We start from the raw sequence: 115,343 nt of genomic DNA, 5'->3' as shown, positions 1-115,343 counted from the left end.
TAACGCCACGGGAATTTGCTATTCTGAAATTGCTGGCCGTTAATCAGGGAATCGTACTGAGTATGGAGAAGATTTATCAAGAGGTGTGGAATGAACCATTCATGGAATCGAAAAATACAGTCATGGTTCATATCCGCAGAATTCGTGAGAAAATTGAGAAGGATACCCAGAATCCTAAATACATTAAGACCGTCTGGGGAATCGGTTATAAGATGGAACGACTCTAAATTCCCAGAGAAGGAGAATCATCATGAACTTGAATTGGGTCAATACGGTGCGGTGGAAATTCTTAGCGATCGTACTGGCCAGCTTAGGGTTAACGGCCATTCTGTTATATCTCGGTTACCAGCTTGGCATGTATCTGGTCACGGTCCCGCCGTTCACCAACTATCTGAACTTCATCGTCGTTAACTATGGCTCACATATGGTGATGAGTATAGTGGGTCCTATCCTATTCATTATTCTGTATTATTTATTAACGCGGACCACCATTCGCCGTCTGGAGAATGTCAACAATAGCCTGCAGCAAATGGCCGCGGGGAATTTCGATCAAGAGCTCCACACCTCATCGCACGATGAGATTGGACGAATTGCCCATACGATGAATGATCTGGCTCAGCAATTACGTACTAATCTGGACAAAATTTCTTCCGGGTTAGGGCAGGTAGCGAACGGCCAATTGGACCATCGCCTTCATCTGGAGGATGATCCGTCGAACGAATGGATGAAAGTGGCGGATAGCATTAATAGAATGGCGGAGCAGCTTGACCACTCGATTCAAGAAGAGCGAAATGCCGAGAAGACTAAAAACGATCTTATTACAGGTGTCTCCCATGATCTTCGCACGCCGCTGACTTTGATCCTCGGCTTCCTGGGGGTCATTGAGAATGATCGTTATCACGATGAGGTAGAACTACGCCATTATGTCAACATTGCCTATGAGAAATCACTCACCCTGAAGAAGCTGGTCGATGAGTTATTCGAATATACCCGTATTAACAACGGCATGCCTCTGCATGTGGAGGAGCTGGACATGGTCGCGTTCCTTCAACAGCTCGCGGAAGAATTCGTACCAAGTCTTAAAAAGGCCGATATGGCCTGCCGAATCTCAACAGAGCTAAGCTCCCTTATGATCGAAGGAGACGGGGACCTGCTTGCTCGCGGATTTGAGAACCTGATCTCTAATGCCATCCGATATGGCCGCAAAGGGAAATACGTCGATATCGATATTAGCCGCTCCGAGAGATACGCGCTAATCAAAGTGATCAACTACGGGGAACCGATACCGCAAAGCGACCTGCAATTTATTTTTGAACGCTTCTATCGGGGCGACCGTTCCAGATCGTCGGGAGGAACAGGCCTCGGCCTCGCTATTGTGAAGAGCATTATGGAAGTGCATGGAGGCACTATTTCAGCCAATAGCGATCGCTCACAGACAGAATTTGTGACCAGGCTTCCTTTGCGGTTATCCAAAACCACTAGCTAAATTTGCCTTAAGAAGTTGTTCAATAAGTAAGCTTTGGGTTACAAAGTGTATCGGAAAAAGAACTCGGCAGCGAATCTTGAATTCAGTCGGACCTTCCGGTGTTCAATTATAAAGGGTGTACGCTTCTCCCCACAGTCCCTAGCCTCATCCAACCTTCTTGGTGCTGAAAACCGAACTTTTTGAACGCGCACTTTCACCTGATCAGACCGATTTTTTATGCTCACCGAATCTGTGAGTATAGGATCGGTTTTTTTTACGCCGCTTTTTCCTGGATATTGTTAAGAAATTTTTAAGATTTTAGATAGGTAGTTATTAAGAATTCGTTTATGGGCCAATAAGAACTCTTCTATATGCTTGTTATACCGCAAGTCGGACTGGAATATAGAGAGGAGTACACAGACCACCCATGTTTACAAATATTACTCATAGGTTAAAGCGCTCGGCTAACCTGAAGACCTTAATATGTATTGTTATTATTGCAACAGCTTTATTTGTCCGTATCGATTTTGTGAACTCTGTTGAGCATCATATCCCTCATGACAGCCTGAATTATGACATTATGGTCAGACAGCTGCTAGAGAAGGGGGTCTATGCCTATAAGAGCGAAGAGCCAAATGCTCAAGTATCGCCTGGATACCCCTTATTTATGGCAGGGGCATACCTGTTGGCCGATTACAAGAATCATGATCCGTATCCATTAATCAGATATATTCAGATCGGATTCAGCATGGTGACCCTATGGCTCGTCTACTTGACAGGTCGGAGGTTAGGCGGGCAATGGACCGGCATCATTGCCGCAGCCATTATGGCTGTGTATCCTCCCTTCGTCTGGGCGAACGGGGCCATATTAACCGAGACGCTGGCCGCCATGCTATTCATGTTATACGTATACCTGCAGCTCAGAGTCTTTGAGAAAGAGACCACCTTATCCGCCATATTGGCCGGAGGAGTGCTTGGTTTACTAGTCCTTACCAGACCCGAATTTCTCATTCTTATTGTGCCGGTGTATGCCTTCTACTGGCTGTGGCGAAAAAGATCCGTTCACGTCGTCAAGCTGGCAGCGATCTCTTGTCTGGGCATCTTCATAGTATTGTCGCCCTGGATTGTACGAAACATGGTCACGATGCACCAATTCATTTTGGCCTCTACGCAGGTTAACCCCTTTGCAGCTGGCACCTATCCGAATAAGGACTATGCCGATAAAATGGTCGAGACGAAGGGCAAAACCCAGATGGAAGTCGCCAAGGAACGCTTGAAGGTAGGTTTCACCGAGCATACCTGGACCTTCGTTAAATGGTATACCATTGGCAAGACGCGCTATATATATGGACGAATGTTCTTTGGAGCCGGGCATGCGCCATTATATCCGGTCATTCCGCTAGGAACGTTGTTCCATAGAATGATTCTAGTGGGTGGGTTTATATCCACCATTACCCTGCTCCGAAGATGGCGGCAGCCCGCAGTTCTGCTCGTTGTTCTGGTGGTAGCAATCAGCATTACAAGATTGGCCTTCGTTCCAGAATTTCGTTATAACTTTACAGCGATGCCGCTGTTCATCATACTCACCAGCCTGCTCGCCACTATGGCCCTGGACTATTTGCTCGGTCGGCGATCCAATAAAGAACAATTACCTGTCGGAGAGGAGCTATAAAAATGAATCAAAAAGTACTTATTATTATTCCCGCCTATAACGAAGCAGAAGGCATCCGGCGGGTGATTGCCGATGTCCGTCACCATATTCCCTATGCTGATATTCTGGTCGTTAATGACGGGTCCAGTGATTCCACCGGAGATGAAGCCGCCAAGGAAGGCGTCCTCGTCGTCAACCTGAGCTGTAATCTGGGCATCGGAGGCGCCGTTCAAACCGGCTATAAATATGCGCAAAGGCATGGATACCAATATGCAGCCCAATTAGATGGAGATGGGCAGCATAACCCGCGAGACTTCAACCGATTGCTTGAAGAGCTGCAGCAAAGCCGCACGGATATGGTTGTTGGCTCCCGCTTTGTGGAGAAGCAGGGATTCCAATCTACCTTCGCTCGCAGAATCGGCATCGATCTGCTGTCAGGGCTGTTGACGCTGCTGCTGCACCGCAAAGTAACAGACCCGACATCCGGTTACCGCGTCTGCGGTCCACGGGCCATCGCATTATTCGCTAAGGAGTATCCGGCCGATTATCCGGAAGTTGAAGCGCTTGTCCAACTCGACAACTGCGGCTGTACCTTTAGTGAAGTTCCCGTCGTCATGCGCCAGCGCTTAACTGGAAGCTCAAGCATTCGAGCGCTGGGCTCGGTCTACTATATGGTTAAAGTCATTATTTCGGTTCTCATTACGAGAACAAAGAAGAAAGAAAAGAAGTGGGATCTAGGCTATGAAAATTGATGTTTTTATTCTCAGTTTTATCATTTGTATGATTTTTCTAGGCATCACCATATATTTGATCCGCAACGGGAAGCTGCGCGAACAGTATGCCATCCTCTGGGTTATTCTTACGGCTGTCATGATGGTGCTGTCGCTATTCCCTTCATTGATTGACGGCCTGGCCAAGCAAATCGGCGTATCTTATGCGCCTTCCCTGCTCTATCTGCTCGGTCTGATCAGCGTTTTATTCATCCTGCTGCATTTGACGATAGCCGTGTCATCGTTAACCGCACGGTTTATTGTCTTAACGCAAAAGATCGGGATGCTGGAGCAAGAAAATCTGACGCTTCGCCAAGGGAGTAAAGAGCTCACTGCCGATCCGGCAATCCGGAGGATCAAAGCTGAGAACCCAGCAAAATTACAAGAAGGATCCAGTCGGTTTTTATAAGTCGAACTTTGGTTCGAACCTAATATATCAGCAATGCAAGTTGAGAGGAGAAGTGAAAGACATCAAGAATATGGGGAAAATAACGGCAGGACTGACTGCGCTGTTAATCACGGGTCAATTGGCCACGGCCATTCCTGCTGTGAAAGCAGAGGCTACTTCTATAGAGCCTTTACAAGAGAGTACAGTACCGGAATCGTCAAATTGGAAGCAAACCACTATTTATACCGATAGCAGCAAGATCGAGCAGGACGGCAAGGCTTACCAGGCCCCCCGCCCTGCCATCGTCAAGGATGGAGCCACCTATGTAGCACTTCGCTTCATGGCAGAACGCCTCGGAGCAACGGTCACCATAGATTCCAAAACTAAGGAAACGATCGTTAAGCTAGGCAGCGTAGAATTGAGATATAAGAACAACAGCAAGAGCTACAGTCTGAATGGAAAAGCTTATTCCTTGAAGACAGCTCCTTATACGGACAACAATGTGACAATGATCCCTTTAGTCCCGTTCATTCAAGGCTTGAGTATTCCTTATACCGTGGATAACAAGACCATCACCCTGCAGCGTTCCACTAAGCCAGTAGCCTCGTTCAAGGTGCAACCGCAAGAGATTGTCGCAGGCGAGACGACGGTAACCTATGAGACGAATTCATATTCCCCGTTGGGACTCGATATTGTCGATGAACGCTGGGAAGGAAGAGAGGAGATTTTCGACAAGCCCGGTGCATATTCCGTTAGCTACTCCGTACAGGACTCCGAAGGGGTCTGGAGCGAGCCCTTCACACTAACGCTGGAAGCGGTTAAGCCTAACGAGCCGCCGGTTGCCAATTTCTCGACAGATAAAGAGGAATACCGGATGGGTGAACTGATCATTTATACGGATCTAAGCTCGGATGATGAAGATGCCATTGTCGACCGGATATGGTCCAATAAAGAGGAGGCCTTCTTCACACCAGGCAACGTTACCATAAACCTGGAGGTAAAGGACCGGCACGGAGCCATCGGTGAATTTAGCAAAACGATCAAAATTACCGATGAGACGCTATATACCCGTGATGAGTTCTACAAGCTTTTTACACCGGTAGGAAATAAACTTGCTATTGATGGCTACTCCGTTAAAGCGATGGAAGCCATTCCTTATCAGTACCAGACAGAGCCGGTAACCTTGTTCCGCAGCAGCGGACCGGAATCGATTAATTCGGAAGGGATTCTCTATCAAGATACTATCACCGGCGACGCCCGCTTCCTGTTACATCATAAGAACCAAATCGGAAAGCTGGCCAAGCTGTATGTAATTGCCGAGAATCCAGGCACTTCCCCAGCTACCGTCACGCTCAAGAATGAAGCCATGGCAGGTCCTACATCCTATGCGGAATGGGCTGGCCGAGTTTCACTGACTCGTTATTTTGAAGGCTTGCTGGATGCGAATAATCCTCAGAAGATCACCCTGCAGCCGGGAGAAAAACGAATCATATGGAATAGCATTAATAAGAATCCAATGAAACCTCAGGAGATTATCACCTTCACCGGGGATTTAAGCAGTGATGCGCCGATTCGTTATACGTCCTTGCTGGTCTCGGCAAATCGGGACCCGATCGCTGACCTGGACAAACTGCCCTATCTGGACCCGAATGAATCCATCGTTCGTGGGACTTTTGCCGATTCGACACGTGTCTTCTCCTATAACGATCCTATCGGCTCCCGATCGGTCAAGCTCTCCTTAACCGACAATAGAGAGGATCCTTTTCAGCAAGGTCTGGACGGGATCAAAGGTACGGAAGCGCTGAACTCCGGCAATTACGGCTTGATTTACAAGCTGAAATTAAATCATGTTGCTGCGAATACGCTTGTTTTATTTAATCCGCGCGGTGGATTGTTTGTCGGCTCTGCGGTCGTGAATGGTGAAGTAGTCACCTTCGGCCATAGCGGCAAAGAAGATATATCCAGCACGGCCAGTGTACTGTACCGGACCGGGAATCAAGAGGAGAGCGTAGAGATTTGGATCAGTCCTGCCGCAGGAAGCAATCTTCCATTTGTACTTTTATTTGAGCCTTTGCCGCAGAAAAAATAGATGGCCTGGATTCAGGAGTATGCGTACTTTAATTCCAATCAGGATGATGACAAATTATATAGCTAATCACAAAATTCGGCCCAAGGAATCAGCCTCCTTGTGTCGAATTTTTATGTTATGATACCAAAAAATCACTCAGCCATTAAATATATCGTCATTGTTACCTTGTTCATTAGCATTCTGCTTGGCCTCCGCTGGATTTGGTCCGAGGTGATCTTCCCTTCGGCGGAGCGTATTACCGCTATCAACGGCGTGCTGGATCTGCGCGGCAGAGAGCTTGATAATTCCTCCACCTTTGCACTGAATGGATCATGGGAGTTCTACCCTGGACAATTGTTAACTCATCAGGATCAGCGAACCGGCAAACCTTCCACCGATTATGTCCAGGTCCCGGGGAATTGGGGGCAAGCCGTTTCAGAGGGAACAAACCTGGCCTTTGGTTCAGGAACGTATCGGCTGCGGATTCTGTTGGATCCATTGGATCAGCCCGTCGCTTTCTGGCTGCGGGGCGTTCAGACTTCTTCCGCCGTACAGTTAAACGGTATGTCCGAGGTAATCATCGGCCAGCCCGCTACAGACGCATGGCGTTATACGCCCAATAGTTCCTCCTATACGGCTTCTTATTCAGGGACAGGAACGACCGAAATTGAACTCATGATTCAAGTAGCTAACTTTGATGATCCTTTTAATGGAGGTATTCTGCATTCAATTCGTTTTGGTTCCCAGGCCGCAATCGATTATACCCGCTGGTATTCGATCGGATTTCAGCTGGTCACATTTATTACCTTGATGCTCCATGGCCTGTATGCATTTATCTTTTATCTGTTCAATCCTAGAGAGAGAACCCTGGCCCTGGTCTGCTTGCTAACAACGGCAGTAGCTACGGCGACGATAGCCGGTTATGACAATATCCTTTTGATTTGGTTTCCGATTAATTATACATGGGGACTCAAGGTGAGACTGCTCGCCCAGCTGTGGCAGCCCCTCCTTATTCTGCTTGTGTTCAGAGGGCTTACTTCCATCAGGCTGAATCGGGTCTGGCTCGAAATCTGTACCCTATTGCTCGGTGTATATACGGCATTTATACTGGTCGCACCTGCTATATTTGTCAACGGGTCCGTCGAGGTAGGGGTATTCGGATTATTATACCTTTTGCCCTTCCTTTGGTTCATTTACATAGTAATCACCATGATTCTCAAAGGAGAAAATAACAACGGCCGCGTCTTCTTGCTGCTGTCGGCAGCAGGTATTATATCGAATATTCTATGGACCTTATGGAACTCCTATAAAGATACTTCGCTTGTCTATTATCCCTTGGACATGATTGCGGCGATTATCGGGTTCGCAGCGTACTGGTTTAGAGAGTTCTTCTTCAAGTCCGCCGAGAATGCCAAGCTCAACAAGAAGCTGAAGAAGGAAGATAAGCTCAAGGATCAATTCCTGGCCAACACTTCTCACGAACTGAGAACGCCGCTGCATGGAATGATGAATATCGCTCATACGATCTTAACCAAGGAACAGCAGAAGCTGGACCCGACAAGTCTTAAAAATATGAACCTGCTCCTCACGATCAGCCGCCGCATGTCGCATATGCTGGACGATCTGCTGGATGTCGCCCGTCTTCATGAACACCGCATCACTTTGCAGCAGGAGCCGCTGAAAATCCAAGCGATGGTTCCTGGAATGTTCGAAATGCTTCGGTATCTGGTAGATGACAAACCTGTTCAGTTCGATATGAACATCGCCGAATCGTTGCCAGCGGTTAGAGCAGACGAGAAAAGGCTCGTACAAATTCTGTATAATCTGTTGCATAACGCGATCAAATACACAGAGGAAGGCCGCATCTCTATATCTGCAGCGGTCAAGGATAGCCGTGTTCATATTCATGTATCCGATACTGGGGTTGGCATGGATCAAGAGACGCAAAGCCGGATATTTCTTCCTTACGAGCAAGGCGCACACGGCATAAGCGATGGGAGAGGCATTGGACTCGGATTAAGTATATGCCAACAACTCATTGAGCTGCACGGGGGAACACTTAGCGTTCATTCGGAGGTTGGCAAAGGTTCTGTATTCAGCTTTGACCTGCCATTGGCTGATTCGTCGGATATTCCGCTCTTGCATCATTCTCCGTATCACCAGGATACGATCAACCGGATTAAAGAAGATTACGCCGAACTGGCAGTTCCGGATACTTTGGAGGTCGAGTTGCCGGCAATCGGAATGAGCCCTGCTCTCCTGGATGGCGAAACCGTACACATCCTTGCTGTGGATGATGATCCGCTCAACCTGAATGTGCTTGCCGGTATCCTCTCGATGGAACCCTACTCCATTACGAAGGCCCTTTCTGCCCAAGAGGCTCTGGAACAGCTTGGCAGCCAATCATGGGATCTGGTCATCGCTGACGTTATGATGCCGCAAATGTCCGGATATGAACTGACACAGAGGATAAGAGTCAATTATTCCTTATCCGAGCTTCCCGTTCTATTGCTGACCGCGCGCAGCCAGCCGGCTGATATCTATACAGGCTTCCTTTCAGGCGCCAATGATTATATGACCAAGCCTGTGGATGCCATGGAACTGAGATACCGGGTCGAGGCCTTGACCACTTTGAAGAGATCGATCAAAGAACGCCTTCGGATGGAAGCCGCCTACCTGCAGGCCCAGATTCACCCGCATTTTCTGTTCAATACGCTGAATTCCATCATGGCGCTAAGTGAGGTGGATACTGAGAAGATGCTAAGACTGGGAGATGCGTTCGCTTCTTTTCTGCGAATCAGCTTCGACTTCCTTAATACCGGCGAGCTCGTCCCGTTATCCCATGAACTGCAGCTGGTTGAAGCCTACTTATATATTGAGAAGGAACGATTTGGGGACAGGCTGTCTATTGTGTGGGAGGTCGAGCCGGACATTCAACTGCGGCTTCCTCCACTGTCCATACAGCCGCTGGTTGAGAATGCTGTCAGACACGGCCTGCTAAGCCGTTTACAAGGCGGCACTGTACGAATCCGCATGGCGCAGCAAGAGATGGGGACGCTGATCGAGGTGAACGATAACGGCAAGGGGATGGATCAGGATAAAATTGACCAATTACTTCACCCAAACTTGCAGGGCAAGCGCGGTATTGGGGTAGCCAACACCCATCGGCGATTGATCCAATTGTACGGCCAGGGATTATCTATTAAGAGCCAACCCGGTGAAGGAACGACGGTATCCTTTATAATTCCCAATCATCGAAATCGCTAGATCCGTCAACAAAAGGCTTATATATAAATAGCACAGAGGCTAGCTGAAAGCCGGCATGCTCTGTGCTTTTTCGGTTCCCTTTCATGTAAAAATCGCTGCTCGGGAAATCGCAAATAAAACGGATGACAACTATAGTTATCCTTCCGCATTCTCCGCTTTCCTCAAACCTTGAATAAAGGCTTCAAAGTTATCGGCCAGCTTGATGATCTTGTTATTGCTCCCACGGTCCACATAGATAACCTCCGGCTCGCCGTCATTTCCGGACGGACGGTAATCCAGCATTACAGCGTCTCCAGCGGCCGGACAATCGCAGATCACGACGCCGATCTCAGGGTATCCCCCATTTTCAATCATATATCTGCTGCCAAGTTCGCCGCATAATGACTTCTTCTTATCCCGGCCAATCCCAAAGAACCCGGAAATCACGATATGATTTTGCCCATGCACCGTACTTCCTATAGGATAGCGCGTATTGCGGGGAATCCCCCCATTATGTAATTTCATCAGTTGGATATAGGAAGCGGGCAGCTTGAAGACCAGTTGCTCTTCCACAGAGCTAATCTGCTCATCCGTGACCGGCTTGGAGATATATTCATTCGCCTGGTCGCTATCCTCCCAAAAGTCGTTCATATCGGCATGCTGTGAAGCGGATGAACTTTCGGTCAGACTTGCCTCCGTATGGCTCTCCGATTCAGCCTCCAACTCTTCGCGGGTCTCCGATGCAGATGGTTCAGCCGTCTTATCCGCGATCCACTCCAGGAATTCCAAGGTATCTTCATCCCCCGGATCTAATCTGTCAGCCACCTCAAACTCCCTGCGGGCATTCTCATACTGTCCGAGATAATAATAGGCTAATCCTATGCGATAATGCCACAAAGGGTCATCCTGACCTTCTTCAGCGATGGTCAGAAACTGTTCGACAGCCTCCTCATACCGCTCCAGGTTATTCATGGCACGTCCTAAATGACTGGTCAGCTCATAATCTCGTTCTTCTGCAGGGATTTCCATAATGGTATTTACAATTTCTTCGAATTCATCTGCTTCATGCAGCTCGTCCAGCTTTGCTATAAGATCATCTCTCATCATTTTTACCTCCCAGGGCAATAACTCTAATTATACAAAGTATACCATTCCAGGCCGGACAAAACGAAATCCTTACTGACGTTAGGTAGCCAAATACCATGAAAAAGGAATAAATTTGTGACAAACGAGGAGGCGGCAAGTCTTTCGGAGCTCTAACGAAACTCCATATCGCTATTTCCACGAAATCAGCACCCACTCAAATCTAACGAAACACCATATCGTTATTTGCTGAAAAACCTGCCATTTAGCCCCTTTTTCGCTCCAATAACGATACCCAGTTTCGTTAAATTTTATAATTACCCATTTTGACGCAAATAACGATACCTAGTTTCGTTATCATTCAGGGCAGCAGGGGCTCAAGGCTCTCAGCAACCTAATTCCGCTCCTGACGCAAGCAGAGAACCCGCTGCAGCCCCTACACGCTGTATCCCGCCCTGACGACGCTTTAACTTACCCACTCCCCTGCTGTTCCGGCTGCCTGGCCAAGAGCCGCACAACACGGCGTCAGGCTGGCCGCCAGCCGTCCCCCACGCGTATTCAAGCTACAGCATCCGGTGCACTTTAAACCGGCTTTCGCTCTGCGAAAGTAGAGCTGATTACCGCACGATGCCCATCATAAAACCGTCATAGCCCTTACTGCCTACCGTTTGAATCGCTGTGGCCGTAATCCGCGGCTCTTCCGCCAACAGGTCGTAGAACTGTCTGACGCCCCGGACACGTTCGTCTTCACTCTGTTCATTGATAATCTCGCCATCGCGGATGACATTGTCTCCCATAATGACGGTTCCCGGATGGGAAAAATGAAGCGCCCACTGCAAATATTTGGGATTATTCGGTTTATCCGCATCAATAAATATGAAATCAAAGGTTTCTACACCCTCATCGGCCATCCGGGCCAACTGATGCAGGGCCTCCCCCACCCTCAATTCAACCATATGGCTTATCTGAGCAACAGACAGATTGGCTTCCGCCACTTGAGCATGGAAGGGATCGAGCTCCAGCGTCACGATCTTACCGTCAGATGGCAGTGCCCTGGCCATCCAGATCGTACTGTATGCCCCGAGTGTACCAATCTCCAAAATTCGCTTCGCGCCTATCATTTGTACGAATAGATTTAATAATTTGCCTTGAGCTGGAGTAACGTCATACAAAGGCAGCTGAGCCAGTCGATTCGCGGCCAGTGTTCTCTCCAGAATAGGGTCATGTGGAATTAAATGCTCCGCAATATATTGGTCAACTTCCTCCCATATTTTCGCTTGATGCATGTTCATCACTCTCCATTTCAAAGATTTAACTTCCCACCTCATTGTACGCAAACTATAATCATAAATATAATATATGTTTATCAATAACTTATATATTAAGTATATGAGTTAGAAAAGAGGTTCCGAATGAATCTTCATGCACTGCGTTTATTTCATACGGTCGCATCCACCGGAAGCGTAACCCGGGCTTCGAAATTGTTAAATATAAGTCAGCCCTCTATCACATCGCAAATCAAGAAGTTTGAAAAGGAACTGGGGATTGCCTTGCTGAAGCCCCAGGGAAGAGGAATCTCTCTAACCGATGGCGGTGAGGAGCTTGCGCAGCTTGCCGGAAGGCTCTTTGCTGTTGAGCAGCAAATAGAACAATTCGCGGAGCATTATCGTAACGGTACGAAGGGAAGCATCCGGATTGCCGCAACCTATTTGCCCGCTCACTTCCTGATCCCCGCCTGGCTCGCCAGGTTCAAGCAGCAGTATGAACAAGTAGAGATCATGATTACGACAACCAATTCCAGCGATGCCCTGAAGCAATTGCTGAATGTTGAGGCGGATATCGCGATTTATGGCGGAATAGACGAGGAATACCCGGAGACAATCCAGAAGGAGGAACTGTTCCAGGATGAGCTATGGTTTGTCGTCGCACCAAATCACCGCTATGCCAATCAGCAGGTAACGCTGTCCGACATCATCAAGGAACCCTTTGTCATGCGTGAGGAAGGAAGCTCCACCCGAGAGAGATTGCTGTCTCTGTGCCGAACATATAACGTTCCCGCGCCTACGATCTCTTTGCAGTTCAACGGATTGCATGAGGCCATCACAGCGGTTATCGCCGGATATGGCGCGAATTTCGTATCCTCCCTGGTTGTGAGGGATGATGTGGAACGGGGAGAATTGTCACGGGTGTATGTCGAGGGAATCCAACTGAAGAATATAATTGCAATATGTACACGCAAGCATGAGCCCTTATCGGCTGCGGCGTTGCATTTTATAGAGGTCATTCGGCAAGCTCCCTGATAAAAGTTTTTAACATGCAATCTTAAATAATAAACCGCTGCAAAAATGGCGATCATGATCGTATCAAGCTTCACCATTCTGCAGCGGCTATGTCAGTTTGAATTAAGTGCCGCAGTAAGTGCGGTAGGGCTGGGTAGTCTCAGGCAAAACGCTGTATTCCACCTGCTCTTCCGCATAGGCATAAGGGTTGGACAGAACAGCCAGCAGCCGCTCCATAACGCTCAAATCCCCTTGCTCCGCAGCCTCCAGGGCCGCTTCAACCCGGTAATTACGAGGAATTATCGCAGGGTTGCTGCCCTTCATGAGCTGGGTTGAGGTTTTTTCCGCATCCCGCTGCCGCCCCAGTCTCTCCTTCCAGAGACGGTGCCATTCCGTAAATCCAGGTGATCTGAACATTTCCGCACACTCAAGTTCATTCAAAGTTAACGCCCGAAAGGTATTCGTATAATCCTCCCCGTATTCCTTCATGAGTTCAAGCAGCCGGTTAACCAATAGTTCGTCATCCTCTTCCTTGTCCGCTAACCCCAGCTTCGATCTCATTCCCTGCAGCCAATCTTCATGATAAAAGTCCATGTAGAGCGACATTCTATCCTGTGCCAATTCAATCGCCAGCTCCTGATCATCATGAAGAAGCGGCAGCAGCGTCTCGGCAAATCTCGCCAGATTCCATCCGCCGATATATGGCTGATTGCCATATGCATAGCGGCCCATCGAATCTATGGAACTAAATACGGTTTCAGGGTCATAGGTGTCCATAAATGCACACGGGCCATAATCGATCGTCTCTCCGCTGATCGTCATATTATCGGTATTCATCACGCCGTGGATGAAGCCAACGAGCTGCCATTTGGCAATCAGCGCAGCTTGCCGTTTCATGACCTCCTCAAGCAGCATAAGATAGCGTGCCTGCCCCTCCGGCGCATTCGCCGTGATGTTGGGATAATGGCGTTCCATTGTATAGTCGGCGAGCGCTCTCAAATCCTGAACTGTACCGTAATGGGCCGCATATTGAAATGTTCCGACGCGAATATGACTAGCGGCGACACGTGTGAGAATAGCACCAGGATACTCCTTCTCGCGAGTGACTGGCTGCCCCGTTGCTACTACGGCCAGACTACGGGTAGTCGGGATACCTAGCGCATGCATAGCTTCGCTAATGATATATTCCCGCAGCATCGGACCAAGCGCAGCCCGGCCGTCTCCGCCGCGGGAATAGGGCGTTCTGCCCGAGCCCTTGAGCTGAATATCCAACCTCTCCCCTTGCGGTGAGATCTGTTCACCCAACAGTATGGCCCGGCCATCGCCCAGCATTGCGAAGTATCCGAATTGGTGCCCTGCATAGGCTTGAGCAATAGGCAGGGCTCCCTCAGGAATCCGGTTCCCGGCCAGTGCCGCTACCCCTTCATCGCTCTGTATCGCCGCGGCGTCTAGCCCGAGAGATGACGCTAACGGATAATTGAGGACAATTAACTTTGGCGATCGTACTTGAGACGGATCAATCCGGGTATAGAATGATGCCGGCAAGCCGACATAGCTGTTATCGAAGTTCCATCCTGTTTGCTTATGTTTCGTCATGGTCTCTCCTTTACCTACTAAATGTTATATTTACAGCTCATCTGCGAGTTCAGTCATCTCTAACTATAAACTTAATGTTCGCTCCATGGGATATATTATACCGTTTTCAGAGGAGGAGAGATAACTGTCCGCAGGATACACCCTAGCTCTTCATGCTAATGCACATAGCCCCTACTGCTTTCGACTAAGCGGTAGGGGCTATGTGCTAAGGTAACTCCCATCTCTATTAAAAGAGATCTCTATAAGAAATAAAGTATTATGTTTGGTTATTAGTCCATTTCTAAATTCGTCTGTTTACCGCTGTTTACATAACGATCTCTACCGGCACCAAGGCCAAAAATAAAGAGCAGAACGGAAGCGCCAACCAGTATCCATAAAGGAAGCGTCCAGCCTCCTGTCATATCATGCAAATAACCAAACATTGTCGGACCAATGGCAGCAAGCAAATATCCGACAGATTGAGCCATCCCGGACAGTTCTGCTGCTTGATGGGCATTTTCCGTTCGCAAGCCGAAGAACATCATGGCTAGTCCAAAAGCAAAGCCGCCCCCGATTCCAATGATAATCATCCATACAATAATCAAGGCGGAACTGCCATACAGCAGGCCAAGTGTTCCGAACAATAGCAGTCCGAACGTAAACGTAACTAACAATCGCTGATTGCGCATGCGTCCGGCCATGACCGGAACTATGAATGTAAATGGAAGCAGCGCAAGCTGCATCACGGAAAGCAGCAGGCCAGATCGATCTGCGGATATCCCCTGCTCCTGTAATATCTCAGGCAGCCAGGCGATAATGACATAGAATACCATCGATTGCAATCCCATGAACATTGTTACTTGCCATGCCAGCGGAGATCGCCATAAATTCACTTGTCGACCCGATACCTGACCTTGTACAACGGCCACGCCTCCGGTGTGGCGTTTCAGGTGAGGCAGCCAGCATAAAATAGAGACGAAGCTTAAAACACCCCAAACCCCTAGCGCCCCCTGCCAGCCTAATCCCATGCCGATGGCCAGCGGAACGCTAATCCCGGAGGCAGCAGCACCGAACAAGTTCATAGAAATGGAATACATCCCCGTCATCAGCCCTATGCGTTCAGGGAACTCCCGCTTAATCAGGCTGGGCAGCAATACGTTGCAGACGGCAATAGACAAGCCCAGAATAGCGGTGCCAAGGTAAAGAGTCGTTATTCCCGACAAGGAACGAAGCACAATGCCGATCGTCAGAAAAAGGACAGAAGCCAGTATGATCCGTTCAATTCCTAGCTTACGCCCTAAACGCGGTACGAAGGGCGAGAAAATCGCAAAAGCGAGCAAAGGCAATGTCGTGATCATTCCGGCCAAGGTGCTTGAAATATGCATATGCTCTCGAATAAGCCCTATTAAGGGGCCAACCGAAGTTAACGGCGCCCTCATATTGGCAGCTATAAAAAGAATTCCTATCAGAACTGCCCATGCTGCCGCCTTGGGTTTCGGTTGACTATGCCGCATACGGCTATTTTGATTTGACTTACTACACATGATGCTTTCTCTCCAATCTATATTGCGAAGATAAACTATAATATATAAAATATATTTATTTGCACATTATAATATACGAAATTGAAATTTGTCCAGCTAAAAAGTAAAGTATATTTTACTGCGATTTATAAAAACCAAACTATAATATATACTTAGAGTAATATTATTGCGATGCAAAGAGAGGTCTAAATGCCATGGAAGCCGATGATCCAAAACAAGTGGTGTTACAGGTGGGAACTGTATTAAAGCAGCTTCGAAAAGAGCGGAATATGAGTCTTGGTGATCTAGCAGAGCTGTCAGGCGTTAGCAAGCTGACGCTCGGAAATATTGAGCGGGGAGAGACAAATCCAACGCTAGGGATGTTATGGAAAATTTCCAAAAGCTTGTCCATTCCTCTCATGGCGTTGTTCTCAACCGGAAGCAGGGTAAGCCTGTCGCGGGCTGGGGAGGGACTGAGGATTGCCGGGGATGATAAGGCTTGGGTCGTGGAACCGATTTTCCAAAATGCAAGCGATGAGATAGAAATGTGCCGGGCCTATGTGCAGCCCAATAGCTCCTACTATCCGGAACAACATCATTTGAATACAACCGAAATTGTCACCGTGATGTCGGGAGAAATAACAATCACGGTTAGCGATGAGCCCTATCACTTGAACCAATACGATTCCATAAGCTTTCGCGCCGACAAAACGCATGTCTACACCAATCATTCCGATGATGTTGTGGTGCTTCATATTATTCTTAAATACGGGGTGTAATTCGCGGCGCCTCATTCATGGCCTGTACGTCAAATCGTCTGCTGGAACAAAGTATGCTACTAGGGGATCAAACATAGAGTAATTCATGCCGCGTCCGATGAATCCAGGCCGAAACCTGGGGATGATCTCCATATTTTGGAGTATGCAAAAAGGGCGCCTCCAAGTCTGAAAATCGACTTTCGAGACAGCCCCTTCTAACCTTGGTGCAGAGCTACTCCAACCCTAATCAGCTCTCACAAGCACTTTTACGTCTGATCAGGTTAATTTCTCTAATGACAGCCATATCGATCTTTGGCTTGCGGTCCTCGGTCAACAGTCCGTTCACTTCCTGCTGAACGTCTGACACTTGCGTATAGCAGTAGCCGCATACATAATCGAGATCCTTGATAGCTTCTGTAATTGAACGGAAGCGCTGAATAAATGCATCATCGGAGTCCACTTGATTACCGTAGCCCCATCCTTCCTCGCTCTGAAAAGCAATCCCGCCGAATTCGCTGATCAGAATCGGTTGGCCTCGGTACTTATAACCCTGCGCCATTGCATACTTCCAATTGGAGAAAGCGATTTTATTGTTAACGACGGCCTCCTTATCCGCATAGCGGCGGCTTAGAGCATCGCCCGATTCTTCATAATCATGCAGGGTAATAATATCGGAAATCGTATGCTCCCATCCGTCATTTACTACAACCGGCCGGTGCGGATCCATCGACTTCGTTAAATAGTAGATCGCTTCAGTAAACTTCTGCTGCTTGCTATCCGTAAATACGTTGGCAATTCCCCACGATTCATTAAACGGAACCCAGGTTACGATACAAGGGTGATTATAGTGCTGCTGCACAATATCAAGCCATTCGCGCGTGAAGCGATCCACCGCTTCATCATTAAATTCATAAGTGGCAGCAGCCTCCGACCAGACTAGCAGGCCTTTCACATCGCACCAATACAGGAACCGGTCATCCTCGATCTTCTGGTGCTTGCGCACGCCGTTATAACCCATCGCCATAATTTTATCAATGTCATCCAGCAGTGCCGCCTCCGATGGCGGTGTCAGATGACTGTCCTGCCAATAGCCCTGATCCAGAATCAGGCGTTGATAGATCGGATGATTATTGAGCAGCACCTTGCCGTCCTCGATCGATACTTTACGCAGTCCAAAATAAGAATGTACACGATCCAAGATCTCTCCGTCTTCCTGAAGCACAAATTCTACCTCATACAGCTTCGGGTTTTCCGGACTCCAGCGTTCAATCTGCCACTCCAGCTTATCGCTCTGAAGATTTACCGTAGCGGCCAGACTCTCGCGATCCACAGCCAGCGTCCCTTGCTTAATTACCTCATCGTCCATCGTAACAATCGTCGTCAGCTGCAGCTGACGTGCGGACAGCTCATGCCCAAAGGCAGCGCCGTCGAGTTTATATTCGAAACTCACGGAATGATCATCATAGTTAGGTGTTATTTTGACATGATTCACATAAGTAGGGCTTAAATATTCCAGCCATACCGACTGCCAAATGCCTGTCGTCTGTACATACCAGCAGCCAAAGTTATCCTTCCTCCAACGCTGCTTCCCGCGCGGCTGTGTACAGCTATCGCTATCCTCCGCCTTGACCACGAGCAGATTGTCATCACCTGCATGTAAATACGGAGTAATATCGAAGGAAAATGCAGAATACCCCCCTTCATGTCTGCCTGCAAACTGACCGTTAACCCACACTTTGGCGACATAATCAACCGCTTGAAAGCGCAGCTCTACCCGCCGGGACAATTGCTTCTCGTCCGCTTCAATCTTCCTTTGATACCATACGTAGGGGTGAAAAGACTCCTCTGCGATTCCACTGGCTTTCGTCTCGTACACAAAGGGTACCTGAATCGTGTGCGTAGGCGTGAACCGCTGTTGCCAGCCTTGCACCTCTCCCTCATTTGCATCGTCAAATGCGAAATCCCATGCTCCGTTCAGATCCTGCCAATCCTTACGTACGAATTGAGGACGCGGATATTCCTTGCGATAGTGATCTTTCAATGCCATTATGTTCACCTATCCTTATGTTTTTTAGATGGAATTCAAAAAGTCAGCCTTTACGAAGAAAACCTCTAACGAAGTCATTCAAGGATGAGCGGCCGCAACTCATGCTCTAGCCTCATCCAGCCTTCTCGGTGCTGAAAAACGGCCTTTTTAAATTCTTAATCTTATTGAATGTTTATAGCTGTTGATCTCTTCTTCGCAATAATCCAGATTGCAAATCCGGATACCAGCAGCAGTGCAATCGTCATGAACAGATTTGCAAATAAACCTAGCATGATCGCATCATGGGTGCTGCTTAGTGCAAAAATCAGGATATTGCTCATAATTAAAAACCATAGTACATTACGCCCCATCGCTGCGAAGGGCAAAAACCATACTTCATATCGTTCCATCCACCTGGCCGCCAAGTAATAACCATATAACAGCAGCGCCGGTCCGATGATCCACCACAACGAGGGAGGGAACCGCTCCGGCAGAGCATCTGCAGACAGCCATTTCCATACGAATAGGGCTGTAGCTATGCCGGCAGCGATCAACACCTTCCAATTCCAGACGACGCGATACTTGGCAAACAGCATTCCGACCAAATAATACGGGAAATATTGCAATATTGGAAAGGAGGCAAAATCCCTCGTTCCCAGCAGCGGTGCTAACTGCGGCATATGAATGGTCCCATAGGGCAGCCACGTTGTAGCCAGCAGCAGAGCAGCGACAGCCAGCCCCGTCCATCTTCGCTCGGCCAACCAACGGAGAGGGACAAACAACAGCATTCCCGCAAGGGTTAAATAGCTGAAGGATATGAGAAATTCCGACCAGCCCGGAATATCCTGCAGCAGCAATATCGGTTTGACCGTGCCCAAGCTTATCTCTCGCCCGTCAACAAACAAGCGGTAGGCCAACCCGGAAATATAAAAAGCGATTAAGGTCTTCAGCGCAGCCAATGCCATATGCGGTGCGGCCAGCTTATACGGTTTACTGTAATAGGCGAGCTGGGATACATAACCGAAGCTGAATACAAGGCCTGAGAACGTCCACAAATTAATGGCCTCGATCCAGTATTGGCCGTTCGGATATACCAGCGGATCACTGAAAAACTGCAGACTATGGCAGTAAACCATGCCAAGCACCAGGAATCCTTTGAAAATATCGATGGCATTCTCGCGCTGTCCACTCATCCTTTAATCCCCGACAAACTGATACCCTTAATAATCTGCCTTTCAAAGATCAGGAATACGACGACGATCGGCAGCGAAGCGACTGTATTGATGACCATCGGCTTAACATAGTCCTCCGTGAACTGATCCATCAGAGTTGGTATTCCCATCGGCAGGGTGAACAGGCTGTCATCCGTTACCGATAAGAATGGCCAGAGGAAGTTATTCCATGAACCGATGAAGGTTAGAATCGCCATGGAAGCCAGCGCCGGCCGGGTCAGCGGCAGCATAATGCGACGGAAAATCGTCAATGTGCCGCCTCCGTCCATTTGCACGCTCTCCAACAAATCATTGGGCACCCCATCGAAAAAGCTTTTTAATACAATAATCGCAATCGGGGAGGCCAACGCCGGAAGAATAAGTCCAAAATAGGAGTTCAGGATGCCCATTTCCTTCGCCAATTGATAGAGCGGAATTAGGATCGCTTCACCGGGAATAAGCAGCCCGGATAATACAAACAAGAAGATAAACGTCTTATAGCGAAAAGGAATCTTCGATAATACAAAGCCGGCCATGGCGGCAATGATAACCGTAAATAGGGTGACCAGTGCCGCCACGAACAGACTATTCCAGGACCAGAGCAGCAGCTTCGTTTCCGTAATGACCTCGTTGTATACCGCAAAGGAATAAGGCGGGGTGAACCAATCGACTACCGAGGTGATCTTCATGCCTTCCTTTTTGATCGAGACCACGAGCATCCATACCAGCGGAATCAGGAAAAAAGCGGCGAAGGCAAGCGAGATGATGCGATATAGCCATTTCATAGATTAGTTCGCCTCCTTCCGATTGTTCATCCAGTACTGTAACGCCGACATTGCTAGCAGAATGAAGAACAATACATACGACATCGCCGCTGCGTAACCCAGGTCATTATGCCGGAACCCTGTCTGCCAAATGTATTGAATGACCGGCCGGGTCTTATCCAGCGGTCCGCCGCCCGTCATGATGTAAATCTGCATAAACACTTTAAAGGAAGCGATAATCTGCAGCATGATAATCGTGCGTGTAATCGGTCCAAGCAGCGGCAAGGTAATCCGCCAGAGCACCTGATTGTCATTCGCTCCGTCAAGCCGGGCAGCCTCGTAAATATCGTCTGAAACATCCTGCAGCGCAGACAGATACAAGATGAAGTTGAACCCAACCGTCCACCAAAGCGTCAGCACCGAGATCGCCACCCAGGACAAATTCAACTCGGTTAGCCAGAAGATCTCCTTCCCTTCAGGCAGGATGTGCAGCAAATGGAGGACGGAGTTCAGAAATCCGGTATAGGGCTGAAAAATAAATAGTCCCAGGTAAGAAGCAACAGCTACGGACAACACGCTTGGCAGGAAAAAGGCGCTTCGATACAGCCGCTGCAGCCTGGAGTTGCGATTGGCAATCAAAGCCAGAACAATTGCCAGTACAACCATCGCGGGAGTCGTAAATATCACGAATTGGAAGGCGTGCCATACGGAAGCCCAAAAGTCCTGATCATGCCATAGCTTCTCGTAGTTGCCGAAACCGAGATACTCCATCTTCCTGATCAGCGTCCATTTGTAGAAGCTCATTCCTACGCCCTTGATCATCGGCCAGATCGTAAACAGAAAGTAAACGATGAGGAAGGGGAGCAAGAATAGAAGTGCCTGTAGGTCCGCCTTCATTTTGCTCATTTTCATTGCGTTTACCCCTCTGCTCTATTTATCAAGTACTTTCTGAATCTCGGTCTGCATCTGAGCGATGGCATCCTCTGCCGACATTTTGTTAGCCCAAATTTCATTCAAATATTTGAACATGGCCATATCGCGAATCTGCCAGTTTTTCGTGGATGGCTTATTGAATTTGACGGTATCGGCTACAGCCGCATAATCGCTGCGGTAAGGCATTTCCTTATATTCGGGCTTGTCGAGAACCGAAGGCTTGGATGGAATATGCCCTGCCTTGGCCCAAATCTGGCCATTATCCGCGATCCAGTTGGCAAAGGTAATTGCCGCCTCTCGCTTCGCCGGATCCTCCTTCTTCGGAACCGGTAAAATGATCGTGTGGGAATCCCCCCAGGTTGCCGGTTGATCGAATAGCTGCGGAATTGGCATCGCTCCGAACTCCAGTCCTTCCGTCCCCTCCCAGGTGCCGGTAGCCCATACGCCAGTCATCATAATAGCTGCCGTTCCGCTCTGGAAGTTCTTGTAGAAGTCAGGGTCATTCTCTTTAATATATTTTTGAAGATAGAGATCCTGGATGTATTTAGCGGCCTGAACGGCCTTGGCCTCATCTACCTGGGCTTTGCTTAGATCGTCAGAGATGACATCGTTGCCGCCAAGCTGAGCATATAAAGCCCACCATAGCCGGAATGGATCATCATTGTTAGGAGAAAGCGCAAAAGGAGTAATATTGTTAGGTAGTTTCTCTTTTAATGTCTGAAGGAAGGCTGCAAAACCGTCGGCCCCGGGCTCTATCGTGGGCTTGCCATCCGAACCAAGCAGTCCGGCTTCCGTTAACAGTTTCTTGTTGTAGTACATGATGAAGGGGTGAGTATCGATGGGTACAGCATAATGAACGCCATCTACTTCGGTTGCGGAGAGAAGGTTCTGGTTGAAAGAGTTCCAATCTACACCGGCTGAAGCAGCGATATCATCAAGCCCGCTTACAACGCCTTGGTCGATCAGATCGGGGAGTCTGGAAGTATGGGAAATGCCGATATCAGGGCCGTTGCCATTGCCCACCGCTGTGATGAGCTTGGTGTAGTATTCGCCCCATTCCAGCTTCGTATTTTTGATCTGTATATCCGGGTGCTCTTTATTGAACAAATCGATCATCGCCTGCATATTGTCGCCGTCACCGCCAGAGAACAACGTCCAAAAAGACAATGTAACCTTCTTGCCACTTGAAGACGAGCCCCCATCCTGCTTGCTTTCGCCACAGGCGCTGAGAATCAGAGTGCTCATAAATACCAGTAATACCAACGTCACTAACGATTTCTTCATAGTCTTCCTCCCCTTTTAAATAGAAATTTGTCGATAAAAGATACAAAATATTTGTTTTGATACAAATATCATGTATTTTTATTTGATTATAGGGCCGGTTTATTTCATTGTCAACGCTTTCATTTAATTTTATTGTAATTAATCGATATAAAAAAGCATTAGCTACAATAATTTGGTAACTAATGCTTGTTTCTATAAATCCTCTTTATTTCAGTAGCATGTGTAATGCACTTTCATAATGATATCCTGCTCGTAATCGCCAAAATGCCGACCGAATAAATTGACTCCGCCCTTATGTACCGCATCCGCCTTTACGCCAATACGCAGCTTCACGCTAGGCTTCTGCTCCAGCCGCAAGTCCGACAGTATGACATCCGACACCTTCTTCATATCCAGCGTCGTACGCTCGGCGTCAACCCGCCATGTCTTCAGCAAACCGTATTGCGTCGTCGTCTGCTTGCTCCACCAAGCCGGACTAAGCCTGCCTCTTCGATCCCCAAAATCCCCGGGGCTGGTCCACATTCCGATCTCTACATCGTTGACCCATACCGAGATGTTTGATGGCCAGTCATTATCAAAGTTTGGCGCTTCCGAACATAGCTCCATAGAGAATTCAATCGCTTCAATTCGTGCATTTTGCGGAATTTCAAGCGGCATCAAATACTCCACATAACCTTTGCGGAACCAGATAATGCCGGCGCCCACATGATTCGGATGATAAAAGCTGGCCGGTTCGTCCTCCTTAATGATCATCGCCTCAGCATTCGCCATACCGCAGGTAGGGTACACCTCACAGTCGCTATACTGGCCAATCGGCATCTCAATCTCATACACCTGCTGCCCATCATCCGGCCCGCGGACGACTGTATTCAGCATAATATGAACATCATCATAAGTACGCGTACATACCTTCATGGCTCCGCGCACTGCGGGAAGCAATTCCGAATGAATCAACTCCGCCGCTTCGAGAATCCGGACATTATTGGCTACCGTAGAGACCGGTAAAGACAATTCCTCAGCAATCGCAATGACATTCATACTCTTGGAAGAGAGTAAACGCAATATATCAACCCTAGCTCTCGTAGATAATGCATGAGCAACCTGGACAAGCTTGTCCGGCTCATCAATTCCAACTTCAAACAACGCTGTCACCTACCATTCTAATTTATATATAGGCAATATCTATTATAGGCGATTTTTTTGGAATAAATCAATAATTATGTAATTAATGACTTAGAGCAGGGCCCTATTTGTCCCCAATTATACCATTCCCCATGCTAGCTTCGAGGGAGGGGTGCGTTAGTCCCAGCCTTGTACAGTCATGAGCGCTTATAACAAAGTTAATGAGCCTTCGACTGTTCACCGAGGAAAGGCTGGATGGAATGATTGAGCAATTAACCAATTTTTGAGCTTCATCGTTCAGAGGAGGAATTAACGATGCAGGCAATCAAAGTCACCATGCCGGACGAGGATCAAGCAGCAGAACAACTGGCAGCATTATTCGTAGACTTTACCAAGATAACCTAGAATCAGTAGGCGATTGCTTAATGGTTTATCCTTGTTCCAGCAAGAATAAAAGACCGGAATGGGTTGCCCCATTCCGGTCTTGATCATATTATGGCTCAATTCCCCAGATAAGTGTTCCAGACTGATAGATGGTTACTTTATTCCAGTCGGTATAGGACGTCTTTGTAGGGTCATACGAGTAATCATTGGATTGATTGAAGTTGGACCAGTCGGCTTTGGCAATTCGCGTCTGAATATCACCCGATGTTGCGCCTGGCGCTATCGAGCCCGCCCCGGAACCAAAGGAAATCTCCAAGTACGTATCCGCATTGGTCCCCGTTGTACTTTCAAAGGCCGCGCTGACATTGGAGTTGCCAACCGCTGCCCAGTCGATATACGAATTCAGCGCCTGATTGCCATCCTTCGTAAAGTAATACCGGATTTTCAAATTACTGAGATTGACGGCTGAAGTGCCGTTATTCTTGATCACGAAGTTCGGAGCCAGCGTATTGGAGGAAGCATTCGTATTCTGCGCCTTGTATTGGACCACAAGATTGCCCCCGCCACTGCCTCCACCACTGCTAGGTGCAGCACTCACTTGCAAGGAGTTGCCGCTCGTCCCGGCGGCATTCGTGGCCGTGACGACGTAGTAATACGTTGTTCCGTTCGTTAACCCCGTCTTCGTATAACTCGTCGCCGTAAGATTGGTTGCCACATCCGTATACGGGCCTCCGCTGGCCGTTGCCTGCTTCACCGTATAGCTCGTTGCCCCGCTTGAGGCCGCCCAGCTCAGGGCAACTTGGGCATTGCCCGCTGTTGCCGTCAAACCGGTTGGCGCAGCAGGTACAATCGGCGTGCTTCCGCCGCCCAAATATTGCTTCAGCCATTGCATGGCCGGACGCTCAGCGCCAGCCGAGGTCACCAAATGCGTATCGGACGCCCAGGTTTGCCCCTGAATGTAACCCCACAAGGTAATCCCCTTCACGTTCGGGTTCTCCCAAAGTACCGGGAACTTCGTCTGATAGCGGGACAGCTGCGTAGCGTCATCGCCAGTCATGTCCAATTCTGATACGTAGATTGGCAAGCCCGTAGCGGATAGTGAGTTGAGGACACTGTTCATCGTACTAACCGATACATTATCCATGTTGAAATAATGACATTGAATTCCGATACCGTCAACTAATCCCCTGTCCTTCAGAAGATTAATAATGGTCAGATATTGCGATGCGGCGTTCGGATCACTGATGATGCCATAATCGTTAATCAATAACTTCGAATTGGGGAATGCCTCTCTTGCTTGCTGGAACGACCAAATGACCCAATCCCAACCCGTGGTGCCATCGCCGCCAATGGCGTTGCGATAACTAGGCTTGGCATGAAGCGGCTCGTTAACAACATCAACATATTCCGCCGTCGGGTAGCGCTGTCCGGCGAGCTTGATCCATTCCGTTACTTCCGCCTTTTGATCGGCCGCGGATAGGCTGCCGATCCAGCCTGGCTCCTGGCTGCCCCAGACAAGCGTATGGAACTTGAAAGGAATTTTGTTGGTCTGCGCATAATTATAGATCAAGTCCGCATTAGACCAGTTCATAGTATTGCGTGTGGACTCGACGGAACCCCATTTCGTCGCATTCTCCGGCGTGACCTGATTCCAGTAAGTGGTGAAATTCGAGGGAGCGCTGCTTCCGATCACATTGCCCAAAAACTTGCTGCCTGAAGCAAGGCTCGCATCGGCTTTTTCAGCAAGGGCAGACAAGAGCAGCCCACTCAGTATCATGATCGCAACGAACAAAGAAATCCATTTCGATTTCTGCATAACCCATTACCTCCTCCATCATGATCTTTGATTCCATCCGGCCTAGCTAGCTTGAACCTTCGCCGCAGGGTCCCAACCACCTCCAAATTATTAAATCGCTTACATTTACAATTGTAAATTACAATTTCATCCACAAAAAGTTGAAATACATACGGTTTTTACTTTAAAAATTATCGATCTTAGGTGTGGCATATCCCTGTCTTTCTTTGGAATGGAAATAATGCGAGCCTGCGGATTGTTTCTTTAATGGCAGCAAAAACAGAGGATAGGGTACGGAGTGGGTATCTTGATTCCATCCTGCTAAGCACATGGAGGGTGAGTAGCAGGTTTTAGCGGGGGAATCTAATCCGCGGCAATAAATTCCCCAAAACCAATTTGGCGCAGCTCATAATCCGCACCGATACTTTGCAGATCAGTCTCTATTTTTCTGGCGTATGATTCAATACCTTTAAACACCTGTACAGGCAAGGCGCTCAAATAGGCTTTCGCTTGTGCATAATCACAGGAAAAGGTCTTTTTAATGAATAACAGTGTCTTTATCTTATCGTTGCCTTCACCTGTAATGAATACTTTATAATAGTCGTAATCTTCAGTCTGACCGGGCTCCCCATCCTCAGAACTGCGCGGCAGCAGGACGCTATGCAGGAACTGCTCCAGGTTGTCATAAGCAACGTCGAAGTCCCAAGAGCCTGTCCCGTGTTCCGCAGTAAATATAACAGTATCCCCTCTGGATAGGTCAAGGCAATAAGGGTCGCCTTCATCCGAAGCAATAACCAGATAGCTGGCTGGCCATTCCGGGATAACTTCATTTGTTACGGGATTATAGTTGTACCCCAACTGACCCTGCACGATATCTCTGGCACCGTAAATATCGAGATTGATATAATCATCCGTGCTCCAGCCCAGCGATTCAGGGACATAATGCTGCAAGAAATACAGGTATTCATCAGGCAACCGCCATTTTTCAGCAACGGTATGTACATCTTGCTCTTCCGCTTCTGTAATCAGACTCATCGGATACTTGGCGTAAAATTCCGCATCTTGTTCACGGATCACTTCCAGCACCTCTTGCATCTTCTCTATTACTGCATCGATCTTTTTATAGCTCTTCTCCACAGCGATCCACCTCTCCAATCACAGATTTATTTGCATTTTCCCGTAGATAAATACCAGGGTTCATTTCAAACCTAACAAAACGGCCTTCATCCCTAGAAATTCAGGAGAAGGCCGCCTAGCTATTTATCGAACAACCTGCGCTTCATTAGTCAAACCCAGCGTCCGCGCTGTAGAAGTATGGATCGATTGGATCAGTTCCGGCTTGCTTAAGAGCCGAACGCCGTAGGAAGGAATCATCTCTTTGATCTTTGGCTCCCACTCTTTGATATGCTGCGGGAAGCACTTATTGATCACTTCGAGCATGACGGGAACCGCGGTAGAAGCCCCTGGTGAAGCACCGAGCAGTGCCGCAATGGAGCCGTCAGCCGCGCTAATGACCTCCGTACCAAATTGCAGTGTGCCTTTGCCATTTTTCGTGTCCTTGATAATCTGTACGCGCTGGCCTGCGACCACCAGATCCCAATCCTCGGATTTGGCATTCGGTACAAATTCCCGCAACGTTTGCACGCGTTTTTCCTTCGATTGCATCAATTCCTTGATCAGATAAGTTACCAATGACAGGTTTTTCGTACCTGAAGCCAACATCGTGATGAGGTTATGCGGTTTAACCGAAGTGATCAGATCGAACATAGAACCAAACTTAAGGAACTTAGGCGAAAAGCCGGCGAACGGACCAAATAATAAGGATTCCTTGCCCCCGATTAATCTGGAGTCCAGATGCGGAACAGACATCGGTGGAGCCCCAACCTGAGCCTGGCCGTATACCTTGGCATAATGCTGCGCAACGACATCCGGATTCTTACACACCATGAACAATCCGCTTATCGGGAATCCGCCGATTCCTTTGCCTTCAGGAATGCCGGATTTCTGCAGCAAGTGAAGGCTTCCTCCCCCACCGCCGATAAAGACAAATTTCGCCGTATGGCGTGTAACCGTGCCGCTCTCGATATTCCGCACCTTCAATTCCCATCTGCCATCACTAGTCCGCTTCACATCATGGACGTGCTGGTTGAACTTCATATCAACGCCCTTACTCTTCAAATGCTCAAACAATATGCGTGTTAAAGCGCCAAAATTGACATCCGTGCCCGAGTCAATCCTTGTAGCCGCGATCGGGCCACTTATCTTCCGGTCCTTCATCATCAGTGGAATCCACTCCGCCAGCTTCGCCGGATCATCCGAATACTCCATCCCCTGGAATAGCGGATTGCTGGATAATGCTTCGAATCTCTTCTTTAAAAAGGCTGCATCCTTAGCTCCTTGTACAAAGCTCATATGAGGCACTGGCATAATAAAGTCTCGCGGATTGCGGATCAGCTTGCTGTTTACTAGATAAGACCAAAACTGCTTGGAAACCTGGTACTCTTCATTAACCTTGATCGCTTTACTAACATCAATGGATCCATCCGGTTTTTCTACGGTGTAGTTAAGCTCACACAGTGCGGAATGCCCGGTTCCTGCATTATTCCATTCGTTAGAGCTTTCCTCGCCAGCGCTACTGCGCCTCTCAAACACTGTAATTTCCCAGTCCGGTGCCAGTTCTTTCAGCAGTGACCCTAAAGTCGCACTCATGATTCCGGCGCCGATTAAGATAACGTCGGTTTTGCTTTGTCCGTTAGCCATTTTGCCGTCCGTCCTTACATTCTAATATTTGACGAAAAGATGTAAGCGCTATTATGCAGACTTACACAACAACCCGGGGGGAACTTCGCCGCACACCTCTTCTGGATCAATAAATAATTAATTATAGAGACAGCCTTTCTGATCAGAGGGGAACTTTTTAAACAAACCTCTATAATTAAAATTAAAAATTTATTTATTTGTATTATATGATATTTATTTTTCATTTAATAGACACTTGCCTACAAATTTAAGTGATAGGCAGGATTAAAATATTCTTTCAGTGTGATAAAAAAGCTTACCTCAATTGCAGCAATTGAAGTAAGCCCCTTGATTTCATCCATCCTATTTCCGCAGCTTCCGATTATTGATCCAGAGCGGTACGCGAAATACCATATTGATTAAAAGAACGACAAATACGAGCACTGCGGCTGCTTTGTCAGCAATCTGTCTGGCATCCTCTACAATTGCTTCGGACTGAACGTACCATAAATGAACGGCCAATGTCTCGCCGGGAGAGAAAAGGTTAAAGTCCCACATCTCGCCCGAAGTACTAAGCCCCGCCGTTAAAATAATAACAGCCGATTCCCCGAAAGCTCGGCCCGCGACAAGGCAAATCCCCGTGATAATCGCCTGCATGGCTGTAGGAATGACGACGGTACGGATCATGTGGAACTGGGTCGTCCCCAATCCATAAGCCGCGTGCCGCAGTTCATTTGGCACGGCCCGAACCGCCTCTTCCGTCACCCGAGCGAGCATCGGCAGGTTGAGAAACGCCAAGCTTACAGCTCCGCCAAGGATCGTAAGCCCAATTCCGAAATATTCGGCGAAAATCGCCAGTCCAAGCAAGCCGAATACGATCGAGGGAACGGAGGATAACGACTCAACGCAAATACGAAGAATTTCGGTAAATCGATTGTTCGGTGCATATTCCGCCATATAAATGCCTGCTCCCACCCCAATCGGAACTGAGATCAGCAGCGAGAGGAACAGAATATAGAAGGAGTTAAACAGCATCGGTCCGATGCCCCCGCCGGCATCGATCTCCTCCGGCAGCTTAATTAGGAAGCCCCAGGAAATTTGCGGCAGTCCTTTGCTCAAAATGGTGAACAGCAGCCAGAACACGAGCAGCAGAACCCCCGCTCCCAAGGCGTAAAAGCAGCCTGTAGCGATTCGATCCCATAGCAAGGCGCGAGAGGTTTTCCGAGACAGCTTCAATCCGCTCATCGCTTAAGCCCCTCCCTTTCGCCCGATAATACGGATGATTAGAATCAATACGAACGAGATGAGCAGCAACAGAAACGCCATTAAGTGCAAACTATAATTCCATGTGGAGTCAAAATCAACATTGGAGATCTGCATGACGATGTTGCTTGTCAGCACCGACGTTGGAGCGAACAGCGACTTTGCCAGCTGCGGCGTATTCCCGATAACCATGACCACAGCCATCGTCTCCCCGATCGCCCGGGTCATCCCTAGAATAATCGCGGCGACGATGCCGCGGCCCGCTGCAGGCAGAACCACCCTAAAGGTGGTTTGAAGCCTGGTGGCGCCAAGCGCATAAGAAGCATCACGATACTTTCCCGGTACGGCGGAGATCGCATCCTCGCTAATACGGCTGATTGTCGGGAGAATCATCACCGTGAGCACCAATGCGGCGGCCAGCAGGCCATCCCCCAATCCTTCGCCGCTCAGCTCCCGCAGCAGTGGAAGCAGCACGGTCAGTCCAAGATAACCATAGACGATGGACGGGATCCCGACTAACAAATCAAGCAGCGGGCTTACGAACTTCTTCAGCCATGCAGGTGCCATCTCCGCGATCAGAATAGCCATCCCTAAGGATAATGGAACGGCAATGATTAAGGTCAAAACCGTTAAAGACAATGTATTGACGATAAATAACGCGGCTCCGAAGCGATCCTCCTCCGGCGTCCAATCGAATGAGAAGAAGAACTCGGCTGGCGTTACTTCTTGAAAGGTCAGCAGCGCCGTCTTCCCGATAAAGAAGATGACCATCGCCAATACCAGGCAAAGCGCTAAAATGCTGAACAGGAAATAGTATTTAAATAGCCAGTTTACCACCCGGGCCCGAGTATTTCTCGACGCAGGTTTCCAGCGACGGCGCGGATGTAATTCTGCCCCGGCTTCCCGGGCAGCTTGATGAGCAGAAATGTTCAACCTGGTTCCTCCCATATATAAGGACCAGTCCCGTAAATCAGAGACTGGTCGAATTGCAGCTATCGCTGATTTATTTCATTGCCGAGATCGGAATGAATTTCAATTTTTTCAGGGAACCTTCCTGGAACTTTTTGCTTTGTACGTATTCGATGAAAGCTTTCGTCTCGCCGGTTGGCTGACCCTTGGTCATATAGTAGCCGTAAGACCAAATCTTGTATTTGCCGTTAATTACGTTCTCAACGGTAGCTTCCACCCCGTTATGCTTCACAGCCTTGATGTCATCACCGCTAATATAAGTCAAGTCGATATAACCAATCGAGTTTGGCGTAGTGGCCACAGCTGTCTTCATGTCGCCGCTGGAGCCCACTTCCTTGTAATTCTTCTCCTTCTTGACAATGTCTCCGCCCCCAAGCGCTTTAGCCTGATAATTAACGCGAGTACCGGAACCGAAGGAACGGGTAATTACTACGATATCCTTGTCGTCGCCGCCAACCTCTTTCCAGTTAGTGATTTTGCCCGAGTAAATGCCTTTTAATTGTTCCGTTGTAAGGCTGTCCACCTTAACGCTCTTGTTCACGATCGTTGCAAACGGGATTACCGCCACTTTATTGGCTACTTGACCTTCGAACTTCTTAAAGCCGGGTACGTCCTCGCTGGCATCCCAATCGCAGGCCCCAATATCGGCAATGCCCTTCTTAACCGCTTGCGGGCCGGTGACCGAACCTTTACCCGAAGCCGCAATTTTTACTTTGGGATGCAACTTCTGGAACTCCTTTGCAGCTTGCAGCGTCAAAGGCAGCAGTGCTGTCGAACCGTTTACCGTAATTTTACCCTTCAGTTCATCCTTTGCCCCTGCGGAGCCTGTAAGTGTAGCAGACAAGAGGAATGCCGAAGCGATCGCCGCCAAGGACAGTTTTTTCAACCAATTCATATTGAGTAACCCCTTCCGGATTATAAAATGATATTATTTCGTCAGTTCTGAAACTTTACCGTCTTGCACGACCACTACTTTGCCTTCTGCAATGAACGCAATCGTCCCATTCGAAGCCATGATCCAGTTGGAGACAGATTCGTTAGTGCTGAATAGCTCTGTTTTGGCGCCCGAGGCGGATACCTCGAACCATTTGCTAATGCCATCCGCCGTCTCGGCAAGAACGATCAATTTGCCGGAGATCGATTGACTGGAGATGACATTAACGTCAGCAACTAAATTGCGGATTTGGGAACCATCCGCAGGAATGAGCTTCAAGGTATCGTTCTCTACCTTGCCATCCGGATCAGCGCTGATGTAAGCCACGCTGCCGTCTGACCACAGGGACAGGTATATTTTATTGTCTAATTGCTGGGTCAACTGCACAGGTTTGGCCTCCGGATTGCCAAGCTCGAGTGAGAACACTTGCGAACCCGCCTGGGAGTAATCGATAGTCAGTGATTCTTCCGTTCCTTCTTTATCCGTCTCGGCTTTACCCGTCACGTTAACGAAGTAGACGAGCTTCTTCCCGTCCGCAGATACCTGCACTTCCGATTTATTCTCTACTTTATCAGCCAGTACTTGTGTGATCTTGCCGGTATCCAGACTTATGTATGCGATTTTTTCTTGTTTGTCACCTTGGATAAAGTAGACTTTCTGACCATCAGCAGACCAGGCCAGATCGGTCTTGACCGACGTGTCCGTGCCAAGGGGTTTGATTCTGCCGCTTGCCGTATTCAGGAGGAATAAAGCCCCTTCCTCATCGGTAAATGCAGCCAAGGAACCGTCAGGTGATACGGCGGCGCCAATAACGTTGCCATTATCGGAGAACATCTCCACTTGCCCGCTTCTTCCCAGCTTGATCAACTGCGCTGTCTCCGCATCTTCTTGACTAACGATGATGTTGCCAGCAGCATCAAACAACGGCGCAGCAAACTGGCCGCTTAAGCGGGCCACACTGCGCAGCTCGCCCGTCTCCAGCACTTCTCCTCCCAAAGCTTGGACCAGTGTGATAGGCTCAACAAACAATGAACTTCCCACGTGCTGCGGAGCGATCGTAAATTGCGCTGTTGCTCCATCGAGACTGTAGCTTTTGGAACCGGCTTTGAGGGTTACTTCATGCAATCCCTGACTATCCGTCAGAATGAGACTTTCACCGCTTTGTTTGATGGTAACCCCTAGTCCGCCAGCCAAGTCGCGAAGCGAATACAGCATCGTCTTACCTGCGACCGTCGTCTTGAGCGAAATTTTGTCGCCGTCGATCGTTACGGCGCCGCTAACTACTTTAAGTTGATTAGCCCCGGAATTAGCAACTGCCGGCTTTGGGCTCGCTTCAGCCGCAGCCGCAGTAACTACAGCCACTGACGAGGTCACGAGCGCAGAAGCAAGAATTGTTCCCAGAATCCTTCTCATCTTCATCCAATTCACCCTTTTATATTGGCATATGTAACTAAGTAGATTGTCATATATATTTGTTAAAGTGATTTCAGAAGATTGTAAAGTTATGTAAAATTGGAGGAAAAATTTCGGAGGATTGTAAACCTCTAATTTGCAGTTAACAAAAAAACGACGCAGGGACTCGGTCCCTCGTCGTCTTTCCATTTATTATTGTAAATAAATCGCTGCTCATTTCTGAAGCATTTGGAACACTTGCTCAACATCCTTATCCCCGCGACCAGATAAATTGACAATAAGAATCTGATCTTTACGCATCGTAGGCGCCAGCTTCTTCGCATGGGCAACCGCATGAGCGCTCTCCAGCGCAGGTATAATCCCCTCTATGCGGGATAACTCCTGAAATGCTTCGAGCACTTCCTCGTTAGATACGGTCACATATTCCCCCCGCTCAGATACCTTCAAATGGCTATGCTCCGGCCCAATACCCGGGTAATCGAGGCCCGCTGCAATCGAATAGGTCTTCTGCGGCTGGCCCTCCTCATCGAGGAGCACCAGACATTTGAAGCCATGAATCACGCTCGGAACGCCCTGCGTCAAGGTTGGAGCTTGGTCCGGCTCGACCCCGATCAGACGAACGCCTGGCTCATCGATATAATGAGCAAAGGCGCCGATCGCATTGCTGCCGCCCCCGACGCAAGCGATCACCGCATCAGGCAAGCGACCTTCCTTCTCCAGAATTTGCCGTTTGGATTCCTCACTGATTATAGATTGGAAGTGCTTGACCATCGTCGGAAAAGGATGAGGGCCCACCGCAGAACCCAGCAGATAAAATGTATTTTGATAGTTCATCACTAGATCATTCAGCGCTTCATCTACTGCATCCTTCAACCGGCCTTGTCCCTTATTCACCGGAACGACGGTAGCCCCCAGCAGCTCCATCCGGAATACGTTCAGCGCTTGCCGGCGGGTGTCTTCAGCCCCCATATAGATGACGCATTCCATATCGAACATGGCGCAGGCCGTCGCCGTTGCCACCCCGTGCTGTCCAGCACCCGTCTCAGCAATAATCCGCTTCGCGCCCATTCGCTTCGCTAACAGAATTTGGCCGATTGCGTTATTTATTTTATGTGCTCCTGTATGATTTAAATCCTCTCGCTTCAGGTAGATCTTAGCCCCACCCCAGGCATCGGATAATCGCTGCACATAAGTCAACGGGCTCTCCCGACCCACATATTCACGCAAATAATAGCGAAGCTCTTCGTTAAATTCGGGATCATCCTTGAACTTGTAGAACTGTTCGCTTAAATAGTCCATGACCTCTTGCAACTCCGGCGGTACAAAGCTGCCTCCGAACTCTCCAAAATAACCTGCTTGCTGCGGCTGCTGGCTCATCATTGAACACCTCCAAAATAGATACAATCGAAAATTTTCTTACTATCGTACCATAATTCGCTAATTATGGGCGGTTTATTTTCCGAGCCTCTATCCCTTCAATATGAACCGGAAGCGGTGCATCGATCATGCAAGCATCTTCCTCAACCCGTGCGTCGTAGGCCAGGATCTGCACGCCTTGAAGCGACGCCTGCCGCAAGGCATTTGCAAAAGCCGGGTCCATCTCCCGATGCGGGGCGAAAGCGTGGCAGCCCTTCATTTGCACGATAAATAGAATAGCGCAGGTATATCCCTCTTGAGCCGCCTTGATTAATTCCAGCACATGCTTGGTCCCCCTGGAGGTTGGCGCATCGGGAAACATGGCTGCCCCACCCTGCTCAAGGGTCACTCCTTTTACCTCGATAAATCCCTTTTCCGCTGCCTTTTCAAAATAAAGATCAAACCGGGAATCTCCATAAGTAACTTCCCTTTGTATATAGTTCACTGCGCCAAACTCCGCCAGCTTTCCTGCCTTGAGCGCCTCATACGCCATTCTGTTAGATGCCAGGGAATCAATATTGACCCAGCCGCCCTCTTTTGCCACCGAGATTAGTGAAAATCGCGTCTTTCGATTAGGTCGATCGTTTAATTCCAACAGAACTTCTACGCCGGGCTGAAGCAGGTTTGTTAAACGCCCCGTATTTTTGATATGCACCTGCTCCTTGATCCCGTTCACATACACTTCGGCAATAAACCGATTCAGCTTCTTCTCGAAACTGCCCTGGACCCTATTCCTATATTTCATATCTTGTCCTTTCTAAGGTCATCCTCCTATAACGAGACTAAACTACATTAAGGGCTTACTTAGGATTGCATCTCGTCCTCGATCCGCTTCATAAACTCCTCCGCGGCACTATAGCCCAGCTGCTTCAAATACCAATTATTCGCCGCTGCCTCGATCAAACCGGCTACATCGCGGCCCGGCTGCAGCTGAATTTCGAGATGCGGTATCTGGACACCCAGATAATCCGTGAACTGAGGCACGACCTCCAGCTCGTTGTTCAGAGAATCCCCCTTCCACGGGGTTAACTCAATATCAAGCACAATCCGCGTCTCATCTTGAAAAGCTCTTCGCCCATATTGGCGTACGACGTTAATCAGTCCAACGCTGCGCAGGGCAAGGAATTCACGGGTAGTCTCATTATGGGACCCAAGCAGCGTTGTTGGACCAAGCCTCTTGAGCACCACAATATCATCCGCTACAAATCGATGTCCCCTGCGGATAAGCGTATGGGCTGTCTCACTTTTGCCAATACCGGATTTGCCTCTAAGCAGAATACCTATGCCGGAGACATTTATACATACCCCATGAATCGATACTTCCGGTGCCAGCGCCTTCACCAGATAACCATCCAGCTTGGCGATAAAATCCGTTGTTGTCTCTGATGTTCTCAGCAAAGGGATGCCTTCCTGCTCGCAGAACAGGGTGAGGAAGGGGATCTCCTGCTGGCCCGACGTCACAATAAAGCAAGGCGGATGATATTTAACGATATTCCCAATATGCAGCTTGCGTTCCTCTACCGTACGCGTCAATAAATAGGTAATCTCCTTGCGACCCAGTATTTGAACCCTTTTCATTGGAAAAAAATCAAAATACCCTACAAACTCCAGCCCCGGTCTATGGGTACGAGGTCGGGTAATCTCGCGGTCGATGTAGCCGGCTCCAGTAAGCACCTCTAATTTGAATACCTCGGCCAGTCTCTGAACAGTGATCGTCTTCATATGCCTCTCCTCCTTCGAACTATCAATTCTAGTTGGATTGATTTTAACAGAATTTTGTTGCGAGTTCCTCTCTGTGTCCTAACAGTTATAAGACAGTTTGTCCTATAAAATTTGTTCTTAAAGTCCGCTTTTAATAAGAAAACCTGATCGGTGTTGGTTTCAGGACCAGCGACCGTAATGCTTCAATTCGTCCGGAATAAAAAAATCACTAACCCTGAAACAGGATTAGTGATTTTGGGGTTCCGTATTTTAATCGCAAACGGGAATCTCTATTTATTTTAACCATTAGGCGCTTTGCGCAATTAAGCCGTTCACTTCATCCAATACTTCCTCATACGTAGTGCCCAAAGCGATGGCAATCTCCTTGAACAATATATTGCGAGTTGAAGTTAACATGGTCTGGTCTTGATTGCTCAACTTTTTATTGTTTCTCTCGGCTTTTTGCTTTTGACGCATAAGTGTATTAATAATTTTGGCAATCTCCTCCCGGTTGCCAGAACTAATAACTTTTGAATACGTATGATTGCGTTCCGTATTTCTCTCGATCCATTCCGTACCCGGAGATCTAAAGGATTGGATGACCTCTTTGGCTTCCTCTCGTCCAATAAGGTTAAGCATGAGCAAGTTGTGGTTATCCACCGGAGTGCTGATCTTCAGATTATCGTCGCTCAACGGATGCAAATCATAATACAGCTTCAGCTTCCCGGTAAATTCCTTCTCACTTATGTTATCAATTCTGCATATGCCGTGTACCGAATATATAACCAAATGACCCACTTTAAACATGCTGTCGTCCTCCTCGCCATTTGTCAACTAGGTTGACATACTACTCTATTATACACCATCGTCAACCTAGTTGACAATGGATAGGCGACTTTTGTATATTGAATGAGCATAAGTTGAAAGGAATGATATTGATGAATTCAAAATTGTATAACCTGGATTTATTAGATCTGATCAGTGAGCTTTATATCCGTCTTCGCAGCTTGAACAACCAATTGTGGCATCAAAGCCATGATCTCCATATATCCAACTCAGAATGGTTCATTATGGCGAGAATTTACAAGAAACAGGTCACCATATCCTATGTCGCCAGGCAAATGGAAATTTCCCGCCAGGCTACACATAAGTTTATTAAAAATTTGGAGTCCAAAGGCCTGGTCGAAATCAACAAGGCGCAGCATAATAACAAAGATAAATGCATCCAGCTTACACAGCTCGGCGAAGAATGCTTCGAACAGAACAAAGCCATTAGGGAAACGCTTGAAGCAAAGATTATTGCCTCCATCGGGGCCGAGCAAGCGGATCAGCTTGTGCAAATTCTGAATATGGATTGGGGCTTGGATGACACCTCAGCATTACAAGTTTATGAAAGCAGATAAAAACCAGGGTCTTTTCCTGAATTACGTTTAAAATAATGTTCTAGCCGATGATCGTGTTACATCCTATGTTTAAGTCCGGGTCCGAGAAGAAAGTCCCGATGGATTACGATAAAAAAGATGACTCCTGTTCAATACAGGAATCATCCAATGAGGGACCACTGATCTATAGCCAGATTAATGGTCCTCTTTTTATTTTATAGCTTGAACTCTTTCACAAGGCTCTGCAAATCATCCGCCATTTTAGCCAGAGATACTGAGAACGAGTTTACTTCCTCCATCGACGCCAATTGCTCTTCCGCTGCGGCCGAAATATCCTTCGTGCCGTCCGCCGAATTTTTCGCCACTTCAGAGATTTGACTAACGATCTCAACGGCTTGCCCCGTACTGGATTGTATCTGCTGGGAATACGCAGTCACCTCTTGGATTTGCGCCGCTACCTCATTAATCGATTGCTGTATAATTTCGAACGATTTACCCGCATGGTCAACGACTTCAATGCCCAGACCCACTTCTTTCGTTCCTTTGTCCATCGCTTCAACGGCAAGCTGGGTTTCGTTTTGAATCGAGGAGATCATCAGCCCAATCTGTCCTGCCGAGTGTGCGGAATGCTCCGCCAATTTGCGGATTTCATCTGCCACTACGGCAAAACCTCGGCCATGCTCCCCTGCTCGAGCGGCCTCAATGGCAGCGTTGAGCGACAGGAGATTCGTTTGCGTCGCCATATCGGAGATAACTTTGGCCATCTCCTCGATTTCGGCTGATCTTGCTCCCAGATTCGATATAATTTCAGCAATTTGCGTTACCGTATCTTTGATCGAATGCATCTGGGTAATAACCGTCTGAATTTCCTCGTTCCCTTCCCCAGCGGTTCGGGAGGTCCGGATAGCCGAATCCGTCACTTGCTGCGCATTCGCGGCAACTTCCTGCACATCTTCAGCTACCCCTTTGATCGAATTAACACTCGACTCGGCATCTTGAAGCTGCTGATCTGTACCTTCAGCCATATGCTCGATAGTCAGAGCGATCTGTTGGGTCGCTTTGCTTGTTTGCTCGGCATTTGCGGACAGCTCCTCAGCCGAAGTTGCCACTTCCTCCGCCGTAAACTGGACTTTCGAAATAAAACCTCGCAGGGTCTCCACCATCGTATTCACGGAATGCGCCAATTCACTGACCTCATCATGGCCATGAGTCTTTAATGCAGACACCGTTAAATCCCCCGAGGATACACGTCCGGTAACAGAGGCAACCTCCATAATTGGTCTGGATATTTGTCGACTAACGAAATAAGCAATGACACTGACGACGACCACAACCAACAATATGACGATCGTCATTTTACTTTTAACGGCATCGACCTGCTCTGTTATGGCCTTCTGTGGAAGGTGAAGATACAAGCCATACCCCGATTGAGCCAGCGGAGCATAAACAACGATAAATGTTTTGCCTCCGTCTTTGTATGTAGTAGAACCTGAGCTTGTCTCTTGGGATTGCAGAATATTCCCTAACTCCTGTGGAACTCCCGATTCGCCAATCGTCTTGCCGATGAGTTCCTTATTCGGATGGAGCTGAATAATTCCTTTTGAGTCCACCACGATCGGATAGCCCGCTCCATTGTTAATGTATAAATCCTGCGTATATTTCTCCATGAAAGCTTCAAAGTCAACCAGTCCAGTAAGAACCCCTAATAATTTATCATTCTCGTCTTTTACTGGTGTCGCGACGATAATCGATCGCTTTCCAGTTGATTTGGCAACTACAACCTCACTGTAGGAGTCTTTACCCTCCAGCCCGCTCTTAATATACCCTCTTTCATTAAGGTCAACTCCAATATTGCTCTCGAACGTATCTGAAGCTACAACCCCATGATCATTGGTAAAGGTATTTCCGTCGAACACCTTGGTGCTTTCCGCAAAGTTCTTAAGAAATTTGGATTTTGCGGCAGCATCTGTGGACCTAATATCCGTTGTAGAAGCCAAAATCTTCACCTCAGCCATCCGTTGCCCGATATACTGGTCCAGGGTGTTGGCTGTGCTGGTGACGAGCTTCTCATAACTCTCCCGTTGCTTGCTAATAAGTGCGGAAGAAGACTCGTTAAAAATATAGGTCGTTGTCGTAACCAGCGGGATAAGTGCAACAACTAAAAACAAGAGTATGATTTTGTTGCTTAGCTTACCGATAAATAAATCCGCAATCTTGCTAAAAAAACCTTGCTTTGATTTTTGAATAGATTCAGAACTCTTCATCATTCACCCTCCATAATAAGTAGCAAATTACCTTGCTGAATAAAATGTGGACTGCCGAAAATAAATTCAACAGTCCATGAACAACTTCTTTCCTGGTCGTTGCAATCGCATTGGAGGGCCATGATTGATCCGTTCAATTTGAACTTCTTTTCAAGGAATATGACTCAAACTCTTGATTATCGCAGGGCGCTGGCGTTTCCCCCGAGAGAGCTCCTTCTTCAAGGTTCAATCACGCTCCATCAAAAAAATCCGGCTGGTACAGCCCCCCGGAAGTCCCCTTGCCATTAACTTGAGGAAATAATTACCTTCAGAATATGCATTTATACATTATTCATCGGACGCGTTTCAACATTTTTTTATATTATTCGACATCGTTTTTCAGAAAAATTTTCAATTAACGGAAATCCATGCCTAACCTACTAAAGAGGGCGAAGGCCCCCTATACCAAAGGGTTTGCCTTCGCCCAGTTTCTGAAACCTGCTGCTCTTATAAGCTGAATTTTGACTTTTCCTACGCTTCCTACGGGAAGCCTAGGCTTGCGATTCGATGCCGACGTCCGAGACAGAAAGTGGCTTGACGAGCGCCTTTTTCTCCCAGGCTCGACTTCTCCAGCGAAGCAGCATGATGAGCCCGCGCAACCATTCGTCCACCGCAAAAGCGATCCAGATCCCAAGCAGCCCAAACCCAAAATGAACGCCTAGCGCATAAGCGAGCGGAACCGAAACTCCCCACATCGAGAGCACACCCATCATAACGGGAAAACGTGCATCGCCAGCGGCGCGGAGTGAATTGATAATCACCGTATTGAAGGTTCGCCCTGGCTCAAGCACGATGGATAGTAAGAAAATAGTCGCTCCTACTGCAATGATATCAGGGTCCTTCGTAAACATGCCAATCATCTGATAGCGGAATAACGATGCTATACCCACAATAACCACAGTCAATATGAAGCTGATTTTTACGCTTTTGATAAGCCGTCGGTAAGCCGCGTCCTTCTCTCCTGCACCAACCATTTGTCCGACAATGATCTCTGTGCCGGATCCGATTGCCATCGCAAGCGCCATAAAGTAGTTCGACACGTTCATCACATAAACATGGGTATTCAGCGCCGCAACGCCAATCATATTGACAAAGCTGATGATCATTAAATACTGCGACTGCCAGGCGAGATGCTCTCCTGCAGCTGGCAAGCCAATGCTCATAATCTGCTTCACATATGAACCGTTCCAGGTCACATAATCCTTATTCCGAATCGGTGCCGGAATACGACGGTACAGAATCACGACAAGAACGAGGATACCAAGCATTCGACTAATCACTGTTGATACAGCCGCCCCCGTAACGCCCCATTGTGGAAATCCGAAGTTACCGAATATAAGCAAATAATTGCCTGTCATATGGATAATGTTGACGCCCAATGTAACATACATAACACTCTTCGTATGTCCTGTGGAGCGAATCACCGACGAAATCGCATAAGACAGCGCCTCAACCCAAATGAAGCCACCGATAATCTTTAGATAGTGGCTGGCAATGCCAATTTGTTCAGGATTCAAATTCAGCAGCTGCAATAAAGGTTCTCCGAAGCTTACCAGTGCAAGACTGACGAGGATCCCGAAGATCAGGTTAATCGTAATGGCTAACGCCGAGATTCGGCTAGCTTCCTGCTCTCGTCTGGCCCCGATATACTGGGACACGGCCACACTCGTGCCGATTCCGACAAAGCCGAACATCAGAATGCAGAAGAAGATAATTTCGTTTGCTAACCCGACCGCCCCTGTTGCTGTATCAGATACGCGGCTTAACATAAATACATCGACCGTACCCAGCAGCATCCGAAGTACGGAATCGATGAAAATGGGCCAGGTCACAGCGAAGAGACTCAGTTTTTTCCATGAAGGAATTTGATCAGTATTTGTCACGTTTCCACATGCTCCTATTAGGTCAATTCTCTATATCTACCCCAGTTTAATGCGTGTTAGCAAAAACGTCTATAACATAAAAAATTACTTCCCCTCTCAAATGTCTAACTCCGTTTAAATCGGTTGCCCACTGAATTTGCCGCTCAATGATTGACATATAAAAGAAGGGAATGGTAAGTTTTATAATATTTCATTTAACAAAAGGTGGACTATGAGAAAAAAATTACAAGTTTATATATCGTCTACTTTTCCCGATTTAATGGAGGAAAGGCACACAGCTGTGGAGTCCGTACTTAAGGCGGGCCATATCCCTGCCGGGATCGAGCAATTCTTTAAGTTGCGTCAGCTAGGAATGATGAAGAAATGGATCGATGAATCCGATATATTTATTCTAATTCTCGGCGGACTCTATGGGAATATGCTTCATGACGTTTCAAAAAGCCATGTCCATTGGGAATATGAATATGCCGGCGAAGTTGGCAAGCCTAGATTTGCCTTTGTCCTCACAGAGGAGGCCTTAAGAGAAAAGCCTTACGATTTTGTTGTACTGGAAGACTATCCGCAATACCTAGAGTTTAAGAAGTCCGTTCAAGAATCAATTCCTTTTTATCATGTGGACGACATACGCCACATTCAAATGGTTCTTCGCGATCAATTGCCTGAGTATGGGAAAAGAGACGATCTGCATGGCTGGTTTTCCGGCAAGGATCTCCCGGAAGTCCAGAGGTTATTGGAGGAGAATGCTAAATTAAAGGCGGAGTTAGAGGAAATGAAGCGAGCAAACCCGTAATACGAGATATTCCAATTCCCTTATGGCCCACAATCATACACAAAGCCCCCTTATCCAAGGGGGCTTCAGTTTTTATCTGGGGTTGAATCTGGGCCAAGCATGACCCTTAAAACCTGCAGCTTAATCTACGGGTATACTCTGGGCAAAACGAAATACATTATGAGGATCGTACTTCCGCTTCACCCGCTTCAATCTCGGAAAGTTCACCCCATAATACGCCTTTGGCCAGTTCTTGATCTGCAAGTCGGGAAAATTCACATAATCCCCGACGACGAAAGGACGCAAAGCTCGGCGGAACCTTTTCACCCATTGAATATTCCGCCGCTGCTCGCCGCTATTCCTCCAACGTGCTGAGAGTTCATAAATCGTCTCTGCCTTCCGATGAGGGTAGGCCGTCGCCGTCGTAGATACACGACTTACCGCACTCCCTCTGCCACCTAAGCTTTGACACCACACGGTAGAATGCTTATTCGGCGCATGAGACAGGAAATCGCGGATAATCTTTACCCCTTCACGAGGCAAGGGTCTATACCCGAAAGCGCCGGATATTTTGAACTTGGGCTCCAGATTCAGATCCCCCTCAGCGAAAAAACGGGTTGCTTCGATAAAAGGCACGGTTCGCACCATCACTTCGACCGGAGTTCCCGTCCGCAGCAAAGGTCTGATCCATCGCCGCAGCTCCGCTGCACTACCCAGCAATTGCCCGGTCGACACGATCGTTCCCACCTGCTTGGCAGCCACTTCAATGGTCGAGGTTAAGCGGTTTGTAACTGAAGGCGCCCAGCGCTGCCATGTCGGGAATACCTTCTCCAAGTCACGCCATTTCCAGGTGATACTGTAGATGGAGACCGTCCTTATCGGCCGGACCCGGAACGTATACGCCGTAGCAATGCCAAAGTTCCCTCCACCGCCGCCCCTTGATGCCCAGAGCAGGTCGCTGTGCTGCTTTTTGTTGGCAATGATCTTCTTTGCTCCATACCGTCCCGACGCTACAACCATCTTCACTTGTTTGAGGTTATCGCAGGTCAGTCCATACTTACGAGACAGCAGTCCAATCCCGCCTCCCAGAGTTAGCCCGCCAACTCCTACGTCAGGGGCCGTCCCGGCCGGGAGGGCGACACGCTTATCCCACAGCTTCTGGTATACGCGTGCAAGCGGGTTGCCTGTCTGGACATAGGCCAGCCTCCTCCTACGGTCCACCCTCACCTGCTTCATCTTGCTGACATCGATAATAATCCCGCCATTCACCGATGAGAATCCCTCATAGCTGTGGCGTCCGCTGCGTGCTCGCAGCCGTACACCACGCTCACGTGCCCATTTCACTGCGTTGATTACATCCTGCGTTCGTCTGCAAAACACAATAACCCGTGGAAACTTGGAAAAGCGCCTGTTGTACTCCATTCTGGCCCTGTTGTAAGAAGGGCTTCCCGGCAACACGATTTTACCAGTCAGTCGAGTACGCGCCTGCTTCCGGTTCTGTGCCATTCACTATCCACCATCCTCGTTCAAGGAGTAAGCTACTGTCATCTGCTTATTCCTATGTCGGGACAACTGACCTGGTAACGGCTCCCGCCTTGTAGAGGCGAGGTATTCAAAAAAGACCGCCAATAGCAAATTCACTATCGAGGGCCTCCAAGACAATTCCCTCCTGGAACGCAGTGGCAACAACCGGGCCAATAAGCCTTTCATACTTGTCCCTGCTGAGCGTTAGCGGTTCCTCGGTTAAGTAAATCCTTCATGATGGGCAGGCCCATTCCTAGCAGAGATAAGCCCAGAGCTCAATCACATGTTAATAAGATCAATTCCGCTATAATGAAAAACCGCTGTCGCCCTCTTTAGCCGCATATTTCAGCGTGTATGTTCCTTCTTCTCCATAGGGCTTAGTTGCAATTTTAATGCGGGTATGATCCAGCCTGCCTTCTCTTAAAGTTCTTTAGCGATGCCCCGTTCCTCTTCTGCAACGACACAAAATATATTAAGCACATATTGAGTCGGGTCGGAAATGCATCTCCCCATATCAAAGCCATCTACATAACCTAAATGAGCTTCATCCAGAGCTATCTCCAGGTACTCCCTTACTTTATCCCTTAACCAGCAATCACGCTGGTTTCCTTTTGGACTTTTCATTGGATACTGTACGACTAGCCAGAATGATTCGTTCAATTCCTTCCCCCGATTCACTACACACACGTCTAAATATTTTCAGCTACGTTTTGTGCCTGCTCATCTAGCTTTTGGGCGGAGGCAACGATGCTGTTGAAGTCCTTCATGGTCACACGTATCTGCTTCTGACTCTCTACGATCGAGGATTCCGCACGGTTGATACCTTCTGAAATCTCCGTAATCTCCCTTGTAATGCCAACAATGGTTCCCTGAATCTTGATAATGGATTCCGATACCTCGCCTGACAGCTTACGCACCTCCTTAGCGACCACATCAAATCCTCTGCCATACGGTCCCGCATGGGCTGCCTCAATAGCTGCATTTAAAGATAAAAGCTGGGTCTGAGAGGCAATATTGCGGATCGTCTCCACGATCCCTTGAATCAATTTAGCCTGCTCCTGCAGATCCTTAAGAGTCCGGGTATTATCCTCTGAAATTTCCGCAATCCGGTCCACACCCAACAGCAGCTCCCGACTCCGGTTAATTCCCACTTCCGCTCGCTGATTCAGCACTTGAGAGGTATTCTCCAGTTCCTTAACTACGGTGGTCAGGTTAAACTGGCGTTCAGTAATATTCGTTGCTATTTTTAGAATGCCAATAACTTCCGACTCCTGTTCGTCATATACCGGCATATAGGTGGCCTCCAGCCACACTATTTCCCCCCGGGCATTTTTACGTTCAATCTTGTCCTGGAAGCTTTGCCCGGAAAGCAGTTCACTCCAGAACCGCTCATAAGCTGGAGAGTTAGCAAAAGAGTCAAAACAGAAGTCGCGATGCTGCATCTTTAATATATCCTCGGTGGAATATCCGACCACACTGGCGAATACCTCGTTAACATAGGTCACGTTTCGATCAATGTCAAAACGGATCACGGCCAGATTTCGCTCCATCGCTCTGACGATCAATTCGTTCGTTATCAGCTGTTTATTTTTAACATCGTCATCTTGTTTGGTTACATCCACTTTTAGGTCTACCTCCACTGTTCAATAGAGATTCATATATAAATAATATCCTAATATATCAGTTTACCAACTGTTTCTTTACAATACCTCTACATCCTGCATCATCAGCGTATGCCTAAGACCTTTGAGAGGTTTCGCAATCCCCAACACGTCTTCAGCGATCAGGACAGGTTTTCAACATGCATGAACATTAGCCGCATCTATAGAAAAAGATCAAGGACACCCCATAAGGTGTCCTTGATCTTCTACAGCTCGCTGTGATCACCGTCCTGAAAGATCCGATATAAATCATCAACCCATTTGTCCGGATCTCTCAAGGGATAAAGTTTCGTCATGTTCACGAGCGGGTGCCGATTAATACTCTCCTTTAATTACAAAGAACGAGCCCCGGATGGTGCCGGCAAGCTTGGACTTCTGCCTGGCAAATTTAAACTTCCCTTCTAACTCCTTAGGAACCTCCATCCCTTCGGAAAGCTTAAAACCAACGGCCCGCTTCTTAGGGTCATCCACCGTATACATCACATTGAGCCCCAGGCCATCCTCATAAAAAACGTAGGTAAACAGAATGTTTTCCACTTGAAACCGCGATGTCTCCAAGGGTTTTGCTGCAAACTCAATATCGCGTTCTTCTTTCAAAATTCGATTTACATAATCTAGGATTTCCTGGCTTTCACTAGCGGGTACGACCGTAAATTCATGCTTATATTTATTCATAAAATAACGGGCTTCATTCGCACGTAATCCAGCAAGCGCCTCTGCTACAGGGGAAGATTCTAAACCCGCCGTAGACACCTTTTTAAAATCAACGATATACGCCATTTTTATCCCTCCTTCTTAAAGTTTTTACGAGCGATATAAATTAATTTCTTTATTTATTAACAACCGGAATCCACATTTCACCATATACCAGGCCATCTCGTTGCCCCATCTGAACCGTTGTATTGGGCCCACCAACATAGGCAAAATCCTTAGCCTCCGGCAGCACCTGACCAAAAGCAATCCCGGCAAGCTTATTACTCAGCTCATTTGCCGTGGTCCCTTCTCCTTTTACAACCAGATATTCCCCTTTTGGGAATTGAATAACCCTGGTTGCCTCAGGCAGCGACTCCTCTGTCAGGACCCCAGCATAATGCATCATCTTGTTGTTCACCGCTTCGTTCACGGCAAAAATGTAATCATTTGTGGCGATGGCTTTTAAAGTAGCTAGCCTTCCATCTTGCTCGATAGCCGACCAAAAGTCAGCCTTTTCCTTATTGATGCCCACAAAGTCTGTATAATCGCTCTTCAGCTCCGTACCAATCCCTAATACGATAAAGCTTTCTTTTTCTTCCAACGTATACTGTGCCATAATCAAAACCATCCTCCTTTTTAAATGAACCAAATGATTTGTCTTTTCACTTGATGGGTTTATAATAGCCTTAAATCATGTCAAAAAATGATACTGTTTAGGGGGCCCTATGAAAAAAGTTGAACGGATCAATATCATTATGCGGTATATTAACAATCGTGCCCACTTTACTATTTCTGAAATCATGCAAGAATTTAACATCTCTCGTTCGACAGCTATTCGAGATATTAGGGAAATTGAAGCCCTAGGGATGCCGCTTGTCACTGAAGCCGGGCGGGATGGGGGCTATTTTGTGATGAACAACTCCGTCCTTCCCACGGTGCGCTTTACCGATAATGAAATTAAAGCCCTTTTTATCGCCTTTATGGCCACTAGAAATCAGCAGCTCCCTTATCTGAAGAGTCGTCAATCCTTAACCGAAAAATTACTCGGCCTAATCTCAGAAAACCAGCAGGACGATCTGGTCCTTTTAAATCAATTATTACTGTTTGAAGGAACTAACCCCCATAATCCCGATCTGCTTGATCTTTCGGACCTGCCCCATCCTATGGTGGAGAACCTCTTTCAGGTCCTTCTCTTAGACAGCTATTTATTGGTTACCCTCCAGGAAGCGAAGGTCATTAATTCTTATCCGATTTATCTCCTGCACCTTTATCATGAAAAAAGCCAATGGCTCATTGAAGGCTTTGACTTAAAGAAAGAGCAGCGGCGGATTTTTCCTGTTGATAATCTCGTCCAGGTAGAACCATACTCTGTGAAAAAAAGAGAAAGCAGAAAAAAGATTTTAGAAAAATTAAGCAAGCAGGAAGAAGCCATCAACCTGATCCTTGAGCTTGGTCCCAGGGCGATCGCCCAGTTTAAGAAATACCACCCTTTGAAAGCTTCCATTTCTTATACGACCCCCTTTCAAACTACGGCCATTCTAAAAACATTTATCCACGTCGATCATTCCGAAGAATTGAACGAATTAACAAATTGGCTGCTTTTTTTAGGGGAGGATGTCAAGGTCAGGGAAGTGCCAGATGAAGTCTTACAAGCCCTGCAAGAGAGGCGCAAGATTTGGGGGTTGGCATGATCGCAGCAGGTTGCTGCTAGGTGTGCATCCAAAAAAGAGGGAAGCATGCACTCCCCCCTTCTCGTTCTTTACTAATGATCAATAGCGTTTTTGCCTGTATAGTATGTTTCGACAGGTCCTAAATAGCTGTCCGCAGGTGGCTTGCCTTCCGGATAGATCACCAGCTTCTCCAATACAAAGCCCGGACTTACGGCATAAATCCTTAGTTTATTCAGTCCTTTCCGGCAATGAATCCCCGTGCTGTGTCTACGAATATGATTAAGCACTCCCTGTGCCCAATGGCCATCATCTACCCGATACCCTTCAGGAAGGGTATTAATCACGTCAATAGCTCCCTCATTTACTTGAACCCCACATAATACCGAGCCATCTTGGGTCACTGGATTGGATGGCTGCATGTACAGCTCCACCTCATACAATCCTTCCTCTACTGCAAAAAGATATTCCAGATAAGGGGCATCCTTGCCTGCAGTAAAGTATTCTGTTGTTGGATAAGCCTTTACCGCGGATAATGTTTTGCCATACCCTTTAATCACTTCGAATCTGCCAACATCCCCATTGGGCCGAATCGTTTCCTGGTTAAGCGCATAATGTTCAGCCTCTATGGAAATATAGCCATTCGCCTCGATAAAGGTCATTTGAGGCAGTTCACTGAAGTCATCCTTGAACACATTTACGACTATAGTACAGCTGCCTAGTGGCATTTCTATTAAAATATGGCCTTCAGTCTCGTCGTGCATCGCACCACGGTTAACCCTTACATCAATGGTTTCCGCTGCTTGCTCTTTCCCGTCCAGACTGCCGCTCGTTCTGGAACAGGTTAGCCATGGCTGGTGACATTTGATTTTATAATCGGCGGGAAGATCGCTAATCCTCGAAATCGTAAATGAAGCCTCCTCAACATCCGGCTGTAGAAAATCATTCATATATAGCTTATAGGTATGCCATGAGCTTCCTTCACTACGCTGGGTCGTTCCATTTACGGTAACTGCCAATCTCGGTTTATTCGCCGGCATAACCTTCATGAGGATCGGATTTCGGGCTTCATCCTCATTCCATCTGGTGAAGCCGATATGCTCGGAAAGCCCCATACCGTACCACCTGCCATGATCTATGGCATGATACTGCTCCACAAGCTCCCTATCCTTTAGCATGCATTCCTGAATCTGCTCAGCAAGCTTGTTGGCTTCCATCTCCCCCAGCTTGGCTTTGTAATGATTCTTAGCGGTTAATAGCCACATTTTCTGTAAATTGAGGTTCCCTACCGCCGGATAATAGATTAATGCAAAGTAAGACGGCAGGTTCTCTTCATCTACAGTCTTATAGAGTTCATTAGCCATATCCAACAGGTCATCGATCTGACTTAATAATTGATCTGTTTCCTTGTAATTTACCGGGTGATATACCTCTGCATTCATATGTTCAGGTCTGCGGATATGCGCAATCCGGGTATAACCTGTCAGGAGCTTAAACAGCTTCTCCATATCGTCCTCATGGAACACGCCTGCGAACTGCTGCTTAATCCAAAGCTTCGTATATAGATCCGTCTTATTAAGAGCATGGGTTCCCCATTTTTCGAAATTATAGGCCAAATCAAGGAAATAGGACAACGGGAATTCCTGGGTGCTAATATCACCCACATTAACGATCCAGAGATCGCGGATTCCAAAGTCGTAAGCCATTGTCATCTGCTCCCAAATTTTCGGGAGGTACGAGCTGTTGATCCATTCAAAGGAGATGGGCCCGCCATGATAATCAAAATGATAATACATCCCATAACCGCCCGGATGGCAGCGCATTTCCTCTGTAGGCAAGGTTCGGAGATTACCATGGTTATCATCGCAGAGCATGAGAATGATATCCTTAAGCTCCTCGGAATCGATTAATCCGGGTGTCTGTTCGTCCCCATAGAAGAAAGGCTCCACCTCTTTATATAAAGCCAGCATCCTTGGCACTTCCGACAGGTCTGGATTGATATTTTCCCGGATCAACCGGTTTTGTGTGTGTATTACCTCTCGCAGCAATTGAATATTATCAGCGAGTGTAGCGCCTCTCCCCATAATGGCCGTATCCGCTTCACCACGCATACCGACAGTAATGACGCTCTCAAATTTCCCGCTCCGCTTCAGACCGTCTTCCCAGAATTTCGTGATTCCTTCTCGGTTCACTATGAAATTCCAGGCGTCACCATAAATTGAATTCTGCCCGCGGAGATATTTATATTCCTCTCCCGACCGTAAACAAGGCTCGTGATGGGATGCCCCCATGACGACTCCATATTCATCCGCCAGTTCGGCATTGGCCAAGCCAGGCCCGTCATCATAAAACCGAGCGGACCACATCGCAGGCCAGAGATAATTTCCCTTCAATCTTAGCAATAACTCAAAAACATGATCATACATTTCCGCGTTAAAGCCGCCGTAATTTTTCATGGTCCAATTGCCAAAGGCCGGCCACTCATCATTGATAAAAAAGCCGCGAAACCGAACGGACGGTTCTTTAGAGATATATTTCAAATCCGCACTCAACGAGAACGAGGCTTTCCACTCTGGCTTCACATTTGCCCAATCCACCATCGGAGAAACCCCAAGACGCTCGGATAGATGAAAAAGACCGTAGATCGTACCGCGCTTATCACTTCCTGCAATAATCAATGCCTTCTCAACGCCTTCAAAAGGGTGGTCGATAACTTGGAATAAGAATACTTCTCTTTTCCCTTCAATGTCTGACAAATCGATCAGTTTCTTCTCCTCAAGCTCAAGCAGCATGGGGCTGTGATCCACGGTTCCATACAGAACAACATACTTCCCAAGTTGGTTTTTGTCTGTTGTCGCTTGCGGCGCATAGCCAAAGACCAGCTCTACATCGTGCATCACCTTTGTAGCAATTTTATTCACACCGCTGAAAGCTTCTTCTTCCAGATAAAATAACGCTCCTGATGTCGACAAATCGCCATTTGTAGCGCTTACATTTTTAAGCATCTCTTGAGTAATGGTAAATTCCATAATAACTCCCTTCTGCTGTCGTTGTTTTCTCCTACAGCTGATGCTCTCTGCATTTTATTTACAGCCAGTATACATAGATTGGCGCTGAATAGATATGCGCACTACAAGCATAAATCTACCATAATCTTTCATAATCGCTCACTTGGGGTACGAATTGACTTCTATATATGTAATCCCCATTCCCGGTATCCTCGCTGCTCCTTCCCCAATAAAAAAAGAACCTGATCTGCTAAAGATCAGACTCCTCTTTTATAAATCACTCTCTTGTTGCCATTATGATTCTTCTTCTGCCGCAATGGCCTGGGCTGGCGTCATCAAACCTTGGACGGCGCCAAGAAACGGACGGACAGACCTGATCATACCGTATCCCAACTTAACGACCGGGACAAATCGCTGGATCATGCCAAATAGCCGCATGCCGCCGCCGAGCGCACCGCCAAGCACCCCCGCACCAGCACCGCCAAGCCCGCCGCCGAATCCTCCCAACAGCGAGCCTAATATCGGAAGAAAGGCCGATATCTGGGCATCCGGCTTGCGGGAGCGGGAACGGGCCGAAGGCCTGTGCGATCGAGAACGAGCAACTGGCTTGCGTGAGCCGCTACTACGGCTCCTAGAACGATTGCCTGAGGCATGGGATCCAGCTCTAGCCTGCTTAGGACGAGAGCCTTGCTTCCCGGATGAGATACTCGGCTGAGTTCCAGCACTGGCCAGCGCCAAGCCGCTGCTGTCGGCACCAGTAATGTAGCCGATATAGGTCTTGCCGTTGTGCAGGGTGATGCATACCGGGCGGCCCTGCAGCCGCTGGGCCTGTGCGAGCACCTCTTTGGATTGTGCCATGGAAGTTCACCTCGCTCACTGGTTATGGTTCATTGTACGCCGGGGGCGGACTACCTGCTTGTGCGAATGCAGCATGTACACACGCCCTCTTCGCTTGCCCGAGCCGGTCCCCGGGGCATCATGCATGAGAGGCTAAGCCGAAGAAAGGTTCACACCTAACTCCCTGAATGAAAATGGATGCATCATAAGTAATAATAAGCTTATAATTAAATCAGATTATCAAGTGAACCATTCACACAACCTATCGGGAGGTATACTTTCATGGATAAACGCAACGCGGAGTATTACATAACCAAGCTTGGGCTCGAACCCCATCCGGAGGGCGGATATTACAAAAGAACATTTGAATCCGGGGAAAAAACTTCAGATCAGGAACTGTCTGTCTCCTTTGAAGGAACAAGACTGCTTTACACAAGCATTTACTTTTTGTTAGACTCCAACAATATCTCTCATTTCCATCGTTTAAAATCGGATGAGCTGTGGTACTATCACGCAGGCAGTCCATTAACGGTACATGTCATCGATGAGAATGGGGAATATACCGAGTTCAAATTAGGAACCAACCTGGATGCGGGAGAAGTCCCGCAAGTGCTGGTCCCTAAAAATAGTATTTTTGCTTCATCTGTTACGGATCAAGACGCCTTCTCCTTAGTAGGGTGCATGGTGTCACCTGGCTTTGAGTTTCGAGATTTCGAGTTATTTACACAGGCCGAGCTTCTGGCTGAATATCCTCAACATAAGGATGCCATCATGAAGCTGGCTTATGAAGTGATTCCAGGGTAGCTGCTTCCCGCCGGACCGATCCATCTACTATTGAAGAAAGAGGCGAATGAAATGATTGAGATTAATACTGAAATGGTATGCCAATTAATCACTAGCCAATTTCCTGAGTGGAGGGATTTAGAGATTGTACCCGTAGAAAAAAGCGGACATGATAACCGCACCTATCGGCTGGGAAGCGAGATGACGATTCGTCTGCCCAGCCATGAGCGTTACGCCTCGGCGGTTGAAAAAGAATTGATCTGGCTTCCTATTTTCAAGCCCTTACTGTCCTTGCCCATTCCGGCTCCCATTGCCCAAGGGGAACCGACGAATGAATATCCCCTTCCTTGGTCCGTCAATCGATGGATCGAAGGCGATACGGTCACGCAAGCCAATATCCTCGATATAAACAGATTTGCCGAAGACCTCGCAGGCTTTCTGAAAGAGCTGGAAGCGATCGATGCGAGCCGCGGCATCCCGGCCGGCCCGCAAAACTTCCATCGCGGAGGCAACTTGGCGGTTTACGATCAAGATACAAGGTCCGTCATAGATAAGCTATCCGGCCAATATGATCCAAAGCTCTTAACAGACATATGGGAGCTTGCCCTTGCAACGAGCTTTCAATCGTCACCACTCTGGCTCCACGGCGACGTGGCAGTAGGCAATCTGCTTGTGCAAAATGGACGCCTGTGCGGTGTCATTGATTTTGGGACTATGGGCGTTGGTGATCCCTCCAGCGATCTGGTGATGGCGTGGAACTTTTTTGATGATGTAAGCCGCGACATATTTTTAAGCCGCTTGGGCTTTGATCAGGATACTGTTCATCGCGCACGCGGTTGGGCTTTGTGGAAGGCTCTCATCAGCTACGCTTGGAATGAACCAGGCTCAGATGCTTCAAATTGGGGGAAGCATGTCATCGATGTTATTATTCGAGACTATCAATCGTTATTACCTTGATCGCGATAACGTAATGCTTCAGGCCCCACGGCTACGATCGCTGCTGCATACATGCCTCAAAAAAGGGGACAAGGCGTACAAATCGACGCCTGTCCCCTTTTTCAATCCGATTACCAGCCCATCAGTCTATCATTTCAAGCGTTTTTAGCATCCTTATAAATACGGCTGCCGCCTGCGCACGCGTCGTCTCACCATCAGGGCTAAACGTATCTGCGCTTGTACCTGTCATGATTTGATGCGTCACCATCAGCCCGATATCCTCCAGGTAAGCCGAATCGACGTTCTCCAAATCCTTATAACCCTTCAGGCTAACCAACTTATTCGTGTTCGGCATCCCTTCAAGCTTTGTCGCTGCGGCCAGCATGCTCGCCATTTCCTCCCGGGTTAGGGACTGGTTGGGCAAGAAGCCGTCGCCCTTCACAAAATCCAGCAGTCCTAACTCCTTCGCTTTGGCTATCGCATCATAATACCAAGCACCTTGCTGGACATCACTAAAGGATTCCGCGCTGCCTGAAGATGTGCCTCGTCCCAATGCCCGGACTAACATGGCGGTAAATTCTGCTCGTGTCACTGTTTGATCAGGTTCATATTGTCCGCCGCCAACTCCGTCAATCAGTCCTTTCGCCGCAGCAAGCTCAACATAGGATTGGCTCCAATGCTTCTGTACATCCGCAAAACTTACCGCATTTTGTGCCACGACGTACACGCTGTTGGAATTGGAGTTAACCAACGCGTACCATCCCCCGTCGATCTGTATTTTGCGAGCAGGGACAAACTCAAACTTCTTCGTGGATTCGTTGTAGCGGAACGCACCCCATCGCTCCGTTATGCTGGTCGTATCCTTCGGCATCGGAATCAATCGGGCAAGCGCCTTGCTGAACTTGTCCGCCGTTCCGAGGGTTTGACCAGTCCTGGTGTTAACGATCTCTATGCTGAAATCCACAACGACTCCCATCACCTTGCCATTTGGCAAGCCGTTTGCAAACGCCGCCTGTATATCCTTGTTGCCGGACTTATCGGCTACAGTCATTTTGAAGCTGATATCCTTCGTCGTTAGGTTGTTTGTGGCTAACCAATCCTTCAATCCCGGAATGAGCGAAGCCAGATTGACCGGTATGTTATAGCTCCCATAAGGGGTCTTAATCTCAATGATAAAAGCCGGATTCTTACTTTCCAGCCTCGTCAAGAGGTCTGCCGGTATGCTGACACCAGCTACACTGTTTTTTGGCGCCACTTCGAGTGTGAAAGATGGCTTTGTGGTATCAATGCCATCCGGATTGAACGGCTGGGCATTGGAATCGCTAACTGGCTGGACAACGGTAGGTACGGACGTTCCTCCACCACTTGATGGCGAACTATCTACCTTTTCCGTCCACTTGGCGTAGATCGTTGTGTTGCCTGTAATCGGGGTGTTCACAAAATCATATTTGACGGCATAAGCAGCGTCGCTGTACCAGCCATCAAATGTATAACCCGCCTTCGTTGGGGCGGTCGGCTCCGTCGCTATGCCATTTAAGCTCACCATTTGACTATCCACTGCTGAACCACCGTTGCTGTTGAAACTCACGGTGAACGTGGTTGGATTAGGAGTAATACGATTCGATGCAGATGAAGCTGCCGAGTTCCCTGCAGCATTCCTTGCTGTTACCGTAAATGTATACTCCGTTCCGTTCGTCAGACCCGTGATCGTAATTGGGCTGTCCGTTCCCGTTGCTAGGATGCCTCCGGGAATTGACGTCACCGTATAATCTGTAATAGCAGAACCGCCGCCATCGGCAGGTGCTAAGAAGGTTACGGTTGCCTGCGCATCACCGGGTGTTGCTGTTACGTCTGTCGGTGCTTCCGGTACGGCTAGCGGATTCCGATTCACTGTTAAAGTGTATGTCTTCGTTGCCACCCCATCCTGTGCCGTCACCACGATTGTGATGGGGTTACTGCCTGCATTTAGATTGATCTCTGATCCTAAGCCGCTCGTCGTTGCCGTTCCGTTAACCGTCATCGTCGCCTTGAGTTCATTTGTTGTCGGTGTTACTGTGATCCTATTTACACTGTTAGCCACGTTCACCGTGTAGTCTGTCGTGCCCGACGCAAAAAGCGGACTCAACGTTCCACTCGACAACGTTAAGCTGCTCAAGTTAGCATCCTGGGATGGGAGTGAGGTGATCGTACATAAAGCCAAATTGTTAGAAGGGTCCGGGTCAAATGGATCGGCATAAAGAACTGAAGCAGCGAACGTGCTTATACTAGGTGAAGTGACCTTCGCCATAATCCTCAGCGTTAGCGTATTTGCAGATCCAAGGTCTCCTACTGTCCATAACCCCATAGAGTTGAATACCCCTTGTGGAAACGTAGCGCTAAGATAGGTCAATCCTGGAGGAAGGGCTGCAAAGACTGTTACGCCTGTTGCCGCATCAGGTCCGTTATTGATGATTGATACCGTATAAATAATCGTATCCCCCACACCTGGGGTAGAATCATTAACGGTTACGGATACACTCAGATCCGCTTCTTGCGAATCTGCATGTACGGTTTGATTTGAAAATGATGTAGAGAGAAGCAATCCAAACACCATAACAAATGAAATGATTATTGAACAAATATTCGTAAACTTGATTTTCACTTTTATCACTCCAAAATAGCAAGATAAATTTAAATTTTAGAAATTTATTTTTTTGTATATTCTACAATAATGTCTATTCTCCTTTTAAATAGCTCCCTTCTTTTGGCAGATCATTTAGCATATATGAACCTTAATTCCTTCTATAATAGTGAATATGTAAATGGCTGAGTAGTGACCGTTGTCATCATTTTGTCACATTACATTTTTTTGTTATCCATAAAAATAGACCATCCTTTGCAGGATGGCCATAACTGCTCTGAAACGATGCGCAGATGCATATAGGAACAAAAGTAGGAAATCCATATCTATCCGGGTCCACTCGGGCATTTTCTCCATATATTGATTTTATATAAGGAGGTTATCCCATTGCCAAACTTAATTTTAGTACCGCAGGATTATTCAACAATTCAAGCCGCTATCAACAACGCATTAGATTATGATACGATACGCGTTGCCCCGGGAACATACACTGAAAATATTACAGTCAATAAAACTATACAATTACTAGGCGCTCAAGCGGGTATTGATGCGCGAACAAGAGCTGGCACCCAAGAATCTATTATTACCGGCACAGGAAGTACGTTAGTTCGAGTATCTGCAGATAATGTAGTAGTTGACGGTTTCACGATCCAGGGAAATACGGCGGGAAATGGCGTTCATGCAGGAAATGTTAGTGGTTATTGGATTTTCAATAATATTATTCAAAATAATACCTTGGGTGTGTTTTTGGAGCCCAATAGCGGAACAACAACATCGCAACTTAGACAGAACCTTGTAAGAGACAATGTTAGCCCTACTGGAAATGGAATTTTTTTGCGTGCTCTTAACGTATTTATTGATAGTAATCGTATAACAGGACATCGTGAGAATGCCTCTATCAATATAACTGAAGGTGCAACCAATGTAATTATATCAAATAATGATATTATAGATGATACGTCCATTGCCCTGGAAGGCTCCACGAATATCAAGATTGCAAATAACAGGTTAATCGACACTCAAGGAACAGCTATCTTTATTGGTGGAGATACAAATATCACGGAGATTGAAGGAAATATAATAAGTGGCAGTACAGGGAATGGAATTAGTGTTAATAATATTTTCTCCGCTGTACAAAACCAAAATATTAGAGCTAAGGATAATTCAATCGAAGGCAATCAATTGGCCGGTTTGAATGTCGCGGCTGCCAGCTATAATAACACCGCGCCAAATAGACCGTTGGATGCAACCAATAACTGGTGGGGGAGCCCAAGCGGTCCTAACGTGAACGGTGGGGGGCCGGGTACGGGTCAAGCTATTACCGATCCAGATATGGTAACCTTGTTTTCGCCATTTCTTGCTGCTACCCCGTTTGTCCCCGTTCCACCTGTTACTCCTGTACAAAGACTCAGCAGCAGTGCGGCGAATGTATATGTAGCCACGGACCGCGAGATGGCCGTAGCAGCCGCTAATCTGGGAACGGGCACGCTTGCTGTAGAGGTCCCTCAGTTCCCGATTTGGGCCAGCTTAACGAAATTTGTTAATGACAATAACCCCGTATTCGGAGCCATTCCCGATCCAACCACAGTATGGAGTTCGTCGATGGCTCCGGGGCAAGTTTTTGGTTTTGCGGCGTCCAGCAGTTCCTTTACGATCACCTCAGAGGGGCAGGTATTGATTTATTTAACTGCTTTTGCCGATAACGCCATGGAAGCACAAATCGACCTGGTAGATGCTACAACGAATACCCTTATATCGTCACCGCCGCTGGGTACCCTGCTATTGAACGGAAGCATGGACCCTACGCCTGTTGTCCTCGAGCCCCCGTTTAATTGGCAGAATATTCGCTGTTATTCCATCTCCACTGCGCCCATCCCGGCTGGCCAATATAAAGTGATCGTTTCTTTTACCGTAGTAAACTATGATCAATACATGTCCTATCCCTACCCTGCGGGACTATCCTTTGTTGCCGATATCTATTCGGTCAGTGTATAGCCTTCACCTTAGAAAAGAGAGGAGTTGCACCTTGAGTTATATCCTTTTAAGGGTACGGTTCAGCCCTCCCTGATAGGATCATGACATTTTACAACTCGCCCTCAAGAAGCTTAATGAGGTACAGGGAAGGATTCTGAATCTCATGTGTTTATACCATCTGTTTGCAAAGTGGTTGCCATCTTACAATAAGCGGTTTATTAAACACGTCCAATTTTCACACGGAAGGTCACCGGCCCCTGTTCAAGATATTCCCATGTAAATTGATTAGACCGCTCAAATTGAAATTGGAAAAATAACGGTTTAGGATCATGATCATTGATCAACAACATATCTTCTCCTGGGTTTAACGCATCGAAGGTCTCGAAAATCACCTTATGTTTAATTTGCGGCGGATATTCGGTTGCATTTACTGTAGATTTAAAATTCTCCATTTGAGTTCCTCCTAAAAAATCTTATTTTTCACAATGCTCGTGATACAGGGTTGAGATCATACCGAAGAAAACATAATAAAACGGTTCTGGCGCAACTAATCGGAAATGGCCGACCTCATTACAAGAAAAGTGAAGCGCCTTTTCCAACAAGCGATACGTTGAATAGGCATAGAAGCAAAAGTATTTGTACTCGAATTTCGGCATTTTATCGTAGATGACGGCAATTTCGTCTTTATATTGATCGATATTTTTTACGGCTTCCTGAACGATCGTTTCTATATCCTCAAGGCCCGCTTCGAGCAGTAGTTCATTTTTTTCTATGCGGACATTTGCCACTTTGTTATCCCCCCTAACTTGTTTGCTCTTTTTTTATTCTAATGAACATTTCATGATCAATTGTGTTCCCCATCACATTTCATAGATAAGTCATATATTTTGCAGATCACCGTCAGCCTCTATTGAGGTAACCTACTCGTACGACGGTATGTATCTGTCTAAACACGGATGGAAGTACTTAGAACAAAAAAGTGGAAATACTCATAAAGAAAGCAGGTATGGGACGGCGACCTGCAGTGAGAGGTTAATCAATTAGTTAGGTTGAATCAACTGAAGAGATGAATAACAGTTATTTTGCCTGTACCCGTTCATAAGCCCATGTTGATCAGTAATCGCGTGCTGCATCAAACCAGCGCCCGGCCATCTCCTCCGTGATCGGCTGGCCAATCAGGTGATCGGACTGGCTGAGCTGCCATACGGCCTCGCCAAGGTCTTCTCTTTCGGCAGTTTCTATGCCCTTGAGGGTATTGAAGCGTACAGTGAAAGCAGTAATGGCTGCCTCGGCATCGTCAAGACTGCGGGCCTGGGCCAAGGATGCCAGGGCAGCGTCGTAAGCTTCGTTAGCCAGTTTGGCCATGCGTCTAGGCCAAGCCGAGAACGGACGACCATATTCGGCCATCCACCACTCCGGCTTTCGCAATTGGCTCACTGAAGTATAGCCGGCCCACGGGCGAGCTTTGGCACGGGTTTTCATTTGCTGCCTTAGACGCTTTCCTGCGGTCTCCTCCACGTTGTAGGCGATAAATCTGTCAAGCAATGGCCATGTATCCAAGGAGGGTAAATCACCCAAATCAGGCATAAAACGCAGCTCCAGATTCGTTAACTGAGCGTGACGAGCCAATAAGTCCATGTCACAGAAGTTTCCCCATAAGCTCAGTGAATCCAGGTTGGGGAACCGATGCAGACAGTCCAGCGAAATGGGCTGGCCCAGCGGCGTATTTTGCAGCGTCAGGTTAGTCACCTGGTGCAATTCACCCAGATCGGGCAGCTTAAAAGGGGGATCACTCTTGCGTCGGCTGGTGCACGGCACCAATGTCAGAGAAGATGGCATATCTCCAGTGGCCAAGAAGCGCGATAGATTTCCAGACACGCTCAGACGGAGGGGGCTCTGCGGAAGCATCAAGCTCAGCCGCCCTCCAGACTGGCTCAGCTCGATATGCAGGCTATATAAAATGGACTGTCTGGCGTCCACCACCGTATCGGCAGGCAGGAGCGGCGCCCAGGTCATCTCTTCAATGGGACGTGTCTGCGCCCAATCCAAAAATCCCGCGTCACTGCCTGAATAATACAAGAATCGCGGCCACGGCGAACCCGCCGGCGTAGCAAAGGCATCGAATACAGTCCAATCGATATTCGCATCTGGCGCGACATGAAGGTCCACCTTCTTCCCCAATTGCGACGGTCCGATCGATAAGCTGCCCACACCGGGCCGAATGATAAGAGTGTGGCTGCGGGGGCCCGTCAGGTCAATAGGGTAACAACCGTCTTCTCTAACAGAAGCTGGAGGGCGAGCTTGGTTATCATGGGGCATTTCCATCATCCTTTCTATTCCCCTTAATTTAGATGCTCCCTTTTTGAAAACCTAATTGGAGTAAGGAAGCTTGTATTTCTTGATCTAACTCGCTTTTGGCAGTTATGAATTCCAATTCAGATAATGCACTCGGAAGCTTTTGCCGCATAAAAGGATCAAAATCGATGGCAGTTTTGAGAATGCGCAGCTGGCGGAGCGACGGCAACCGCTCCATTCCCGACAAACAAGCCAAACCTTTACAATTGGAAATGGTGATCTCCTTCAATGCCTCCATCTCACGATCAAAGCTGATTTCCTGCAGCCTGGCTTGATCCTCAACCGTAAGGCTTGTTAAAGCTCGGAATTTTGTAATATTGCTAAGGTCATGGAAACCCCGGATTCTGCAAAGCTCCAGATCATCGATTTCATTCTCCTCGATTTCCTGAATATGCTCCCGCCCTCCAAGCAGAATGCGAAGATGCTTCAGCCTCTTTAATCGGTTTATAAAATGTAGCGGCAATTTACTAATCGAATGCAGCGCAAGATAATTCAAATCTTCCAGATCGCCTATCGCCTCCAGGTTCTTCACCTTGCCGCCAACATGCAAATGCTCCAGATGAGAGAACGCTTTAAAATATTGCAGGTTGAGCATTTTTTTATCCGAAATAATGACCAAATCTCTTAAAGAGCGCAGCGAGTCTATTCCCAAAATATCCGAGTTCTCCAGCTCATATATGCCCAGATTCAAGCTGTGCAGGTGTTCCAGCCTGGCCAATGTATCGGTATTGTGGGCCTGGGCGAGGCTATTGAGATGCAGCATCTTGGCATGGGGAATCCTCAGAAGCGTACGACCATCAAACGAAAGGGAATAATGCCCGTAGAACCGTACTCCGAAGTTCTCATCCAAACGCGCGCAAAGCTCATCCACTTCCTCCAAAATAGAGCCATAAAAATCCGGGTGAGAGAACTGAACAATCACTTGGTTCCCGTCGCGCAAGTCCTGCTTGATCTGTACCCGGTCCAATGCTGCGGGATTATTGATCAGAATCCTTCTCTTCCATTTCTTGCGCATTAGCAACCTCCTATTTGGCATATATCAGAAGTCTGTAATTGACCTATGTACCTTATTTCCATTATAGTGTTCGTCTTGTCTGAATCTACCTACTTATTACCTGAATTCTGAAAATATCACTACTCGCTCCCTCAATTCAAAAGAAGGTGCCCCTCGCCATTTCAGGACTTTGGGACACCCTCTTTGAACTATTTCGTATTTTCATCGTCAATGATTCATTTTCATGTCGGTCGACTAGTATTGCCCTAAAAGACCTTTCTTCATAGCGATCTTCTCGCAGCGCTGAAAAACAACGAGCCCTAGTATCAAATATACTACTGAATTTAATAATAACCCTCCGTAATCTGACAAAGGTAATTGTGTCAGCGTCAGATCCTCTATCATTACCGTCCTTACCATATTTACGCCTTGGACGAATGGGGCGAACGCCAGAAATGGCGCTGCAGTTAAAGGAACAAATACAAGTCCCATCAAAACAAACTGAAAAATCTGCAAAAAGGCTTGGATTTGCTTGACGATAATCGCCAGACCGGCAATCATAAAGCTGATGCCTATCATACTCACCATAGTAACCAGAATAATCGGGATCGTTGTCATCGGGTTAAGGCTTAGCCACTGTCCTGAGGTAAGCATTGCACCAAAAAGCAAGATAACCATAATTACAAACTGTAAGCCAAATTGGGCGATGATCCTCGTCAGCATGATTTTCCACACGCCCCTGGGGGACATATATATTTGTTCTAACGTGCCACGCGTCGCTTCGGTAACTACCGAATACCCGATAAAGTTCATCGTCATCATCGTCAAGCTCCAAAACATTACACTTACAATGGAATATTGAACATTCATGTCGAAGCTGGCGGGATCACCTACGAACATAATTCCAAAAAATGCAGCCAAAAATATAATATAAAAGGTAACTACCAACGCAATAGTATTAGGCAGATAACGTTTCATCTCAATATATTCCTTACGAAAATTAGCATTGAACAAATGGAGCCATTTCACCCGCCATCCCTCCTTTTACAATCTGAATGAATACTTGTTCAAAATCGATTGTGATACGATCAATACTTTCCACCATCGTCCCTTCCTCTTTCAGAAGATCAAACAATTCGTAGATGTCCTGACCATGCTCTAAATTCACTTCCACGATGGTTTCATGAGCGCTGGCTTGATAGGTACTTAACGGAAATCGGCTTAACAGTTTATGCTCCTGTTTTACGCTTAATTGCTCACCCAATTTAATCGAATACGCCCTTGTCTCGAATAACTTCAATAAGTTCTCTACCCTATCATCAATCACGACTTCCCCTTTATTAATGATAATGGCTCGGTCGCACAGCTCCTGTACCACGGGCATATCATGGGAACTTATAATAATCGTGCGTTTTTCTTCCTTAACAATCGTTTTTAGAATGTGGCGCAATTCATAACTAACCTCAACATCCAAACCGAGCGTGGGCTCATCCAGCAGGATGACCTCTGTATTAGCCAGGAGAGCTACCGCGATGGCCAGCTTTTGTTGCATCCCTCGCGATAATCCATTAACAAGCTCATTCTCCTTTTCTTTAAGGTTGAATTGCTCCAATAATCTATCCGCTTGATCGGCGATTTGCTTCCGAGAGTAGCCGCGGTTACCTGCGAAATACTCCAGGTTTTCTCGGACAGTGAGGCGCCAATATAAATTTCGATTCCCTTCTAATACAGCACTAATATGCTCTAGCGCTTTAAGTCTCTTCTTGCCAATATCCAAGCCATGAATATGTATTGAGCCCGCATCCGCGTCTAACAAACCACAGAGTATCTTTATCGTTGATGTTTTTCCAGCGCCATTAGGCCCCAATAAACCGAGAACCTCTCCCCGGTTCACATGAAAAGATACATCGCGAACGGCATGTACCTTCTCTTTCGTTTTCCTTTTTCCAAACACCTTGCTGATGCCCCGTACTTCAATAATCTTTTCCACTTCATAAACCCATCCTCTCCCGTAGGATTTGCAGCGATTCGATTGATTGATTTAATTCTATTGCAATATCTGGATATAATTAACTGGCTCCGGATGGATGCTCCCCTCCGTCTGAGGGATGAGATTTGTGTGTGGGCGCCTGCGTATGTCCAGCTAATACGAAAAGACACATCTCTTGGAGATGTGCCGTTTTTCATTTATATTACGGGCTTAGCGGCAATCATTAAGAAGGAGCTTGTCGATTCATATTACTTAAGCGCCTGTAGAAGGCTTTTCCCAAATTGAGGCATTGTTACTCCAAAGTTATCTGCAATCGTTGCCCCAATATCTGAAAATGTCTTACTTACAGGGAGTTTATTGGGCCCGGTGAAGCTCTTGCTGTAGACAAGTAAAGGAACGTATTCACGAGTATGATCTGTGCCTGTATGAACGGGATCATTGCCATGGTCTGCTGTAATAATGAGAAGATCATCTTCATTCAGCTCCGCAAGAACTTCATTTAACCGATCATCAAATTCTTCTAGCGCTTTTCCATACCCGATCGGATCTCTACGATGTCCATAAAGTGCATCAAAGTCAACAAGATTCAAGAAACCAAGCCCTGTAAATTCAGTATGAATTATTTCCATAAGTTTATCCATGCCGTCCATATTTGACCCTGTGCGCAAAGACCTGGTGACACCCTCGCCATCATATATATCTGAGATCTTGCCAATCGCCAGTACAGCGAATCCGGCATCCTTGAGCTCATTCATCACGGTTCTTCCATAAGGCTTCAAGGCATAATCATGGCGGTTTGACGTTCTCTTGAAGTCACCAGGCTGCCCGAGGAAGGGTCTGGCAATCACTCTACCTAACCTATATTCCTCAAGCAAGGTTACCTCTCTGGCAATTTCACAGATTTGATATAGCTCTTCCAAAGGAACGACCTCTTCATGAGCCGCAATCTGAATCACTGAATCTGCTGAGGTATAGACAATGAGTGCGCCAGTGTCCATATGCTCTTGTCCAAGCTCATCCAGAATAGCTGTACCGCTGGCTGGTTTATTCCCAATTATCCTTCGTCCCGTTCTTTGTTCTAACTCGTTAATTAATTCAGTTGGAAATCCCGCAGGGAACACTTTAAAAGGAACATCGATTCGCAGGCCCATCATCTCCCAGTGTCCAGTCATTGTATCCTTCCCATCCGAAGCCTCTTGCATTTTGGTAAAATAAGCTAAAGGCTGCTCTGCTTTGGGTACACCAGGAATTGGGTCAATATGGCTTAAGCCTAACTTAGATAACACGGGAACTTGCAGGCCATTCCTGCTTTCCGCAATGTGCCGTAAAGTATGTGATCCTGCATCACCGTACTTTTCCGCGTCTGGAGCTTCCCCAATACCTACAGAATCCATAACGACGACGAAAATCCGCTTAAACCGAGATGTTTGTTTCATGTTGGCTGCTCCTTGTATATTAATTGTACTCCACTAGAATACGATCCCGATAATAATCGCGGATAAAACGCTTACAAGCGTAGCCCCATAGAGCAATTTTAATCCAAAACGCGCAACCACATTCCCTTGTTTTTCATTCAAGCCTTTCACAGCTCCCACGATTGTACCGATGGACCCAAAGTTGGCAAATGAGATTAGAAACACAGAGACGATAGCGGTGGTACGTTCGCTTAAGCTGCCCTGGATATTTACAAAGTCAAGCATAGCCACAAATTCATTTGCCACCAGTTTAGTCGCCATAATACTGCCTGCACTCACAGCCTCAGCCCATGGCACACCCATAACGAAAGCGATCGGTGCAAATGCATAACCTAACGTTTGTTGGAATGAGATCCCGAATATTCCAGCGAAAACGCCGTTAATTAGAGCAATTAACCCAACGAAGCCAACCAGCATGACCCCCACTACGACAGCTACCTTAAAGCCATCCATAATATACTCGCCCAGCATTTCAAAAAACGTTTGTTTTTCCTGTTCCTGGACCTCAACAATATCCTCTTCCGGTTTAACATCATAGGGGTTAATGATGGATGCTATAATAAAGCCGCCAAACAGGTTTAATATTAACGCAGCTACCACATATCTTGGCTGCAGCATTGTCATATAGGAACCAACGATCGACATCGATACGGTTGACATTGCTGAGGCACATAAGGTATAGAGACGCTGTTTGGACAGTAATCCGAGTTGGTTTTTCACCGAAATAAACACTTCATTTTGCCCGACAATCGCAGCGGCAACCGCGTTATAAGATTCTAATTTCCCCATACCGTTGATTTTGCTTAGGACCAAACCGATGTATTTGATAATAAACGGCAATATTTTATAATGCTGCAAAATCCCGATAATTGCTGACATAAATACGATAGGCATCAATACATAGAGGAAGAATGTATGGGCCCCTTCATTGGCCATTCCACCGAAAATAAAGTCAATGCCTTCATTTGCATATCCCAGTAAGATCGCAAAACTATTGGCAAAGCCCTTGATTAAAAATTCCCCTATACTCGTCTTTAGTAGAAGCAATCCTAAAACAATCTGGATCACAATCATGACAATAATTGGCCGATACTTAAGCTTTTTCTTATCGTTACTCGCAAGCCAGGCCAGTAGTAGAACAATAAACAGACCAGCAATAGAAATGAGATAATGCATCTTTACCCCTCCAAATTATTTATTTATTGTTTGGGCTTGCTCCGCTGTTTCTCCCTCCACATGAACATCTGTTCCAGAACAATCGCCAACAGGCTTCCGCATATTAGCCCATTATTTAAAATAGCAATCACGATCGGAGATAAATGGATGGTGGCTGATGAAGGGATAAACATTAACCCCACACCCACTAACAGGGAGACGCCACTCACGAGAAAGGTTCGCTCTTCATGAATAACCTTCTTTAGTTCTCTCAAGGCAATTCCAACCATCTTGGCAAAAATAACAAATGTGACAGCATAGCCTATAGGAGCCGGAAGACCGGATATGACATTCATAATCGGCGGAAACAGGGATATGGCGATTACCAAGCTGCACCCTACTAAAAACGATCTGCGCTCTCTCATATCGGTCTGTTCAACGAATCCTGCTGCTCCCGAAATAGGTACAGAGCCAATCGCCCCCAAAGAGCCGCCAATAAAATGGGTCAACCCGGAAATCAGTCCGGCACGCCAATAACGGCGGTGATCCGTAGATTGCTCTTGTTTCAGCACAGTCTCCATCAGCCGGATGGACGCAATCGCATTGGTTATTAACAGCAGGGTTAATAACAATGCCGTAGTAATAGTCCCACTGTCAAATCGGGGCCATCCAAATGGCAACATTTCCGGTAGATTAAATAGGATATGTGCTTGCAAAAATACCGGGATATGACCGCAAACTATAAATAATAGCCAACCTAACAATATACTGATGATTACCGAGAATTGGCGAAGTAGAGCAAAGCGGCAGTTTCCTAACCAAAAGGTAATGCACACCACAATCACACTAAGCAAGAACACTTTAACATCTACTGTTGTATGGCTAGATGTAATTCCCAGCATCCCTCTCATAAAAGAACCGCTTAATTGAAAAATCAATAACAGCAAATATATAAAAGTGACGGTTGGTGTAAATAAACGGGATATTTTATCCATTAGCTTAAAAGCCGAAATCAGGATAAATATAACGCCGCTAATGATCATTCCTCCGCCTAAAGCTTGCAGGGCCTCCCGGCCAGAAGAATACAATACCCCCACTAAACTTGCGTAAATCGTAAAAATGCTCCACCACAACCCTGCCGGACCTTCATGAATAGGAAATTTATGTCCTATCAGGCCTTGCAGAAACCCCGCGATTCCCAAAGTAATCATTGTGCTCTGAATGAATCCGGCAGTCTCCATGGGAGTTAAGTTATATAAATCCGCGATAGCAATTGGTGCAGCAATGGCTCCGGCAATCATAAAAATCATCCACTGCAACCCGGACAGAATGGCTTTCATAAACTATGATCATCAATGACTGTATTAAGAGCTATTTCTACCATTTCATAAAAGGACTGTTCACTTTCTTGATGCGTTAAGTGTTCCTGCGTTAACAAATGACTGCCCACAGTTAAAATAGACAATGCTTTTACACCATATTTAGCGGCCAAAGTATAGAGGGATGTGCTTTCCATTTCTACCGCTAATACACCAAATTCCATAAACTTGTGAAGACGATCCAACGTTTCACGATAAAATTCATCAGAGTTATAAATATTGCCAACAAAGACTTTCGCTTGTTTGCTTTGCGCCTGTTGGTATGCTGTCATCAGCAATGAGAAATCCGCTGTTGGCGCATAGGTGCAGCCGTGGAAAATCTTCTCTGTCAGATTGCTGTCTGAAGACACCGCTTGGGCTAATACAATATCGCGAATATTTACTTTCTCTTGCATCGCGCCACATGTACCAATGCGAATCAATTTCTTCACTTCATAATCGACGATCAGCTCCGTCCCATAGATGCTCATCGATGGATTACCCATCCCTGTTCCCTGAACCGACACCGGCACCCCTTTGTATAACCCGGTATATCCATACATAGCTCTTACTTCGCTATAGCAATAGGCTTCATCCAGAAAATTCTCCGCTACAAACTTTGCACGCAAAGGATCTCCCGGAAGTAAAACACGATCTGCTATCTCTCCTTTTTTTGCGCCTAGATGCCTGCTCATACACTTTCCTCCAATAATAAATGATCTGAATATTAAACCCGATTTTCCGAAACCGCTTCCATTCGCCGGCGTGAAACATAGATGCTCTAGCATTTTCCCAACGACTTTCCTTAAGGAAGATTTAGCTTTATCGTTCAGAAGCTACTTTGAGCATAAAGTTTTTTATCCTCGTAAACTAGACCAAAAAGTTACGTAGGGTACGGAAAATAATTGATCAAATTATAGGAGTAATTCCTTACGAATATTGTCCAAATCCCTTTTAGATGGGATTGTCGAAATAGTAACAACCGGCACCGTTTTAAGTTCAACCGGGAAATTGCTAATCACAAAATCGATATGATGCTGCTGCACCATTTCATCGGTCAGCCCTTTCATAATCGAAGTATTCACGATCAACTGATCCCCGATTTCCTTTTTAATCAAATCCGCTATGTAATGGCGAATCGAAAATTCCTCACCGATTACTAAGAAAGCCTTTTTCCTTTTATAACGTAAGCTCGAACGAACAATTAAGGTTAGCTTTGTTAAATGAAAGTCATTATACAGGACAGAAGGATAAGCTTCATTCCACGTTTTCATGCAGGCTTGCAATTGTTGATAGACTTGCTGGCACTCCTTTTGGACATATATCAATAAATTGCTTTTTGAAATCATCATCCATTCAGGAATTGCATTATCCATTAATAGCTTGTCAAAAAACTCGTATACCTCTAATATGAATCGTTCTCCCATATCCATATTTGGATATACTTTTTGCAGTAATGCAACAAGCAAATTACCCATTTGATACTCCTCTTTATCCTTGTGTAGTTCAACTTCTTGCCTTGGCGTTATTTCCGATCCTTCGTAATAATGATATTGGCTGAGACTCACACGGGATTGCATAAAGAATATTTCACTTTTGGAAAATTTGACAGAGTACTGTTCTTCCAGACTTTTCACAAGCTTTTTCACCGGCAAATAAAACATCCCTTTTTCCCAGAGATATCTATGCTCATCAACCTCTACACTTTCCCCTCTCATAACTCTGTCGATACTAATCGCCAGCAAAAAAGATAACTTCCTTTTGGAATTAATAAAGTAAACAATATTCTTCTCAATCTCTATATTTGTGATTAACTGATTTATATAAGCAAAGTCGATATTCGCAAAGGGCCATCCTACAAACTTGTAGGCATCACCATATAACTTCCAATAAAAATAGCGTATATTCATTTCATTCCCTTTGATCTTCGGGGTGGAATAAGTAATGCGCAGCTTATATGGTTTCAGGTCATTATTGTTTAAATGCACAATCAGCTTCTTCAAGGACGAGATGCTCATAAACATTTCTCCGGCAAGCTCCTCCACTGAGAATCGTCCGTTAGTAGTAAACAATAAATTCATCAGCCGATAAAAAGTAGTTTGCCTGAACATAGAAGAAATCACTTCACCAATCGTCTTGCCTCGTCCGTCCCGTCGCAGGAATACTCCCTTTCCTCTGGACACCTCAATGGTAATATCAGGTGGCAGCTGCTTGCTTATCGCTTCCACCATCTTACGTATTGTTTTATCTGAGACCCCCAGACTTTTCTCGACTTCGGCTAAAGTAAACCATCTTTGTTCTGTATCCAGCAGTGTTAATAGTTGGCTGGCTAACTTAAATTCCTTATCCATTTTCTCACCCAATTTCAAATTAATTTTATTGTTATAGGATAACAGAGACAACTCCCCCAGCCCTGTTGCTGTTCCTTTCCCTGATTCCAACAGGCCTCTAATGAAAAATCGATTCCCCCATTAGGAAGAATCGGCTTTTTAATCTGTTTGAATACGACTTATAAATAGTTGCACCAAAATTATATAGGATGAATGGAAGAATAAGCATGTTAGCCCCAGGTCTTAGTCCGGGGCCTCCAGCCTAATCTATTTGTCCTGCTCCTTGATCACCTGCTCAATCCCGAGCAGTATCAATTTCAGGCCAAATTCAAACGCCGTGTCTGTCCCCATCAGCTCGAACAGACCGTTCTTGAACATCCCCCGGAACAGTCCCGCATCGGCCTCGCTCATGGAATCCAGAAGGCGAATCATCTCCCCACTCGGAAGCGCCACTGGTCCCTGTTCCTTAAGAAGAGCGGAGACATTACGCTCATGCTGATAATCATCAAGAACGAAGTAGAAAACATAGTTCATCAGCGTAGTAACCACTTGCATTTTCTGCTCCTGCTCAAGCGGTGTCGATTCCACGCAGAGCAGCATGCGGTTGGTGAAGCGGATAATGTCCGGTTCGTGAGGCAGCGTCATCATCATGAGCTGTGTAGAGCAAGGATACCGGCTGAGTACGCTCCGTACCGTTACCGCAAGTCCCGTTAGCTGCTCCTTCCAATCCCCCTCGGAGTGGAACTCCTCCAATATTACTTTTGACACGTGGTTGGCCAGTCGCTGATAGAGATTCTGTTTGCTCTTGAAGTACCAGTAGAGAGAGGGAGCCTGGATCCCCAGCCTGTCGGCCAATCGCCGCATGCTGAATTTCTCGATGTCCTCCTCTCCAAGTAGCTCCCACGAGGCTTCCAAAATCTTCTCCTCCGAAATCTGAGGCTGCTGCTTTTTCATCGTTATCCGCCCTTTTATCTAACAGTGTAAGTTTTTGCTTTACATGTTTATAGGTTCATGATATCATCTAACACTGTAAGGCTCAACCTAACACTGTTAGATTGGCTGAAATAAATTAAAGAAAGCAGTGACCCATATGGATGCAGAGAACCTTCATTACTTTGAAAAAGCACCGGTCGCAAAGGCTGTAGCGCACTTCGCTGTACCGATGATACTAGGCACGTCAATGAGTGTCATCTATTCCATCTTGAACGCCTACTTCCTCGGTACACTTCACAATACAGCCATGTTAACCGCGCTCGCGCTAACCTTGCCGTTATTCGCAATCATTATGGCGCTAGGCAATTTGATTGGCATGGGTAGCGGTACATTTATCTCCCGTTTGCTGGGTGAGAAGAAATATGAGAATGTAAAACATGTATCTTCATTTGCTGTTTACAGCAGTTTAGTTCTCGGTCTGATCTTGATGGCCGTCGGTCTCCCGTTAATCGATCCCATCGTGCATGGTCTGGGGGCAACACCTGACTCCTTCGGATTTACGAAGGACTATGTGACGATTATGCTGATGGGTTCACCTTTTGTCGTATTATTCTTCACTCTGGAAAATATCGTACGTTCGGAGGGTGCAGCCATCACCTCGATGATCGGCATGATGCTCAGTGTTGTCGTAAACATTATTCTCGACGCCGTAGTCATCTTCGTGTTCCATTGGGACGTAATTGGCGTGGCATCTGCTACGGTCATTTCTAATTTGATTGCTAGTGCATTTTACGCCCTCCATATGAGATATAAGAGCCAATTCTTAACTGTCTCCATAAAATGGTTTAAAGCTACTAAAGACATTCTGAGCAATGTATTCAAAATCGGAGTTCCCGTATTTATTATGAGTATTTTTTTGGGTGCGATGTCGCTCATATTCAACCATTTTCTTGTTGAATATGGAGATCGGGCCGTAGCGGCTTATGGAATTTCGTCACGTTTACTGCAATTTCCCGAGTTTATTCTAATGGGCTTATGCGAGGGAGTCGTGCCGTTGATTGCCTTCTCTTTTACCGCAAATAAGTTGCGAATGAAGCATACCATCGGGTTCACGATCAAAGCGATTGTGGCGTTAGCCATTGTGTTCGGCATTATCGTCTATCTGATCTCCGACCACTTGATTGGTTCATTTACGAATGATCCGCAATTAATCGAAATGGGCAGCTACATTCTGCATGTAACGTTCTTATCCTTGTTTATTACAGGAATGACCACATTATTTACGGGGATTTTCCAGGCAACAGCCCAAGGAACGGCTGCGTTTATTATGTCAATAATTCAAGGGATTACTCTAATTCCCGTATTGTTTATCGCCAATCGTATTTACGGCTTCCACGGGGTAGTCTGGTCTCTCGTTATTGCAGATGCCGTTGCGTTCCTCGTCGGTGCCATTATGCTGTATGTTCTGCGATCCAAACTACAACCGGATTTGGATAGCTTAGTGCAGTCAGAAACATGACACGCAAGAAGGCAGGATGGGGCATTCCCCCATCCTGCCTTTATAGATACATACATGAATACGGAACAAGCTATCGCCATTTCCGCAACCTTAGAGCGTCTACAGCCAGCGTTTTCATCTAACTATACCGTCCTCCGCGCGGTCTGAAACCGGCAACTCAAAGAAGCCGCGATTTACGCGGCACCTAAGAGATAAGGTTTTGTGAAATTCTAAAGTTAAAACGTATTATATACATTTTCACATTCTTCCACAGTCGGTTGGTAGAAACAATGCTTCTTCCATCGTCCTACGAACGGCTGGTTATACCAAGTTGGCGGACATGGCCCGGGATTTTCGAACGTCCCTGGGCGGAAATACCATAAAGAGAACTCGCCTGGCCAATTCCGCTCCCCATTTACAGCCCGTTGCGCCAGACGGCGTTCCCTATCTCTGGCGTTTTGATAGAACATGCCATGCTGTAATGCTTCGAACGCATGCGGCTGGTTGATCATCTGGGGAATTGTCCGGATATCTTTAAAATCGGAGCAATTCGCTCTTATTCGGTTAATGCCAACATTTCCAACAAGCAGCATGCCCATTTCGCCTTCGGTCTCGGCTTCAGCTCGAAGCAGCCTTGCCAACATATCGATATCCTGTTTTCTGGATTTTACGACTGCCATTTGCTCACCTCTTTACATTTCTAGACTCATCATATTGTAGGCGAAGCGGATATGTTACTGGGCAGCTTAATAAAATAAACAAGCGGCTATTTCACCTACTAGCCGCCTGTTCGCCTGGGTTAAGCTGCAAACACTCCGCCGTCGCTTTCCCTACAGACTTGTCAGGTAAAGGGCAGAACTCTCCGAACTAAATTAAAACGAATTGCGGCCATCCGTACTGCTTACCGCCATTGCTCCACCTGAATTTCAAGCGTTCCGTCCGCCGTGGCCTCGTACCGATGCTCGATGACGACTCCGTTCCGATCCGCACCAACGCGGCCATCGGCTCTTGTGACTTGAAAAATAAACGCTGTGTGCAGGGGCAGATATTGCTGATTGACATATGCCTTTTGGACCGGATCGTTTCTCAGAGGAAAATAGGCATAGATCGGGATGCCATCAGGCGTATCCGCCGGGACATGAACCATGATATCCAGCGTCACCCGTTCCGGGATTTCCGGAACCACCCGGATAGTCTTACTGGCACGAAGCCCTTCATATTGCACTGTTACCCGCGTCTCCCCTTCTCTTTTCGGAACGAGGGTTCCATCTTCCCTTACCTCCAAAACCGATTCGTCCTGCACCTCATAGCATGCACGCAGCAATGTCCTGCGCAAGCCATGGTCTGATTCCAGGATCGGATTCAGTCGGCATACCGGCCCCTTGAGCCCAACCTCGCCGCTGCCATCCAGGGTTAATAAACACTCCTTGCCTTTGTCTCCAAAAAAGTGGATTAACGGAGAGGCCAGTCGTGCTGCCCAGTCCCTTTCCACATGCCCCGCTCCAGGTTCATACAGGTATAACAGTTTCCGATCCGGTTCATATCCGGCCTCTGCCAGTTTCTCCGCAACTTCGCGCACATGCTTTTCCATCACCAAAATTCCTTCGCTGCTGCCCAAATCAATCCAAATGCGGGAGAGTGGCTTCAAACCAGTAAACGTATGATACTGTGGATATTCCTCCAGGGACACGGGGTCCACGTAATAAAAATAGGGAGAAATAATGCCCAGCTTGCTGAAAACATCCGGACGGCGCAGCCCCATATGATACGTAACTTGCCCACCGCGAGAGGACCCCATTAGCGCCGTATGCTCCGCCTCCGGCTTCGTGCGGAATACCGCATCGATATAGGTCTTGACCTCTTCAATTACAAACTTCTCATACGTCTCACCCAGCGGCCGAATATCGACTTTATCGTCCTGGTAACGAACGCCATCCAAATCATGTGTAAACTCGTTTGACCGCTCCGCTCCCATGTTGGAGATGCCAACGACGATAATTTCTTCGATAACTCCGCTTTGAATCAGGCGATCGGCGGTTTGATGCACATGCCATGAATAACCGTTAAACGCCGGATGAAAAATATTTTGCCCATCATGCATGTAGAGCACGGGATACCGCTTGCCAGAATCCTGATGATACCCAGGGGGCAGGTAGACGAATATATCCCGCTCATTATCCAGGTAGTCGGAATAGAATTTTTCGATAGTTAAAATGCTCGACCGGTTGCTCATAAACACACCTCGTTTTCAAGCGGACAATCGATCCAATGCTCCACTTCATAATTTAAAACAAGCCCGTCCGTTATCGTGAATTTACGATAAGGAACCTCATTTCCTTCCTTATCCGTTTCATGTTTGCCCAATCCCCTTGAAATCCGGAACTCGAACGACATATCTGCCGGGATCTGGAGTGTTCCACCGTAAAGCCGATCGTGAATCTTCGGCAGTTCAATGCCGGCATACAGCCTTTCGGTCGGAGGAGTAGATGCAGGTACTTTAACGTAAATGCTGACCGTCGCCAATTCAGGCATATGGGGGACGATTTCAAGATCCATCGACGACCTTAATCCCTGTTTCAAATAAGTGACAGCAGCTTGCCCTGTGGCCTTGGGATAGAGCTTCCCGTCAGCGGTGATATCCAGTAGTGCCGGGTGACTCACCTCATAATCCGCCCGCAAATCCGTCATCATAAAACCGCTGTCGTAATGGACAACCGCATTTAAGGTCCGCACGGGCCCTTGTAGTCCAACCACTGCGGATCCACGCAATTCGGCACGGACGGGTGTTCCGATATCTCCAAAAAAGTAAATGAGCGGCGCATGTACTCTTGCTGCCCAATCCTTCTGGGAATGGCCAGAATTAACAGCGTAATAATACATCAAATCCTCACCTGGGCGAAAACCGCTGGCGATCAAAACATCCACGACCTGCCGCACATGTTTCTCCATAACGGTAAACCCTTCCGCGTCCCCGACATCCATCCAGATTTTCAAATCCTTTTTCTCCTGATACACATGGCTTAGCCATCTTTCTTCCATCGTCTCCAAATCCATGCTTACAAAAAAAGGACAAAGCGCTCCAATCATACCAAACGTATCCGGACGGCGAAAACCGATATTGTACGATACCAGACCGCCCGCCGACGATCCCATCAATGCCGTATGTTCTTTATCCGGCAGGGTCCGGTAGGTCGTATCGATATAAGGTTTGACTTCTTTGACAAGGAATTCCTCATATAATTCACCCTGGTTGACCGTATGAAAAATATCGTATCCGCCTGGGATCGTATGCATGTATTCGGCAATCCTCGCATCTTCAATGTGGCTGACGGCGACAACGATGATTTCCCCGATTTTCCCCTCCGCAGTCAACCGATCCACCGTCCGGTGAACATCCCAGGATTCGCCTTGATGGTCGGCGAAAAAAACATGCTGGCCATCCTGCATATATAATACGGGATACCGCTTCTGTTCATTTTCGTGGTAACTTGGCGGTAAATAAACAAACATATCTCTTTTATTATTTAATATCTCCGAATGAAAATCCCGGAGTTCAATCAAACGCGACGTATCCACTTCACATTCTCCTCATCACTCGATTTCACGGCGTGACGTTGATGAAGAAAAACTTCTCCCCATTGACATACGCCGTGTTATGAATATAACTGTTCATCATATGAACAATTTCGGTGTAGTCATTTAAATCAAAAGATATTCTCGGCATTGCATCCGGCAGCACTTCCGGGCAATGGCATGTGCAGCAGACGACGATCCGTTTATGCCTTTTCCAGACCTCATTAGCAAGAAATTCATTCATCACGATCCCGGACTTTTCTTTAACCCCGGATAAGAAGGCATCCAGGCCTTCTCGGTCTTCATAAACGCAGATTTGGCTCTCGTCTAACCCGGAATAATGCTTCATCCGTTCCATCAAAGGGGCGTGATTATAGGAATCCATGACAAGAAATTCAGGCGATTCGCCAAGCATTGTCTTAGATAATGCGAAGCTTTGTTCAAAGTCCGGCATAATTTTATGAAACAAAGTATCCTCAATATAGCTATCAATAATAAACACCGGAATCCCGAATCCGAATTGCTTCGATATCGAATAAAAGCGTTCTTGGTCCACATTAATCAAAAATACGCCGTCCAAATTTCTTTCCATAATTACCTTGTAAGACAAGGCATCCGCGCCCATTTGCATAAAGATAACGTCATATCCGCATTTGCTGCACAGCTGCTCCAGCTTGAAGACCGTCTTGGCATATTTTAATACCGAACCGGGACTCGGTTTCAGATCATTAAACAATAAAATCCCCATCAACCCGGTTTTGTTGATTTTTAATGACTGCGCCGATTTATTGGCCACATATTTCAGCTGTTGCGCTGTTTTCAAAACTTTGACGCGTGTTTCATCGGAAATGGATTGGGTTTTGACGTCATTCAAAATATAAGATACCGTTGCGATCGACACGCCTGCCGCTTTTGCTATATCTTTAATGGTTGTTTTTTTCATCTTCTCCGACCTCTCACTGGATAACTTAAACGTTTAAGTTAATTTAAACATATCACTCTTTGAAAGTCAAATTCATCCAGTTGAGAGATGGAGTCTAGCCCTTTTCGGCACCAGCGGTCATCCCGTGAATTAAATACTTTTGAAAAAACATGTACAACACTGTTATCGGAAGCGCCACAAATACGGCACCCGCTGCAAATAAAGTAAAGCTCGAATTGGTTTCGTTCGCCACCATGCTGTAAAGCCCCTGCGCCAAGGTCATCTTTTCCGGCGATCTGAGGACAATTTGCGGCAAAATGAAATCCATAAACGGCGTAATAAAACTATTCAGAGCGACAAACGTAATGGACGGCAAGGACAAAGGTAAAATGATCCGGAAAAACGAATCCTTTGTGCTTGCGCCATCGATAAAAGCGGCCTCTTCCAGACTTTTCGGAATCGTGTCAAAATGTCCCTTCATTACCCATGTTCCCATGGAGATCGAACCGCCGGCGTAAATGAGGATCAATCCCAGATGGGTATCGAGCAATTTGGTTTGCAGCAGCAGTACGAATATCGCCATGATCGACAAGAAGCCGGGGAACATTTGCAGCACGAGCAAGGCCATCAAGGCCTGCTGCCGTCCTTTGAAGCGAAATCTTGAGAAGGCATATGCAGTTACAGCGACCAGCAGCGTCGATAAAATCGCATTGATCGCAGCAATTTTCAGCGTATTCACAAACCACAGCACAAAATCGGTATTGCGAATCAATTCCGCATAATGAACCAAAGACGGATGTTTCGGAAACATGCTGCTGACAAGCAATGCATTCCCTGGATTTAAAGAGGTGCCCACAACCCAAATGATCGGATACATTGTCGTGAAGAGCAGTAGAATAAACACAATATAAATTCCGGTGACCGCCAAGTTGCTTTTTAATCTAGACATTTAGCTCCAGTCCTCTTCTTGATTTGACTTCATCTGCTTGTAATTCCACAAAGAGAAAACGGCGATCATAACGAACATAATGATGGAAACGGCGGAGGCCATGTTGAATTGGCTCTGATTCAGCGTCATTTTGAAAATCCATGAGATCAGAATATCCGTGCTCCCGGCATAAAAATAGTCCGCGTTATTCGGGTTGCCGTCAGTCAGAAGATAAATCAGATTGAAATTGTTGAAGTTAAACGCAAACTGCATAATAAGTATCGGAGCGGTAGCCGACAGCACAAGCGGCAGTGTGATCTTCCGCAGTTTATGCCTGCTTGAGGCGCCGTCTACGTCCGCAGCTTCATACAAATCGCGCGGCATTGTAGTGAGTACACCCGACATCAAGGCCATTAAAAAGGGAGTCGAAAACCACAAGTTAACCAAAATAATCGTTATTTTTGCCATTGTCGGGTCCGAAAGCCAAGGTACAGGCGAAAATCCCATTTTTACAATCAGGTCGTTGACCGGACCAAACGTTCCATTCAGCAGAACCCGGAATACCAGAATTGAAATAAATTGCGGTACTGCCCATGGCAGGATAAATACCGTTCTCCAAAACTTTTTGAGTTTGACCCGCGGGTGGTTCAGCATCATCGCTAACGTCAAGCCAGCTATAAAAACGGTTAATGTAGAGGCCATCGCCCAGATCAGGTTCCAAATGGCAATCCCCATAAATGTGGTCCGCCATGCCTTTTGGGCAAATAATTCAAAAAAGCTGGCGAATCCGGTCCAATCGACTAATGAACGGTCCGGAATATGGTCCGGTCCGGGGCAGAATAGTTCGTAAATGCGATCAGCACGTTAAAAACGAGCGGAATCACGGTCACAAACAAGACCAAAACGGCAGCTGGCAGAAGCAGCAGATAAGGAAGATTCCGAAATTTCACATTTTTGATGGATACCTTAAACCCTGGAGCCTGCCCGCCTTCATCCCTGATGCTCCCGTTTTTATAAGCATCATAAATGTTCATGGCATACATGCCGAGAAACAACAAAATGATAATCAACGTGATGAGACCATGGATAAGCATAAAAATGGAATGGTCCCCTTGAATGACTTTGCCGTTGATGATCCGCGTCGGCACATCGCCTAATGTAAGGAGTCCCGTGATGCCTTTGTATGCGTAAGGATAGTAGCTCCAGAAAAATAACTGTGAGCTAGTCATCCAGATGAGTCCTTTAACATATTGCTTGTTGTACAGCTGCCCCAATCCGATACATACCGCAGAAAATATGGCAGCCAAGATCCCGTGGCGACGCTCTTGTCGGTTTAAATGCATTTCTGAAGACCGCCTTAATCAAATTTTTAGAATAAAATCAATGCTTCAAAGTCGCTGTCTTGATTTGTTCGACCGCTTTATTTAGAGCTGCTGCCGGATCAGTCTTATCATTCCAGATCGAAGCGAGCGCCGAGCTCACCGGCATCCATACATTTCCCATTTCCGGGATCGAAGGCATCGGCGTGGAGTGTTTGGCCTGCTCCAAAAAAGCAAGCGCATCCGGATTGGCTGTAATGATCGGGTCATCCGCCAAATCGCTGCGCGGAGGCAGTTGAGTCGTCATTTCATAGCGCAGCTTCAGGTTGTCTTTGCCGGTTGCGTAATCAGCAAACAGCTTCGCGGCAGCCGGGTATTTCGTATACGAATTGACATATAAAGCCCTGATCCCCGAGAAGCTTACCGGATGCTGCCCGTTTGGCAGCAGCGGAAGCGGCACAACGCCGTAATCGATGCTGTCCTTGGATAAGCTCGAAATGAGCCATGGCCCGTTAATGATGGCGGCCGTTTTCCCCTCTTGGAAGAAGCCGGTAATGATGTTATCATTTAAATCGTTGATATTGATGGGAAGGATGGTTTTCAGCGTCTGCAGAAACTCCGCCCCTTCGATGGCTCCGTCATTGTTTAAGCCAATATCGCTTGCGTCCTCTCCATTTTTACCAAATACGTATCCCCCGTATCCGGCCAGGAACGAATAAGATTGATACAACTGCGAAACATCCCACATCAAGGCGAACTTTTTGTTGGCCGGATCGTTGTAGTCCTTGGCAAACTTGATAATGTCCTCATAGGTTTCGGGCGCTTTTGCCATCAGCTTTTTGTTGTAGTACAGAGCGTACGTATCGATAGCCATCGGGAAGCCATACAACACGCCCTGATACTTGACCCCATCGATGGCGCTGGACATAAACTCGCTCATCCTCTTCTCATCGAAAACATCATTCCCAAGCACCAATCCCGCAGCAACTGCATTTCCCAAATGATCATGCGGTGCAGAGAATACATCGGCCCCGAGTCCCGCCGGACCATCCGTTGTCAGTTTTTTTACACTGTCTATAGCTGGTACTGCCTCCACCTTCACTTTGACACCATACTCTTGCTCGAAGTTCTTTGAGATCGCTTTCAGATATTCCAGTTCAGGACCCTTGGACTCCCAAACCACCAATTCGGCTCCCGGTTCAGGCTTCAACTCACCTTGGCTGACTTGCTGTTCTTCGCCGCTTTGCGGCTCTCTCACAGATGTTGTGCCTGAAGGACCGCATCCGGTTAATAGGCTAAAGCTGACCAGGCCTGCAATCATTGTGCTTAACATCGCTTTTTTTGCCATATCCTCGCCTCCTTATTATAACTTAATCGTTTAAGTACTGAAACGTTTAAGTTAATTTAGTATCATCATAACGTCACTGTTCTCTTGATGTCAACCCCTTGATGAACGCCACAGCTCCCAGCACCAGGATTCAAGTGTCGCATGATGCTATCGGCAACGATTTGCTTCTTCTAAAGTAACTTGCTGGAAATAGAAAAACCCCAGGTGCACCGGGGCGTGTTCAAGACTAAGAAGATAAATAGCAATTTGTTCATGGAGCGGATAAACCATAAGTCAGCATGATAAAGGGCAATTTGGCTTTCTTTTTAATGGGTTATAGGATTGGGCTAATGAACTAAACAAATAAGTCCTCGCCTTTATATACCGATATGGCCAATTGCTGTTACAAAGAGGAAAAGGAATACAGCCATGGAGGCGTTAATGACTTCGAACAGCGCAAGCGGCTTGGACATTTTAGTCGGTGATTTGGGAAAAATACCAGCTAAGTCGATCATGTACACGATAAAGTATAAAACAGCGATGATTTGCGTAATGAAAATGGCATTAGGATGTGATATTAGTAAGAGATAGCATACGATAAACGACGTAATTCCAAGTAAGATAAGAAACAGATTAAACCCCCAAAATACAACCCCTTTTAATTTTGAGAAATCTCTATTCTCTATCGGTCCTCCCGGAACCAATATCGCCAATAAAGTTACGTTTAAAAACGCTAGCAAACTTGCCATGATCATTATATCCTGCATTGTCATCTCTTCCTCTCATCGGTTGGTGACTCCAGATTATCAGGAAGAAAAGAACATGTATTGTAAAAAATCAGCATCTATAATCAGGCGTTCATAACTCCTGACCATGCCATACATAACGAAGGGTTAATTCATCTGGCAACTTCTCTAACTCTCTGACGGTTCTACCGGCGAATTTTCTCGATGTTTTGATGAGGTGAGACTGATCATAGTAACGATACTGCATATCCTCCCTCAATCCTTCATCCTCCACATGTTTTCTGAACTTCACAATATCTCCGTAGGCTTTTGGGGTTAGTCCGATATGTTTTTTGAAGAAACGCTCCAGCGTACTTACTGAAATGCCAAAAAACTTTGCCATACTCACAATGTTCAAGTGTTCATACTCTCGTTCTACATAAGTAAGCATTTTCTCTATGCGGTCAGTATCCTTTTTATTTAGCGCTATTCTATGCGATAAATATTGATTGATTGCTTTGAGAGGTTGCCCTACATCTTTAAATCCCCTCATCTTTTGGTACAGTTCGTCTAGCTCAGGATCTACATCGTGGGCCTGTACGATTCGCTCTGTCAGTTCGAGACTAGACAAATGAAACAATTGTATATACCCTAACGGAGTTAATGTAATCCCGATTTGATACAACTGTTGTCCATATCGGACATGTTTCGCCCTCTTTATTTGACCAATCACAGCCGTATTGGGGAGTACCACTTCTTGATCTTCTACCACCAGCCTATAATCAGAACCATAGTTGAAAATGATATTAAGATACCCCAGCGGTATAATAACATCTTCTCGATGGTCATCAGCGAGAAGATCGAAGTCAACGACCCAGATATAATCCACTAACTTACGTAAAGCAGCTATAGGCTTAAACGTTCGAATCATCGTCTGCTTCTCCTTACGGTGTTATTGTTATCATTCTCATTATACAAAAGACTCCGAAAACAGTTTATAGTTATTGAGAGTATCGCCTCAAGCCAACAACCTGCTAGCTCCATACGCCGGAACGGCTAGCGAGTTGTCATTCCCTATCACCGCCTATCAATACCAACAGCCAAGCCCCCTCTTCATCTTTTCCCAGCAGCAATCCGCCCTTTACTCCACCAAAAAACTGCTATTTGTGATACGGTTCAGCTTAACGGGCCTATCGACGAAAAAAGCGATTATTCCCTTTTAATAGTGAAAGTTATCTTTGGGCTTGAAAATTTTAAATCAACCTTCTATAATTTGCTTAAAGCAAACAAATTGTTTAAGGGAGTACAATCAATGAATGCAAATAAAGAAATGATGAAAGAACTGGCTTTAACCATGTTGACTGTCGCTCATGAAATTAAGGATCTGCAGTCCAGAGGGATCGATCAGGTAACGGCTCTCATCTTGGATTATTGTCATACGCACGAGGCAGTTCGCGCCTCTGACATCGCAGCCGTCCTTGAAGTAAACCCGTCCTCCATTACCCGTCGAATTCAAGCCATGGAGCAAGACGGGGTCATTCGTTTGACCAAAGACCCTGCTGATCAACGCTCCGTTCTTATTAGCGTTACGAGCGATGGCAAGCGGCTATTAGATACCTTGACTGAACAGGCTACTCATTTATTCTCCTCAATAATCGGTCATTGGGACGCAGACGATATCCAAGATATAACGAATTTAATGTCCAGATTTTCAAGTGAGCTAACAAGCTGGAAGGCGAAATACCCCGTAAGTGATAAAAAAGCCCATCGCAGAAAAATAAGTCAATCCTGGAAAACGAAAAAGCCATAATTGAGTAAATGAACAGGCTCTGCCTGTTTCTTTATACTTATATTTGCTTATCACAAACAAATTTAATGAGAAGGTGAATTAACGTGGCAAAAAGCAATACAAGCATGATTTTAACCGGATTGTTGATCAGTCTTTTTGTTGCCGCATTAGATCAGACTGTTGTGTCTACAGCCATGGGAACGATCGTTGCTGATCTTGGCGGAATCGATAAATATGTATGGGTATCATCCGCTTACTTCATCACGGAAATCGCAGGCATGCCGATTTACGGTAAACTCTCGGATATGTTCGGACGTAAACGTTTTTTTGTGTTCGGCGTATTCATCTTTCTTCTTGGATCGGTTCTTTGTGGACTCGCTCACAGTATGGTTGAGCTTAGTATCTATCGAGCTATTCAAGGTATCGGGGGTGGTGTTATAGAACCTATTGTCTTCACCATTGCCTATAGTATTATTCCAGATGAAAAAAGAGGGCGGATTGGAGGATTATTCGGGTCGGCATTCGGCTTGGCAAGCATTCTGGGGCCCCTATTGGGCTCCTATTTAACGGAGATGCTTGGTTGGCGCTGGATCTTTTATCTCAATTTGATCCCGGGACTGATCAGCCTGGGTTTGGTCGTTTTCTTTTATCGGGAAACCCATACCCGCTCCAATCAAAAGATTGATTGGCTGGGAACGTTCACGCTTATAGGTTCTCTTGTTTGCTTGTCTTTTGCCTTGGAGATGGGAGGGAGTGAATACGAATGGACTTCTCCCGTCATCATTACATTATTTTCCATGTTTGCACTACTGTTCTGTACCTTCTTATATGCCGAAAGGAAAGTTCCGGAGCCGATCATTTCATTCCGAATGTTCAAGAACAGACTCCTCTCCACATGCCTCCTATTGGCATTTATATATGGAGCAGCCTACATTGTTGTAATCGTGTATATGCCCTTATTCGTACAAGGTGTTATGGGACGACCAGCAATCAATTCTGGATTCATTTTGATACCTCTGCTTCTTAGCTCGATCCTAACCAGCATGACCGGTTCGACGCTCGTTAGGAAAATCGGTTATCGCGTTACTATGTTGATATCTGGATGCGTTTATGCGTGCGGCGTTTTTCTTCTGATTCGAATGACCGAGGACACAACTCCGTTGTTGTCCGCTCTCTACATGATCGTTATCGGAATTGGGGTCGGCTTTTCTTTTTCTGTGCTAAGCATTGGGACGAATCGAAGCGTCGACGGGGCTGAGCGGGGAGCCGCAAACTCCATTCTAACGTTTCTGCGCGCATTCGGCATGACCGTAGGCATTACCGTATTTGGCATCATTCAGAAGAATTTGCTAACCAGTCAGATAAGCAAGTTGCTATCCGATAATGAAGATGCAAAGGGGCATCTTCATAACCTGAGTCCGGAAGCTCTGCTGACGCAGGGAGGGCGTTCGCAAATCCCTGATGATTTATTGAGAAGGATGAGCGGAGCGTTTGCCTACTCGCTCACTCACATGTTTATGTGGTTATTTGTTCCCGCGGCGTTAATATTGGTCATTGCTCTTCGAATGAACAAGGAGAAACAAGTTGCCAACGGTCGGCCTTTTGGACAAACCGATTAAGACCAAGGGTGGTTTGCTTAAGCATCAGTAGTATCACTCCACATATTTCGCGGCTAAGGCCAAAAATTTTCGCCGTTACTTATGATGCGGTTCTCCGCGCTAACTGTAACGGCAAGTTTAAAGGCCATCCTTTACGGGATGGCCTGACCTATCAAATCTAAACAACTATACACAATAACCAACCGAATTCCTTAAAGTAAAAATATTTCCCTGAAAAGTAAAACCATCGGCTAAATGGTAACTATACCCTGGTTTTCGAGGGGTCTTCTTTTCAATAAAAGGGGTATTTTAAAGCAACTTAATCAGCTCTTCTAGCTCATCAACCAAAACTTTTGCAGATTCAAAATCAGTATTTTTTAAAGCCAATTCTATTTTCAGTTCAACTGCTTTTTTATTTTGTTCAGCTTCTAAATAATCTCTATCAAAATGACTCGCATAAATCATCTGTCTAAATTTTCGCATACTCATTTTTCTAATCGTCTTATCGTCAATGATTAGAACATAATCCATACCATTGACAACAGAATAGAAATCATGAGAGATCATGAGAATCGCACCTTTATAGTCTTGGGTGGCTTTCTCCAGTGCAATTTGTGTATAGGTGTCTAAATGGCTTGTCGGTTCATCAAGAAGCAATACGTTTGCTTTACTGGCAGCAACTTTAGCTAATTGAAGCACATTTTTTTCTCCACCAGATAAAGATTCTATCTTTTGATTCACAATTTCCCCTTCAAAGCCATAGTTTGCAATATACGATCTAACCTCATCATACGTTTCAAACCCCGCATCGATGAATTCTTCTAGGATGGTATTAGAATCCTTTAGCACTTCGCCTTGAACTTGAGATAAATAACCCACTTTAGCATCAGCATGTATTTCAATGGACTCATGATTGTTTTTAAAGATATCTCGGAGTAACGTCGTTTTCCCGGTACCGTTTGGACCAATAATGGCTATTTTATCCGTAGATTTTATCTCAAAGTTCACATTGTCTAAAAGCAACTCATCAAAGGCAACACGATAATTATTTACCTTTACAACAACGCTGTCTTCCATTTCATGATCCATATCAAAACAAATCTTCGGTTGCTTAATATCAACAAATGGGGCTTTAATTCTACGCGCTTCCAATCTTTCCTGAAACTTCACTCTAGCTTTTAATGCTCTCCCTCTAGATGCATCGGCATCAGCCGTTGCGATAGCTCTAAGATTATCGATAATGTTATCGTATCTCTCAATTTCTTCTTGTTCAGCGACTGCGATTTCTTGCAACTCAATTTTCGTCTGAAGTAATGAGAAATTATAATCAATATATCGCCCATCAAACTCTTGGATCTCTTTGTTTTCAAGGTGAATCATTTTGTTGAAACAATGATTCAAGAGATATCGGTTGTGGGTAACAACTAGCAGTACGCCTTTGTGAGAATTAATAAGATTTTTAAGCGCGTTTAGGTTTTCAAAGTCCAAAAATACATCGGGTTCGTCCATAATCAATACGTCTGGGCTACGAAGCATTTCCTTCATCACTTGAATAAGCTTGAATTCGCCGCCACTCAGATCGGATACCCTAAGATCTTTTAGCTTCATGAGGTTTGCTAGATTTAGTTTCTTATTAATTTCGCTCTCAAAATCATCCCCACCGATTGCATCCAATGCGTCTAAAGCGAGCTGATACTTTTCTAATAACGAATCAATATCCGACGATGTCTCCATTTCAGTACATATCGAAGTGATTTCATCTTGTAACTTAATTAATTGATCTCCTATATATTCAAAAACGGTTGTTTCTTTCGTTTTGTCCAGTTGAGGGAATTGACTTACATACCCAATTTTGCAGGTCGGGTCTATTTCTAGCTTGCCCTCGAACAAATATCGTTCTGGATCCATCAATATATCGATTAATGTGCTTTTCCCACTACCACTAGTTCCAATAAAAGCGCAATGTTGTGCCTCTTCAAGCGTAAATGAAATGTTATTATATAGTTCTTTTTGCGGGAATGAGAAGGATAAGTTATCAACTTCTATCATCGTATTACCTTTCTTTATAGCTATAATGGTGACTATGATTCGGTGTATTACAAAATATAGATTTTGAGTGTAACACTGTTTACAACCAACTTCAATTGATTTCAATCCCATTTCCTGTGGATTATAGTTCCATGCTACTTTCTGACGAATGGCCTAGCTGTCCCATACATGTTCCGTCCCTTTTTTATACATCAAAGAAATTTGATCCGCGATGTATTCAGAGCTAAATTGCGTGCCATCCTTAATCCACCACATAATAATCCCAAGGAGCGAAGATGCAAGAATATCAACTGAAACTGCCTCCCTTATATATTGAATCTCTCTCGCGGATCTTCGCTTTTCTATTGTATTTTTTAATAGGTTAAACATATGATTTTTGAATCCTTTGTTCTCAAATAATACAGCGAAGATTTTCCGATATTCATATACATAATTTAAAAATGTAACCAACGTTTCCTGCTCGTTACTACCTCCCCCTTGTAATAAGGGATCAATCTTCATTGATAGATCATCAAAAATGTCATGTACAATCTGACGTAACAAGTCGTTAATATCGTCATAATGCAAATAAAACGTTGCACGATTTAGTTCTGCACGGCTTGTAATTTTTTGAACGGTCAGTTGAGAAATATCGAGATTTTCAGTTAATAAGGAAAAAACGGCATTCTTCAGCATCTTTTTTGAACGAATAGCACGCGGATCTTCTTTTTTAGATATAGACATTTTACCCCTCTATTATCGATTATTTTTGAGTTCATTAACAGATCAGTCTATTTTGTTGTTTAGTCAACATTTTCAAAGATATTGTAAATAGGTATTTTTCTTAAATGCTGATATGATATGTTATATTTTATCGACACATTGTCGAAAAAGCTACGAAACGAGGGTTTTCTCTATATGCAAGAAGACAAAAGACCAATAAATAAAGGGATATTACTTAGCATTCTAATCGTTGGTTGTTTCTTATCAACATTAAATCAAACGTTATTAAATATCGCTTTAAGTAATTTGATGGATGTATTCCATGTATCGGCAACAACCGTACAATGGATTTCAACGGGGTTCATGCTGGTCAACGGAGTATTAATTCCGGTCACAGCCTATTTAATGAAACGTTTTACAACGCGTCAATTATTCATAAGTTCCATGCTATTCTTGTTAATCGGTTCAATTATTTGTGCAGTGGCACCAAACTTTAGTGTGTTATTAGCAGGACGTATGATTCAAGCTGCTGGCGCAGGGATTATTATGCCACTTATGATGAGTGTCGTTCTCGCCATTTTCCCAGTTGAAAAACGTGGGAGCGCAATGGGTGTACTAGGATTAGCGATCATCTTCGCACCTGCCATTGGCCCTACACTTGCGGGATTTGTCATCCAATATTACTCTTGGCGCTGGTTATTTATCGGCCTAATTCCGCTAATCGCCATCGTCATTTTGTTGGCATTCAAGTATTTGGTGAATGTATCTGAAACGTCTAAGGCGAAGCTCGATATACTAAGTGTTATTTTATCCACGATCGGATTTGGATTTATTTTATATGGGTTCAGTAGTGCAGGGAGTAAGGGTTGGAGCGATGTAATCGTAATCCTTTCATTAGTGATTGGTATCGTTATAACAGCCATCTTCTGTATCAGGCAAATCAAGTCCAATGACCCTATGTTAAATTTATCTGTCTTTAAAAATAAAGTCTTTACTCTAACGTCTCTTATTAACGTTCTAGTCACGATGATGATGTACGCGGATATGATTTTATTACCTATCTATCTACAAAAGGGTCGTGGATTTACCGCATTTGATGCAGGACTCCTATTATTACCGGGCGCACTCGTGAATGCATTTATGTCCCCGGTCACGGGTAAATTATACGATCGCTTTGGTGCGAAGCCGCTGTTTATCATTGGCTTACTGCTTATTATCCCATCCATGTGGGCGGTAACAGATTTATCTGAATCAACAACATATATGTATTTAATGGTTCGTACGATTGGCCTTAGACTTGGATTAAGTTTTATTACCATGCCACTCAATACAGCCGGATTAAATGCGCTACCCAGACAACTCGGTATGCATGGTACCGCAGTGAATAATACCGTGCGCCAAATTGCCGGGGCGATTGGAACGGCTGTCGTGATTACGATTTATACCGCGCAGGCTACAAGCCATGCAGCTACAGTAATACAGACAAATCCTTCAACTACTGCTGATCGCCTTAAATCCCTTGCTTCCATACTAGGTGCAAGTGATGCTTATTATTTCATGATGATTTTAGCTATTGCCGCGCTTGTTATCACATTATTTGTTCCTATGAAAAAGAAGATAAAAGCTGAAGAAAAACGCCTGGCCTCGTCTGAGTAATTTCAAAAAGCGCAACTAAAAGGGAAATTACTTTTAGCTGCGCTTATTTGAAATTCATATACTACATTAGCCTATATGCATTTTGTAATGATAACTTCACCTTATTATTGCATTCCGTGTTACTTGTTGTCTCATCTGTTGTTTTGAACAAGCATACTGTTAAAGAGCCAGCGGAAGTTCCATCTGAAATACTGGGGCAGATGCCAATCCTCATAACCTTTTAATACCCCTTGTTCCAACCAGTAAGACTCTGATTTCCCACTTGTTACAGCTTTAGAAACATAAGCGATCGTTTCCTCCAAGAAGCGTATGACATCCGTAATTCGATCCGAGTTAGACACATCACCGTGTCCCGGAACGATCGTATTGACCTTAAGATCTTTTTGGATGCGTTTGAGAATGCGTATCCAAGCGTATGGATTACCGTATGGCATGACTGGAATCGTCTTCGTCGATATTAAATCACCAGCGATCAAAGTTTGCTCTCCTGGAACGTACACTACAGCATCACTTAAAGAGTGACCGCCTCCATAAGATAAAACTTCGATAGTTCGCTTTGTTCCTTGAATAACGAGTTTATCTTCAAAGGTTATCGTAGGTGTCACTCTGCGGAGGGAAGGGATGGCATCGTACAGGGTGCGTTGTACGGAAAGGTCATAGTCGATTTCGGTTAATATGTGAGGATCTCTTTCCTGTGAGCGTACATGATTTAGGCTAGTTATTAGCTTTTGAGTGTTTTGTTGCATAAGATCAATATTCACTTCACCCATATCAGATAGCAAGTCTCTTGTCCAAACGGTAGATATAAATTCGCTTTTCATAAATTCCTGATTGCCGTTGACATGGTCCCCATGAAAATGTGTATTCACGACTTTACTGATCACCTTCAGAAATCCGTTCTTTTCGGCCGTATCTATCATCTGACGAATGGAATCTTCTGCAACATTGCTAAACATATACCACTGATCCTCGGATTCATCATGAATCAATACCTTTGGGTATCCTGATAGCAATTCATCTGGAAATGCAGTAACTAAACTATAAACATCATATTGTTTTACGCTATTTCCCTTTTCGTCCAAAAAGTCATACTGTCCATCTTTATAATACGAGCCCGGTATATCAATATTAACTATCCAGGAGTAGCTATCAGGAGCTTTTACCTTAGTTCCCTTGTTTGTTGAAATAATATGATAAATGGCTTCATTCCAATGATTTGATCGGGACAATCAGCCGTTTCTTTGCGATGATCCCATAAAGGGAGTGCCCTAACCCGAGTCCCAACTCCCACCCTACCCTACGGGGAAAATTTCTACGCCCAGCAAGCGGCTAATGCCAATAGTTTGGTCTTGAATATGATACGGTTCTCCGTATCATATTCAAGACCAAAATCTAAATTAGGTTGCTAAAAATATAACTTTCTATTTCATTGAATTCATTAATTTATAGAAATACTTCGAATCATGGGTTTTATAAAGACTATACCATGCATCTAATGCTTCAGAAGAAAACACATCCAAAGCTCTCAAAATATGTACAGAAAATTCTAATGGAGCTATACCAGAAGCGGTGATCAGATTTCCATCCGTTACTGCTGGCTCCGTTTTGTAATACTTCTCGCCTGTATACGTGGGACAAATCATTTTGAGATATTCCAGATCATTGCTTGTATGCAGGCGTGAATTTAGCAATCCTGTCTGTGCAAGTCGTATTGTAGCACCACAAATCGCTGCAACCAATATCCCTTCTTCTAAACACTTTTCAACAACGCTAATGATTGGTCGATGAATTGTTTCTGACCATGTATCTCCACCTGGTAAAATCAATGTATCAGTGTCTTCGAAACTGCACTCTTCCAGCTTGATGTCAGGAAGTATCCTTAATCCACCCATTGTAGTTACAGGAGTCATATCATTTCCCACAGTAACTATTTTTAATGGAGCCAGCTCTTTCTTAAAATATCTTCCTGAGTTCAGTTCAGCAGTTAAGTAACCAAATTCCCAGTCCGCCATCGTATCAAATACATAGAGATATACTGTATTTTTCATTTGCAAGTTCTCCTCATTTACAATTTACCACGTGATACCAACTATTAGTAATCCGTGATTATTATCATCATAATAAAACAGCTTCCCTGACATCTGCAGTCAGTGAAGCTGTTAAAGTTGATAATATTCTATTAACTCATATGCAATAGCAACCAGCCTTTCCTTCAAGCTCTGCGGTTCGATGATTTGAATTGACTTCCCGTAGGGTAATAGAAAATTAGGAACATAGTTATGAATAAACTCTTCCTCAAGCCAAAAAACTGCTCGATTTAATGTCCGCTCTTTCAAATAATGACCCAAAAACCAATGCTGGCATAAGTCATCCAATGCATTTGACTTACCATCGATCATTAAAGAAATGATTCTGTCCTTGCCAACTAAATCGGGTAACAGATTTTGCATAAAAAACTCGCGGGGTGAAAAAGCTTCGGGACGCTTAAATTTGCTTTGTGTATGCTTGATTTCCAGAATCCGCTCTACTCGAAAGGTACGGATCTCATTTCTTAAATGACAAAATGCAACCGCATACCATCTATTGTTCCAGTAAACTAACCCATAGGGATCTACTAGCCTATTCTTGGGTAGTTCATCACGACTTGAACGATAATCAATTGCGACAGAGACTTCTTTCTCTATAGCTTGCTCCAATTCCATCAGTACAGGCTGAATAGACAAATATCGTCTCCCATTTATAACCTCATATCCGGCCAAATGACGATTAAGCATACTTTCCTGCTCTTGGTTCGTATACATTCTGAGCTTTGATGTCGCATTGCTTAGTGCCTCACTCAAAGGGTAACCGGCTTCTTTAGCAAAAATCGTAGCATGAACGAGTGCCTTTTTCTCCTCCATATCAAATAGCAGAGGTGCTCTGATAAAATGATTCAGCAGCCTGTACCCGCCATTATGACCTGAGTCAGAGATAATCGGCACTCCACTGGCACATAGCGCATCAATATAGCGATATACGGTCCTTATATTTACTTCTAGCTTTTCTGATATTTGTTTTGCAGTCATTTGTACACCTGAATTCAATAACCATAGAATTGCCAGCATATTATCATTTTTTGGCATAACATTCTCAACTTTCAACTCTATTTTCTGCACTGCTTGCGAGGATCCACCTTACACTTATTACATTATATAAGAATTTGGCGATCCTGGTGGGGTAGTTTCGGGGGATTTTGTCACCCATTCAGTATAGAGAATGCCTACTCGCCTAATAAATACAATTTCGCACTGTAGATGATACGTGAACCGTATTATCTACAGTGCGAAATCAAAAAGGCACCCGTTAAGGGTCCCTCAGTCTGGAATCGGACGTAAATGTTTACAGCAATACAACCTTATATTTTTAATCTTACTAGGCCATAGGGAGCGGCAGTACATTCGCTATGACGGCTCCCCTCCGCTACTAACGATAAGGCTCTTCACAACCCCTATAACAACGAAAAAAAGGTTACCCTGTTCACGCTCTTGCGAGTCAATAGGGCAACCTTCTGTTGTGATTTTAGACTTTGAGTTACCCGTATCAGTGGCTCACCAGCGCTAATGCCTCTTCGTGGTTCAGTGGCTCAGAGCCATTTCCCTTCCCTTATTCACTCGATCTTGAAGAAACCCAAAGATCATTTCTGCATATGCAGCAGCGATCATGGGATTACTCACTTTCCAGATCGGTGCTTCACTGAAACGGCAACGTTGCTTAGGGTTGCTTGTCCTTTATGCCTGCCTAAAAAATACTTTGTCTTCGTTATATTTGGCCTTGCCCTCATTAATGATATACGTTTCATAAATTTCTCTGTGGACAGGATCCTCAACGATACAAACTTCGATTTTCGTTACTTCGTCTCTATGCATTCTGATCGGGGATACGGTATCCTCAAAATGTTTTTTTATTCTCGGTCTAAGCTTTCTGGCTTTTCCGACGAACAACAATTCATCTTTATCGTTGTAAAACATGAAAATTCCACCTAACTCTCTAGTGATCAAGTGAAATTCCGTGAAGCCGTAAATGTTGCTTTCTTGTGGATCAACCTGTTTGGTAATGGTGACATCAGGTGTGGGAATGATGATATTGATCATGATAATCTACTTCCTTTACTTATATTAGATTATATACTGTGCTCATACTTCAAGCATACTACATGGTATCACATTATACCCAACTTCTTACGATGCTCATGAGCGTATATGCAAAATCGATAGATTTCATGGAGTTCGAGCACCATCATACTCTTCAGGTCCAAGCCCATAAGAATCCGTCTCGGTCCCAAGCAATTCTGCCGCCGTGGAGTTTGCGGAAAGCCTTCTTCACCTCTTTAGACAGCGATGTATTTCCATTCTCATTCACGAATACGAATTGTTCTCCGAAATGGGTCTTCACATATTCAAGCGCATCGGCCTGGTATAGCGTTCCCGTAAACCTGATTTCCTTGACCATCCATTCCGCCACTTCCTGTGCGGTTACTTCCATAGGATTATTCTCCTTTCTACTCGCTTATTGCCCCATTACTGGGTGTGTGGTGAGAAAAACGCGGAAATGATGACCAAGCTGCGCGCAAAATTCGCTGAGTGGTAGTAGGAAGCCAATAACAACGAAGACCTAACACATGCCTGCTGCGCATTCGTCTGACATCAAACTCCACACACCTTCCAACATTCCCCAGACAACTTCACCAACATTATTTTTCGCCCTACTTGTGATACGGTTCTCCCCGATTGATCTTCACCGCGCGATAAATCTGCTCGGTGAGCACCAGCCGCATCAGCTGATGCGGCAGCGTCATGCGCCCGAAGCTGAGCTTCTGCTGGGCGCGGCGCAGCACGGAATCGGAGAGCCCGTGGCTCCCTCCGATCACAAACGCAACATGGCTCGACCCGTAGGTGCCGAGCCGGTCGAGTTCGGCGGCCAGCTCCTCCGAGCTCCAGAGGTGGCCGCCGATGGCAAGCGCGATGACATGCGCGCTCTCTTTTACATGCGCGAGGATGCGTTCGCCCTCGCGCTCCTTCACGATCGACACCTCGGCTTCGCTCAAGGTGTCCGGCGCTTTTTCGTCCGCCACTTCAATCATCTGGAATTTGATGTAAGGGTTCAGGCGCTTGGCATACTCCTCGATGCCCTGCACCAAATACTTCTCTTTCAATTTGCCAACGGCAATAATTTGAATCAACATCTAAATCCTCCGTCCCGACGATTTGTCCTTATCATTTGTCTATTAAAAACACCGCAGGCGTGGCTATTTCTTCAACCGCGCAAAAGCTCCGGCTCTTCCTTCGCCATTTTCCTCATACTTGCTCTGAAAACCCGACTCGCAGTATTTTGCTGCATAACGATGGTCCCCAGCTCGACCCTATCCGGTTATCAGCTAGCAGGTATAACCGTTCCACCAACCTCTAACGAAACGTGGTATCGTTATTTACACCAAAAAAGGCCGTTATATATTTTAACGAAACGTAGTATCGCTATTAGACTCAAATAGTAACTTAAAGCGCCAATTTAGCACAAATAACGATTGCCAGTTTCGTTAGATTTAATGAGCCTCTGTTTTTGCAGTAATAACGATATGGAGTTTCGTTAGAGATTATTAGCGATCTTGTTACCCGCTCCATTTTATCAAAAAACCACAATGAAGTATCCCATTGTTCAATAAATCGGCAATGCGTTCGTACTTCCTGCATATCCATATATCAGCATAGCAAAGCAGGGCCACGGTTCAATCGGTACCTTCGCTCAGAGCTTACAGCGGTAAATAGCTGTACTGTTGGCCCACTTATGCAATCTGGAGGTGTTTAGGTGAAACCCAAATATGTAAAAGAGTTCTTCTTCTTTCCTGACATCGCGATCATGTGTCTCATCTTCTTGATCAGCTTCGGCTTTCTGTTTCCCAACTTGACGTCCATAAGCCCCTGGATTGCTCTGGTTATTGGCATGGCTGCTTATTCAGCTGCGGAATATTTCATCCATCGCTTTCTGTTTCATTTGAAAACGCCGAAGAATGCCTTTTTTCTCAAATTACTTAAGCGCTTACACTACGACCATCACGCTAGTCCAAACGATCTGCACTTATTGTTCCTGCCCTTATGGTACTCTCTCCCGAACATGGCCATCGCCGGAGCAGCAGCCTACCTTTTCTCTTCGAGCCTTGTTATTACGCTGGCCTTTATCGACGGGGTGATCCTGTTTTTACTGTTCTACGAATGGAAGCATTATATCGCCCATCGTCCGGTCACCCCTCTCTCCCCATGGGGTCGTTGGATGAAGAAGATCCACTTATGGCATCATTTCAAGAACGAAAATTATTGGTACGGCGTTACGAACCCGATCTTTGATTTTGCACTTGGAACCTATGAAGACCAGAAAAATGTAGAGCTGAGCCAAACTGCACGAAACCTCGAACAGCGCGGAAATAAAAATACGTGATCTATAAGCCTTCCACTATGCTCCATACTTAATTGCCCAAATGACCGCCACTGAACGAACTTAGCCCGTCAAACGCTAAGGTTTGCGGGCTATTTGCTCATCATTTATTCCTGCTGCTATTTCTTATAATTCGCCAGTTTCTCCTGAGCCATGCGAATCATCTCGCGCACCATGGAGCCGCCGATCTTCCCGCCGATTTTCCCGACCGACTCGGTCGTCAAATCACTGTTATCTCCCTCCGACAAGGGAATACCCAGATCCTCAGCCACCTCGTACTTCACATCATCCGGCCGATTGGGGTTTACGTCATAGCCCTCTTTTCTCATCACTTCGGCTTTAAATGACTGCATCTCCTGTTCGACTCCGGGAACGGCATACCTTCTGCGTCTTCTAGACATATCCTTGAATCACTCTCCACATCTATTTTGGCCTAATATACCCTGAATCGGCCGAAGATATCCCTTATGAGATTGTTCATATCGTTCACTCGAGTAAGAACCGGATCAAAGCCAAGTTAATAAACAACGGCCACCGTTACTCAAAGACAGATTTTATTCTTGCGATATAGAAACAGATTCATTCTCCGCTGCTGATAGCCTATTAATTCTATACTCTACACGGAGCTGCTCAAGAAGTGATCTCGGCATCGAATCTTAAATCCCTCTGGGCCAAAACCTTATGCTTGCCAAATTCGTTTTCCTACGAAAAACCTTCAAATGCTCATTGACTACCCACTACGTAATGGTGCCCACCATACCACTCATCCGCCCCCTTGAGCTTTGTCCAGTTCGCAGCGCCGGACAGGACCTGGTTGCCCAAATCAGTTAAGCGGATCAGGCAATCCTTAAAGAACGAATCGGTGTGCTTATAATCAGGAAACGCACCCAGGCCCTGAACATACAGCAGCGGGTAAGGATCCTCCGTCATCTTTCGCAATCGATACCAATATTCCAGGTCGCCCATGCCAAGCACATGCAGCTGATCGCCTACATGACGAAACAACTCGTAAGGATGAGCAACTCCCTATGACACCGCTTCTAACGTGACCTGCTCAATAATTCCGATTCCACGATCCTCCGCAGGAATTCTGGACAAATGAGCCTGAAATGCCGCCTGGACAAAAGGCAATGCTGTCGTGTCTTCCTCAACAATCTGGGTATGCTTGCTCCAGTCCTCCGAGGTATACGCCTCCCATACCTTTCGCCCTAATTGCAGCTGCTCTGGCCCAACAGGCTGCCAGATTCCTGACAATGTTTGAAGCTGCTTCGCTGAGAGCTGCCCCAATCCCCGAAACAACTCGATGCCCGGATAGGCGCCGATACACAACAGGTTCAACTTGGTATTTTCCAAGGTTTGATGGGAGAACCAATGCAACAGATAACAGAGCATCGTTTGGTCGAACAAGTCATGCTCGAACCATAGGATGATCTCGGGATAGGCGGCCAAGTTTTGGAGAACCTGTTCCTGCTTCCTACAGCCCTGAATATACTCCTCCTGCGGAATTCCCAGCGTTTTCTGCAAATATTGGGCGCGCAGTTTGAGATTGTCTCCATTCAGCTCCCGGAACACAGGCCCATGCGGATATACCTCTCTCCATACCAGAACCTCTCCTTGAACTCCGCTTCCCTTCAATTTTTCAGCAACAGAATCCCCATTCACAATGTGCAGCATTTTAGTGCCCCCTTCATAGAGATCGAGAAATACGGAGATAAAATCAGTCACATGCAGCGAATTTTTCAGCATACGTCGCGCATCGAACAGCCTTTTCTTTAACGCAGATACAGACACACTTAAATAGTCAGAGATTTCTTGAACGGAATAACCCTGGAAATAGTATAGCTGGACCGCCATTCGCATATTGGGCGATAATTCAGCAACGGAATCATGCAGCATCTTCTGCAATTCTTTTCGCTCCACCAAATTCTCCACACTGAAGCATTCACCGGAGGAGAGCTGTTCTACTTCCTGAATCGGCACGATGGGATGCTGCTTGCGACGCAGTACCCGATAACATTGACGCTCCACAATCACCTTGAACCAGCCTGGAAAAGCCTCCTGCTTCCTGAGCTTAGGCAAATTCACGAACGCTTCCGCAAATGCCTCCTGAACTGCATCCTCTGCTAAATGCACATCGCGTAATATCTCATAAGCTACAGTCTGTGCCATCCCTCTAAACCTCTGAACGATGTACTCCTGCGCCGTTCCTTCGCCACGCTTCGCGGCTTCTATCCAATCATGCACTTCTAATGAGGTCTCCCTTCATCCGTCTTATCCTATTCAAGTGCCAACGGCATCCAGAAAGGTTACGGCTTCCTCTCCAGAAAGGCTGTAAACTGTTGTACATTTTCAAAACAATGGATCTCGACTCCCCTACCTCGAAGATACCGATCTAATGAGACGACCAAGGATTCCACAGCCGCCTGTAGTTTCGATAAATTCTGCGAATCCAGAGTAGCAATTAATTCAGGGAATCCCCTCTTTCTGTATGTCTCTATATACGGCGAATCGAGACTCAACTCAGTAGGCCAATGACCCGTTTCGGCAAAAAATAAAAAACCAGCGATAGTATCCTGTACATGAATAGCAGAGAAAAATGCAGTATCATAATCATCTGTTTCGCAGGCTGTAATGATTTTATCCATAACTCCCTTTAACTCTTCGTAAAAACCTTTCATTCTGTCAGGGTAAGAAGGAGTCTCGTAATACTTTTCTTTTTGTGCCAACACCAAATCCAGTGTACTTGCCGTAAGTTCCTCGCAAGCCTGCAAAATGGCTGTGTTCACGCTGCTGCACATAACCGCATCTATATGTTGCTTCAAGCGAGCTGGTTTCAACGGCAGGCCCAGTACCTGCTCCATATTCTTGCCAATGCCCCTTGTATAATAGGTTCTATTTAATAATGCCAGACTTTGAAATACTTTAGTTAAAACTTCATGAGCCCCTATTCTATAGAAGGTGATATCCTCGGTATCGACGGCCCGGCTCATCCTATACAAATGCAGATAAACATTCCGCAGCTCTGCTTCCGCTTTCTCCACCATCTCTTGTGCTTTTTCCGCCCCTTGCATGGTAGAGATGGTCTCGCGCAGCTTCATAAATCGCCCTCGGTCCTCTTCTGAACGGACGTATAGAAGCTTGCTGTCTGCGATGATCGTCGTCTTATCCTCCTGGAAGGAAGCCATTCTCTCGGCCCGTTCCCAGCTAATTGGCCAGAAATCAAACCCGATCCCATCAATGATGAACTGTATGCTCACCTCGTACCCCTTTGCCCGTAGCCGGGATAAAAAAGAAATCCAGATCAGAACGCCGGGTGGCCGTTCCCTGAGCATATGAACCATAATAGACGATTATCGCAATCTCGTCAGAGTACTCTTTCTCAACATGATCTATAAGAGCCTGTGCAACATCAAACACGTTTAACATTCATATCCCCCCTATATAGCCCCTTACGAGGTTATGATATCAAGGTTCCTCAAGGCCTAATAAGGAGAATTTAATTATAAAGAGAGTATCCATTAACGACGGATACTCTCCTGAAACCAAGACCTTAAAAGATATGGCGTCCCCTCGTCTAAAGTGCCTGAAACAATCGTTCCCCTTCCGTCGAAATGTACTTATACATTAAACCGCATATGACCAACATTACGACTGCAATGCCTGATAGGACAAGATTGCTATTCACCTGGGACAACCCAAACAGTAGAGCAAATGGGATCACTATGCTGATGAAGCCAAGAAACATGGACACCAGTACCGAGGCGCTCTGCTTAATCGCAGCAACTTCGCTGGTCCATTCCAGTTTAGGCAGCCTCAAATTGGTAATAACCCCCAACATTGCCGAATAACACGCATAGATCACCGGGATCACCAACAACAGCAGGCTCTCTATCCATCCCGTACGCAGCGATACGATGAGCAGCAAGCAGCTCACTATCGAGATCGGAATGGTCACGGTAAGATTGACCGCGACCTTGCTAAGCAGAATGACTTTCTTGGATACGGGCGAACTTTTGAGTATCCATAGATGGTTGCCCTCCAGAGAAATTGAGCTCGCTGATGTGCAGCTTAATATGATGAACAAAGACACGACCAGTGGGACCATTCGCCCCAAGTAGTCGGACATTTGGGGAATTTCCAGCAATTTCCCCAGCTTCTCCGAGTCAATGAACAATAGAGCTATCGACGTCACGAGCAGAAAAATCATGATTATACTCGTATTCAGCACATATAAAGAAGAGCTGAAATAGCGCCGCAGCTCCTTGCTATATAAGGCGCGAAAAGGAGAAGAAGTTTTTAGCGATCTCATCACATACTTACTGCTTGTACGGGATGTCGTTAAGCCTGTGTGGATCGCTTTATACCTCGTGCCAAGCACGGTAGAGAACAAGATGAACGCCGTTACGGAAATACCGATAAATAATAGCAATGGACCTATCTGATAAGCGCAAACGGCATCTACATACATCGTTGTAAGAGGATACACCTTAAAGATCATATCTGCCAATTGCGTACTCATATTGGCAAGAACCTGCTCACTCCCATTCATACGGAACGAACCCATCATCATTCCAACAATGATAACCATCGTTAGAATGAGGGTGATCATCCGACTCGCTCTGAACCGGGAGGAAATCCAGCTAATCAGCGCGCCAATCAGGGTTGCTGCAATAATGGGCAATAGCGGAATAAACAGAAGTGTAATCAGAAAAAACAGATAAAATAATGCTCCCGGATTCACTTTTATCGCATACACCACACCGGCCGGCAGCATCAGAATTAACGTAAGAAACAGATTTAGCACATAGAGCTGGAGGACACGGCTAGCTACCACATGGCTTGTTCTAATGGGTAAGGACATGACCAGATCATAGTCTTTGCTGCCAAATAACACTCCGCTCGCCTTATAAATAGTTGTGAAGAAGCCGAACATCGACGCTAATGCCATCATAATAGCCAGCAGCAGATCCATACGCCCTATCTGTTCAAAGACCTGCGCCAGGATGAGACTGTATCCGAAGGAATAAGCAACAACCACGGCTACGCCAACCAGAATACCGATGCTGAGCAAAACCCATTTGCGCTTATCCTTACTATCCTGGGTATGCCATGCTTTATTTAAGCCGAAGGTAGACAGCAGCTGTATCTTTGTTAAGCACCATATATTAATCATGATCTATCAACTCCAGGAATACATCTTCAAGGCTGTGATCCCCCTTCACATCCTCCGTCTTGCCATAAGTGATCAGACGCCCTGCTTTAATAATTGCAATCTTGTTGCACAGTTTCTCTGCCGCATCAAGCACATGAGTGGAGAAGAAGATGGCACTGCCATTCCTGCACAGATCAGCCATGATCGCCTTTAACGTATGGGCTGCCTGCGGGTCGAGTCCGACAAAAGGTTCATCCAGCACCAACAGCTTCGGTTGGTGAATCAGCGCAGAGATAATCGCAAGCTTTTGCTTCATACCATGGGAAAATGAGGAGATCAGATTTCCCAGACTGACTGTAATCTGAAAAGCATCGCCATATTGCTGAATCAGCCGCTCGCGATCTGTTTTCGATACCCTATAGAGATCACCGATAAAATTCAAATATTGTATGCCGGTAAGATGATCGTATAGATCCGGGTTGTCCGGAATATAGGCAGTAACCCTCTTGCAGGCAACCGGGTCCTTTTTGATCGAAATACCGTCAATTTCAATATCTCCTTCTTCAAAGTCCAGGACACCCACAACGGAACGGATCGTCGTCGTCTTGCCAGCCCCGTTATGTCCGATAAAACCGTAAATGTCACCTTTCTCAACCACCAGATTCAAGTCGTCTACGGCCTTCTTTCCGCCCTTATAGCTCTTAGTAAAATGTTTTATTGTGAGCATCGTCCCTCACCTCTCCATAGGTGTAATATACAACTTAGCATGGCATCGATCTTTTCCGCTTATCACCAAGCAAATATAATACGATTAACCTGTGCGAAACGTTCAATTGTATCCATTCACTTCGGGATAAATCTCGAATAGAGGCGCCGGTTCCCGAATCCCGGCATCCTTAGGGGCTTCTAACGAAACGTGGGAACGTTATTCGCACCAAAAGAGTCTTCTGAGAATTGTAACGAAACAGGGTAACGTTATTTAAGCAAAATAGCCGCTCGAGGCTGGATTTAGCTTAAATAGCGATAGGGTGTTTCGTTATATTCAAACTGCCCTTATTTTTAAGGAAATAACGATATAGTGTTTCGTTAGGTTAGAAAACTAAAACAAGCCCTCCCAAAAAGGGAGAGCTTGTTGTCCATCATTATCATTATTATACAACCAAGAACCGCGCCTCATGCTGGCATTCCTCACATTTTATCGGCGGCTCCCAATCAATAAATTTCGTATGTTCCAGATCTACAACGTCCGGTGCTTCCTCGAACTCTTGAATGAACTTATCAATGGCTACTTCTACATGATCTTTGCACACTACATACATATACGTAAAGCATCCTCTCTGTTGCCGCAGCTACTAAGCATACGCTTCTAGAATTACAAACATCCTGTATCTGTTCTACCATACTCCAGCGCAAAAAGGAACCAATTTACACATACTTTCCCGTGGAAAATATGCCCCATCCTACTATGGGTATCCTCCGGATGAGAATTAACTACTCCCGTTGCCTATTAATTCATGTTGCCTTTAAAGCAATTCAATCCATTCGATTTTTTTGGTGCACAGCTTCTCGCCTTGAACTAGGTAGCTTTCCAACCTGGCCATTCCATAAATCATCGGTATCCTTTCCGGCGGACAGAGGCAAGAAAAAACCCCTCTAGCAGATTCAGCAAACAGCTGCTCCTCTAGAGAGGTCTACTCCTTATTGCGAGATACTCACATTCCCGATCACGGCCTTGTTGGTTTGGTTACTTCCAGGGTTGCTGACAGCCAGGCCTATATATACCTGCTGATTCATAGAAATCGTAACTGTACCGATTTTCGTCCATTTCGTACCGTTGGAGGATATCGAACCTGTAAACTTATTGCCGCTTCTGCTTAATTTAAGCCATCGTGGCACCGTTGCATTTGCTGTCTGGTCGCTCATCCCGCCCTGAGTCTGCTGTCTATATTGGAAGGTGGCTCCATTCCCCGGTGTCATCATCATATCGACATGCTTCGCATCACCAGCCAGCGATTCCCGGATCATAATCCCCGCTTTTGCCCATTCGTCCATAGCGCTCATCGATTTGATCTGAACGACCATATCCACATTTCCGCTGATCGGCTGATATATATAATTCAACTGATCGCTATTTCCCCATATATCGGTGGTGCGACTGCTGATTATAAATTGCTGGTTCACGCTATTGTATTGGACATCTCCCGGCATCTGACCAATATTTCTCGCACTCCAGCCTGCCGGCAGAATGGCCGGATAATCCTGCTCTACAGGAGGTGTCCAGCCGGGAGTAGGCCAGGTTGTGCGTTGATTGATCTTGGCCAGTTCGGATTCCGGCCATTTGTTATACGCAAAGAAGGACAAGCGCTTAATACCTGGATAATTATCGCGAATTCCTTTATACACTTCCTGATACTCATCATCGCTCCAGTCATTATCCAGCGTCGCTACGATTTCCACATTCTCGCCGCTAATGCGGTCTGCGGTATCCTTCAGTATCCCGTATTGGTCGCTATAGACCCAATCGCTATTGAAGTCCCAATCATCGAAATAGGCCATCGGAGCGATGAAGTCAATATACTGCTTGAACTTGGATACGTCCTGGCCCACCTCTACAAATTCCGGCGGCAAAATATACACCCCAAGCTGCATATCCGGCTTCGTTGACAACGCAAGGTCCTGGCGAATATCGCCTACATACTGGCCAATCATATCCGTTCTCCACGCGTTCCATTGGTCACGCTTAGGGGAATTCACGGCAAAGTTTATGCTAAGCGGAGAATACCCGAATTGTTGCTGATACTTCTGAATGGTATAATCGCTGACATCCATGTTGTAATCATCGAAGCGGATCCAATCCAACACTACGCCGTCCACATCATAGTTCTCTACCACTTCCTGAATAATAGAACGCTCATACTGCTGTACTTCAGGATGGAGAGGATTGACGAAATACTCGCTTCCATTCGAGCCGGTAAAAGGTGTGGGAACTCCGTTAACCAGCGCCTTCATTTGCCAATTGCTATTCTTGAGGAATGCCTCTTGATCATGAAACTGCGGAATCCAGGCATGAACCTTGATCCCCACGTTATGAGCAGCCGTGATAACTTCCTGAAGAGCATCGAAGGTATTATAGCCTGCGGCAATTGGCGCGATATTACTATGATAGAATACCCGTCCCGAAGGAACTTCATCGTCCTCATCCTGCTTAACATTCATGCTGATGACATCGACCCCGTACTGCTTAGCCATACTTACGAAATTCGTCACATCGGACTTCTTCTTGAACTGGTTGACGGTCCGCACAATAACCTCTGTTTCAAACGGAGTATTCTCCGGTTCAGAAGCTTGAACAGAACCTACAGACGCAATAGAACCGCCCAGCAATGCCAATATCATCGATACACTTATCATCACAGCTAACCTCGATTTCAGCGCAGACTTCATACTCTTGCCTCCATTTCATAGAATAGAATCTGTATGAATTGAACCCATGCTTGCCCAGCCCTGCTTCCTTTAGTTCAACCTCACTACTACCGCGAAAATTATTGACTCATATTGATCTTCTTGACATTTTCCTGCCATCTCTCGGTTCTGAATTGCAGCAGCTTATCCAGGCCGGCTTTGTTCGAATCCTGCTTAGCCGTCTCCAGAACGGACAATACTTCATCATCGGATTTGGCATGAACCATCTTGGCAAAAGATACGGTAAAAATATCACGAATATTTTGCGAGATAATGCCTATGTCTGTATCCGGGATCGGATCTGTATTTACGAATTCGGTAATATCTTTGGAAGTTGCCCAGGTTACCGTAGACTGAGCCACCGTCTCCCATGATCTCTGGTTCTCGGAGAGCGCCGTCTCCAGATTCATCTTCGCCGTATCGATAAACGTCGTATTGCCTGCCCAGTTGAAGTCTTCGAACTTCCTCATCTTCTCCGTACGCTCGTTGGTATCCCCTGTCTTATATCTTTCGTTTGGAATCGGCGCCCCATCGGCATCCTCCTCATCCCAGAACAATCCCTTTGGACCAAAGAACAATACCTTTTGCCCCTCCGGCCCAGTAACCCAGTCATAATAAGCAAATATCGCCTCCGGGTCTTTCGCCTTCGTAGTTATGACGTTCACATTCCAGCCCAAGCTCTCGAAACCGCTTACAAATACATTGTCCTTATCCAGCCCGGCTTTGCGAATAGGCCAGATGATCTCATAACCGCTGTCCGGATTATTCCCAGTCAGAGCACGGTGTCCCTCAGCGCCGTAAGTCGTAATATTGGATTCGATCATTACCGCGACGCGGCCCGTATTTACCTTTTCCTTCACGGCATCCTGGGTTTGCTGCAGCGCATCCTGTGTAATCAGCCGCTCGCGGAACAGCTTGCTGACATACAGCATCAGCTCCTCAAAGGCGGGATCTTCATAAATCGATACCAGCTTGTCGCCTTCAGGATAACCCATCAAGGAGATATTCTTGCTTGTCGAATCCTCCTTGAATCCGCCGTACATGATCTCGAGCCCGGCCCCCTTCTCGCCTACCTCCAGGGGCACGACATTCGGGTATTTATCACGCACCTGCAATAAGTATTGGTATAGATCGTCGAACGTCTCCAAGGCTGGTCTACCCAGCTCATTATAGATGTCCTTGTTCACCATCCAGCCGCCATTGCCGAATGTTCCCGAGGTGTACCAGTTTGGAATTTGATAGATTTTCCCGTCCTCGGAACGCAGCAGGTTAAGCGTTGATTCCTTGACATATTTTTTGAAATTTGGGTACTTTTCATAATAATCATCCAATGCAACCAGCTTCCCGGCCTTCACCAAGCGCTCCACCGCGGCGCCTCGATCCGTAAATATAACGTCCGGCAGATTGCCGCTGACAATCATCGTGTTCAGCTTCTCTTCTGCTGCTCCGCCCGATTGTACAGGCTCCACGGTGACCTTGCGGTTTTCCTTGATCCATTGTGTTGCCTCATTCTCTCCCCAAGGCGCTGTCGTCAGCCAGTCATAATGCCCGTAGAAGCTGAACGTAACCGGCTTAATGCCGCTGCCATCATCAGCTGCCTCATTTACCGGGACGCTGTTGTCCTGTGAAGCCCCGCCAGCGTTATTCGCTCCGCCGCCATTGCTGCATGCCGTAAGGAACACCAGCACTGATGCTAATAGAAGCGAAGCCCACCTCAATCGTTGGTTCATCTTTTTCCCCTTCTTTCTTTGAAATAAATGGAAATTATTCTTTCAACGACCCGATCAATACGCCCTTCACAAAATACTTCTGCAAGAACGGGTAGGTCAGAATAATCGGGATCGTCGCAATCATCATGGTAGCCATCGTTAACGACTTTGTTGTAACCGTCCGATTCCGGTTGATATGATCCAGCGCTATTGCATTTGATGAAGAAATCTCCGTCATAATATTGGAGTTCATAATTTGGCGGAGCAGGGTTTGAATCGGCAGCAGATGATCCTTAGTAATATAGATCGCCCCTGTGAACCAGTCATTCCAGTGACCAACGGCTGTAAATAGTGAAATAGTAGCCAGTACCGGCCCCGAGACGGGGATGACAATCCGGAAGAAGATGCCGTAGTTGCTGCAGCCGTCTATTTTTGCCGATTCCTCCAACCCCTCGGGCAGTGCTGAGAAGAACGTGCGTATCACGATCATGTTATAGATGCTGATGATTCCCGGAATAATAAACACCCACAGTGTATCCAGCATCCCGAGAGAGCGAATTAGCATATAAGTAGGAATCAGACCGCCGCTGAAGAACATCGTCACAATGAAGTAAACCATGTAGTATTTGCGCATTAAGAGCGTCTTCTTGGACATCCCGTAGGCTAGCAGCGCTGTAAAAAATACGGACAGCAGTGTTCCGGACAACGTCCTCAAAATCGTGATCCCGAAGGAATTCAGAAGCCGCTTATCCTGAAACACGATATAATAGTTCTCCAGCGTAAAGGCCCTTGGCCATAAAGTGACACCGCCAAGCGATGTATCGCTCCCCAGATTGAAAGAGATTACAAGCGAGTTCCAGAACGGATAGAGCATCACAACCGCAAGCAGCGTCAATAAAATGTAAATCGTCCGCTGCAGGATTTTATCCCCCAGACTTAGCCTCATATATCGTTCCCCCTTTATGTTTGCAATCTTTACCAGAGACTAACGTCTGCCCGGCGCGCAATCTTGTTGGCGATGACAAGCAGGCCTACGCTAATAACCGCCTTGAACAGGCCCACCGCTGTGGCATAGGAGAATCTTGCATTCAATATCCCGACACGATACACATAAGTATCGATAACATCGGAATAATCGCGCAGAATCGGATTGTTGGCCAGCAGCAGAATATCCTCGAATCCGGCGCTTAAGATGTTGCCAATGGCCAGGATCATGAAGATGATAATGATCGGCGCTATGCTGGGCAGCGTAATTAAATAGATCTGCTTGAATCTGCTCGCGCCATCGATCGAAGCCGCCTCGTATAAGGTCGGGTCAACACCGGCGATAGCGGCGAGGTAGACGATGCTTGCAAAGCCGACTTCTTTCCAGACGTTAACGCTTACAAGAATGGACCAGAAATATTCCGGGATCGCCAGAAAGTTGATCGGATGCTCAATCAGATTAAACCTCTCCAACAAAATATTTACCGTACCGTTATCCACCGATAAGAGGGAGAAGACGAACCCAGACACAATGACCCATGACAAGAAATACGGCAAATAGCTGACCGTCTGAATAAATCTTTTGAAGGCCATATTCCCGACTTCATTCAGCATCAGGGCAAGAATGATCGGTGCCGGGAAAGATACAACCAGCTTCAATAAGCTAATGACAATCGTATTGCGCATCACGTTGAGAAACTCCGGTGCATCGAAGAACATCCGGAAATTCATCAAGCCTACCCAGCGGCTTCCCGAAATTCCCGCGAAGATATCGTACTGCTGAAATGCCATAAGAACGCCGTACATCGGTATATAGCTAAAGATAAATACAAGGATGACGCCAGGTATAACCATCGATTGCAAATCCCATTGCTTCCAGAACTGTTTCCAATAGCTGTTCCGTTGATTTGGCCTAGAAACTGCCTTCATCCGCTTTTCCCCCTCCCTTATTTGCACTATCTAATGGAACAACGGCAGGTACTGCTTGTTCTGCTTCAGCATTTCATCCAGCAGCTGTTCAGCGATACTGACAGTCGGCGCCAACGGATGATGGACCATCGCTTGCAGCGCTATCTGTCGATCTCCATGCACGGCTGCCTCAATCGTCAAGCATTCATATTGCTTCACGGCCGCTAGCAGACCTCGGACAGAAGCCGGAATTTTCCGCAACGGAATAGGCAGAGGGCCTTGCTTGGTAACGATACAATTCACTTCGATTGAAGCGTCCTGCGGCAAGAAGTCGATCGTATTGCCATTCCTCACATTTAATGTTTGGATATCCCGTGAATCATTATGAATCGAGCGCATCAACAGTACTGCGGCCTCTGAATAGTAGGCGCCTCCACGCTGCTCCAGCTGCTTCGGCTTTTCTTTCAGCTCTACATTGCGGTATAACTGGAAGAGTTCCTCCTCCACCTGCTTGACAACTTCGGCGCGAGAACCTGTCGTCCGGGCTGCTTCGAGTTGTTCCTTCAGCAGATCCTCCGTCATGTAATAGTAGCTCAGATAGTAGGATGGAATCGCTTTCAATGAATTAAGAAATCGATGACTCCAGCCGTCAAAAGGAACATTGCTCGCTTTATAGCTCTGCGGATAATCGATCAGCTCCTGCAGCTTGCTCTGTCCGTCAATAACAACATCCGATATCCAGTGCAAATGGTTAATACCTACGAATTCGGCATAAATCCGCTCGGCAGGAAGCTCAAAAAACTCCATCAGCCATTTTTGGAAACCGATCGGCGAATTGCACAATCCAACACTTTTTACAGAGGAATATTTATGAACCGCTTCCGTGACCATTCCGGCCGGATTCGTGAAATTAAGCAGCCAGGCATCCGGCGCAAGCTCCTCGATATCCTTGCAAATATCCAGAATAACCGGGATCGTCCTTAATCCCTTCATCATCCCGCCTGGTCCGGTGGTCTCCTGACCAATTACGTTATATTTCAGGGGTATAAGCTCATCGTGCTTACGCGCCTCCAGCATCCCTACGCGAATTTGCGTACAGACAAAATCTGCTCCAGCGATGGCTTCTCTGCGATTGAGCGTCTCATAGACCTTAATCGGGAGCCCGGATTTTTCAACCATCCGCTTGCTCAGCTCGGTGATAATTCGCAGCTTCTCTCTGCCTTCCTCAATATCGACCAACCATACTTCGCCAACGGGCAGCTCCGCATAATGCTTGATCACCCCTTCGATCAACTCGGGAGTATAAGAGGAGCCGCCTCCAATTACAACCAGCTTCAATGCTTCCTTCATGCTAGACCCTTCTTTCGTTTAACTTTTGAATGGACTGAAGATGAATTCACAATATCACTTTGTTGACGGGACTTTGACCTGGGATAGAACTCTCAGAAGCTCTGAATTCATATGTACACCGCTGCGCTCCATCGCCAGGACTACCGCTCCAACGACAGGTTCCCGATTCAGAATCGTCAGCGTACCTTTTGGCGCTGCCTGCTTCACTTTCTGCTCTATAGCGGATCTAATCAGGCCTAAGCGGTCTCCCTTCGTCAGCAGGCTGCCTGCGAGCACGAGTTGGAAGCTGTCTTCACCCATGTTCAATTGATGAATGGTTGCCACCGCGGCGAGCCCCAGCTCCTTCCCCTGCTTCTCAAGCAGCCTGATCGCCACCTCATCCCCCGCTTCAGCCGCATGGAACAACAGCTCGGCAGTACCGATCGGCAGCTGCTTTGAATAATCCAAATAATCATCTCTAAGCTCTGCCACGCTGGAATAACCGAGGAAGTCCATTAACTTTTCCGATAAAACGGTAGGCTTCTCCCTTCCTTCGTAGGAACGGATCACCGTGCGGAATACCTCAACGCTCAAGTCGTACCCGCCGCCAAAGTCGCCGAACCGATAGCCGAATCCGCCGCATTGAAACGTACCTCCGGCCCGATTCTTGCCTGAGCAGTTCACTCCCGATCCGCAGATCAGCACTACCCCATGGCTTTCCTCCGTTCCTGCCCGCAAAGCAATCCAGGTGTCGCAAGAGATCTCTGTGCGCGGTAGGCCCAAACGGGATACGATCGGTCGCAAGATGCGAAAATCCCCTTCCCGGTCAGCACCTGCCAGACCGAACCAGGCGAATTCAACCTGTTCTTCCCTCAATCCGGCGGCCCCCAACGCCTCCGTCACAGCCAGCTTCAAGCTGAGCTCCGCCTCCCGCCGATCCTTCTGATGATTGCCATTTCCCCCTCTGCCGATGCCGACCACATGACCCCGTTCATCTGCAATTACGGCGTAGGTTTTACTTCCGCCTCCATCTACTCCCAAATAGTATCTCACCGTTTCGTTTCACTCCTAAATGATCGTTATGTCCGCTTCACATATGCCGTGGATTCCCGTACCAGAAGCTGAGGAGCAAGCTTCGTTACAGCGGGTTCCGCCACCTCCCCGTTGATATACTTAAGCAGCAAATCCACGCCGATGCTGCCCATTTGCGCCTCCGGCTGCCTTACCGTCGTCAGTCTAGGGAAAAATTCAGCCACGAATTGCTGATCGTCGAAGCCAACGACCGATATATCATGCGGCACCATAATTCCCTCCTCACGAAGCGCCTGTACCACCCCCAAAGCAATAAAGTCATCCCCGGCGAAAATAGCTGTCGGCAAAGTGTCATCGCGGATCCATTTGCGTGCAATCTCATAACCGCTGCTAACTGTAAAGCCGCTGTATTCAATGGCAAAGGAGGTTAACCCGGCATCAGCCAGAGCCTGGATATAACCTCTTCGCCTCTCCGCCACACTGAGGAATACCGAAGGCCCGCCGATATAGGCAATCCTGGTATGGCCCAATTCGACTAGATGCCTGGTCGCATCGTACCCGCCCTGATAGTTATCCACGAGGACACTGGGAACATCTTCATGTGAGAACTGGTTGTCGAGCAGCACAAACGGAATTTTCTTCCTTTTCAGCTCAGCAACGTATTGCTCTTCCTCAATAGGAGACAGCAAAATAATGCCGTCTACACGGTCCTTCTGAAACAGAAAGTTGTCGCCCTCTCCTTCATTTTCCGCGATGGACAATGCGAGGAAATATCCCTGCTCAGCCAGTCTTCGGTTCACTACGCGAATAACGCGATCATAAAAAGAATCATTGAAATTGTTGATCGACATACCGATAACACCTGTTCTGCCCCGTACCAGGCTTTGTGCCGCTGAGTTAGGCTGATAGTTAAGCTCCTCCATCGCCTTCAGCACCTTCTGTCTATTGGCTTCCCGCACCGATGGCGAGTTGTTAATTACCCGCGATACCGTGACTACGGAGAGGCCGGACTTTTTAGCTACATCGTGAATATTCATCTATACGTTATCTCCTTCATGCTCTGAATTCAGCTTTCAACATGATCTTATTAAATGCTATGGCTCCTCACCATTCACAAAAGTTTAAACCTTTAAACTTTATAGGTACAAAAAAAACCCTATTACCTCTGAATTGATAAATTAATGCCCAGTAATTAGAACAAAACCAAAACAAAGTATAAAGGTTTAAACTTTAGATTGATATTAACACCACTCGACAAATCCGTCAATGGAGAAAGTAATATCTATATTTCCCGATCGATCTACAGACCTGGAGGATATCCCCTAATCAACTAGAGAGTCCCCACCCGTTGAGCATATTCCCGATACCTTATTTTCCATTCCTCTTCCCGCGATTCTAGGGTCTTCTCACCAAGCAATACTTGAATCATATCCAGACATACATGCCAACCAGCCAGATCCTTAGGAGTATGAGCGGTAATCTTGCTTAACTTCTCCACTAGAAGCAAGCGGCAGCCATCTGATTTCGAATACAATTCAAAGCGAACTCGATCAGCTCCCCAAGTATATTCCAAAACAGAACCCGGCTTGAACTCCGTAATTTCAAGCTCTATAAAAGTCCCGTCCCGCATATCGAACCTGATCACTCCACCCACACCAAGCTTGTCCACCTGCAGCTCTGAGAACCATTGCTTTAGCTTCTCATTTTCTGTCAGATAGGACCAGACCTCTGCACTCGAATGACGGAATTGACGAGTGAAGTAAGCGATATAACCACCGTCCTCAACCCTAATATCGGCTAACATAACGTACCTCCTCTTAACTGGATGAAGCATTATTCAAAGTCATATGTCATTCAAAACAGTATCTCCTAAGTCTATCTCCGCCAAACGGTAAATGATTAAGGCGCATGAGCTGATAGAACAGCATCACACGCCTTAAACTGTCAGCGATGTTACACGCCAGTAAGAGAGTTTATTAGCTATCAATTATCTATCTCCAAGGCCCGCTTCAATCTCTGCCTCGGAAGGCTTATCCGTTAGCTTGCAGTTCGACGTCTGCAGCTTGCCATCACGATAGAAGGTAATCTCGAGCGTATCCCCAACCTTCTTCTCGTCGTACAAATACTTGCGAAGTTCCCGGGTCGAAGCGATGGGCTCCTTATCAAGCTGCACAATGACATCGTTAAGCTGCAGCCCCGCTAGTTGAGCCGGACCATGCGCTTCCAGTACGATCACCCCGGATGTAATATTCTGCGGCAGCTTCAACTGTTTGCGCTGCTCAGCATCGATCGGCGCGTAAGGGTTATCCAGATCCAGCGTGTATACTCCGAGATATGGACGTACCACCTTGCCATACTGCATAATGCCGTTCACCGTCTTCATTACATCATTTACCGGAATCGCAAAGCCGAGCCCTTCCACCCCTGTATCGGAAATCTTCATCGTATTAATCCCGATCAGACGGCCCTTCAGATCGACCAATGCCCCGCCGCTGTTGCCCTCATTAATCGCGGCATCCGTTTGAATTACTTTTTGCTCCCAATCGTAAACGCCATCCTGGTTAAGCGATATCGGAATCAGTCGGCTCGTATAACTAATGATCCCTGACGTCAATGTCCCTCCAAGTCCAAGCGGGTTGCCGACGGCAATCACCGTCTCCCCAGCCCGCAGGCTATCGGAATCGCCAAGCTCTATTACCGAGTTAATCCCCTTGCCATCTATACTCAGCACAGCAATATCATTAATGGAATCCTGACCGACAATCTCTGCCTCCCGCGACACCCCGTCGCTGGACACAACCTCCAGATCGTCCGCCCCGCTAATCACATGACTATTCGTAATAATGTAGGCCTTGCCGTCGTCCTGTTTGAAGATCACTCCGGACCCTAATGCAGCATCATCGGGGTTGCTTCTGGAGAACTCATTATGATTCAGTATGCTAACAACGCTGGGGGAAACCTTATCAGCCGCAACGCTAATTCGATTAAACGGATCGGCGCTGACCGTATTGATCAGATCCACAGGATTCCTCGCGGAATTCAGCCCTGTAAATATCACAAATAATAACACAACAAATATTGCACTTAGCAAAGAGGAGATCAATGAGACTTGCCAGGTGGATAAGCCCTTTTTCCTATGCTTCGGCGCCCTCCAGCCTTCCTGCTTTGGTGATCTACGCAAATGCCGCCTAGATATCTTTGTGGAGTAAAAATCATCATCGAACAATCCCATCAAGTCTCCCCCTCCATGACTCTGCCCTGGGTTTATGCCTATTCCTCATCCAGTTCTTCGGCGCTCAACCCATCGGAGTCTTAAGTTCCCCTTCAAACTGTATGCCGGTACAGCAAAGCCATATGACCACACAATTCCCAAATTATCTGACGTCAAAATCGACCTGCAGGTTGCTCTCCTGAACCATTTTTCTTCATCTTTTTTGACGGAATCAGGAATGTTTGTCCACTAACTGGACTACACTATTTTTAGACCATAGTTTTATAGAATAATTACAAAGTCTACTGGACTTTTTAAACGTGCCTCGTTTTATAGTTTCATTCTATCATATCCTGGGCGTTACCGGATGGGACTATAGTATTTTCCATTCAGGGAAATTTCACTAGAAATCGCTTACAAAATGTCTATATCAGCATATGGTCATTATTGCCAATCAAATTTGGTAAAAAATATCTCTAAAGGAGCCATAACGACGATGAATTCCAATTCCCTCTCCCCATTGCATGAAGTGAATATGCTGGCCAAATTGGCCGACATAAAAGAAGAGCATTACCATCAACTGGTAACGCTCAGCACCATTATTGAACTCTTAGTTGAGAAAGGAATCGTCACCCGGGCCGAAATCGAAACAAAGGCGGCCGAGCTAAATTCCTTTATAAGTCCGCCACCGTATCCCATGGCGTAGGCCGATCAAAATAAGTATCGCATAACTTGAATTCGCTGTCCTTATAGAAGCATCCACGATCCTCCATGGCGCCTCTTACCGACATTCTGGCCAGATCCGGTATATTATGTTCACGGCTCAGATGGGCAAGATAGATCCGCTTGATTCGTCCGCTTAGAATCTCGCTCATTAACTCGCCGGTCGCTTCATTCGACAGATGGCCCATATCGCCGAGAATACGCCGCTTGATATTCCAAGGATAGCGTCCCATGCGCAGCATTTCGATATCATGATTCGCTTCCAGCACGATGACATCGGAATCAGCAATCGACATCTTTACTTTGTCGCTGGCATAGCCTAGATCCGTGCACACGCTCAACTTCTGCTTGCCGTCATAGAAGCAATAGGCCACAGGCTCGGCGGCGTCATGCGAGATGCCAAAAGATTCTACCCGCAGCGAACCGAAATCCCGGGTCTCCCCTGTCCCAAGGATCCGCCGATTCTCTTCGGCGATCTTCCCGACGGCCTTCTCCATCGCCTCCCAAGTCTTCTCATTGGCATAGATAGGGAGATTATATTTTCTTGCAACCGCGCCTAGTCCTTTAATATGATCCGAATGCTCATGCGTCACCAGAATGCCCTGAATCTCTTCCCCAGAGACCCCGCGTTCTAGCAGCAGCTCATCAATACGCTTCGCACTAAATCCGGCATCGATCATCAATGTCGTCTCCCCATTAGCGACCAGTGTCGCATTTCCCGTTGATCCGCTGGATAATACTGAAAATCGTAGCCCCATTTCCCCATTACTCCTTCGCTTTCTCTGTATTCGGACTGATGACGTCCCCGCTGATTCCCTGCACGTAATACTCCTTGCCGCTCTCCAGAATAAACCGCCAAGCCGGCGATGCAGGAAGATGGGCATCCGAATT

At 46.4% G+C, this 115,343-nt stretch carries 99 protein-coding genes and 2 pseudogenes (2 of these 101 only partly in view); 21 read left to right on the top strand and 80 right to left on the bottom strand.

Annotated features, from left to right (window positions below):
• The 7 genes from BN1360_RS04670 to BN1360_RS04640 form a co-directional block, all read left to right on the top strand.
• On the top strand, positions 1–227 hold the 3' portion of the coding sequence (locus tag BN1360_RS04670) for a response regulator transcription factor (protein ID WP_068778722.1). 481 nt of this gene lie to the left of the window's left edge; 227 of the gene's 708 nt are visible here — the last part of the coding sequence; its start codon lies off the left edge, out of view; the stop codon is at positions 225–227.
• A gap of 23 nt (positions 228–250) precedes the next feature.
• Positions 251–1,486, top strand: coding sequence for a sensor histidine kinase (locus tag BN1360_RS04665; RefSeq protein WP_068778721.1), 1,236 nt, complete (start codon positions 251–253; stop codon positions 1,484–1,486).
• 406 nt (positions 1,487–1,892) lie between these two features.
• A complete protein-coding gene (locus BN1360_RS04660; RefSeq protein WP_068778720.1) occupies positions 1,893–3,137 on the top strand; it encodes an ArnT family glycosyltransferase in 1,245 nt (414 codons plus the stop codon).
• Between the two features lie 2 nt (positions 3,138–3,139).
• Positions 3,140–3,868 (top strand): glycosyltransferase family 2 protein, encoded by a 729-nt coding sequence (locus tag BN1360_RS04655; protein WP_068778719.1) that lies wholly within the window; start codon positions 3,140–3,142, stop codon positions 3,866–3,868.
• Between the two features lie 28 nt (positions 3,869–3,896).
• Positions 3,897–4,295, top strand: coding sequence for a DUF2304 domain-containing protein (locus tag BN1360_RS04650; protein ID WP_229520816.1), 399 nt, complete (start codon positions 3,897–3,899; stop codon positions 4,293–4,295).
• Between the two features lie 52 nt (positions 4,296–4,347).
• Positions 4,348–6,363, top strand: a complete 2,016-nt coding sequence (locus BN1360_RS04645) for a copper amine oxidase N-terminal domain-containing protein (protein ID WP_068778718.1) — start codon at positions 4,348–4,350, stop codon at positions 6,361–6,363.
• 117 nt (positions 6,364–6,480) lie between these two features.
• Positions 6,481–9,609: an ATP-binding response regulator gene (locus tag BN1360_RS04640; RefSeq protein WP_068778751.1), complete on the top strand. Its 3,129-nt coding sequence runs from the start codon at positions 6,481–6,483 to the stop codon at positions 9,607–9,609.
• 135 nt (positions 9,610–9,744) lie between these two features.
• Here the strand turns inward: BN1360_RS04640 and BN1360_RS04635 are convergent, their stop codons facing one another.
• Both BN1360_RS04635 and BN1360_RS04630 read right to left on the bottom strand, forming a co-directional pair.
• Positions 9,745–10,692: an SMI1/KNR4 family protein gene (locus BN1360_RS04635; RefSeq protein ID WP_068778717.1), complete on the bottom strand. Its 948-nt coding sequence runs from the start codon at positions 10,690–10,692 to the stop codon at positions 9,745–9,747.
• Positions 10,693–11,288: 596 nt separating this feature from the next.
• Positions 11,289–11,957 carry an O-methyltransferase gene (locus BN1360_RS04630; protein WP_068778716.1) on the bottom strand — a complete coding sequence of 223 codons (669 nt, stop codon included), beginning with the start codon at positions 11,955–11,957 and terminating at the stop codon, positions 11,289–11,291.
• Positions 11,958–12,083: 126 nt separating this feature from the next.
• Here BN1360_RS04630 and BN1360_RS04625 point away from each other — a divergent pair, with 126 nt between their 5' ends.
• Complete coding sequence (locus tag BN1360_RS04625) at positions 12,084–12,971, top strand: LysR family transcriptional regulator (protein ID WP_068778715.1); 888 nt, start codon at positions 12,084–12,086, stop codon at positions 12,969–12,971.
• Between the two features lie 102 nt (positions 12,972–13,073).
• Here BN1360_RS04625 and BN1360_RS04620 read toward each other — a convergent pair whose 3' ends face one another.
• Both BN1360_RS04620 and BN1360_RS04615 read right to left on the bottom strand, forming a co-directional pair.
• Positions 13,074–14,546, bottom strand: a complete 1,473-nt coding sequence (locus BN1360_RS04620; RefSeq protein ID WP_068778714.1) for a protein adenylyltransferase SelO — start codon at positions 14,544–14,546, stop codon at positions 13,074–13,076.
• Positions 14,547–14,815: 269 nt separating this feature from the next.
• Positions 14,816–16,069, bottom strand: coding sequence for a CynX/NimT family MFS transporter (locus BN1360_RS04615; RefSeq protein ID WP_068778713.1), 1,254 nt, complete (start codon positions 16,067–16,069; stop codon positions 14,816–14,818).
• Between the two features lie 194 nt (positions 16,070–16,263).
• On the opposite strand from BN1360_RS04615, the gene BN1360_RS04610 reads away from it, so the two are divergent.
• Positions 16,264–16,827: a helix-turn-helix domain-containing protein gene (locus BN1360_RS04610; RefSeq protein WP_068778712.1), complete on the top strand. Its 564-nt coding sequence runs from the start codon at positions 16,264–16,266 to the stop codon at positions 16,825–16,827.
• A 226-nt stretch (positions 16,828–17,053) separates the two neighbouring features.
• On the opposite strand, the gene BN1360_RS04605 is transcribed toward BN1360_RS04610, so the two are convergent.
• The 18 genes and pseudogenes from BN1360_RS04605 to BN1360_RS04520 all read right to left on the bottom strand — a co-directional run bounded on the left by BN1360_RS04605 (position 17,054) and on the right by BN1360_RS04520 (position 37,567).
• Positions 17,054–18,853, bottom strand: coding sequence for a glycoside hydrolase family 2 protein (locus BN1360_RS04605; protein ID WP_068778711.1), 1,800 nt, complete (start codon positions 18,851–18,853; stop codon positions 17,054–17,056).
• A 161-nt stretch (positions 18,854–19,014) separates the two neighbouring features.
• Positions 19,015–20,025, bottom strand: coding sequence for a hypothetical protein (locus tag BN1360_RS04600; protein ID WP_068778710.1), 1,011 nt, complete (start codon positions 20,023–20,025; stop codon positions 19,015–19,017).
• Positions 20,022–20,828, bottom strand: coding sequence for a carbohydrate ABC transporter permease (locus BN1360_RS04595; protein WP_068778709.1), 807 nt, complete (start codon positions 20,826–20,828; stop codon positions 20,022–20,024). The genes BN1360_RS04600 and BN1360_RS04595 overlap by 4 nt, the downstream gene beginning before the upstream one ends.
• Positions 20,829–20,831: 3 nt before the next feature.
• Positions 20,832–21,719 carry a carbohydrate ABC transporter permease gene (locus tag BN1360_RS04590; protein WP_068778708.1) on the bottom strand — a complete coding sequence of 296 codons (888 nt, stop codon included), beginning with the start codon at positions 21,717–21,719 and terminating at the stop codon, positions 20,832–20,834.
• An 18-nt stretch (positions 21,720–21,737) separates the two neighbouring features.
• Positions 21,738–23,024 (bottom strand): ABC transporter substrate-binding protein, encoded by a 1,287-nt coding sequence (locus BN1360_RS04585; RefSeq protein ID WP_068778707.1) that lies wholly within the window; start codon positions 23,022–23,024, stop codon positions 21,738–21,740.
• A 210-nt stretch (positions 23,025–23,234) separates the two neighbouring features.
• Entirely contained in the window at positions 23,235–24,167 is a 933-nt protein-coding gene (locus tag BN1360_RS04580) for an ArsR/SmtB family transcription factor (protein WP_068778706.1), read from the bottom strand.
• A 472-nt stretch (positions 24,168–24,639) separates the two neighbouring features.
• Positions 24,640–25,422 (bottom strand): cellulose binding domain-containing protein, encoded by a 783-nt coding sequence (locus BN1360_RS26295; protein ID WP_195714233.1) that lies wholly within the window; start codon positions 25,420–25,422, stop codon positions 24,640–24,642.
• A pseudogene (locus tag BN1360_RS26290) lies at positions 25,399–26,307 on the bottom strand (endo-1,4-beta-xylanase); the annotation flags it as partial. The gene BN1360_RS26295 and the pseudogene BN1360_RS26290, both read right to left, overlap by 24 nt.
• A gap of 381 nt (positions 26,308–26,688) precedes the next feature.
• On the bottom strand, positions 26,689–27,462 hold the full coding sequence (locus BN1360_RS04565; RefSeq protein WP_068778705.1) for an SMI1/KNR4 family protein: 774 nt from the start codon (positions 27,460–27,462) through the stop codon (positions 26,689–26,691).
• A 123-nt stretch (positions 27,463–27,585) separates the two neighbouring features.
• Positions 27,586–29,085 (bottom strand): malate:quinone oxidoreductase, encoded by a 1,500-nt coding sequence (locus tag BN1360_RS04560; RefSeq protein WP_068778704.1) that lies wholly within the window; start codon positions 29,083–29,085, stop codon positions 27,586–27,588.
• 342 nt (positions 29,086–29,427) lie between these two features.
• Positions 29,428–30,309 (bottom strand): phosphate ABC transporter permease PstA, encoded by an 882-nt coding sequence (pstA, locus tag BN1360_RS04555; RefSeq protein ID WP_068778703.1) that lies wholly within the window; start codon positions 30,307–30,309, stop codon positions 29,428–29,430.
• A 3-nt stretch (positions 30,310–30,312) separates the two neighbouring features.
• Positions 30,313–31,164, bottom strand: coding sequence for a phosphate ABC transporter permease subunit PstC (gene pstC / locus BN1360_RS04550; protein ID WP_420707880.1), 852 nt, complete (start codon positions 31,162–31,164; stop codon positions 30,313–30,315).
• 166 nt (positions 31,165–31,330) lie between these two features.
• Positions 31,331–32,191, bottom strand: coding sequence for a phosphate ABC transporter substrate-binding protein (locus tag BN1360_RS04545; protein WP_068778702.1), 861 nt, complete (start codon positions 32,189–32,191; stop codon positions 31,331–31,333).
• 33 nt (positions 32,192–32,224) lie between these two features.
• Positions 32,225–33,649: a stalk domain-containing protein gene (locus BN1360_RS04540; protein ID WP_068778701.1), complete on the bottom strand. Its 1,425-nt coding sequence runs from the start codon at positions 33,647–33,649 to the stop codon at positions 32,225–32,227.
• A gap of 207 nt (positions 33,650–33,856) precedes the next feature.
• Positions 33,857–35,020, bottom strand: coding sequence for a tryptophan synthase subunit beta (trpB, locus tag BN1360_RS04535; protein WP_068778700.1), 1,164 nt, complete (start codon positions 35,018–35,020; stop codon positions 33,857–33,859).
• A gap of 64 nt (positions 35,021–35,084) precedes the next feature.
• On the bottom strand, positions 35,085–35,804 hold the full coding sequence (gene sfsA / locus BN1360_RS04530) for a DNA/RNA nuclease SfsA (protein WP_068778699.1): 720 nt from the start codon (positions 35,802–35,804) through the stop codon (positions 35,085–35,087).
• A gap of 59 nt (positions 35,805–35,863) precedes the next feature.
• Entirely contained in the window at positions 35,864–36,781 is a 918-nt protein-coding gene (gene hprK / locus BN1360_RS04525; RefSeq protein ID WP_068778698.1) for an HPr(Ser) kinase/phosphatase, read from the bottom strand.
• 285 nt (positions 36,782–37,066) lie between these two features.
• Positions 37,067–37,567, bottom strand: a complete 501-nt coding sequence (locus BN1360_RS04520; protein WP_068778697.1) for a CarD family transcriptional regulator — start codon at positions 37,565–37,567, stop codon at positions 37,067–37,069.
• A gap of 131 nt (positions 37,568–37,698) precedes the next feature.
• On the opposite strand from BN1360_RS04520, the gene BN1360_RS04515 reads away from it, so the two are divergent.
• Positions 37,699–38,163: a MarR family winged helix-turn-helix transcriptional regulator gene (locus BN1360_RS04515; protein ID WP_068778749.1), complete on the top strand. Its 465-nt coding sequence runs from the start codon at positions 37,699–37,701 to the stop codon at positions 38,161–38,163.
• 194 nt (positions 38,164–38,357) lie between these two features.
• Here the strand turns inward: BN1360_RS04515 and BN1360_RS04510 are convergent, their stop codons facing one another.
• Complete coding sequence (locus BN1360_RS04510) at positions 38,358–40,406, bottom strand: methyl-accepting chemotaxis protein (RefSeq protein WP_068778696.1); 2,049 nt, start codon at positions 40,404–40,406, stop codon at positions 38,358–38,360.
• A 530-nt stretch (positions 40,407–40,936) separates the two neighbouring features.
• Positions 40,937–42,328, bottom strand: a complete 1,392-nt coding sequence (locus BN1360_RS04505; RefSeq protein ID WP_068778695.1) for an MATE family efflux transporter — start codon at positions 42,326–42,328, stop codon at positions 40,937–40,939.
• Positions 42,329–42,539: 211 nt separating this feature from the next.
• Here BN1360_RS04505 and BN1360_RS04500 point away from each other — a divergent pair, with 211 nt between their 5' ends.
• Positions 42,540–43,118, top strand: coding sequence for a DUF4062 domain-containing protein (locus BN1360_RS04500; RefSeq protein ID WP_068778694.1), 579 nt, complete (start codon positions 42,540–42,542; stop codon positions 43,116–43,118).
• Between the two features lie 120 nt (positions 43,119–43,238).
• On the opposite strand, the gene BN1360_RS04495 is transcribed toward BN1360_RS04500, so the two are convergent.
• The 5 genes from BN1360_RS04495 to BN1360_RS04475 all read right to left on the bottom strand — a co-directional run bounded on the left by BN1360_RS04495 (position 43,239) and on the right by BN1360_RS04475 (position 47,591).
• Complete coding sequence (locus BN1360_RS04495) at positions 43,239–44,603, bottom strand: FAD-binding oxidoreductase (protein WP_068778693.1); 1,365 nt, start codon at positions 44,601–44,603, stop codon at positions 43,239–43,241.
• 438 nt (positions 44,604–45,041) lie between these two features.
• Complete coding sequence (locus tag BN1360_RS25835) at positions 45,042–45,245, bottom strand: hypothetical protein (protein WP_229520805.1); 204 nt, start codon at positions 45,243–45,245, stop codon at positions 45,042–45,044.
• 65 nt (positions 45,246–45,310) lie between these two features.
• Positions 45,311–46,243, bottom strand: a complete 933-nt coding sequence (locus BN1360_RS04485; RefSeq protein ID WP_324254238.1) for a methyl-accepting chemotaxis protein — start codon at positions 46,241–46,243, stop codon at positions 45,311–45,313.
• Positions 46,244–46,597: 354 nt separating this feature from the next.
• The gene (locus BN1360_RS04480; RefSeq protein ID WP_068778692.1) at positions 46,598–47,062 is read right to left on the bottom strand and encodes a phage tail protein; all 465 of its coding nucleotides are present in this window, start codon (positions 47,060–47,062) and stop codon (positions 46,598–46,600) included.
• A gap of 49 nt (positions 47,063–47,111) precedes the next feature.
• The gene (locus BN1360_RS04475) at positions 47,112–47,591 is read right to left on the bottom strand and encodes a GyrI-like domain-containing protein (RefSeq protein ID WP_068778691.1); all 480 of its coding nucleotides are present in this window, start codon (positions 47,589–47,591) and stop codon (positions 47,112–47,114) included.
• A gap of 109 nt (positions 47,592–47,700) precedes the next feature.
• On the opposite strand from BN1360_RS04475, the gene BN1360_RS04470 reads away from it, so the two are divergent.
• Positions 47,701–48,666 (top strand): helix-turn-helix transcriptional regulator, encoded by a 966-nt coding sequence (locus BN1360_RS04470; protein ID WP_068778690.1) that lies wholly within the window; start codon positions 47,701–47,703, stop codon positions 48,664–48,666.
• Between the two features lie 71 nt (positions 48,667–48,737).
• Here the strand turns inward: BN1360_RS04470 and BN1360_RS04465 are convergent, their stop codons facing one another.
• Entirely contained in the window at positions 48,738–51,671 is a 2,934-nt protein-coding gene (locus tag BN1360_RS04465) for a glycosyl hydrolase 115 family protein (protein ID WP_082789929.1), read from the bottom strand.
• 273 nt (positions 51,672–51,944) lie between these two features.
• The gene (locus BN1360_RS04460; protein ID WP_068778689.1) at positions 51,945–52,508 is read right to left on the bottom strand and encodes a hypothetical protein; all 564 of its coding nucleotides are present in this window, start codon (positions 52,506–52,508) and stop codon (positions 51,945–51,947) included.
• A gap of 261 nt (positions 52,509–52,769) precedes the next feature.
• On the opposite strand from BN1360_RS04460, the gene BN1360_RS04455 reads away from it, so the two are divergent.
• A complete protein-coding gene (locus BN1360_RS04455) occupies positions 52,770–53,291 on the top strand; it encodes a cupin domain-containing protein (protein WP_068778688.1) in 522 nt (173 codons plus the stop codon).
• Positions 53,292–53,342: 51 nt separating this feature from the next.
• Positions 53,343–54,227 (top strand): aminoglycoside phosphotransferase family protein, encoded by an 885-nt coding sequence (locus BN1360_RS04450; protein ID WP_068778687.1) that lies wholly within the window; start codon positions 53,343–53,345, stop codon positions 54,225–54,227.
• 121 nt (positions 54,228–54,348) lie between these two features.
• Here BN1360_RS04450 and BN1360_RS04445 read toward each other — a convergent pair whose 3' ends face one another.
• Positions 54,349–56,847 (bottom strand): S-layer homology domain-containing protein, encoded by a 2,499-nt coding sequence (locus BN1360_RS04445; protein ID WP_068778686.1) that lies wholly within the window; start codon positions 56,845–56,847, stop codon positions 54,349–54,351.
• Between the two features lie 366 nt (positions 56,848–57,213).
• Here BN1360_RS04445 and BN1360_RS04440 point away from each other — a divergent pair, with 366 nt between their 5' ends.
• On the top strand, positions 57,214–58,821 hold the full coding sequence (locus tag BN1360_RS04440; protein WP_068778685.1) for a right-handed parallel beta-helix repeat-containing protein: 1,608 nt from the start codon (positions 57,214–57,216) through the stop codon (positions 58,819–58,821).
• Between the two features lie 197 nt (positions 58,822–59,018).
• On the opposite strand, the gene BN1360_RS04435 is transcribed toward BN1360_RS04440, so the two are convergent.
• The 12 genes from BN1360_RS04435 to BN1360_RS04380 all read right to left on the bottom strand — a co-directional run bounded on the left by BN1360_RS04435 (position 59,019) and on the right by BN1360_RS04380 (position 71,411).
• A complete protein-coding gene (locus BN1360_RS04435) occupies positions 59,019–59,252 on the bottom strand; it encodes a DUF2249 domain-containing protein (protein ID WP_068778684.1) in 234 nt (77 codons plus the stop codon).
• A gap of 21 nt (positions 59,253–59,273) precedes the next feature.
• Positions 59,274–59,588 (bottom strand): hypothetical protein, encoded by a 315-nt coding sequence (locus BN1360_RS04430; protein WP_068778683.1) that lies wholly within the window; start codon positions 59,586–59,588, stop codon positions 59,274–59,276.
• A 325-nt stretch (positions 59,589–59,913) separates the two neighbouring features.
• Positions 59,914–61,119, bottom strand: coding sequence for a hypothetical protein (locus tag BN1360_RS04425; RefSeq protein ID WP_068778746.1), 1,206 nt, complete (start codon positions 61,117–61,119; stop codon positions 59,914–59,916).
• 28 nt (positions 61,120–61,147) lie between these two features.
• Positions 61,148–62,170: a hypothetical protein gene (locus tag BN1360_RS04420; protein ID WP_068778682.1), complete on the bottom strand. Its 1,023-nt coding sequence runs from the start codon at positions 62,168–62,170 to the stop codon at positions 61,148–61,150.
• Between the two features lie 234 nt (positions 62,171–62,404).
• Positions 62,405–63,178 (bottom strand): ABC transporter permease, encoded by a 774-nt coding sequence (locus BN1360_RS04415; protein ID WP_068778681.1) that lies wholly within the window; start codon positions 63,176–63,178, stop codon positions 62,405–62,407.
• Positions 63,150–64,139: an ABC transporter ATP-binding protein gene (locus BN1360_RS04410; protein ID WP_068778680.1), complete on the bottom strand. Its 990-nt coding sequence runs from the start codon at positions 64,137–64,139 to the stop codon at positions 63,150–63,152. Before BN1360_RS04410 ends, BN1360_RS04415 begins: the two co-directional genes overlap by 29 nt.
• 248 nt (positions 64,140–64,387) lie before the next feature.
• Complete coding sequence (deoB, locus tag BN1360_RS04405; protein WP_068778679.1) at positions 64,388–65,575, bottom strand: phosphopentomutase; 1,188 nt, start codon at positions 65,573–65,575, stop codon at positions 64,388–64,390.
• Positions 65,576–65,608: 33 nt separating this feature from the next.
• Positions 65,609–66,790 carry a NupC/NupG family nucleoside CNT transporter gene (locus BN1360_RS04400; RefSeq protein ID WP_068778678.1) on the bottom strand — a complete coding sequence of 394 codons (1,182 nt, stop codon included), beginning with the start codon at positions 66,788–66,790 and terminating at the stop codon, positions 65,609–65,611.
• Positions 66,791–66,813: 23 nt separating this feature from the next.
• Positions 66,814–68,109, bottom strand: a complete 1,296-nt coding sequence (locus BN1360_RS04395; RefSeq protein ID WP_068778677.1) for a purine/pyrimidine permease — start codon at positions 68,107–68,109, stop codon at positions 66,814–66,816.
• The gene (gene deoD, locus BN1360_RS04390) at positions 68,106–68,822 is read right to left on the bottom strand and encodes a purine-nucleoside phosphorylase (protein ID WP_068778676.1); all 717 of its coding nucleotides are present in this window, start codon (positions 68,820–68,822) and stop codon (positions 68,106–68,108) included. The genes BN1360_RS04395 and deoD overlap by 4 nt, the downstream gene beginning before the upstream one ends.
• Positions 68,823–69,041: 219 nt before the next feature.
• The gene (locus BN1360_RS04385; protein WP_229520803.1) at positions 69,042–70,568 is read right to left on the bottom strand and encodes an AcpB/EbpR/MafR family transcriptional regulator; all 1,527 of its coding nucleotides are present in this window, start codon (positions 70,566–70,568) and stop codon (positions 69,042–69,044) included.
• A 156-nt stretch (positions 70,569–70,724) separates the two neighbouring features.
• Positions 70,725–71,411 carry a TetR/AcrR family transcriptional regulator gene (locus tag BN1360_RS04380; RefSeq protein ID WP_068778675.1) on the bottom strand — a complete coding sequence of 229 codons (687 nt, stop codon included), beginning with the start codon at positions 71,409–71,411 and terminating at the stop codon, positions 70,725–70,727.
• Positions 71,412–71,547: 136 nt separating this feature from the next.
• Between BN1360_RS04380 and BN1360_RS04375 the strand changes: the two genes are divergently transcribed.
• Positions 71,548–72,909, top strand: a complete 1,362-nt coding sequence (locus BN1360_RS04375) for an MATE family efflux transporter (protein ID WP_068778674.1) — start codon at positions 71,548–71,550, stop codon at positions 72,907–72,909.
• Positions 72,910–73,124: 215 nt separating this feature from the next.
• On the opposite strand, the gene BN1360_RS04370 is transcribed toward BN1360_RS04375, so the two are convergent.
• The 9 genes and pseudogenes from BN1360_RS04370 to BN1360_RS04330 all read right to left on the bottom strand — a co-directional run bounded on the left by BN1360_RS04370 (position 73,125) and on the right by BN1360_RS04330 (position 82,613).
• Positions 73,125–73,568: a cell wall hydrolase gene (locus tag BN1360_RS04370; RefSeq protein ID WP_068778673.1), complete on the bottom strand. Its 444-nt coding sequence runs from the start codon at positions 73,566–73,568 to the stop codon at positions 73,125–73,127.
• Positions 73,569–73,789: 221 nt separating this feature from the next.
• Positions 73,790–75,121: an alpha/beta hydrolase gene (locus BN1360_RS04365; RefSeq protein WP_068778672.1), complete on the bottom strand. Its 1,332-nt coding sequence runs from the start codon at positions 75,119–75,121 to the stop codon at positions 73,790–73,792.
• Positions 75,118–76,464 carry an alpha/beta hydrolase gene (locus BN1360_RS04360; protein WP_068778671.1) on the bottom strand — a complete coding sequence of 449 codons (1,347 nt, stop codon included), beginning with the start codon at positions 76,462–76,464 and terminating at the stop codon, positions 75,118–75,120. The genes BN1360_RS04365 and BN1360_RS04360 overlap by 4 nt, the downstream gene beginning before the upstream one ends.
• A gap of 25 nt (positions 76,465–76,489) precedes the next feature.
• Positions 76,490–77,404, bottom strand: a complete 915-nt coding sequence (locus BN1360_RS04355; RefSeq protein WP_068778670.1) for a LacI family DNA-binding transcriptional regulator — start codon at positions 77,402–77,404, stop codon at positions 76,490–76,492.
• A gap of 94 nt (positions 77,405–77,498) precedes the next feature.
• Complete coding sequence (locus BN1360_RS04350) at positions 77,499–78,332, bottom strand: sugar ABC transporter permease (protein WP_068778669.1); 834 nt, start codon at positions 78,330–78,332, stop codon at positions 77,499–77,501.
• Positions 78,333–79,654, bottom strand: a pseudogene (locus BN1360_RS04345) (carbohydrate ABC transporter permease).
• A gap of 37 nt (positions 79,655–79,691) precedes the next feature.
• Positions 79,692–80,978 carry a sugar ABC transporter substrate-binding protein gene (locus BN1360_RS04340; RefSeq protein ID WP_068778668.1) on the bottom strand — a complete coding sequence of 429 codons (1,287 nt, stop codon included), beginning with the start codon at positions 80,976–80,978 and terminating at the stop codon, positions 79,692–79,694.
• A 356-nt stretch (positions 80,979–81,334) separates the two neighbouring features.
• Positions 81,335–81,730, bottom strand: a complete 396-nt coding sequence (locus BN1360_RS04335) for a DUF8051 family protein (RefSeq protein ID WP_148466509.1) — start codon at positions 81,728–81,730, stop codon at positions 81,335–81,337.
• An 85-nt stretch (positions 81,731–81,815) separates the two neighbouring features.
• A complete protein-coding gene (locus tag BN1360_RS04330; protein ID WP_068778666.1) occupies positions 81,816–82,613 on the bottom strand; it encodes a helix-turn-helix domain-containing protein in 798 nt (265 codons plus the stop codon).
• A gap of 381 nt (positions 82,614–82,994) precedes the next feature.
• Here BN1360_RS04330 and BN1360_RS04325 point away from each other — a divergent pair, with 381 nt between their 5' ends.
• The gene (locus BN1360_RS04325; RefSeq protein WP_068778665.1) at positions 82,995–83,492 is read left to right on the top strand and encodes a MarR family winged helix-turn-helix transcriptional regulator; all 498 of its coding nucleotides are present in this window, start codon (positions 82,995–82,997) and stop codon (positions 83,490–83,492) included.
• A gap of 83 nt (positions 83,493–83,575) precedes the next feature.
• Positions 83,576–85,090 carry an MDR family MFS transporter gene (locus BN1360_RS04320; protein ID WP_229520801.1) on the top strand — a complete coding sequence of 505 codons (1,515 nt, stop codon included), beginning with the start codon at positions 83,576–83,578 and terminating at the stop codon, positions 85,088–85,090.
• Positions 85,091–85,378: 288 nt separating this feature from the next.
• Here the strand turns inward: BN1360_RS04320 and BN1360_RS04315 are convergent, their stop codons facing one another.
• Positions 85,379–87,118 carry an ABC-F family ATP-binding cassette domain-containing protein gene (locus BN1360_RS04315; RefSeq protein ID WP_068778743.1) on the bottom strand — a complete coding sequence of 580 codons (1,740 nt, stop codon included), beginning with the start codon at positions 87,116–87,118 and terminating at the stop codon, positions 85,379–85,381.
• Between the two features lie 153 nt (positions 87,119–87,271).
• The gene (locus tag BN1360_RS04310) at positions 87,272–87,841 is read right to left on the bottom strand and encodes a TetR/AcrR family transcriptional regulator (RefSeq protein WP_068778664.1); all 570 of its coding nucleotides are present in this window, start codon (positions 87,839–87,841) and stop codon (positions 87,272–87,274) included.
• A gap of 174 nt (positions 87,842–88,015) precedes the next feature.
• Between BN1360_RS04310 and BN1360_RS04305 the strand changes: the two genes are divergently transcribed.
• Complete coding sequence (locus tag BN1360_RS04305) at positions 88,016–89,476, top strand: DHA2 family efflux MFS transporter permease subunit (protein ID WP_068778663.1); 1,461 nt, start codon at positions 88,016–88,018, stop codon at positions 89,474–89,476.
• A gap of 131 nt (positions 89,477–89,607) precedes the next feature.
• On the opposite strand, the gene BN1360_RS04300 is transcribed toward BN1360_RS04305, so the two are convergent.
• From BN1360_RS04300 to rlmH, 6 genes are all read right to left on the bottom strand, one after another.
• Positions 89,608–90,705 (bottom strand): MBL fold metallo-hydrolase, encoded by a 1,098-nt coding sequence (locus tag BN1360_RS04300; RefSeq protein ID WP_068778662.1) that lies wholly within the window; start codon positions 90,703–90,705, stop codon positions 89,608–89,610.
• A gap of 192 nt (positions 90,706–90,897) precedes the next feature.
• Positions 90,898–91,524, bottom strand: a complete 627-nt coding sequence (locus tag BN1360_RS04295) for a type 1 glutamine amidotransferase family protein (RefSeq protein ID WP_068778661.1) — start codon at positions 91,522–91,524, stop codon at positions 90,898–90,900.
• A 111-nt stretch (positions 91,525–91,635) separates the two neighbouring features.
• On the bottom strand, positions 91,636–92,598 hold the full coding sequence (locus BN1360_RS04290; RefSeq protein ID WP_068778742.1) for a helix-turn-helix transcriptional regulator: 963 nt from the start codon (positions 92,596–92,598) through the stop codon (positions 91,636–91,638).
• Positions 92,599–93,243: 645 nt separating this feature from the next.
• A complete protein-coding gene (locus BN1360_RS04285; protein ID WP_068778660.1) occupies positions 93,244–93,606 on the bottom strand; it encodes a nucleotide excision repair endonuclease in 363 nt (120 codons plus the stop codon).
• A 154-nt stretch (positions 93,607–93,760) separates the two neighbouring features.
• Complete coding sequence (locus BN1360_RS04280) at positions 93,761–93,997, bottom strand: DUF6953 family protein (protein WP_068778659.1); 237 nt, start codon at positions 93,995–93,997, stop codon at positions 93,761–93,763.
• A gap of 220 nt (positions 93,998–94,217) precedes the next feature.
• Positions 94,218–94,697: a 23S rRNA (pseudouridine(1915)-N(3))-methyltransferase RlmH gene (gene rlmH / locus BN1360_RS04275; protein ID WP_068778658.1), complete on the bottom strand. Its 480-nt coding sequence runs from the start codon at positions 94,695–94,697 to the stop codon at positions 94,218–94,220.
• Positions 94,698–95,317: 620 nt separating this feature from the next.
• Here rlmH and BN1360_RS04270 point away from each other — a divergent pair.
• Positions 95,318–95,944 carry a sterol desaturase family protein gene (locus BN1360_RS04270; protein ID WP_068778657.1) on the top strand — a complete coding sequence of 209 codons (627 nt, stop codon included), beginning with the start codon at positions 95,318–95,320 and terminating at the stop codon, positions 95,942–95,944.
• A gap of 116 nt (positions 95,945–96,060) precedes the next feature.
• On the opposite strand, the gene BN1360_RS04265 is transcribed toward BN1360_RS04270, so the two are convergent.
• From BN1360_RS04265 to BN1360_RS04190, 17 genes are all read right to left on the bottom strand, one after another.
• Positions 96,061–96,342: a small, acid-soluble spore protein, alpha/beta type gene (locus BN1360_RS04265; RefSeq protein WP_082789927.1), complete on the bottom strand. Its 282-nt coding sequence runs from the start codon at positions 96,340–96,342 to the stop codon at positions 96,061–96,063.
• Positions 96,343–96,664: 322 nt separating this feature from the next.
• Positions 96,665–96,946 (bottom strand): hypothetical protein, encoded by a 282-nt coding sequence (locus BN1360_RS25830; RefSeq protein WP_229520799.1) that lies wholly within the window; start codon positions 96,944–96,946, stop codon positions 96,665–96,667.
• A gap of 21 nt (positions 96,947–96,967) precedes the next feature.
• A complete protein-coding gene (locus tag BN1360_RS04260) occupies positions 96,968–98,185 on the bottom strand; it encodes a sigma-70 family RNA polymerase sigma factor (RefSeq protein ID WP_229520797.1) in 1,218 nt (405 codons plus the stop codon).
• 62 nt (positions 98,186–98,247) lie between these two features.
• Positions 98,248–99,198, bottom strand: coding sequence for a hypothetical protein (locus tag BN1360_RS04255; RefSeq protein ID WP_068778655.1), 951 nt, complete (start codon positions 99,196–99,198; stop codon positions 98,248–98,250).
• On the bottom strand, positions 99,176–99,367 hold the full coding sequence (locus tag BN1360_RS04250) for a nucleotidyltransferase domain-containing protein (protein ID WP_068778654.1): 192 nt from the start codon (positions 99,365–99,367) through the stop codon (positions 99,176–99,178). Before BN1360_RS04250 ends, BN1360_RS04255 begins: the two co-directional genes overlap by 23 nt.
• 148 nt (positions 99,368–99,515) lie before the next feature.
• The gene (locus tag BN1360_RS04245) at positions 99,516–101,114 is read right to left on the bottom strand and encodes an ABC transporter permease (protein WP_068778653.1); all 1,599 of its coding nucleotides are present in this window, start codon (positions 101,112–101,114) and stop codon (positions 99,516–99,518) included.
• Positions 101,107–101,820, bottom strand: coding sequence for an ABC transporter ATP-binding protein (locus BN1360_RS04240; RefSeq protein ID WP_068778652.1), 714 nt, complete (start codon positions 101,818–101,820; stop codon positions 101,107–101,109). Before BN1360_RS04240 ends, BN1360_RS04245 begins: the two co-directional genes overlap by 8 nt.
• A gap of 424 nt (positions 101,821–102,244) precedes the next feature.
• Positions 102,245–102,412: a CxxH/CxxC protein gene (locus tag BN1360_RS04235; RefSeq protein ID WP_069188280.1), complete on the bottom strand. Its 168-nt coding sequence runs from the start codon at positions 102,410–102,412 to the stop codon at positions 102,245–102,247.
• A gap of 379 nt (positions 102,413–102,791) precedes the next feature.
• Entirely contained in the window at positions 102,792–104,537 is a 1,746-nt protein-coding gene (locus BN1360_RS04230) for a family 10 glycosylhydrolase (protein ID WP_068778651.1), read from the bottom strand.
• A 98-nt stretch (positions 104,538–104,635) separates the two neighbouring features.
• Positions 104,636–106,285, bottom strand: coding sequence for an extracellular solute-binding protein (locus tag BN1360_RS04225; RefSeq protein ID WP_068778650.1), 1,650 nt, complete (start codon positions 106,283–106,285; stop codon positions 104,636–104,638).
• 34 nt (positions 106,286–106,319) lie between these two features.
• Positions 106,320–107,210: a carbohydrate ABC transporter permease gene (locus BN1360_RS04220; RefSeq protein WP_068778649.1), complete on the bottom strand. Its 891-nt coding sequence runs from the start codon at positions 107,208–107,210 to the stop codon at positions 106,320–106,322.
• A 29-nt stretch (positions 107,211–107,239) separates the two neighbouring features.
• Positions 107,240–108,178 (bottom strand): ABC transporter permease, encoded by a 939-nt coding sequence (locus tag BN1360_RS04215; RefSeq protein ID WP_068778648.1) that lies wholly within the window; start codon positions 108,176–108,178, stop codon positions 107,240–107,242.
• 30 nt (positions 108,179–108,208) lie between these two features.
• Positions 108,209–109,507, bottom strand: a complete 1,299-nt coding sequence (locus BN1360_RS04210; protein WP_068778647.1) for a 6-phospho-beta-glucosidase — start codon at positions 109,505–109,507, stop codon at positions 108,209–108,211.
• Positions 109,508–109,561: 54 nt separating this feature from the next.
• Positions 109,562–110,539 (bottom strand): N-acetylglucosamine kinase, encoded by a 978-nt coding sequence (locus BN1360_RS04205; protein WP_068778646.1) that lies wholly within the window; start codon positions 110,537–110,539, stop codon positions 109,562–109,564.
• Between the two features lie 26 nt (positions 110,540–110,565).
• Positions 110,566–111,555 carry a LacI family DNA-binding transcriptional regulator gene (locus BN1360_RS04200; protein ID WP_068778645.1) on the bottom strand — a complete coding sequence of 330 codons (990 nt, stop codon included), beginning with the start codon at positions 111,553–111,555 and terminating at the stop codon, positions 110,566–110,568.
• A 293-nt stretch (positions 111,556–111,848) separates the two neighbouring features.
• Positions 111,849–112,322 carry an SRPBCC family protein gene (locus tag BN1360_RS04195; protein WP_068778644.1) on the bottom strand — a complete coding sequence of 158 codons (474 nt, stop codon included), beginning with the start codon at positions 112,320–112,322 and terminating at the stop codon, positions 111,849–111,851.
• 183 nt (positions 112,323–112,505) lie between these two features.
• A complete protein-coding gene (locus BN1360_RS04190) occupies positions 112,506–113,750 on the bottom strand; it encodes a S1C family serine protease (RefSeq protein ID WP_068778643.1) in 1,245 nt (414 codons plus the stop codon).
• A gap of 475 nt (positions 113,751–114,225) precedes the next feature.
• Here BN1360_RS04190 and BN1360_RS04185 point away from each other — a divergent pair, with 475 nt between their 5' ends.
• A complete protein-coding gene (locus tag BN1360_RS04185) occupies positions 114,226–114,435 on the top strand; it encodes a hypothetical protein (RefSeq protein ID WP_068778642.1) in 210 nt (69 codons plus the stop codon).
• Here the strand turns inward: BN1360_RS04185 and BN1360_RS04180 are convergent.
• Complete coding sequence (locus BN1360_RS04180; RefSeq protein ID WP_068778641.1) at positions 114,404–115,210, bottom strand: MBL fold metallo-hydrolase; 807 nt, start codon at positions 115,208–115,210, stop codon at positions 114,404–114,406. The two genes, BN1360_RS04185 and BN1360_RS04180, sit on opposite strands and share 32 nt — an antisense overlap.
• A 7-nt stretch (positions 115,211–115,217) precedes the next feature.
• Positions 115,218–115,343: the end of a two-component system regulatory protein YycI gene (gene yycI, locus BN1360_RS04175; protein ID WP_068778640.1), read on the bottom strand. The gene runs 624 nt beyond the window's last position; 126 of the gene's 750 nt are visible here — the last part of the coding sequence; its start codon lies off the right edge, out of view — the gene reads right to left on this strand; its stop codon occupies positions 115,218–115,220.

Source organism: Paenibacillus sp. GM2 (genome assembly GCF_900069005.2).
Classification (GTDB): Bacteria; Bacillota; Bacilli; order Paenibacillales; family Paenibacillaceae; genus Fontibacillus.
This window is presented reverse-complemented; position numbering and strand designations above follow the sequence as displayed.

What these genes read in the sequence shown, in the direction of transcription:
- BN1360_RS04620 (WP_068778714.1), bottom strand. Translation starts at nt 14,546, where the DNA reads ATGACGAAACATAAGCAAACAGGATGGAACTTCGATAACAGCTATGTC.
- BN1360_RS04280 (WP_068778659.1), bottom strand. Translation starts at nt 93,997, where the DNA reads ATGGAAGTAACCGCACAGGAAGTGGCGGAATGGATGGTCAAGGAAATC.
- BN1360_RS04635 (WP_068778717.1), bottom strand. Translation starts at nt 10,692, where the DNA reads ATGAGAGATGATCTTATAGCAAAGCTGGACGAGCTGCATGAAGCAGAT.
- BN1360_RS04540 (WP_068778701.1), bottom strand. Translation starts at nt 33,649, where the DNA reads ATGAAGATGAGAAGGATTCTGGGAACAATTCTTGCTTCTGCGCTCGTG.
- BN1360_RS04630 (WP_068778716.1), bottom strand. Translation starts at nt 11,957, where the DNA reads ATGCATCAAGCGAAAATATGGGAGGAAGTTGACCAATATATTGCGGAG.
- BN1360_RS04420 (WP_068778682.1), bottom strand. Translation starts at nt 62,170, where the DNA reads ATGCGCAAGAAATGGAAGAGAAGGATTCTGATCAATAATCCCGCAGCA.
- BN1360_RS04295 (WP_068778661.1), bottom strand. Translation starts at nt 91,524, where the DNA reads ATGAAAAATACAGTATATCTCTATGTATTTGATACGATGGCGGACTGG.
- pstA (WP_068778703.1), bottom strand. Translation starts at nt 30,309, where the DNA reads ATGAGCGGATTGAAGCTGTCTCGGAAAACCTCTCGCGCCTTGCTATGG.
- BN1360_RS04325 (WP_068778665.1), top strand. Translation starts at nt 82,995, where the DNA reads ATGAATGCAAATAAAGAAATGATGAAAGAACTGGCTTTAACCATGTTG.
- BN1360_RS04285 (WP_068778660.1), bottom strand. Translation starts at nt 93,606, where the DNA reads ATGATCAATATCATCATTCCCACACCTGATGTCACCATTACCAAACAG.
- BN1360_RS04290 (WP_068778742.1), bottom strand. Translation starts at nt 92,598, where the DNA reads ATGCCAAAAAATGATAATATGCTGGCAATTCTATGGTTATTGAATTCA.
- BN1360_RS04395 (WP_068778677.1), bottom strand. Translation starts at nt 68,109, where the DNA reads ATGAAAGCCATTCTGTCCGGGTTGCAGTGGATGATTTTTATGATTGCC.
- BN1360_RS04305 (WP_068778663.1), top strand. Translation starts at nt 88,016, where the DNA reads ATGCAAGAAGACAAAAGACCAATAAATAAAGGGATATTACTTAGCATT.
- BN1360_RS04480 (WP_068778692.1), bottom strand. Translation starts at nt 47,062, where the DNA reads ATGGCGTATATCGTTGATTTTAAAAAGGTGTCTACGGCGGGTTTAGAA.
- BN1360_RS04185 (WP_068778642.1), top strand. Translation starts at nt 114,226, where the DNA reads ATGAATTCCAATTCCCTCTCCCCATTGCATGAAGTGAATATGCTGGCC.
- BN1360_RS04355 (WP_068778670.1), bottom strand. Translation starts at nt 77,404, where the DNA reads ATGAAAAAAACAACCATTAAAGATATAGCAAAAGCGGCAGGCGTGTCG.
- BN1360_RS04605 (WP_068778711.1), bottom strand. Translation starts at nt 18,853, where the DNA reads ATGGCATTGAAAGATCACTATCGCAAGGAATATCCGCGTCCTCAATTC.
- BN1360_RS04195 (WP_068778644.1), bottom strand. Translation starts at nt 112,322, where the DNA reads ATGTTAGCCGATATTAGGGTTGAGGACGGTGGTTATATCGCTTACTTC.
- BN1360_RS04180 (WP_068778641.1), bottom strand. Translation starts at nt 115,210, where the DNA reads ATGGGGCTACGATTTTCAGTATTATCCAGCGGATCAACGGGAAATGCG.
- deoD (WP_068778676.1), bottom strand. Translation starts at nt 68,822, where the DNA reads ATGAGCAGGCATCTAGGCGCAAAAAAAGGAGAGATAGCAGATCGTGTT.
- BN1360_RS04245 (WP_068778653.1), bottom strand. Translation starts at nt 101,114, where the DNA reads ATGATTAATATATGGTGCTTAACAAAGATACAGCTGCTGTCTACCTTC.
- BN1360_RS04370 (WP_068778673.1), bottom strand. Translation starts at nt 73,568, where the DNA reads ATGGCAGTCGTAAAATCCAGAAAACAGGATATCGATATGTTGGCAAGG.
- BN1360_RS04625 (WP_068778715.1), top strand. Translation starts at nt 12,084, where the DNA reads ATGAATCTTCATGCACTGCGTTTATTTCATACGGTCGCATCCACCGGA.
- BN1360_RS04610 (WP_068778712.1), top strand. Translation starts at nt 16,264, where the DNA reads ATGGAAGCCGATGATCCAAAACAAGTGGTGTTACAGGTGGGAACTGTA.
- trpB (WP_068778700.1), bottom strand. Translation starts at nt 35,020, where the DNA reads ATGAGCCAGCAGCCGCAGCAAGCAGGTTATTTTGGAGAGTTCGGAGGC.
- BN1360_RS04220 (WP_068778649.1), bottom strand. Translation starts at nt 107,210, where the DNA reads ATGAGGCTAAGTCTGGGGGATAAAATCCTGCAGCGGACGATTTACATT.
- hprK (WP_068778698.1), bottom strand. Translation starts at nt 36,781, where the DNA reads ATGAAGACGATCACTGTTCAGAGACTGGCCGAGGTATTCAAATTAGAG.
- BN1360_RS04310 (WP_068778664.1), bottom strand. Translation starts at nt 87,841, where the DNA reads ATGTCTATATCTAAAAAAGAAGATCCGCGTGCTATTCGTTCAAAAAAG.
- BN1360_RS04425 (WP_068778746.1), bottom strand. Translation starts at nt 61,119, where the DNA reads ATGCCCCATGATAACCAAGCTCGCCCTCCAGCTTCTGTTAGAGAAGAC.
- BN1360_RS04665 (WP_068778721.1), top strand. Translation starts at nt 251, where the DNA reads ATGAACTTGAATTGGGTCAATACGGTGCGGTGGAAATTCTTAGCGATC.
- BN1360_RS04380 (WP_068778675.1), bottom strand. Translation starts at nt 71,411, where the DNA reads ATGAAAAAGCAGCAGCCTCAGATTTCGGAGGAGAAGATTTTGGAAGCC.
- rlmH (WP_068778658.1), bottom strand. Translation starts at nt 94,697, where the DNA reads ATGTTGATTCAAATTATTGCCGTTGGCAAATTGAAAGAGAAGTATTTG.
- BN1360_RS04235 (WP_069188280.1), bottom strand. Translation starts at nt 102,412, where the DNA reads ATGTATGTAGTGTGCAAAGATCATGTAGAAGTAGCCATTGATAAGTTC.
- BN1360_RS04230 (WP_068778651.1), bottom strand. Translation starts at nt 104,537, where the DNA reads ATGAAGTCTGCGCTGAAATCGAGGTTAGCTGTGATGATAAGTGTATCG.
- BN1360_RS04365 (WP_068778672.1), bottom strand. Translation starts at nt 75,121, where the DNA reads ATGAGCAACCGGTCGAGCATTTTAACTATCGAAAAATTCTATTCCGAC.
- deoB (WP_068778679.1), bottom strand. Translation starts at nt 65,575, where the DNA reads ATGAAACAAACATCTCGGTTTAAGCGGATTTTCGTCGTCGTTATGGAT.
- BN1360_RS04475 (WP_068778691.1), bottom strand. Translation starts at nt 47,591, where the DNA reads ATGGCACAGTATACGTTGGAAGAAAAAGAAAGCTTTATCGTATTAGGG.
- BN1360_RS04215 (WP_068778648.1), bottom strand. Translation starts at nt 108,178, where the DNA reads ATGAAGGCAGTTTCTAGGCCAAATCAACGGAACAGCTATTGGAAACAG.
- BN1360_RS04510 (WP_068778696.1), bottom strand. Translation starts at nt 40,406, where the DNA reads ATGAAGAGTTCTGAATCTATTCAAAAATCAAAGCAAGGTTTTTTTAGC.
- BN1360_RS04375 (WP_068778674.1), top strand. Translation starts at nt 71,548, where the DNA reads ATGGATGCAGAGAACCTTCATTACTTTGAAAAAGCACCGGTCGCAAAG.
- BN1360_RS04465 (WP_082789929.1), bottom strand. Translation starts at nt 51,671, where the DNA reads ATGGAATTTACCATTACTCAAGAGATGCTTAAAAATGTAAGCGCTACA.
- BN1360_RS04240 (WP_068778652.1), bottom strand. Translation starts at nt 101,820, where the DNA reads ATGCTCACAATAAAACATTTTACTAAGAGCTATAAGGGCGGAAAGAAG.
- BN1360_RS04560 (WP_068778704.1), bottom strand. Translation starts at nt 29,085, where the DNA reads ATGGCTAACGGACAAAGCAAAACCGACGTTATCTTAATCGGCGCCGGA.
- BN1360_RS04650 (WP_229520816.1), top strand. Translation starts at nt 3,897, where the DNA reads ATGATTTTTCTAGGCATCACCATATATTTGATCCGCAACGGGAAGCTG.
- sfsA (WP_068778699.1), bottom strand. Translation starts at nt 35,804, where the DNA reads ATGAAATATAGGAATAGGGTCCAGGGCAGTTTCGAGAAGAAGCTGAAT.
- BN1360_RS04455 (WP_068778688.1), top strand. Translation starts at nt 52,770, where the DNA reads ATGGATAAACGCAACGCGGAGTATTACATAACCAAGCTTGGGCTCGAA.
- BN1360_RS04350 (WP_068778669.1), bottom strand. Translation starts at nt 78,332, where the DNA reads ATGTCTAGATTAAAAAGCAACTTGGCGGTCACCGGAATTTATATTGTG.
- BN1360_RS04500 (WP_068778694.1), top strand. Translation starts at nt 42,540, where the DNA reads ATGAGAAAAAAATTACAAGTTTATATATCGTCTACTTTTCCCGATTTA.
- BN1360_RS04335 (WP_148466509.1), bottom strand. Translation starts at nt 81,730, where the DNA reads ATGACAATGCAGGATATAATGATCATGGCAAGTTTGCTAGCGTTTTTA.
- BN1360_RS04470 (WP_068778690.1), top strand. Translation starts at nt 47,701, where the DNA reads ATGAAAAAAGTTGAACGGATCAATATCATTATGCGGTATATTAACAAT.
- BN1360_RS04545 (WP_068778702.1), bottom strand. Translation starts at nt 32,191, where the DNA reads ATGAATTGGTTGAAAAAACTGTCCTTGGCGGCGATCGCTTCGGCATTC.
- BN1360_RS04315 (WP_068778743.1), bottom strand. Translation starts at nt 87,118, where the DNA reads ATGATAGAAGTTGATAACTTATCCTTCTCATTCCCGCAAAAAGAACTA.
- BN1360_RS04200 (WP_068778645.1), bottom strand. Translation starts at nt 111,555, where the DNA reads ATGAATATTCACGATGTAGCTAAAAAGTCCGGCCTCTCCGTAGTCACG.
- BN1360_RS04590 (WP_068778708.1), bottom strand. Translation starts at nt 21,719, where the DNA reads ATGAAAATGAGCAAAATGAAGGCGGACCTACAGGCACTTCTATTCTTG.
- BN1360_RS04225 (WP_068778650.1), bottom strand. Translation starts at nt 106,285, where the DNA reads ATGAACCAACGATTGAGGTGGGCTTCGCTTCTATTAGCATCAGTGCTG.
- BN1360_RS04615 (WP_068778713.1), bottom strand. Translation starts at nt 16,069, where the DNA reads ATGTGTAGTAAGTCAAATCAAAATAGCCGTATGCGGCATAGTCAACCG.
- BN1360_RS04190 (WP_068778643.1), bottom strand. Translation starts at nt 113,750, where the DNA reads ATGGGATTGTTCGATGATGATTTTTACTCCACAAAGATATCTAGGCGG.
- BN1360_RS26295 (WP_195714233.1), bottom strand. Translation starts at nt 25,422, where the DNA reads ATGCAATGGCTGAAGCAATATTTGGGCGGCGGAAGCACGCCGATTGTA.
- BN1360_RS04210 (WP_068778647.1), bottom strand. Translation starts at nt 109,507, where the DNA reads ATGAAGGAAGCATTGAAGCTGGTTGTAATTGGAGGCGGCTCCTCTTAT.
- BN1360_RS04600 (WP_068778710.1), bottom strand. Translation starts at nt 20,025, where the DNA reads ATGAGTGGACAGCGCGAGAATGCCATCGATATTTTCAAAGGATTCCTG.
- BN1360_RS04450 (WP_068778687.1), top strand. Translation starts at nt 53,343, where the DNA reads ATGATTGAGATTAATACTGAAATGGTATGCCAATTAATCACTAGCCAA.
- BN1360_RS04435 (WP_068778684.1), bottom strand. Translation starts at nt 59,252, where the DNA reads ATGGAGAATTTTAAATCTACAGTAAATGCAACCGAATATCCGCCGCAA.
- BN1360_RS04265 (WP_082789927.1), bottom strand. Translation starts at nt 96,342, where the DNA reads ATGTCTAGAAGACGCAGAAGGTATGCCGTTCCCGGAGTCGAACAGGAG.
- BN1360_RS04250 (WP_068778654.1), bottom strand. Translation starts at nt 99,367, where the DNA reads ATGTTAAACGTGTTTGATGTTGCACAGGCTCTTATAGATCATGTTGAG.
- BN1360_RS04595 (WP_068778709.1), bottom strand. Translation starts at nt 20,828, where the DNA reads ATGAAATGGCTATATCGCATCATCTCGCTTGCCTTCGCCGCTTTTTTC.
- BN1360_RS04660 (WP_068778720.1), top strand. Translation starts at nt 1,893, where the DNA reads ATGTTTACAAATATTACTCATAGGTTAAAGCGCTCGGCTAACCTGAAG.
- BN1360_RS04520 (WP_068778697.1), bottom strand. Translation starts at nt 37,567, where the DNA reads ATGTTTAAAGTGGGTCATTTGGTTATATATTCGGTACACGGCATATGC.
- BN1360_RS04460 (WP_068778689.1), bottom strand. Translation starts at nt 52,508, where the DNA reads ATGGCACAATCCAAAGAGGTGCTCGCACAGGCCCAGCGGCTGCAGGGC.
- BN1360_RS04400 (WP_068778678.1), bottom strand. Translation starts at nt 66,790, where the DNA reads ATGCATTATCTCATTTCTATTGCTGGTCTGTTTATTGTTCTACTACTG.
- BN1360_RS25835 (WP_229520805.1), bottom strand. Translation starts at nt 45,245, where the DNA reads ATGAAAAGTCCAAAAGGAAACCAGCGTGATTGCTGGTTAAGGGATAAA.
- BN1360_RS04515 (WP_068778749.1), top strand. Translation starts at nt 37,699, where the DNA reads ATGAATTCAAAATTGTATAACCTGGATTTATTAGATCTGATCAGTGAG.
- BN1360_RS04495 (WP_068778693.1), bottom strand. Translation starts at nt 44,603, where the DNA reads ATGGCACAGAACCGGAAGCAGGCGCGTACTCGACTGACTGGTAAAATC.
- BN1360_RS04640 (WP_068778751.1), top strand. Translation starts at nt 6,481, where the DNA reads ATGATACCAAAAAATCACTCAGCCATTAAATATATCGTCATTGTTACC.
- BN1360_RS04585 (WP_068778707.1), bottom strand. Translation starts at nt 23,024, where the DNA reads ATGAAGAAATCGTTAGTGACGTTGGTATTACTGGTATTTATGAGCACT.
- BN1360_RS04340 (WP_068778668.1), bottom strand. Translation starts at nt 80,978, where the DNA reads ATGGCAAAAAAAGCGATGTTAAGCACAATGATTGCAGGCCTGGTCAGC.
- BN1360_RS04655 (WP_068778719.1), top strand. Translation starts at nt 3,140, where the DNA reads ATGAATCAAAAAGTACTTATTATTATTCCCGCCTATAACGAAGCAGAA.
- BN1360_RS04330 (WP_068778666.1), bottom strand. Translation starts at nt 82,613, where the DNA reads ATGATTCGAACGTTTAAGCCTATAGCTGCTTTACGTAAGTTAGTGGAT.